71 protein-coding genes, 2 tRNA genes, 3 pseudogenes and 1 riboswitch are annotated in these 88515 nt (G+C 71.8%); of the genes and pseudogenes, 44 read left to right on the forward strand and 32 right to left on the reverse strand.

Annotation, left to right across the window (positions count from 1 at the left end; translation table 11 throughout):
• Positions 1-153: 153 nt before the first annotated feature.
• From ACLB9X_RS28670 to ACLB9X_RS28715, 10 genes are all read left to right on the forward strand, one after another.
• Complete coding sequence (locus tag ACLB9X_RS28670; protein ID WP_410363320.1) at positions 154-1461, forward strand: acyltransferase family protein; 1308 nt, start codon at positions 154-156, stop codon at positions 1459-1461.
• A gap of 36 nt (positions 1462-1497) precedes the next feature.
• Entirely contained in the window at positions 1498-3306 is a 1809-nt protein-coding gene (locus ACLB9X_RS28675) for an ABC-F family ATP-binding cassette domain-containing protein (protein ID WP_410363321.1), read from the forward strand.
• A gap of 241 nt (positions 3307-3547) precedes the next feature.
• Positions 3548-3694 carry a hypothetical protein gene (locus ACLB9X_RS28680; protein WP_410363322.1) on the forward strand — a complete coding sequence of 49 codons (147 nt, stop codon included), beginning with the start codon at positions 3548-3550 and terminating at the stop codon, positions 3692-3694.
• A gap of 67 nt (positions 3695-3761) precedes the next feature.
• Entirely contained in the window at positions 3762-5528 is a 1767-nt protein-coding gene (locus tag ACLB9X_RS28685) for a PQQ-binding-like beta-propeller repeat protein (protein ID WP_410363323.1), read from the forward strand.
• Positions 5529-5607: 79 nt separating this feature from the next.
• Positions 5608-7389: a PQQ-binding-like beta-propeller repeat protein gene (locus tag ACLB9X_RS28690; protein WP_410363324.1), complete on the forward strand. Its 1782-nt coding sequence runs from the start codon at positions 5608-5610 to the stop codon at positions 7387-7389.
• Between the two features lie 211 nt (positions 7390-7600).
• Positions 7601-8296 carry a helix-turn-helix transcriptional regulator gene (locus tag ACLB9X_RS28695; protein WP_410363325.1) on the forward strand — a complete coding sequence of 232 codons (696 nt, stop codon included), beginning with the start codon at positions 7601-7603 and terminating at the stop codon, positions 8294-8296.
• Between the two features lie 133 nt (positions 8297-8429).
• Positions 8430-9470: a galactose-1-phosphate uridylyltransferase gene (galT, locus tag ACLB9X_RS28700; protein ID WP_410363326.1), complete on the forward strand. Its 1041-nt coding sequence runs from the start codon at positions 8430-8432 to the stop codon at positions 9468-9470.
• Positions 9471-10439: a UDP-glucose 4-epimerase GalE gene (galE, locus tag ACLB9X_RS28705; RefSeq protein ID WP_410363327.1), complete on the forward strand. Its 969-nt coding sequence runs from the start codon at positions 9471-9473 to the stop codon at positions 10437-10439.
• Positions 10436-11542 (forward strand): galactokinase, encoded by a 1107-nt coding sequence (gene galK / locus ACLB9X_RS28710; protein ID WP_410363328.1) that lies wholly within the window; start codon positions 10436-10438, stop codon positions 11540-11542. Before galE ends, galK begins: the two co-directional genes overlap by 4 nt.
• A 317-nt stretch (positions 11543-11859) precedes the next feature.
• The gene (locus ACLB9X_RS28715; RefSeq protein ID WP_410363329.1) at positions 11860-12618 is read left to right on the forward strand and encodes a LuxR C-terminal-related transcriptional regulator; all 759 of its coding nucleotides are present in this window, start codon (positions 11860-11862) and stop codon (positions 12616-12618) included.
• Here the strand turns inward: ACLB9X_RS28715 and ACLB9X_RS28720 are convergent.
• Positions 12577-13074 (reverse strand): MarR family winged helix-turn-helix transcriptional regulator, encoded by a 498-nt coding sequence (locus ACLB9X_RS28720; RefSeq protein ID WP_307715065.1) that lies wholly within the window; start codon positions 13072-13074, stop codon positions 12577-12579. The genes ACLB9X_RS28715 and ACLB9X_RS28720 overlap by 42 nt on opposite strands.
• A 130-nt stretch (positions 13075-13204) precedes the next feature.
• Here ACLB9X_RS28720 and ACLB9X_RS28725 point away from each other — a divergent pair, with 130 nt between their 5' ends.
• Positions 13205-14026 (forward strand): trans-aconitate 2-methyltransferase, encoded by an 822-nt coding sequence (locus ACLB9X_RS28725; protein WP_410363330.1) that lies wholly within the window; start codon positions 13205-13207, stop codon positions 14024-14026.
• Positions 14026-14232 (forward strand): hypothetical protein, encoded by a 207-nt coding sequence (locus tag ACLB9X_RS28730; RefSeq protein ID WP_410363331.1) that lies wholly within the window; start codon positions 14026-14028, stop codon positions 14230-14232. Before ACLB9X_RS28725 ends, ACLB9X_RS28730 begins: the two co-directional genes overlap by 1 nt.
• Before the next feature lie 73 nt (positions 14233-14305).
• On the opposite strand, the gene ACLB9X_RS28735 is transcribed toward ACLB9X_RS28730, so the two are convergent.
• From ACLB9X_RS28735 to ACLB9X_RS28745, 3 genes are all read right to left on the reverse strand, one after another.
• Positions 14306-16033 carry an FG-GAP-like repeat-containing protein gene (locus ACLB9X_RS28735; RefSeq protein ID WP_410363332.1) on the reverse strand — a complete coding sequence of 576 codons (1728 nt, stop codon included), beginning with the start codon at positions 16031-16033 and terminating at the stop codon, positions 14306-14308.
• A gap of 238 nt (positions 16034-16271) precedes the next feature.
• Positions 16272-16958, reverse strand: coding sequence for a TetR family transcriptional regulator (locus ACLB9X_RS28740; protein WP_410363385.1), 687 nt, complete (start codon positions 16956-16958; stop codon positions 16272-16274).
• On the reverse strand, positions 16958-17950 hold the full coding sequence (locus ACLB9X_RS28745) for an acyl-CoA desaturase (protein ID WP_410363333.1): 993 nt from the start codon (positions 17948-17950) through the stop codon (positions 16958-16960). The genes ACLB9X_RS28740 and ACLB9X_RS28745 overlap by 1 nt, the downstream gene beginning before the upstream one ends.
• A 230-nt stretch (positions 17951-18180) precedes the next feature.
• Between ACLB9X_RS28745 and ppc the strand changes: the two genes are divergently transcribed.
• The gene (ppc, locus tag ACLB9X_RS28750) at positions 18181-20910 is read left to right on the forward strand and encodes a phosphoenolpyruvate carboxylase (RefSeq protein WP_410363334.1); all 2730 of its coding nucleotides are present in this window, start codon (positions 18181-18183) and stop codon (positions 20908-20910) included.
• 61 nt (positions 20911-20971) lie between these two features.
• Here ppc and ACLB9X_RS28755 read toward each other — a convergent pair whose 3' ends face one another.
• The 8 genes and pseudogenes from ACLB9X_RS28755 to ACLB9X_RS28790 all read right to left on the reverse strand — a co-directional run bounded on the left by ACLB9X_RS28755 (position 20972) and on the right by ACLB9X_RS28790 (position 27659).
• Positions 20972-21703: an LPXTG cell wall anchor domain-containing protein gene (locus ACLB9X_RS28755; RefSeq protein ID WP_410363335.1), complete on the reverse strand. Its 732-nt coding sequence runs from the start codon at positions 21701-21703 to the stop codon at positions 20972-20974.
• A gap of 227 nt (positions 21704-21930) precedes the next feature.
• The gene (locus ACLB9X_RS28760; protein ID WP_410363336.1) at positions 21931-22401 is read right to left on the reverse strand and encodes a hypothetical protein; all 471 of its coding nucleotides are present in this window, start codon (positions 22399-22401) and stop codon (positions 21931-21933) included.
• A 67-nt stretch (positions 22402-22468) separates the two neighbouring features.
• Complete coding sequence (gene pth / locus ACLB9X_RS28765; protein WP_410363337.1) at positions 22469-23062, reverse strand: aminoacyl-tRNA hydrolase; 594 nt, start codon at positions 23060-23062, stop codon at positions 22469-22471.
• 97 nt (positions 23063-23159) lie between these two features.
• Positions 23160-23753 carry a 50S ribosomal protein L25/general stress protein Ctc gene (locus tag ACLB9X_RS28770; RefSeq protein ID WP_410363338.1) on the reverse strand — a complete coding sequence of 198 codons (594 nt, stop codon included), beginning with the start codon at positions 23751-23753 and terminating at the stop codon, positions 23160-23162.
• Between the two features lie 308 nt (positions 23754-24061).
• Positions 24062-25039, reverse strand: a complete 978-nt coding sequence (locus ACLB9X_RS28775; protein ID WP_410363339.1) for a ribose-phosphate diphosphokinase — start codon at positions 25037-25039, stop codon at positions 24062-24064.
• Positions 25040-25148: 109 nt separating this feature from the next.
• Positions 25149-26597 (reverse strand): bifunctional UDP-N-acetylglucosamine diphosphorylase/glucosamine-1-phosphate N-acetyltransferase GlmU, encoded by a 1449-nt coding sequence (glmU, locus tag ACLB9X_RS28780; RefSeq protein ID WP_410363340.1) that lies wholly within the window; start codon positions 26595-26597, stop codon positions 25149-25151.
• Between the two features lie 113 nt (positions 26598-26710).
• A tRNA-Gln gene (locus tag ACLB9X_RS28785) sits at positions 26711-26781 on the reverse strand.
• 6 nt (positions 26782-26787) lie between these two features.
• Positions 26788-27659 (reverse strand): annotated as a pseudogene (locus tag ACLB9X_RS28790) (hypothetical protein).
• A gap of 156 nt (positions 27660-27815) precedes the next feature.
• Here ACLB9X_RS28790 and ACLB9X_RS28795 point away from each other — a divergent pair.
• Complete coding sequence (locus tag ACLB9X_RS28795) at positions 27816-29129, forward strand: sensor histidine kinase (protein ID WP_410363341.1); 1314 nt, start codon at positions 27816-27818, stop codon at positions 29127-29129.
• Positions 29130-29181: 52 nt separating this feature from the next.
• Here ACLB9X_RS28795 and ACLB9X_RS28800 read toward each other — a convergent pair whose 3' ends face one another.
• Together ACLB9X_RS28800 and ACLB9X_RS28805 are read right to left on the reverse strand one after the other, a co-directional pair.
• On the reverse strand, positions 29182-29673 hold the full coding sequence (locus ACLB9X_RS28800) for an SUKH-3 domain-containing protein (RefSeq protein WP_410363342.1): 492 nt from the start codon (positions 29671-29673) through the stop codon (positions 29182-29184).
• A gap of 11 nt (positions 29674-29684) precedes the next feature.
• Positions 29685-30191, reverse strand: a complete 507-nt coding sequence (locus tag ACLB9X_RS28805; RefSeq protein WP_410363343.1) for a YwqJ-related putative deaminase — start codon at positions 30189-30191, stop codon at positions 29685-29687.
• A gap of 219 nt (positions 30192-30410) precedes the next feature.
• On the opposite strand from ACLB9X_RS28805, the gene ACLB9X_RS28810 reads away from it, so the two are divergent.
• Together ACLB9X_RS28810 and ACLB9X_RS28815 are read left to right on the forward strand one after the other, a co-directional pair.
• A complete protein-coding gene (locus ACLB9X_RS28810) occupies positions 30411-31433 on the forward strand; it encodes an SMI1/KNR4 family protein (protein WP_410363344.1) in 1023 nt (340 codons plus the stop codon).
• Between the two features lie 8 nt (positions 31434-31441).
• Complete coding sequence (locus tag ACLB9X_RS28815) at positions 31442-34171, forward strand: SUKH-4 family immunity protein (protein WP_410363345.1); 2730 nt, start codon at positions 31442-31444, stop codon at positions 34169-34171.
• Positions 34172-34257: 86 nt separating this feature from the next.
• Here ACLB9X_RS28815 and ACLB9X_RS28820 read toward each other — a convergent pair.
• A pseudogene (locus tag ACLB9X_RS28820) lies at positions 34258-35215 on the reverse strand (sodium:solute symporter family transporter); the annotation flags it as partial.
• Positions 35128-36606 (reverse strand): MFS transporter, encoded by a 1479-nt coding sequence (locus ACLB9X_RS28825; protein WP_410363386.1) that lies wholly within the window; start codon positions 36604-36606, stop codon positions 35128-35130. The pseudogene ACLB9X_RS28820 and the gene ACLB9X_RS28825, both read right to left, overlap by 88 nt.
• A gap of 450 nt (positions 36607-37056) precedes the next feature.
• Between ACLB9X_RS28825 and ACLB9X_RS28830 the strand changes: the two genes are divergently transcribed.
• The 5 genes from ACLB9X_RS28830 (at position 37057) to ACLB9X_RS28850 (ending at position 45895) form a co-directional block, all read left to right on the forward strand.
• On the forward strand, positions 37057-37845 hold the full coding sequence (locus tag ACLB9X_RS28830; RefSeq protein WP_410363346.1) for an ABC transporter ATP-binding protein: 789 nt from the start codon (positions 37057-37059) through the stop codon (positions 37843-37845).
• Positions 37842-40418, forward strand: coding sequence for an ABC transporter permease (locus ACLB9X_RS28835; protein ID WP_410363347.1), 2577 nt, complete (start codon positions 37842-37844; stop codon positions 40416-40418). Before ACLB9X_RS28830 ends, ACLB9X_RS28835 begins: the two co-directional genes overlap by 4 nt.
• 288 nt (positions 40419-40706) lie before the next feature.
• Positions 40707-44237 carry a transcription-repair coupling factor gene (gene mfd, locus ACLB9X_RS28840; RefSeq protein WP_410363348.1) on the forward strand — a complete coding sequence of 1177 codons (3531 nt, stop codon included), beginning with the start codon at positions 40707-40709 and terminating at the stop codon, positions 44235-44237.
• A gap of 71 nt (positions 44238-44308) precedes the next feature.
• Entirely contained in the window at positions 44309-45061 is a 753-nt protein-coding gene (locus tag ACLB9X_RS28845) for an HNH endonuclease family protein (protein WP_410363349.1), read from the forward strand.
• Between the two features lie 87 nt (positions 45062-45148).
• Positions 45149-45895: an N-acetyltransferase gene (locus ACLB9X_RS28850; RefSeq protein ID WP_410363350.1), complete on the forward strand. Its 747-nt coding sequence runs from the start codon at positions 45149-45151 to the stop codon at positions 45893-45895.
• Positions 45896-46130: 235 nt separating this feature from the next.
• Here the strand turns inward: ACLB9X_RS28850 and ACLB9X_RS28855 are convergent, their stop codons facing one another.
• On the reverse strand, positions 46131-46889 hold the full coding sequence (locus tag ACLB9X_RS28855) for a hypothetical protein (protein ID WP_410363351.1): 759 nt from the start codon (positions 46887-46889) through the stop codon (positions 46131-46133).
• A 200-nt stretch (positions 46890-47089) separates the two neighbouring features.
• Complete coding sequence (locus ACLB9X_RS28860; RefSeq protein ID WP_410363352.1) at positions 47090-47890, reverse strand: DUF4352 domain-containing protein; 801 nt, start codon at positions 47888-47890, stop codon at positions 47090-47092.
• Positions 47891-48172: 282 nt separating this feature from the next.
• Between ACLB9X_RS28860 and ACLB9X_RS28865 the strand changes: the two genes are divergently transcribed.
• The 3 genes from ACLB9X_RS28865 (at position 48173) to ACLB9X_RS28875 (ending at position 52477) form a co-directional block, all read left to right on the forward strand.
• Positions 48173-50221, forward strand: coding sequence for an N-6 DNA methylase (locus ACLB9X_RS28865; RefSeq protein ID WP_410363353.1), 2049 nt, complete (start codon positions 48173-48175; stop codon positions 50219-50221).
• Between the two features lie 100 nt (positions 50222-50321).
• Positions 50322-50975: a hypothetical protein gene (locus ACLB9X_RS28870; RefSeq protein WP_410363354.1), complete on the forward strand. Its 654-nt coding sequence runs from the start codon at positions 50322-50324 to the stop codon at positions 50973-50975.
• Positions 50972-52477 (forward strand): protein kinase domain-containing protein, encoded by a 1506-nt coding sequence (locus tag ACLB9X_RS28875; protein ID WP_410363355.1) that lies wholly within the window; start codon positions 50972-50974, stop codon positions 52475-52477. The genes ACLB9X_RS28870 and ACLB9X_RS28875 overlap by 4 nt, the downstream gene beginning before the upstream one ends.
• Positions 52478-52692: 215 nt before the next feature.
• On the opposite strand, the gene ACLB9X_RS28880 is transcribed toward ACLB9X_RS28875, so the two are convergent.
• Together ACLB9X_RS28880 and ACLB9X_RS28885 are read right to left on the reverse strand one after the other, a co-directional pair.
• A complete protein-coding gene (locus tag ACLB9X_RS28880; protein ID WP_410363356.1) occupies positions 52693-53616 on the reverse strand; it encodes a class I SAM-dependent methyltransferase in 924 nt (307 codons plus the stop codon).
• A 142-nt stretch (positions 53617-53758) separates the two neighbouring features.
• A complete protein-coding gene (locus ACLB9X_RS28885) occupies positions 53759-56131 on the reverse strand; it encodes a YfhO family protein (RefSeq protein ID WP_410363357.1) in 2373 nt (790 codons plus the stop codon).
• Positions 56132-56255: 124 nt separating this feature from the next.
• Here ACLB9X_RS28885 and ACLB9X_RS28890 point away from each other — a divergent pair, with 124 nt between their 5' ends.
• The 11 genes from ACLB9X_RS28890 (at position 56256) to ACLB9X_RS28940 (ending at position 66810) form a co-directional block, all read left to right on the forward strand.
• Positions 56256-57230, forward strand: coding sequence for a glycosyltransferase family 2 protein (locus tag ACLB9X_RS28890; RefSeq protein WP_410363358.1), 975 nt, complete (start codon positions 56256-56258; stop codon positions 57228-57230).
• Complete coding sequence (locus ACLB9X_RS28895; RefSeq protein ID WP_410363359.1) at positions 57227-57646, forward strand: GtrA family protein; 420 nt, start codon at positions 57227-57229, stop codon at positions 57644-57646. Before ACLB9X_RS28890 ends, ACLB9X_RS28895 begins: the two co-directional genes overlap by 4 nt.
• A gap of 133 nt (positions 57647-57779) precedes the next feature.
• Positions 57780-58430: a SurA N-terminal domain-containing protein gene (locus tag ACLB9X_RS28900; protein ID WP_410363360.1), complete on the forward strand. Its 651-nt coding sequence runs from the start codon at positions 57780-57782 to the stop codon at positions 58428-58430.
• A 19-nt stretch (positions 58431-58449) separates the two neighbouring features.
• The gene (locus ACLB9X_RS28905) at positions 58450-59472 is read left to right on the forward strand and encodes a nucleoside triphosphate pyrophosphohydrolase (RefSeq protein ID WP_410363361.1); all 1023 of its coding nucleotides are present in this window, start codon (positions 58450-58452) and stop codon (positions 59470-59472) included.
• Positions 59469-60851: a cytochrome P450 family protein gene (locus ACLB9X_RS28910; RefSeq protein WP_410363362.1), complete on the forward strand. Its 1383-nt coding sequence runs from the start codon at positions 59469-59471 to the stop codon at positions 60849-60851. Before ACLB9X_RS28905 ends, ACLB9X_RS28910 begins: the two co-directional genes overlap by 4 nt.
• 142 nt (positions 60852-60993) lie before the next feature.
• Entirely contained in the window at positions 60994-61950 is a 957-nt protein-coding gene (locus ACLB9X_RS28915) for a transglycosylase family protein (RefSeq protein WP_410363363.1), read from the forward strand.
• A 270-nt stretch (positions 61951-62220) separates the two neighbouring features.
• Positions 62221-62394, forward strand: a riboswitch (cyclic di-AMP (ydaO/yuaA leader).
• Positions 62395-62397: 3 nt separating this feature from the next.
• On the forward strand, positions 62398-63072 hold the full coding sequence (locus ACLB9X_RS28920; protein WP_410363364.1) for a transglycosylase family protein: 675 nt from the start codon (positions 62398-62400) through the stop codon (positions 63070-63072).
• Between the two features lie 369 nt (positions 63073-63441).
• Positions 63442-64728: a phosphopyruvate hydratase gene (gene eno, locus ACLB9X_RS28925; protein ID WP_410363365.1), complete on the forward strand. Its 1287-nt coding sequence runs from the start codon at positions 63442-63444 to the stop codon at positions 64726-64728.
• 80 nt (positions 64729-64808) lie between these two features.
• Positions 64809-65282 (forward strand): FtsB family cell division protein, encoded by a 474-nt coding sequence (locus ACLB9X_RS28930; protein WP_410363366.1) that lies wholly within the window; start codon positions 64809-64811, stop codon positions 65280-65282.
• A gap of 56 nt (positions 65283-65338) precedes the next feature.
• A complete protein-coding gene (locus ACLB9X_RS28935; protein WP_410363367.1) occupies positions 65339-65875 on the forward strand; it encodes a DUF501 domain-containing protein in 537 nt (178 codons plus the stop codon).
• Positions 65872-66810 carry an exopolyphosphatase gene (locus tag ACLB9X_RS28940; protein WP_410363368.1) on the forward strand — a complete coding sequence of 313 codons (939 nt, stop codon included), beginning with the start codon at positions 65872-65874 and terminating at the stop codon, positions 66808-66810. Before ACLB9X_RS28935 ends, ACLB9X_RS28940 begins: the two co-directional genes overlap by 4 nt.
• A 6-nt stretch (positions 66811-66816) precedes the next feature.
• On the opposite strand, the gene ACLB9X_RS28945 is transcribed toward ACLB9X_RS28940, so the two are convergent.
• A complete protein-coding gene (locus ACLB9X_RS28945; RefSeq protein WP_410363369.1) occupies positions 66817-67614 on the reverse strand; it encodes a VOC family protein in 798 nt (265 codons plus the stop codon).
• 497 nt (positions 67615-68111) lie between these two features.
• Between ACLB9X_RS28945 and ACLB9X_RS28950 the strand changes: the two genes are divergently transcribed.
• Together ACLB9X_RS28950 and ACLB9X_RS28955 are read left to right on the forward strand one after the other, a co-directional pair.
• Entirely contained in the window at positions 68112-69491 is a 1380-nt protein-coding gene (locus ACLB9X_RS28950; protein ID WP_410363370.1) for an NAD(P)/FAD-dependent oxidoreductase, read from the forward strand.
• 206 nt (positions 69492-69697) lie between these two features.
• Complete coding sequence (locus ACLB9X_RS28955) at positions 69698-70993, forward strand: class I SAM-dependent methyltransferase (protein WP_410363387.1); 1296 nt, start codon at positions 69698-69700, stop codon at positions 70991-70993.
• A gap of 68 nt (positions 70994-71061) precedes the next feature.
• On the opposite strand, the gene ACLB9X_RS28960 is transcribed toward ACLB9X_RS28955, so the two are convergent.
• The gene (locus ACLB9X_RS28960) at positions 71062-73599 is read right to left on the reverse strand and encodes an ABC transporter permease (protein WP_410363371.1); all 2538 of its coding nucleotides are present in this window, start codon (positions 73597-73599) and stop codon (positions 71062-71064) included.
• 159 nt (positions 73600-73758) lie between these two features.
• Complete coding sequence (locus ACLB9X_RS28965; protein ID WP_410363372.1) at positions 73759-74529, reverse strand: ABC transporter ATP-binding protein; 771 nt, start codon at positions 74527-74529, stop codon at positions 73759-73761.
• A 410-nt stretch (positions 74530-74939) separates the two neighbouring features.
• On the opposite strand from ACLB9X_RS28965, the gene ACLB9X_RS28970 reads away from it, so the two are divergent.
• Positions 74940-75021 (forward strand) — tRNA-Leu (locus ACLB9X_RS28970).
• A gap of 164 nt (positions 75022-75185) precedes the next feature.
• Positions 75186-76076, forward strand: coding sequence for a Bax inhibitor-1/YccA family protein (locus ACLB9X_RS28975; protein WP_410363373.1), 891 nt, complete (start codon positions 75186-75188; stop codon positions 76074-76076).
• A gap of 95 nt (positions 76077-76171) precedes the next feature.
• Here the strand turns inward: ACLB9X_RS28975 and ACLB9X_RS28980 are convergent, their stop codons facing one another.
• Positions 76172-76402, reverse strand: a complete 231-nt coding sequence (locus tag ACLB9X_RS28980) for a DUF4287 domain-containing protein (RefSeq protein WP_392327748.1) — start codon at positions 76400-76402, stop codon at positions 76172-76174.
• Between the two features lie 97 nt (positions 76403-76499).
• Here ACLB9X_RS28980 and ACLB9X_RS28985 point away from each other — a divergent pair, with 97 nt between their 5' ends.
• Positions 76500-76823, forward strand: coding sequence for a hypothetical protein (locus ACLB9X_RS28985; protein ID WP_410363374.1), 324 nt, complete (start codon positions 76500-76502; stop codon positions 76821-76823).
• A 31-nt stretch (positions 76824-76854) separates the two neighbouring features.
• Here ACLB9X_RS28985 and ACLB9X_RS28990 read toward each other — a convergent pair whose 3' ends face one another.
• The 3 genes from ACLB9X_RS28990 to ACLB9X_RS29000 all read right to left on the reverse strand — a co-directional run bounded on the left by ACLB9X_RS28990 (position 76855) and on the right by ACLB9X_RS29000 (position 80464).
• Complete coding sequence (locus ACLB9X_RS28990; RefSeq protein ID WP_410363375.1) at positions 76855-77709, reverse strand: hypothetical protein; 855 nt, start codon at positions 77707-77709, stop codon at positions 76855-76857.
• 391 nt (positions 77710-78100) lie between these two features.
• A complete protein-coding gene (locus ACLB9X_RS28995) occupies positions 78101-79321 on the reverse strand; it encodes an acetyl-CoA C-acetyltransferase (protein WP_410363376.1) in 1221 nt (406 codons plus the stop codon).
• Positions 79322-79459: 138 nt separating this feature from the next.
• Complete coding sequence (locus ACLB9X_RS29000; RefSeq protein ID WP_410363388.1) at positions 79460-80464, reverse strand: SGNH/GDSL hydrolase family protein; 1005 nt, start codon at positions 80462-80464, stop codon at positions 79460-79462.
• A gap of 149 nt (positions 80465-80613) precedes the next feature.
• On the opposite strand from ACLB9X_RS29000, the gene ACLB9X_RS29005 reads away from it, so the two are divergent.
• Complete coding sequence (locus ACLB9X_RS29005) at positions 80614-82002, forward strand: cystathionine beta-synthase (RefSeq protein WP_410363377.1); 1389 nt, start codon at positions 80614-80616, stop codon at positions 82000-82002.
• 316 nt (positions 82003-82318) lie between these two features.
• Here the strand turns inward: ACLB9X_RS29005 and pqqD are convergent, their stop codons facing one another.
• The 3 genes from pqqD to ACLB9X_RS29020 form a co-directional block, all read right to left on the reverse strand.
• The gene (pqqD, locus tag ACLB9X_RS29010; protein WP_410363378.1) at positions 82319-82591 is read right to left on the reverse strand and encodes a pyrroloquinoline quinone biosynthesis peptide chaperone PqqD; all 273 of its coding nucleotides are present in this window, start codon (positions 82589-82591) and stop codon (positions 82319-82321) included.
• Positions 82588-83316, reverse strand: a complete 729-nt coding sequence (pqqC, locus tag ACLB9X_RS29015) for a pyrroloquinoline-quinone synthase PqqC (protein WP_410363379.1) — start codon at positions 83314-83316, stop codon at positions 82588-82590. The genes pqqD and pqqC overlap by 4 nt, the downstream gene beginning before the upstream one ends.
• 135 nt (positions 83317-83451) lie before the next feature.
• Positions 83452-83580, reverse strand: coding sequence for a pyrroloquinoline quinone precursor peptide PqqA (locus tag ACLB9X_RS29020; protein ID WP_410363380.1), 129 nt, complete (start codon positions 83578-83580; stop codon positions 83452-83454).
• 304 nt (positions 83581-83884) lie between these two features.
• On the opposite strand from ACLB9X_RS29020, the gene ACLB9X_RS29025 reads away from it, so the two are divergent.
• Positions 83885-84721 (forward strand): MurR/RpiR family transcriptional regulator, encoded by an 837-nt coding sequence (locus ACLB9X_RS29025; protein WP_410363381.1) that lies wholly within the window; start codon positions 83885-83887, stop codon positions 84719-84721.
• A 92-nt stretch (positions 84722-84813) separates the two neighbouring features.
• The gene (locus ACLB9X_RS29030) at positions 84814-85377 is read left to right on the forward strand and encodes a hypothetical protein (protein ID WP_410363382.1); all 564 of its coding nucleotides are present in this window, start codon (positions 84814-84816) and stop codon (positions 85375-85377) included.
• Positions 85378-85393: 16 nt separating this feature from the next.
• On the opposite strand, the gene ACLB9X_RS29035 is transcribed toward ACLB9X_RS29030, so the two are convergent.
• Together ACLB9X_RS29035 and ACLB9X_RS29040 are read right to left on the reverse strand one after the other, a co-directional pair.
• The gene (locus ACLB9X_RS29035) at positions 85394-86752 is read right to left on the reverse strand and encodes an APC family permease (protein ID WP_410363383.1); all 1359 of its coding nucleotides are present in this window, start codon (positions 86750-86752) and stop codon (positions 85394-85396) included.
• A 109-nt stretch (positions 86753-86861) separates the two neighbouring features.
• On the reverse strand, positions 86862-88196 hold the full coding sequence (locus tag ACLB9X_RS29040) for a diaminopimelate decarboxylase (protein ID WP_410363384.1): 1335 nt from the start codon (positions 88194-88196) through the stop codon (positions 86862-86864).
• A gap of 138 nt (positions 88197-88334) precedes the next feature.
• On the opposite strand from ACLB9X_RS29040, the pseudogene ACLB9X_RS29045 reads away from it, so the two are divergent.
• Positions 88335-88515 (forward strand): annotated as a pseudogene (locus ACLB9X_RS29045) (urocanate hydratase); the annotation flags it as partial.

The following is an 88515-nucleotide window of genomic DNA, read 5'->3' on the forward strand; positions in this document are numbered from 1 at the left end:
CTGGGGGCACCTCCCACGGCCGCCAGGCCGTAGGGGGAGTTTGAGGCGCGGGGGTCCGGGGGCGGAGCCCCCGGTTCAGGCGCACCCCTACTCACGCCCGCCTGAGTACGAGCGCGCTTACCGCCTGCGCGGCCCGGCGGCAGCCTGGCGGTCATGACCACCGTCAGCCTGCTCGCCGCCCGCACCCCCGTCACCCGGGACCGCTACGTCGACCTGCTCCGCGTCGCCTCCCTCGGCGTCGTCGTCGCCGGGCACTGGCTCATGTCCGCCGTCACCGATGACGGGGTCGGCAATCTGCTCGCCGTCGTGCCGGAGTTGCAGGTCCTCACCTGGGTCCTCCAGGTCATGCCCGTGTTCTTCTTCGTCGGCGGGTTCTCGCACGCCCTCTCGTACCGGTCGCTGCGGCGCCGGCATCCGGACCGGGCCGTGTACGCCGTCTTCCTGCGCGGACGCCTCCAGCGGCTGCTGCGGCCGACCATGGCCTTCGTCCTGGTGTGGGGCGCCGTCGCGCTCGCCGTGCAGCTGCTCGGCGGGGGCGGCGGGACGACGGGAGTCGCGCTGCGGCTCGTCGCCCAGCCGCTGTGGTTCATCGGCATCTATCTCGCGATGGTCGCGTTCACCCCGCCGCTGCTGAGGCTGCACGAGCGCTTCGGGTGGGGCGCCTTCGGGGCGCTCGCCGCGGCCGCTGCCGCCGTCGACGTGCTGCGGTTCGCCGCGGACGTCCCCTTCGTCGAGTTCCTGAACTTCGCGTTCGTCTGGCTCGCCGTCCACCAGCTGGGCTTCCTGCGGGCCGACGGCCGTATCCGCAGGCCCGCCGTGCTCGCGGGCGCCGGTCTCGCCGGGGCCGCCGTGCTCGTCGCCCTCGGGCCGTATCCGCTCTCCATGGTCGGGATGCCGGGCGAGAAGATATCGAACATGGCTCCGCCCACCCCCGCCCTGCTCTGCCACGGGCTGTGGCTGGTCGGCGCCGTGGAGCTGCTCAAGCGGCCGGGGGCCCGCCTGCTGAGCCGCCCCCGCGTCTGGCTCGGCGTCGTCGCCGCGAACGGGATCGCCATGACCGCGTTCCTGTGGCACCTGACCGCCATGCTCGGCGTGTACGGGGCGATGATCGCCGCGGGCCTGGAGCTGCCGGAGCCGGCGGGCGCGGCCTGGTGGGCGGGGGCCCCGTTCCGGATCGCCGCGGCCGTCGCGGTGACCGCCGCTCTCGTCGCCGTCTTCCGCCGCGTCGAGCGGCCCGCGCACGATGCCGGTGCGCCCGTGCCGGGCACCGGGCCCGTCGCCGCCGTGGGGATCACCCTGTGCCTGTTCGGCGTCCTCGGCCTGTCCATGGTCGGCTTCGGCGGCCTGCTGGAGGGCAGGACCGCCACCCTCGTCGCCGTGCCGGTCAGCGCGCCCGCGGCCGTGGCCATGGCGCTCGGCGGCTGGCTGCTGGTGGAACGGGCCGGTGCCCGTCGCAAGTAGGCTGGGGGGTCGATCGTTCCCCCTGGCAGGAGAGAAATGGCCGTCAATCTGGTCAATGTCGAGGCAGTCAGCAAGGTGTACGGCACACGTGCCCTGCTCGACTCCGTCTCCCTCGGCGTCTCCGAGGGAGACCGCATCGGCGTCGTCGGCCGCAACGGCGACGGCAAGACCACCCTCATCCGCCTGCTCGCCAAGCTGGAGGAGCCCGACACCGGCCGGGTCACCCAGAGCGGCGGACTGCGGCTCGGCGTGCTCACCCAGCACGATTCGCTCGACCCCGGGGCGACCATCCGCCACGAGGTCATCGGCGACCTGGCCGACCACGAATGGGCCGGGAACGCCAAGATCCGCGACGTGCTGACCGGACTGTTCGACGGCCTCGACCTCTCCGGGTTCCCGCAGGGGCTCGACACCGTGATCGGCCCGCTGTCCGGCGGCGAGCGCCGCCGCATTGCGCTCGCCAAGCTGCTCATCGCCGAGCAGGACCTGATCGTCCTCGACGAGCCCACCAACCACCTGGACGTGGAGGGCATCGCCTGGCTGGCGAAGCACCTGCAGGCCCGCCGCTCGGCGCTCATCTGCGTCACGCACGACCGCTGGTTCCTCGACCAGGTCTGCACCCGCATGTGGGACGTGCAGCGCGGCGCGGTGTACGAGTACGAGGGCGGCTACAGCGACTACGTCTTCGCCCGGGCCGAGCGCGAGCGCATCGCGGCGACCGAGGAGGCCAAGCGGCAGAACCTGATGCGCAAGGAGCTGGCCTGGCTGCGGCGCGGCGCCCCCGCCCGTACCTCCAAGCCCCGTTACCGCATCGAGGCCGCGAACGAGCTCATCGCCGACGTGCCGCCGCCGCGTGACACGTCCGAGCTGATGAAGTTCGCCAGTGCCCGGCTCGGCAAGACGGTCTTCGACCTGGAGGAGGTGACCGTCCAGGCCGGCCCCAAGGTGCTCGTGCAGCACCTGACCTGGCAGCTCGGCCCCGGCGACCGCATCGGTCTGGTCGGCGTCAACGGCGCGGGCAAGACCTCGCTGCTGCGCACCCTCGCCGACGCCGCCCGCACCCAGGGCGAGCAGCAGCCCGTGGCCGGCCGCGTCGTCGTCGGCAAGACGGTCAGGCTCGCCTACCTCTCGCAGGACGTCACCGAGCTGCCCCCGGCGCTGCGGGTGCTGGAGGCGGTGCAGCAGGTCCGCGACCGCGTCGACCTCGGCAAGGGCCGCGAGATGACGGCGGGCCAGCTGTGCGAGCAGTTCGGCTTCGGCAAGGAGAAGCAGTGGACGCCGGTCGGCGATCTGTCCGGTGGTGAGCGCCGCCGCCTCCAGCTGCTGCGCCTGCTGATGGACGAGCCGAACGTCCTGTTCCTCGACGAGCCCACGAACGACCTCGACATCGAGACGCTGACCCAGCTGGAGGACCTGCTCGACGGCTGGCCCGGCTCGATGGTGGTCATCTCCCACGACCGGTTCTTCGTCGAGCGCACGACGGACCGCACGTTCGCGCTCCTCGGCGACGGCGCGCTGCGGATGCTGCCGCGCGGCATCGACGAGTACCTGGAGCGCCGGGCGCGCATGGTCGAGGCGTCCGCGCCCACACCGCCCCCCGCCCCGGCGGCCGCCGGAGGCAAGGAGAAGTCGGCGGCGGACGCGCGCGCGGCGAAGAAGGAACTGCAGCGGATCGAGCGGCAGCTCGACAAGATCTCCGAAAAGGAGAGCAAGCTGCACGCCCAAATCGCCGACAACGCGACCGACTTCGAGCGCGTCGCGAAGCTGGACGCCGAGCTGCGCGAACTGGTGGCCGAGCGCGACGAGTTGGAGATGCGCTGGCTCGAACTGGCGGAAGACGCCTAGGGCCAGCTCGTAGAGAAGCCGTGGAAACCGCGTAACAACAGCATCACGGGCCGGTCCTCCCTTGGGAACAGGGGCGGACCGAGCCCGTTCCGCGTTGGTCGCGGGTGATACAAAGAAGCGCGTCCGGCTGCGCTTCCGGTCGCCCGCCGGGGGGCCACGGGGGCCGAGGCACGACCGACCACGCCGAGAGCCGTGGGGGTGCCCGCCGGGCAGCGGATCGCAGGAGAAGGGGGAGGCGCTGATGACTCAGCCGCCTGATCGGCAGGTGCTGGAGCGGGACTTCGGCGCTGCGCACCAACGGGAGCACGGGACCGCGTGTCCCGCTCCGCCCGTCCAGGCACCGCAGACGCCCCCGCCGCCCGGATACGGCTTTCCCCAGGCCGAGTGAACGCGTTCCGGGTCAACCCGACATCCCCCACCCCTGCCCGCACCGACCACTCCAGAGGTAGTACGCCATGACACAGCCGCCGAACCAGCCGCCGCAGCCGGGCTTCGGAGCTCCCCAGGACCCGCAGGGCATCCCGCAGCCGCCCGCCCAGCCGCCCCAGATGCCGCCGGCCCCGCCGACACCCCCCGCGGGCGCGCCGCAGGCCCCCGGTTACGGCTACCCGCAGGCCGGCCAGCCCGGACCGTACGCCCAGCAGCCCGGCCCGTACGCCCAGCAGCCGGGGCCGTACGCCCAGCAGCCGGGCCCGTACAACCAGCCCGGTCCGTACGGAGGTTACCCGGCGCAGCCGCAGTACCCGGGTGCGCCGACCCCGCCGTCCGGCGGTTCGGGGAACTTCTTCAAGGGGAAGACCGGCATCATCGTGGCCGCGTCGGCCGCCGCGCTGCTCCTCGTCGGCGGTGGCACGTACTTCGCCCTGGCCGGGGACGGCACGCAGGACAAGCCGAACGTCAGCAAGTCCAGCGACGACCCGAAGCCGACCGGCTCGCCGACCGTCGACCAGGGCGACGGCAACGGCGATGGCGGCGCCCGTGACGGCGACGACGACCTCAACGCGGGCCGCCAGGCCGGCGAGGCCAAGGTCCTCTTCCTGACCAAGAACGACGTCGATCTGCCGCGCAACGGCTCCGACGTGTTCGGCCCGTGGGTGGTCGGCGACACCGTCGTCAAGGCCATGTACCGCGAGATCGCCGGGTATTCGGTGACCGACGGCACGAAGAAGTGGAGCGTGCCGGTGAGCACCAAGGTGTGCTCCGCGCCCGCGAACGCGTCCACGGACGGGAAGATCGTCTTCGGTGTCGAGGACAGCCTGACCGACAAGGCCAAGTGCAACGACCTGCAGATGGTCGACCTCAAGACCGGCAAGGCCGGCTGGAAGAAGTCGATCCCCAAGGTGTCCGGCTTCGCCGGCCTGTCCGACTTCACGCTCGCCATCAGCGGCAACACCCTGGCGGTCGGCGGCAGCGGCAACTCGTACGGCTACTCGCTCGCCGACGGCAAGCAGCTGTTCGGCAAGCCGGCGGGCGACTGCAAGCCGTTCGCCTTCGCCGGCGGACCCCGTCTGCTGGCCGGCGCGAGCTGCCCCACGTCGGACTACGACAAGCCCAGGCAGCAGCTCCAGGAGGTCGACCCGGTCACCGGCAAGACCAAGTGGACCTACAACACGCCCGAGGGCTGGGAGATCGACAAGGTCTACTCGGCGAGCCCGCTGGTCGTCTCCCTCACCCAGCGCGAGCCCAAGAAGTGGTCGATCGTCGCGCTGACCGACAACGGCAAGCCGCGCTCGCAGATCGACGGCGGCACGGACAAGTACCAGCCCCGCTGCGGCGGCGCCTTCGTGGTCTTCGGCCAGAACCTCGAGGGCTGCACCGGCGTGGCCGCCGACGCGAACACCTTCTACATGGCGACCGAGACGGGTTACGGCACCGCCAACGAGGTCGTCGCCTTCAACCTCGACACCGGCAAGGCCAAGTGGCGCTCCAAGGCCCCGGCCGAGCGCCAGATGACTCCGCTGCGGATGGAGGGCGGCAACGTCCTCGTCTACATGGGCGCCTCCTACGACAAGGGCGGCACGGTCGCCACGATCGCCCCCACCGGCGGTGCGCCGAAGACGCTGCTCCAGCACCCGGCGTCGACCGCGCAGATCGAGAACACCTTCTACTCGCCCAAGATGGCCTACGCCGACGGCCGTTTCTTCATCGCCGCCGGGCGGGTGAGCGCGAGCAACGACAAGGAGGAGAAGGAGACGAAGACCATGATGGCCTTCGGCCAGTGACCGTCACCGTCGTCGTCCCGGAAGCCTCGTTGGCGCCTTGTCCGCTCTTCCGCCGTACCGTTCCCAGAGGTAGCACCCCATGACACAGCCGCCGCCCCCGCCGAACCAGCCACCCGGTCAGCCGCCGCACCAGCCCCCGGCCGGTCCGCCCAACCAGCCCCCGCAGGGCGGGTTCGGCGCTCCGCAGCAGCCGCCGGCCGGCGGGTTCGGCGCCCCGACGCCGCCCCAGGACGGCGGGTACGGCTACCCGCAGACCCCGCCGCCCGCCCAGTCGCCGTACGGGCAGCCGCCCCAGAGCCCGCCGCCCGGCGCGGGACAGCCGCCGTACGGCTATCCGCAGCAGGGCTACGGCTACCCGACGCAGCCCGTGCAGCCGCAGTACATGCTGCCGCAGAACGGTGGCGGCGGCCGCAAGCTCAGCACGCAGATGCAGATCGTCATCGCCGCGTGCGTGGCCATCGTCCTGATCGTCGTCGGCGGCATCGTGTACGCGAGCACCGGTGACGACGGCACGAAGGACGAGGCCAAGAACTCGTCGGGCGGCGCGTCCGGCGGTGGCGGCGACACCAGGCCCGCCCCGGACGGGGCCGGCAAGGAGAAGGCGGGCGCGAACACCGGTGCCAAGGTCGCCTTCCAGCTTCCCGAGCCGGCGCGCGAGGACCTGACGGCCGTTCCCGGCTCCTGGGTCACCGACAAGGCGTACGTGAAGCCGGGCGTCAACTCGGTCGTCGCGTACGACGTCGCCAAGGGCAGCGTCCTGTGGGCCACGCCGCTCACCGGCCAGGTGTGTGCGGCCTCGCGCCACATGACCGATGACTACAAGACCGCGATCCTCTTCGAGGCGAAGAAGCGCACCGCGCCCAAGTTCTACGAGAAGTGCACCGAGGTCGGGGTCCTCGACCTCACCACCGGCAAGCTGCTGTGGAGCAAGTCGGTCGCCGGCGACGGCGACGAGAAGAGCCAGTTCGAGCAGGTCACCCAGAGCGGCAACACGGTCGCCGCGGGCGGACTCTACGGCGGTGCCGCGTTCGACCTGACCACCGGGGCGGTCCGCTGGAAGCCCAAGGTCGACGCCCAGCAGTGCCGGGACATCGGCTACGGCGGCGGCAAGGCGCTCGTCGCGGTCCGCACCTGCGGCGACTTCGACAACCGCACGGCCACCGTCCAGACGCTCAACCCGGACAACGGCACCCCGCTGTCGTCGTACAAGATGCCGGCGGGTGTCGAGGACGCCCGCGTCGTGTCCAGCGACCCGCTGGTCGTCGCCGCCGACGTCGGTGACACGGGCACCTTCGGCATCTCGGACTTCTTCTCCATCGACGGCAAGACCGGCAAGCTGCGCGCGAAGATCGCGGCTCCGGGCGACAAGTACCTGGCCCGCTGCTCGGCCAGCGACGGCGTCGAGGGCTGCCAGTACGTGCTGGTCGGCAACGACAGGCTCTACCTGCCGACCGCCGAGCACGACGGCGGCGGCGACCTCGGCCGCACCAACGAGATCATCGCCTTCGACCTCGCGACCGGCAAGGGCACGCCCGAGCGCGCGGACGCCGGCGAGGGCTACCACTCGCTGCCGCTGCGCATGGACGGGGGCAACCTCATCGTCTACAAGTGGCCTCCCTACAACAAGGGCGGTCAGGTCGTGAGCATCGACGGCGCCACCTTCAAGCAGACGGTGCTGCTCGAGAACCCCTCCGACCGTGCCGTGCGCGACGCCGAGACGAGCTTCTCGGAGAACGGCGCCGAGTACGACTACGTGGCGGGCCGGTTCTTCATCTCGCAGGACCTGATGAGCAAGCCGCGTGAGAACGACTCGCAGTTCGGCAAGAAGTACCTGGCGGTCGCCTTCAGCGTGGCGGACTGACCCCTACGAGCACACCGCCGGCCCGGCCCGTCGCACCGACGGACCGGGCCGGCGCTTTTGTCGCCCCCACTCGGCACAAGTGGCCCTGTTTGCCGACGAATTCGGCATTCCGGGGCGCTTCTGCCGAGTTGGGGGCGCGCTCGTCGGCACGAGCGTGTACCTTGCCGGGTCAGTGGGCCGGGGGGCTCGCTCAACCGGGGAGGGTTGCTCGATGGGCGTGCGGCTCATCGTGGTCGACGACCACAGACTGCTCGCGGAGGCGCTCGCCTCGGCACTGAAACTGCGCGGGCACCGGGTGCTGGCGGCGGCCGCGCCCGCTGCCGGGGCGGCCGAACTCGTCGTCGCCAGGGCGCCCGAGGTCTGTCTGCTCGGCACCCAGGCGCCTGCCGCGCCGGGCGCCTTCGACCCGGTCGTACGGATCAAGCGGGAGCGCCCCCAGGTGGCCGTCCTGGTCCTCGGCCCGGTGCCCAGCCCGCGGGGCATCGCGGCGGCGTTCGCGGCGGGGGCGTCCGGCTATGTGCGCCACGACGAGCGCATCGAAGGGGTGGAGCGCGCCCTGGTGAAGGCCCGCGCGGGCGAGGCGGTGGTGGCGCCCCAGCTCCTGCAGGGCGCGTTCGCCGACCTCCTCAACCCGGCGGCGCAGCCCGACGACGAGGGCCAGCGGCTCCTGGAGCTGCTCACCGCGCGCGAGGTCGAGGTGCTCGTGCGGGTCGCGGAGGGCGAGGACACCCGGCAGATCGCGGCCGGGATGGGCATCGCGCCGAGCACCGCGCGCACGCACGTGCAGCGCGTGCTGATGAAGCTGGGCGTCGGCTCCCGCCTGGAGGCGGCGGCGCTGGCCGCCCGGACGGGCCTGCTGGACCGGGCGGCGCACGGCAGCGTGCCGCCCGGCGTGAAGCGGGACTAGTCCGCCGGCGTGGCCGGCGCCGTGGGGCGCGGCGACTTCGGGAAGGGGGTGTCCCGTCTTCCGTTGACGAGCGCTGTTGGCTTGTGGTTGGTTGTGTTTGAATATGTTGACAAGGGGTGGTGAGGAGCTCCGCGTGAAGAAGACGTCGACCCGGCTCGCCGACGGTCGCGAGCTGCTCTACTACGACCGCCGGGACGACGCCGTACGCGACGCCCTCGACCCGCGGCCCCTCGACGCCGTCTCCACCACCTCCGAGATCCGCCACGACGTCCTGCTCGGCGACCGTGTCGCGATCGCGTCGCACCGGCAGGGCCGCACCTACCACCCGCCGGCCGACGAGTGCCCGCTCTGCCCCTCGCGCGACGGGCGCCACAGCGAGATCCCCGCCGCCGACTACGACGTCGCCGTCTTCGAGAACCGCTTCCCCTCCCTCGCCGGCGGCCTCGGCCGCTGCGAGGTCGTCTGCTTCACCCCCGACCACGACGCCTCGTTCGCCGACCTGACCGCCGAGCAGGCCGGACTCGTCCTGGAGGCGTGGACCGACCGCACCGCCGACCTCGCCGAAGTGCCCGGCGTCGAGCAGGTCTTCTGCTTCGAGAACCGCGGCGCCGAGATCGGCGTGACCCTCCAGCACCCGCACGGCCAGATTTACGGCTATCCCTTCGTCACCCCGCGCACCGGCCTCATGCTGCGCTCCGCGGCCGAGCACCGCGCGACGACCGGGCGCAACCTGTTCGACGACGTCGTGGCGCGCGAGCTGGACGAGGCAGTCCGCGTGGTGCTGGCGGGCGCGCACTGGGTCGCCTTCGTGCCGTACGCGGCGCACTGGCCCTACGAGGTGCACCTCTACCCCAAGCGCCGGGTGTCCGACCTGCGCGGACTGGACGAGGCCGCGCGCACGGAGTTCCCACAGGTCTATCTGGAACTGTTGAGGCGCTTCGACCGGATCTTCGGCCCGGGCGAACCGCCGACCCCGTACATCTCCGCCTGGCACCAGGCGCCGTTCACCGCGGACGGGCGGGACGACTTCGCCCTCCATCTCGAGCTTTTCACCGTCCGCCGCACTTCCGGCAAGCTGAAGTTTCTCGCTGGTTCCGAGTCCGGTATGAGCGTGTTCATCAACGACGTGCCGCCGGAAGCCGCGGCCGAACGACTGCGAGAGGTAGCGAGCTAAGTGAGCAAGAAGTACCTGGTCACAGGCGGTGCGGGATATGTCGGCAGTGTGGTGGCCCAGCACCTGCTGGAGGCCGGCCACCAGGTGACCGTGCTCGACGACCTCTCCACCGGGTTCCGCGAGGGCGTCCCGGCGGGCGCGGAGTTCGTCGAGGGCCGCATCCAGGACGCCGCACGCCATCTCGACGCCTCGTACGACGGCGTCCTGCACTTCGCCGCGTTCTCGCAGGTCGGCGAGTCGGTCGTCAAGCCGGAGAAGTACTGGGAGAACAACGTCGGCGGCACGATGGCCCTGCTGTCCGCCATGCGCTCCGCCGGCGTGCGCACCCTCGTCTTCTCGTCCACCGCCGCGACCTACGGCGAGCCGGTGCGGGCCCCCATCACCGAGACCGACCCGACCGCGCCCACCAGCCCCTACGGCGCGTCCAAGCTCGCCGTCGACCACATGATCAGCGGCGAGGCCGCGGCGCACGGCCTGGCCGCGGTGTCCCTGCGGTACTTCAACGTCGCGGGCGCGTACGGCGACTGCGGCGAGCGCCACGACCCCGAGTCGCACCTCATCCCGCTGGTCCTCCAGGTCGCCCTGGGCAAGCGCGCGTCCATCTCCGTCTTCGGCGACGACTACCCGACGCCGGACGGCACCTGCGTCCGCGACTACATCCATGTCGCCGACCTCGCCGAGGGCCATCTGCTCGCGCTCGACGCGGCGACCCCCGGCGAGCACCTGATCTGCAACCTCGGCAACGGCAACGGCTTCTCCGTGCGGGAGGTCATCGAGACCGTCCGCAAGGTCACCGGTCACCCGGTGCCCGAGGTCATGGCCGAGCGCCGCGGCGGCGACCCCGCGGTCCTGGTCGCCTCCGCAGCCACCGCCCAGGAGCGCCTGGGCTGGCAACCGAGCCGCGCCGACCTGGCCGGCATCGTGTCCGACGCCTGGGCCTTCGCCCGCGGGAGGGAGAACGCGTCATGAGCGACGGTGTGTGGGCAGCCCCCGGCAGGGTGAATCTGATCGGTGAACACACCGACTACAACGACGGTTTCGTCATGCCCTTCGCGCTGCCGCACACCACGGTGGCGACCGTGGCCCGCCGCGACGACGGCGTGCTGCGGCTCCACTCCGCCGACGTGCCCGGCGCTTCTGTCGAACTGCGCGTCGAGGACCTGGCTCCGGCCGCCCGCTCGGGCGGCTGGACCGACTACCCGGCCGGCGTGGTCTGGGCGCTGCGCCGGGCGGGCCTCGCGGTGGGCGGCGCCGACATCCACTACGAGTCCACGGTGCCGACGGGCGCGGGACTGTCCTCGTCCGCAGCGATCGAGGTCGTCACCGCGCTCGCCCTGAACGACCTGTACGCGCTGGGCATGGACTCCCGGGACATCGCCCGGATGTGCCGGCGGGCGGAGAACTCTTACGTCGGCGCCCCCACCGGGATCATGGACCAGATGGCCTCGGCCTGCTGCGTCGAGGGCCATGCCCTGCACCTGGACACCCGTGACCTCTCCCTGCGTCAGATCCCCCTCGACCTGACGGCCCACGGCCTCGAACTCCTCGTCGTGGACACCCGGGTCAAGCACGCCCACAGCGAGGGCGCGTACGGAAAGCGCCGCGCCGGCTGCGAGGCGGGTGTGGCGGCGCTCGGCGTCGACGCGCTGCGGGACGTCCCGTACGACGGGCTCGACGACGCGCTGGCCCGCCTCGACGACCCGGAGGTGCGCTCCCTGGTCCGTCACATCGTCACCGAGAACCACCGGGTGGAGCGCGTGATCGCACACCTGGAGGCGGGCGAGGTCCGCGCGATCGGGCCGGTCCTGACGGAGGGCCACGCCTCGCTGCGCGGCGACTTCCGGGTCTCGTGCCCCGAACTGGACCTCGTGGTCGACACGGCACTTACGGCGGGAGCGCTCGGCGCGCGGATGACGGGCGGCGGCTTCGGCGGGTCGGCGATCGTGCTGGCGGAGTCGTCCTCGGCGCAGCTGGTGACGAAGTCGGTCCAGGAGGCGTTCGCGGCCCGGTCCCTGGACGAGCCCCGCGTCTTCACCGTGGTCCCGTCGGCGGGGGCGCGGCGGGTGGCCTGAGGTCCACGCCGGTAAGAGCCGGGCGATGCGGCGAGTGCCCGCCGCATCCTGTCGACTTCTGTCCCGCCAGGACCACGGGCAACACCATGAACACCGTGAGCGATCAGTTCTGCACATGGCCTTCCCTGACGGCCACCCATCCGTAATCTGGTGCTCAACACCGGTGGGGGCCGGTGTTGATCAGGGGGCGAGACCGTTGGGTACGGCGCCCGGGGCGGGGTATCAGTCTGAGCACGGCGGCGGCCGGGCGACGTCCTGTACCTCTTTCTCCGGGCGTCGTATCCGCGCCGATCCGTCCTCCGGCACTGGGGGTGCTTGTGGTTCGTATCCGGGTCCTGGTCGTGGACGACCACCGAATCTTCGCCGAGTCGCTCGCCGCGGCTCTCGCCGCCGAGCCCGACGTCGAGGTCGCCGCGGCGGGCAGCGGGCCCGCCGCGCTGCGCTGCCTGGAGCGGGCCGCGGCCGAGGGGCGGCGCTTCGACGTCATGCTCGTCGACGCCGATCTCGGCATCGTCACGGTGCCCGCGCCGCGCGCGGTCGCGGGCGGCGACGACGGTCTGGTGGACGGGATCTCGCTGGTCGCCGGCGTCCGTTCGCACCGGATCGCCGTGCGGTCCGTGGTACTCGCCGAGAAGGACGACGCCGCCCGCGCGGCGCTCGCGCTCCAGGCGGGGGCGTCGGGCTGGGTCGCCAAGGACTGCTCGCTGCAACGGCTGCTGGGCGTGATCCGCGGGGTGCTGCGGGACGAGACGCACGTGTCGCCCGGGCTGCTCACCGGCGTCCTGCGCGAGCTGACCGCGGCCCGCAAGCACCGCACCGAGAGCGAGCAGCTGGTCGAGTCGCTGACCCCGCGCGAACAGGAGGTACTGCGCTGCATGGTCGCGGGCCTGGGGCGCAAAGCGGTCGCCGAGCGCCTCTTCCTGTCACCGCACACCGTTCGGACGCACATGCAGAACGTGCTCGGCAAACTCGGCGTGCACTCGACGCTGGCCGCGGTCGCCCTGGCCCGCAGGGCGGGCGTGGGCCCGGTGGACCTACCCGGGGATGTTGTCGAACGGGGCGGTCAACTGGCGTAGCAGTGCGGCCAGTTCCGCGCGCTGGGCGTGGGACAGCTGGGCAAGGATCGCCCGCTCCTGGGCGAGCAGTCCGGCCAGTGCCTGGTCGGCGCGGTCGCGGCCCTCGGGGGTGAGCCGTACGAGGACGCCGCGCCGGTCGCTGGGGTCGGGCAGCCGCTCGACCAAGTTCTTCTTGGCGAGCCGGTCGATGCGGTTGGTCATCGTGCCGGACGTGACCAGTGTCTGGGTGAGCAGCTGGCCGGGGGAGAGCTGGTACGGAGCGCCGGCCCGGCGCAGCGAGGTGAGCACGTCGAACTCCCACGGCTCCAGCTGGTGCTCGGCGAAGGCGAGCCGGCGGGCGCGGTCGAGATGCCGGGCGAGCCTGGAGACGCGGCTGAGCACCTCGAGCGGTTCCACGTCGAGGTCCGGGCGCTCTCGGCGCCATGCCGCGACCAGTCGATCGACCTCGTCCTCCATATCGATCAGTGTAGTTGGTCTGTCGATGTGAAGTCTCTTGACGTCAAGATATAGTCTGCTCGACTATGGGGCAGGGTCGGGCCGGAACCGTTCCTTTTCGGCCGCCCGTTCCTGCAAGGGGGACTCGACCATGCATTCCGTACCCACCTGGGACCCGCATCAGTACCTGCGCCATGCCGGGCACCGCACGCGTCCCTTCCTGGACATGCTCGCCCGCATACCCCAGCTGCCCTCGGGCAGCCGCCCCGCCCGGATCGCCGACATCGGCTGCGGCCCCGGCAATGTCACCGCCCTCCTCGCCGAGCGCTGGCCCGATGCCCACATCACCGGCTTCGACCTCTCCCGCGAGATGCTCGCCCGGGCGGAGAAGGACCACGCGGGCACCACACCCGGCGGCGGCTGGCTGGACTTCCGCCTCGCCGACGCGGCGCACTGGACCCCCGACGAGCCGTACGACCTGATCGTCTCGAACGCGGCGCTGCAGTGGGTGCCCAACCACCCCGAGTCCTTCGCCGTCTGGATCGACGGACTCACGCCCGGCGGCACCCTCGCCTTCCAGGTGCCCGGCAACTTCACCTCGCCCAGCCACGCCCTGCTCGGCGAGCTGTGCGAGTCCCCCCAGTGGCGGGACCGTCTCGGCGACCACGGACGGCGCTACGTCCACATCCTGGAGCCCGCCGAGTACCTGCTGCGGCTCGCCGACCTGGGCTGCGACACGGACACCTGGGAGACCACGTACCTCCAGCTGCTCGGCGGCGAGGACCCGGTGCTCGATTGGGTGAAGGGCACCGCGCTGCGCCCGGTACTCACGGAGCTCGCCGACGACCCGGAGGCCGAGCGCGAGTTCCTGGGCCAGTACCGGGACCTGCTGCGCAAGGCGTACCCGCCGGGGCCGCACGGCACCGTGTTCCCCTTCCGCCGCATCTTCGCCGTCGCCCGGAAGGTGGCGTGATGCGCGCCGCCGACGACCATGGCCGGCTCGCCGCACCGCCCGGCCCGGCAGACGCGCTGCGCGTCACCCGCATCGAGGCACACGCGCGAGGGCTGGAGACGCAGGGTGCGAAGGCCGAGCGGGACGAGAAACTGCCCGGGCGCAAGCGGGCCTGCACCGGGGACCCGGCGGGCAACCGCCCGGAGGGCCGGGAACCGCCCGGCTGAGGAGGCCGGGCGAACGACGGCGCCCCGCCGCGGGCGAACCACGGCGGGGCGCCGTGCTGCCGGAGCAGCGGGATCAGTGCAGGGTGCGGTAGGTGTTCCAGCCGGAGCCGATCTTCGCCCTCGGCTTGAAGCCGCCCTTGCCGTCGGCGTCGTAGCGGTACAGCACGCCGTCCGACGCGCGGACCAGCAGGTCGGCGCGGCCGTCACCGGTCAGGTCGCCGGGCGCCACGAACTTGTTGAACTGGTTCCAGCCCGTGCCGATCAGCTTCCGCGCCTTGAACGGCGCCGTGCTCACACCCGTGCCCGCGTACAGGTACAGGCTGCCGTCCTTGCCGCGCGCGACGATGTCCGCGCGGCCGTCGCCGTCGATGTCACCGGCGCCGGCGAGCACGGTGAACTGGCCCCAGCCGGTGCCGATCTTCTGGCGGGCGGCGAACGCCGAACCGTCTCCGTTGCCCCGGTACAGGTACAGGGCGCCGGCGCTGTCACGGGCGAGGAGGTCGCCGTGGCCGTCGCCGGAGAGGTCGCCGGGGCCGACGAGGGTGTTGTAGATGCCCCAGCCGCTGCCGATCTCGCCGTCGCCGACGTAGTCGTCGTAGTTCCACAGGGTGCCGTCGGAGACCTCGAGCAGGTCGCTCCAGCCGTCGTCGTCGAACGAGGAGGCGAGCGTCAGCTTCGCGCCGCCCCAGCCCGGGCCGGCCTCCTCGCGGGGGCTGAGCAGGCCGTTGTTCATGCCGATGTACGCGTACATGACACCGGACGTGTTGACGCCGAGGACCTCGTTCTTGCCCCAGTGCGGGTTGTTGCCCGCGCCGGCGAACTGCGAGACCTCGTTCCAGCCGGTGCTGAGCTGTGTCCTCGGCCCGAAGGCGCCCGTGCCCGTGGAGAGGTAGCGGTAGAGCGTGCCGGACACGTTGCGGGCCATGAGGTCGCCGTGGCCGTCGCCGTTCACGTCGTCCACGCTGAACAGCTGGTTGTACTGGGCCCAGCCGGTGCCGATCTTCACCCGCGGCTTGAAGGGCTGCGCGGCCGTGGTGCCGGCGTAGAAGAACAGCTCGCCGGCGGGGTTGCGCGCGAACAGGTCCGCGATCGCGTCGCCGTTCGCGTCGTTGACGCCCACGAGCTGGTCGAACTGGCCCCACCCGGAGCCGACGCGGACCTTCGGCGCGAACGGCTCGGCCGTACCGGGCTGGGCCCGGTACACGAACAGCTCACCGGCGGGGTTGCGCGCGAGCACGTCGCCCACGCCGTCACCGGTCAGGTCACCGGGCGAGAAGACCTTGTTGTACTGCTGCCAGCCCGTGCTGGACCACTGCGGCTCGGCGTGCGACTCGTGGCTGACGTACGACGAGAGGCGGCCGTCGACGGAGAGCGTGAAGACCGTGGGGCGCGTGGCGTCGGCCGTGTCCAGGCCCGCGACCGAGAACGCGTCCTTGAACGTCTCCTCGCTCTCGCCCAGCGGGTAGAGGTAGGTCTCCTGGCTGCTGGTCGGCGTCACCCAGTACATGCCGTCGGAGGCGCGCTGCAGCAGATCGCTGAAGCCGTCGCGGTCGATGTCGCTGCGCGGCACGGCCGGCCCCGCGGCCTCGGCGACGCCCGCCGCGGAGGCCGACGGCGCCTTCGCCTCGCCGGACCGCATGATCGGAGACTTCGGCATGCTCTCGACGGTCGGAGCGGTGCGCTCCACCGGCGTGCGGGACGCCGGGGCGTCGTCCGCCTGCGCCGGAACGGCGAGCAGCATGCCCGCCGAGACGACCAGCGCGGTGCAGGCCGCGACGCGCCGCGCCGACGTGCGGCGCACGCCGGCAGGGCGGCCGGATTCCACTGAAGTCAAAGTCCCCCCTCGGGACAGAAGTCGGTTCCTTGCCTGTCGTCGGGACAAGGCATCGGTTAGACAGCCCAGAGGGATCAAGGGATGTACGGGAAACCGCTCGATTTCCGCGGGCCCTGCGGGGGCCTCCCGGCACGGGCAGCGGCCGGCCCCCCTCGCAGGGAGGGGAGCCGGCCGCTGCTCGGGTCGGGCGTGTCAGTTCGTCGCGTCAGTTCTTGCGGTGGCCTATCAGGCGAGGCTTCTGCTCCAGACCGTCCAGGCCGTGCCACGCCAGGTTCACCAGGTGCGCCGCGACCTCGGCCTTCTTCGGGCGGCGGGCGTCCACCCACCACTGGCCCGTCAGCGCCACCATGCCCACCAGCGCCTGCGCGTACAGCGGGGCGAGCTTCGGGTCGAAGCCCCGGTTCTTGAACTCCATGCCGAGGATGTCCTCGACCTGTGTGGCGATGTCGCTGATCAGAGACGCGAACGTGCCCGTCGACTGCGCCACCGGCGAATCGCGGACCAGGATGCGGAAACCGTCCGTGAACGTCTCGATGTAGTCCAGCAGCGCGAACGCCGCCTGCTCCAGCAGCTCCCGGGGATGGCCGGCCGTCAGCGCGCCCGTCACCATGTCCAGCAGCTGGCGCATCTCACGGTCCACCACGACCGCGTACAGGCCCTCCTTGCCCCCGAAGTGCTCGTACACGACCGGCTTGGAGACACCCGCCTTCGCCGCGATCTCCTCGACGGACGTGCCCTCGAACCCCTTCTCGGCGAAGAGGGTGCGCCCGATGTCCAGCAACTGCTCCCGGCGCTCGGCGCCGGTCATCCGCACCCGGCGGGTCCGCCTGCCGCCGGGCGACCGGTTCTTGTCCGCGCTGCTCGTACTGCCGTCACTCGCCACGCCGTCCATCATGCCGCTTCGGCGGTGCCGCTCTTGCCCCGGCCGTCCACCCGGCGGGCGTCGATACGGGACCGCTGCGGCCAGCGCACGTCGTACGCCCAGCCCGCCAGCTCGAACCAGCGGATCAGCCGGGCGCTGGAGTCGATCTGGCCCCGCAGCACGCCGTGCCGCGCGCTCGTCGGGTCCGCGTGGTGCAGGTTGTGCCACGACTCACCGCACGACAGCACCGCCAGCCACCACACGTTGCCCGAGCGGTCGCGCGACTTGAACGGGCGCTTGCCCACCGCGTGGCAGATCGAGTTGATCGACCACGTCACGTGGTGCAGCAGCGCGACGCGGACCAGCGAGCCCCAGAAGAACGCCGTGAACGCGCCCCACCACGACATCGTCACCAGACCGCCCACCAGCGGCGGGATCGCCAGCGACAGCGCCGTCCACCAGATGAAGTCCCGCGAGATGCGGCGCAGCGCCGGGTCCTTGATCAGGTCGGGGGCGTACTTGTGCTGAGGCGTCTGCTCCTCGTCGAACATCCAGCCGATGTGCGCCCACCACAGGCCCTTCATCAGCGCGGGGACACTCTCGCCGAACCGCCACGGCGAGTGCGGGTCGCCCTCGGCGTCGGAGAACTTGTGGTGCTTGCGGTGATCGGCCACCCAGCGCACCAGCGGCCCCTCGACCGCCAGCGACCCCATGATCGCCAGCACGATCCGCAGCGGGCGTCTGGCCTTGAAGGAGCCGTGCGTGAAGTACCGGTGGAAGCCGATGGTGATGCCGTGGCAGCCGATGAAGTACATCGCCACCAGCAGGCCGAGATCGAGCCAGCTCACGCCCCAGCCCCAGGCCAGCGGGACCGCGGCGAGCAGGGCGAGGAAGGGGACCGTGATGAACAGCAGCAGGGCGATCTGCTCGATCGACCGCTTGCTGTCCCCGCCGAGCGTGGCGGACGGTGCGTCGGCGGACGGCTGAGCGGTGCCGTCCAGCAGATCGGGGCTTGTGGTCATGAGGGTTCCCTGGGGGTGGGGAGGGGGGACGAATGGTGCCGTTGTGACGGTCCTGGCTACGGTCCCGTAACCTACGGCGTCGTAAGTATGGCAGTGCCCGGCGGCGCGGCAAGAGACCTGCGGACAACGTCAGGGAAATGGACACCTATCCTGGGTGTCGTCGGACAGCGCGGTCCGCAAGCCTCCAGTACCCCTCCAGACGTGCTCAAACACTGCAAGGAGCCGCACCTGTGAGCAGTGCCGACCAGTCCCCCACCGCCAGCGCCGAACTCCGTGCCGACATCCGCCGACTGGGCGATCTTCTGGGCGAGACACTCGTCCGCCAGGAGGGCCCCGAGCTGCTCGAGCTCGTCGAGCGGGTCCGCGCCCTGACGCGCACCGACGGTGAGGCAGCCGCCGAGCTGCTGGGCGACACCGACCTGGAGACCGCGGCCAAGCTGGTCCGCGCCTTCTCCACCTACTTCCACCTGGCCAACGTCACCGAGCAGGTGCACCGCGGCCACGAGATGCGCGAGCGTCGCGCGGCCGAGGGCGGGCTGCTGGCCCGCACCGCCGACATGCTCAAGGACGCCGACCCCGAGCACCTGCGCGAGACCGTCCGCAACCTCAACGTGCGCCCCGTCTTCACCGCGCACCCCACAGAGGCCGCCCGGCGCTCCGTGCTCAACAAGCTCCGCCGCATCGCCGAGCTGCTGGAGACCCCGGTCATCGCCTCCGACCGGCGCCGTCACGACCTGCGGCTGGCCGAGAGCATCGACCTCATCTGGCAGACCGACGAGCTGCGCGTCGTGCGGCCCGAGCCGGCCGACGAGGCCCGCAACGCGATCTACTACCTGGACGAGCTGCACGCCAACGCCGTCGGCGACGTCCTGGAGGACCTCGCCGCCGAGCTGGAGCGCGTCGGCGTCGAGCTGCCCGCCGGCACCCGCCCGCTGACCTTCGGCACCTGGATCGGCGGCGACCGCGACGGCAACCCCAACGTCACGCCCGCCGTGACCTGGGAGGTGCTGATCCTCCAGCACGAGCACGGCATCACCGACGCCATCGACCTCATCGACGAGCTGCGCGGCTTCCTGTCGAACTCGATCCGGTACGCGGGCGCCACGCGGGAGCTCCTCGACTCGCTCCGGCAGGACCTGGAGCGGCTGCCCGAAATCAGCCCCCGCTACAAGCGGCTGAACGCCGAGGAGCCCTACCGGCTCAAGGCCACCTGCATCCGCCAGAAGCTCCTCAACACCCGCGAGCGCCTGGCCAAGGGCACCCCGCACGAGGAGGGCCGCGACTACCTCGGCACCGCCGAGCTGATCAACGACCTCACCCTCATCCAGACCTCGCTGCGCGAGCACCGCGGCGGGCTGTTCGCCGACGGCCGCATGGACCGGGTCATCCGCACCCTGTCCGCGTTCGGCCTCCAGCTCGCCACTATGGACGTCCGCGAGCACGCCGACGCCCACCACCACGCCCTCGGACAGCTCTTCGACCGGCTCGGTGAGGAGTCCTGGCGCTACGCCGACATGCCGCGTGAGTACCGGGAGAAGCTGCTCGCCAAGGAGCTGCGCTCCCGGCGCCCGCTCGCGCCCACGCCCGCGCCGCTCGACGCCGCCGGGCAGAAGACTCTCGGCGTCTTCCACACCGTCAAGGAAGCCTTCGAACGCTTCGGGCCCGAGGTCATCGAGTCGTACATCATCTCGATGTGCCAGGGCGCCGACGACGTCTTCGCCGCCGCCGTCCTCGCCCGCGAGGCCGGACTCATCGACCTGCACGCCGGCTGGGCCAAGATCGGCATCGTGCCGCTCCTTGAGACCACCGACGAGCTCAAGGCCGCCGACGTCATCCTCGAAGGCATGCTCGCCGACCCCTCCTACCGGCGCCTCGTCTCGCTGCGCGGCGACGTCCAGGAGGTCATGCTCGGCTACTCCGACTCCTCCAAGTTCGGCGGCATCACCACCAGCCAGTGGGAGATCCACCGCGCCCAGCGCAGGCTGCGCGACGTCGCGCACCGCCACGGCGTCCGGCTCCGGCTCTTCCACGGCCGCGGCGGCACGGTGGGCCGCGGCGGCGGCCCCTCGCACGACGCGATCCTCGCCCAGCCCTGGGGCACGCTGGAGGGCGAGATCAAGGTGACGGAGCAGGGCGAGGTCATCTCCGACAAGTACCTGATCCCCTCGCTGGCCCGGGAGAACCTGGAGCTGACGGTCGCGGCCACCCTCCAGGCGTCCGCGCTGCACACCGCCCCCCGTCAGTCCGACGAGGCGCTCGCCCGCTGGGACGCGGCCATGGACACCGTCTCCGACGCCGCCCACGACGCGTACCGCAGGCTGGTCGAGGACCCGGACCTGCCCGCGTACTTCTTCGCCTCCACCCCCGTCGACCAGCTCGCCGAGCTCCACCTCGGCTCACGCCCCTCGCGCCGCCCCGACTCCGGGGCCGGCCTCGACGGGCTGCGCGCCATCCCGTGGGTCTTCGGCTGGACGCAGTCGCGGCAGATTGTGCCCGGCTGGTTCGGTGTCGGCGCCGGCCTCAAGGCGCTGCGCGAGGCGGGTCTCGACACCGTGCTGGACGAGATGCACGAGCAGTGGCACTTCTTCCGGAACTTCATCGCCAACGTCGAGATGACGCTCGCGAAGACCGACCTGCGGATCGCCCGCCACTACGTCGACACGCTGGTGCCGGACCACCTCAAGCACGTCTTCGACGTCATCGAGGCCGAGCACGCCCTCACCGTCAGCGAGGTGCTGAAGGTGACCGGCAACGACGAACTGGTCGGCTCCAACCCGGTGCTTCGGCAGACGTTCGCGATCCGGGACGCGTACCTGGACCCGATCTCCTACCTCCAGGTCGCGCTCCTCAAGCGGCAGCGCGACGCGGCCGAGCGCGGCGAGGAGCCGGACCCGCTGCTGGCGCGCGCCCTGCTGCTGACGGTCAACGGCGTCGCGGCCGGCCTGCGCAACACGGGCTGACGCCGGACGACATGAGGATGCCCCCGCCTGAGTACAGGCGGGGGCATCCTCATGTCAGGTGTCAGTGCTGACGGGCCGTGCGGCGGCGGGCCAGCAGGTAGCCGCCACCGGCGACCAGCGCGGCCGCGACGCCCGCGAGCACGCCGATGGGCGCGCCGTTGCCGGTCTCCGCGAGGTCACCGGACGTGCCGTCGGCGCTCGGCGCCGGGGCCGCGGGGGCGGAGGTGCTGGGCGTCGTCGAGGGCTCGCCCTGCTCGTCGTCACCGGGCTTGTCCTCGCCCGGCTTGTCCTCGCCCGGCTTGTCCTCACCGGGCTCGTCCTCACCGGGCTTGTCCTCGCCCGGCTTGTCCTCGCCCGGCTCGTCCTCACCGGGCTTGTCCTCGCCCGGCTTGTCGTCACCGGGCGCAGGAGCCGTCTCGTCCGCGGGGCAGGTGTGCGAGAGGTTGAACAGGTCCTGCGGGACGCTGCCCTCGATCTCGGCGGAGGCCGAGATCAGCTTCGCGCCCGCCTCGGACGCCACGTAGGCGTGCTTGCCCTCGGCGCCGGGGAAGACGCTGAAGTCGGTGACGACCTGCTGCCCACCCGGTTCGAAGGTCACCGTCAGCGAGACGAACGTGGCCTTGTTGCCAGGCAGCACGAAGTGCCAGCCGTCCTTGTCCGCGGCGATGCCCGGGCAGTTGTCCTCCTGCGGGGCGCCTCCGTCCTTCGTGGTGGCGGTACGCGGAAGATCCTGGCGCAGATCAATGGTGCTTTCGGTGGCGAAGGCCGGGCCGGCGAGAACGAGCGAAGCCATGGCGGGGAGCGCAACGGCTGCGCAACGGCTCTTCAAAGAGGGCATAGAAGTACCTCTGGCGCATGATGGGGTGAGTGTGCCGTGGGAGGTGGCGGCTCAGCGTCCTGTGAACGCACTCGCGAGTCAAGGACTCTTGTTCCGCATCTGCACCAGAGGTGCCGATTCACCCCCGATAGTCCTGATAACGATCAGGTGAACTGGTGAGGTTTCAACGACTTCTGACGGGGCTACAGCGCGAGGAACGACGCCACCAGCAGCGCACCGCCCGCCGATGCCGACACCCACGCCAGCCGCGTCATCCGCAGCCCGCCACCGATCACCAGCGCTGCCAGCAACAGCGCACCGCCCAACGGCAGCCACGCGTGCAGAGCGCCAGCGGGCCCCGTCCGCACCGCCTCGGCCGTACCCGGCTTCAGTACGACGACGAGCGTCTGACCCTTCTTCACCGCGACCGACCTGTCGATCGTCACGCGCTCGCGCTCCGGTGCCGGCTCCTTGGGCACGTACGGACCCGTGCACGCCTCGTCGTCGCAGCGGGCGACCGTGAGCGTGCCGTGCTGGCGGCCCTTGGAGAGCAGAATGTGCTGCGCGTTGCCCCAGGACGACCAGAAGCCGGCGACCAGGAGGAGCAGGGCGACGAGCGCCATCGCCGCCTTGCGCGCGTGGATCAGCATCCGGCCCGGGGTATTCCGCTTCATGGCCCGCGATCCTTGGCCATGGGGCTGCGCCGGGTCAACCTCCGGCCGGCCGGAGGAGACCGAGGTCTCAGGAGTTGTACGTCCCCTGCGCCCGCTCCAGCCCGTCGATCACCAGACACTCAACCGCGTCCGCCGCGCGGTCCACGAAGTAGTCCAGCTCCTTGCGCTCGGCCGACGAGAAGTCCTTCAGCACGAAGTCCGCCACCTGCATCCGCCCCGGCGGCCGACCGATCCCGAACCGCACCCGGTGGTAGTCCGGCCCCATCGCCTTCGTCATGGACTTCAGCCCGTTGTGGCCGTTGTCCCCGCCGCCCAGCTTCAGCCGCAGCGTGCCGTAGTCGATGTCCAGCTCGTCGTGGACGGCCACGATGTGCGCGGTCGGCACCTTGTAGAAGTCCCGCAGCGCCGTCACCGGACCACCGGACAGGTTCATGTACGACATGGGCTTCGCCAGGATCACCCGCCGGTTCGACGGACCCGGAGCGCCGATACGGCCCTCCAGCACCTGCGCCTGCGCCTTCTGCGCACGCTTGAACGAGCCGCCGATCCGCCCGGCCAGCAGGTCGGCGACCATGAAGCCCACGTTGTGCCGGTTCGCGGCGTAACCGGGCCCCGGATTGCCGAGGCCGACGATCAGCCAGGGTGCGTTCACGTCGGACATCTGCGCTGCGTCTCCTCGTCACCGGCCCGAACAGGAAGAACGGGGTGGCAGGCCGCAGCCCGCCACCCCGTGAAAAGCCTCAAGCAGAGCTTACGGCTCAGGCCTCGGCGGCCTCTTCGCCCTCGCCCTCGCCCTCGGCGGCCGGCTCCTCGGCCTGCGCGGCCAGGACCTGCAGGACGACAGCGTCCTCCTCGACGGCCAGGACGACACCGTTGGGCAGGGTGATGTCCTTGGCGAGGACGGACGCGCCGGCCTCCAGGCCCTCGACGGAGACCGAGACGGACTCGGGGATGTGGGTGGCCTCGGCCTCGACCGGCAGAGCGTTCAGCACGTGCTCGAGCAGGTAGCCGCCCGGGGCCAGCTCGCCCTCGGTGTGGACCGGGACCTCGACCGTGACCTTCTCGCCGCGCTTCACGAGCAGCAGGTCGACGTGCTCCAGGAAGCCCTTCAGCGGGTCGCGCTGCACGGCCTTCGGGATGGCCAGCTCGGTCTTGCCCTCGATGTCCAGGGAGAGCAGAACGTTCGGGGTGCGCAGGGCGAGCAGCAGCTCGTGGCCCGGCAGCGTGACGTGGACCGGGTCGGAGCCGTGGCCGTACAGGACACCCGGGACCTTGCTGTCACGGCGGATACGGCGGGCGGCGCCCTTGCCGAACTCGGAACGGAGCTCTGCGGCGAGCTTCACCTCGGACATGTGCACTCCTCGTAGATACGGAAACTGGTGGCGGTCACCCGGCCACGACTGGCCTGCTACGAAGAGCGCGTCGATAACGGACCGCCGCACCAGAGGTGCGGCCTCCCTCGCCGAGCAACTACGGCAGTCTACGCGGCACCCGCCGGGCGCCCAAATGGATCACGCCAGGGCCGCCCATGGGTCGCGCCCCGGCCGCCCCGCGGGCCACGCCGGCATGCCGAAGGGCCGCCCCCCACACGCCGAAGGGCCGCCCCGCGCGGCGCGGGACGGCCCTGTCAGGACTGCTCTGCGGACTGTTCTGGCCTGTCCTACTTCTCTTCCTCGAACAGGCTCGTCACCGAACCGTCCTCGAAGACCTCGCGCACGGCACGCGCGATCGTCGGCGCCATCGACAGCACCTTGATCTTGTCCAGCTCCAGCTCACCCGGCGTCGGCAGCGTGTTCGTCAGCACGAACTCACTCACCTTGGAGTTCTTCAGACGGTCCGCGGCGGGGCCCGACAGGATGCCGTGCGTCGCCGTCACGATCACGTCCTCGGCGCCGTTCGCGAACAGCGCGTCCGCCGCGGCGCAGATCGTGCCGCCCGTGTCGATCATGTCGTCGACCAGCACACACACCCGGCCCTTGACCTCGCCCACGACCTCGTGGACCGTCACCTGGTTCGCGACGTCCTTGTCACGGCGCTTGTGCACGATGGCCAGCGGCGCGTCCAGACGGTCGCACCAGCGGTCCGCGACCCGCACCCGGCCGGCGTCCGGGGACACGATCGTCAGCTTGTCCCGGTCCACCTTCGCGCCCACGTAGTCCGCGAGGACCGGCAGCGCCGACAGGTGGTCCACCGGACCGTCGAAGAAGCCCTGGATCTGGTCCGTGTGCAGATCCACCGTGAGGATGCGGTCCGCGCCGGCGGTCTTCAGCAGATCGGCGATCAGACGGGCCGAGATAGGCTCACGGCCGCGGTGCTTCTTGTCCTGACGGGCATAGCCGTACGAGGGGATGATCACGGTGATGCTCCGGGCCGAAGCCCGCTTCAGAGCATCGATCATGATCAGCTGCTCCATGATCCACTTGTTGATGGGAGCCGTGTGGCTCTGCATCAGGAAGCAGTCGGCACCACGGGCCGACTCCTGGAAGCGGACGTAGATCTCGCCGTTGGCGAAGTCGAAAGCCTTCGTCGGGACGAGGCCGACACCGAGCTGGTGTGCAACCTCCTCGGCCAGCTCGGGGTGGGCGCGGCCGGAGAAGAGCATCAGCTTCTTCTCGCCGGTCGTCTTGATCCCGGTCACAGCACTGTCTCCTCAGACGTGTTCTCTGGCCGCGAAGGTCCTGGGCGCGAGCCAGCCGAATTTGTGTGCACGTATCACGGTACGCCGAGTTCGACGCACTCGTTTCGGGTCAGTTCTCCTCGGCGACGCCCTCCGTTGCCGCCGTGGCGGCCTGCGCGGCGGCGCTGCCCGGGCGCTTGCGAGCCACCCAGCCCTCGATATTCCGCTGCTGGCCACGGGCGACGGCCAGCGAACCCGGCGGCACGTCCTTCGTGATCACCGACCCGGCGGCGGTGTACGCACCGTCCCCGATCGTGACAGGAGCCACAAACATGTTGTCCGAGCCCGTACGGCAGTGGGACCCGATCGTCGTGTGGTGCTTCTTCTCGCCGTCGTAGTTCACGAAGACGCTCGCCGCACCGATGTTGGAGTGGTCGCCGATCGTCGCGTCACCGACGTAGGAGAGATGCGGCACCTTCGTGCCCTCGCCGATCACGGCGTTCTTCGTCTCCACGTACGTACCGATCTTGCCCTTGGCGCCGAGCCTCGTCCCCGGACGCAGATACGCGAACGGGCCGACGGTCGCCGCGGCGCCGATCTCCGCGCCGTCCGCCACCGTGTTGTCCACCCGGGCGCCGGCGCCCACCAGGGTGTCCTTCAGCCGCGAGTTCGGGCCCACCTCGGCGTCCTCCGCTAGATGCGTGGCCCCCAGCAGCTGCGTGCCCGGATGCACGACGACGTCCTGGCCGAAAGTCACCGTCACGTCCAGCAGCACCGACGAGGGATCCACGACCGTGACACCGGCCAGCATGGCCCGCTCCAGCAGCCGCTCGTTGAGCAGCCGGCGCGCCTCGGCGAGCTGGACACGGTTGTTGATGCCCAGGATCTCCCGATGGTCACCGGCGACCGACGCACCGACCCGGTGCCCCGCCTCGCGCAGGATCCCGAGCACGTCGGTCAGGTACTCCTCGCCCTGGCTGTTGTCCGTCCGCACCTTCTTCAGCGCGTCCGCCAGCAGGACGCCGTCGAAGGCGAACACACCGGAGTTGATCTCCCGGATCGCGCGCTGCGCGTCGGTCGCGTCCTTGTGCTCGACGATCGCCGTCACGGCGCCGGTCGCGTCGTCGCGCACGATGCGCCCGTATCCGGTGGAGTCCGGGACCTCGGCCGTCAGCACGGTCACCGCGTTGCCGTCGGCGGCGTGCGTGGCGGCCAGCGCGGTCAGCGTGTCCCCGGACAGCAGCGGGGTGTCGCCGCAGACGACGATCACGGTGCCGCGCAGGTCGCCGCCGAGCTCCTCGAGGCCCATGCGCACGGCGTGGCCGGTGCCGTTCTGCTCGGCCTGGAAGGCGGTACGGGTCCCCGCGTAGTGCTCCGCGAGGTGCGCCTCGACCTGCTCACGCGCGTGGCCGACGACCACGACGAGCCGCTCGGGATCGAGTTCGCGGGCGGCGCAGACGACGTGTCCGACGAGCGAACGCCCGGCGATTTCGTGCAGGACCTTGGGAGTCTTCGACTTCATGCGGGTGCCCTCACCCGCTGCAAGAACGACGACGGCTGCCGGGCGATTGGCGCTCACGGATATGCCCTTCGGCTTCGGGTGGTGGACATCCGAAGGATACCGGGGGGTTTCAGGGGAGAAACGAGCGCGGGTCCTGACCAGGGAGGTCAGGACCCGAACCATGCATGCAGCTCCCGGGGGAGGACTCGAACCCCCATGATCAGAACCAAAATCTGACGTCTTGCCCTTAGACGACCCGGGATTACCGCTATGCCCGATTTCGTTGATCGGCTGCGGATGCAGCCCCTACTATGCCGCACCACCAGCCCTCGATGCGACGGTACAAGTCGGCGCTCCCCTGAACGTGGATCACCAAACAGCCTCGGTATGCCTCGCCGGTGTTCTTCCGCACGGTCGTGGGGCTGTGGCGTTTGAGGGTCGTCTTGCCGAACGCGCCGGGGTCGGCGTCGACGACGTTCGCCCAGTACTGCTCGGCGGCGGTGACGTCGGCCGACTCGTGGATCATGACGTGGAATCTGAGACGCTCTCGCTCGATTCCGACGAGGTCCAGCCACGCGATGAACACCTGAATCATGCGTGGGTCACTGTTGACGAAGGTCACTCGCTCCCGACGGGCGTACGGCTTGTCCTTCGTCCCCTCCGCCCAGTACAGGGCCGTGCCCACGAGGAGCAGCTCCCGTTCGGTCAATGCGCCGATGTCGAGCGCCGCTCTGGACTTCGTCTCCCGGCGTTCTGCCTCGCGTCGGCGTAAGGTCACCTCCCACCCGCGGCGGGCGATCGCCGAGGCCTCCTCGCGGGAGCGTTTGCGCTCCGGCTTCGGCAGGTCCCGCACCCACAGGGAGATCGAGCTCTTCGAGCAGCCCAGCTCCACCTGGTCTGGTCGTAGGTCATGCCCTGGAGGCGGAGTTCGCGGGCCTTCGCCCGCAGGTCGTCCTTGGCGTTCGGGCGCTTCGTCCACTCCGGTGGCGGTTCGCCCTTGACCAGGCGGTTGAGGATGTCGTTGTTGTCGATGTGCAGGCGGTCGCGGATCTGACGGAGGCTGAGGCCCTCGCGGCGCAGGGCTATGGCCTGTGCGCGGAGGGCCTCGAAGTCGGCGTACTTGCCGGCGGCGCGTGTCATGCAGTGATCGTCGTCCGGAATGCGGACGTCCGGGTCGAATGTCTGGTCGATTCACCAGTTCGAGTGGAGCTGGTGCATTCCGGTACGAACGCGCGCACCTGTCGTGCTCCCGCATGCCCGCAAAAATGACTGGCACCCGCCCGTAGTCTGGGGGTCATGACCGCAACGGGGGCAGAGCAGAACGCCACGGGTTCGACCGCCCGGGCGTGGCTGTGGTGGGGGCGGCGGCGCAGTGCCGTGCTCGACGTGGGACTGGCGGGCGTGTCCGCCGTGGAATGTGCGCTGCAGGGGGTCGTGTTCGCCGAGCAGGCGGCGCTGCCGGTGCCGTTCGGGGTGCTGTTCGGACTGGCCGTCGGTTCGGTGCTGGTGCTCAGGCGGCGGTGGCCCGTCGCCGTGGTGCTGGTGTCGGTGGCGACGACGCCGGCCGAGATGGGCTATCTGATGGCCGTCGTCGGCCTGTACACGCTGGCCGCCTCGGAGGTGCCGCGGCGGATCACGGCGACGCTGGCCGGGATGTCGCTGGCGGCGACGTTCATCGTGACATTCGTGCGGGTGCGCCAGGACGTGCAGGGCGGGGACTTCGGCGCCTGGTACGTGCCGTTGATGGCCGGTTTCATGTCGCTCGGGCTGACGGCTCCGCCGGTGCTCTTCGGCCTCTACATAGGGGCGCGGCGGCGGCTGATGGAGAGCCTGCGGGAGCGGGCGGACTCGCTGGAGCAGGAGCTGTCGCTGCTGGCGGACCGGGCGGAGCAGCGGGCGCAGTGGGCGCGGCAGGAGGAGCGGACGCGGATCGCGCGCGAGATGCACGACGTGGTGGCGCATCGGGTGAGCCTGATGGTGGTGCACGCGGCGGCGTTGCAGGCGGTGGCGTTGAAGGATCCGCAGAAGGCCGTGCGGAACGCGGCGCTGGTGGGCGACATGGGCCGGCAGGCGCTGACGGAGCTGCGGGAGATGCTCGGGGTGCTGCGTGCGGGGGAGGGCGAGCGGCGTGTGGCCGACAAGCCCGTGCCGCTGGCGGCGGTCGGGGCGGCGGCCGCGGCAGCCGCCGCCGCGGCGGCGGAGGACGGCCCGTGCCTGGCGGACATCGAGGTGCTGGTGGGCCAGTCCCGGCAGGCGGGGATGGTGGTGGAGTTCGCGGTGCACGGGGAGGCCCGGGAGTACGCGCCCGAGGTGGAGCAGACCGCGTACCGGGTGGTGCAGGAGGCGCTGACCAATGTGCACAAGCATGCGGCGGGCGCGAAGGTGATGGTGCGGCTGGCGCATCGTGAGGCCGAGGTCGCGATGCAGGTGGAGAACGGGGCTCCTGATGCGGCGGGTGGCGCCTCGGCGCCGGGCCTGCCGAGCGGGGGGAACGGACTGGTGGGCATGCGGGAGCGGGTGTCGGCGCTGGGCGGGGTGTTCGTCTCGGGTCCCACGGATGTGGGCGGTTTCCGGGTCTCGGCGGTTCTTCCGGACCCCGCGGCGGCCTGACCGGGAGGCGGGGGCCCTGACCGGGAGGCGGGGGCGCTGCTCCGGCCGGGCGCTACTCCGTCGTGAGGCGGGCCGGCTGGATGCCGGTGATCAGCAGGGTGAGGGCCTGGTCGATGTCCGGGCCGAGGTACCAGTCGCCGGTGTGGTCGATGCTGTAGACGCGGCCCGTGGTGTCCATGGCGAGCACCGCCTGGTGGTCCCCTTCGCTGCCGAGGGGGGACATCTCGGTGTCCAGCGCCCGGCCGAGGTCGGAGAGGGTGCGGGCGAGGTGGAGGCCGGCGAGGGGGTCGAAGTGCAGGGGCGCGGGAGCGTGCTGGCGGCCGGGGCCGGGTGTGGTGACGGTGAGGCCGCCGAATTCGGCCCAGGCCTCGACGACGGCGGGGAAGACGCTGTGCCGGTGGCCGGCGGGGGAGACGTGCGCGCGCAGGCTGTCGGCCCAGAGCTCGGCCTGCTTGATGTCCCACCGGCCGGGTTGCCAGCCCGCCTCGCGCAGCGCTGCGTCGACGGCGACGGGGAACCGGGTCGTGCTCAGGTGGTCGGGCATCGGTGTGGGTGTCAGCCGTTCTCGGGTGTGGTCGGGTCGACGGGGCGTACGCCGAAGTGGTCCAGCATCGCGGTGCACGACCGGCAGGGCGGCGCGTAGCTGCCGTGCAGCGGGTCGCCGTCCTCGCGGATGCGTCGTGCGGTGAGCTTGGAGTGCTTGAGCGCGCGGCGGGCCTCGCTGTGGCTGAGGGGCTTGCGCTGGGCGCGTTTGGAGCGCTGGCTCTCGGCGGAGGCGAGGTGCCGGGAGAGGAGGATGGCCTCGGGGCACCGGCCGGTGAAGCGTTCGCGCTGGCCGCTGGTGAGGGTGTCGAGGAAGTCCTGTACGAGGGGGTGGAGGGTGGGCGGCAGGTCGCCCTTGCCCGCAGTGCAGGTCAGGGTTTCGCCGCGGACGGAGAGTGCGGCGGCGACGGCGGGCAGGATGCCGTCGCGGCGGTGGCGGAGACCGGGTGGGCGTGCGGTGTCGTCGCTGCTCCAGCTGAGGCGTGGATCACCGTTCGTGCGTGGTCGCGCTGTGTGCATGGTGCTTCGGTCCCTCCCGTGCACTCCCCCGAGTGGCGAAGGAACAGCCTGCCAAATGGGGCGGGGCCTGTGGAAGCTGGGTAGCTGAAACGTGTCGCCGATGGGCTGTCGGTCACTCGAAAGTGACGCCCCGTTACGGAAATGGAGGGTCGGCAGCCCCTCTTGCCGTACCGCATAGGCTGTGCTGAACCAGCCAGACGCCACAGGGGGCAAATCGCCATGACGACAGGTCGGCAGGGCCTGGGGGCAGCAATGGGCCCCGGGGCCGGCGCGCGTACCGCGCCACCGAATGCGGCCTACGCCGGGCAGGTCGTGCACTTCCCGGATCCGGTCCGGGCGGCGCGTCATCCGCGCGGGGTGCGCGTCGACGACAACGGCTTCCCGGACTTCTCGCCGTACGCGCGCGCGGCCGCGGAGATCGCCGAACCCCCGGAGGGCTTCGGCGTGGACGAACTGCGGCTCACCGACTTCGTGTCGGCGAACGCGGCGCTGCACGCGGACGGACACGCGCTGTGGGACGCGATTCCCGCGGTGGCGACGCCGCACGGCTGGACCTGGCACCACGTGCCGGGCACGCGCCGGCTCGAGTTGGTGCCGGTCGAGGTGAAGGCGCTGCTGCGGCATCACGGTGGTCTGGCGACGGCCCCGGTGGACCAGGGCAAGCGCGGTACGCGACCGCTGCAGGAGGCGCGGCCCGCGCACTTCGGACTGCCGAGGAGCGCGGTGTCGGTGACCGAGCAGCAGGTGCAGGGAGTCGAGGAGGACCTCGGCTACCGGCTGCCGGGGCCGTATCGCTCGTTCCTGAAGGCGGCGGGCGGCTCGGCGCCGGTGGGTGCGGCGCTCGACGCCGAGCTGGGGCTGCTGGTGGACCAGCCGTTCTTCACGGTGCGCGACGAGGCCGCAGTGAACGATCTGGTGTACGTCAACAAGTGTCTTCGCGACCATCTGACGAAGGACTACCTGGGTGTCGCGTTCGTCCAGGGCGGGATCCTCGCGGTCAAGGTGAGGGGCGCGGACCTCGGGTCGGTGTGGTTCTGCCCGTACGACGACGCGCGGGACGTCAGCGAAGCGGCCGGCTGGGACGTGCAGGAGCGGGTGGAGCGTCTGTTGCTGCCGTGCGGCGAGGACTTCGACGCGTTCCTGCGGCGGCTCGCCGGCAATCCGCCGGAGTTGGAGACCGTGGCGAATCTGATGGTGGACGGCGGCTTCGCGCGGGCCGTTCCGGTTCCGGGCGAGGGGTGACGGGTCCGATGGTGACGTTTGCGCAGGCGCAGGAGCGCGCCGAGGAGTGGGTGAACGGTGATGTGCCCGCGTACCAGCACCGTGAGGTGCGGGTGCGGGAGTTCGAGCTGGGCTTCGTGGTGTGGGCGGAGGACCGCGAGTCCGGTGCGCGTTCGGACGGCGGCGACCAGCGGCTGGTGATCGCCCGGGACAGCGGTGAGGTGACGCTGTGGCCGGGGCTGCCGGTGGGCGAGGTGATCCGCCGGTACGAGGAGGAGTACGGGGTGCAGGCGGCCGCGGCGGCCCCGTCCGCGGGGCAGCCGCCGCAGCGTGTCGATCTGAACCAGACGTCGTTCCTGCTGAGCCCGCCGGAGTGGTTGCAGGAGGCGGCGGACAAGCTGGGCATTCCCGACCGGCGCGCGTCGGCGTCCGGCGCCGATGCCGACGCAGCCGCGTCGGACGCGTCTCCGGGTGCCTCCGGGCCGGGAGTGGCGCCCGCCACGGGTGACGACTCCGGTTCGGTCGGCGGCAACTCCTCGCAGGCGACGGGAAGTTCCTCGGCGGCCGCCGCGCCGTGGCCGGATGCCGGCGCCGGTGCGGACAGGACGGACGAGGCGGACGCCTCGCGCGGCAGCGGCTCCGCGTGGCCGAGCGCGGGCGAGGCCGACCACGAGCCGACGGCGTCCGACGGCGTGCCCGCCCGTCCGGCCGGGAGCACCGGTTGGACCGACACGAGCGCGGACGGCGGCGACGACGCCTCCGTGCCGCTGCCCGCGACGGTGTTCGCCCCGCCGGTGACGGTGGACGGCGACACGCCCCCGCCGCCGGTCGCCCCCGACGCTCCGACGGCGCTCATGTCGGGCGGGAGCCAGCTTCCGCGTACCGCGGTCGCTCCGGCGCTCGACCCCCAGGCCGGGCCGGGCGGGCAGTCGCCGGCTCCGTCCGCCCCCGCGTCCTCGGCGACGCCGCCCGCCGCCCCGCAGGGCACGAGCGCGGCCGACATAGCGGACGCGGCGACGAGCAAGGCGGCCCTTCCGCCGCGCGGTGCGCGCGGTGGGGCGGCTACGGGCGCGACGCCCCCGCCGCCGCCCGGTGCGCCGGGCACGCCCGGCGCGCGGCCGGGTGCCACGCCGCCGCCGACGGGCCCGGAAACCCCCGGAGCGCCGGCCGGCGGCTACCTGCCGACGCAGCTCGTCTCGCAGCTCGGCCCGGAGGGGCCGCAGCCCCCCGCGCCGTCGGGTTCGACGCCGGCGCCTCCTGGTCCGCCGGCGCCTCCGGGTGCGACGCCGCCGCCGGGTGGTGGGGTGCATCATGCGGCGACGATGCTGGCCGGTCCTGCCCAGATGGGTCCGGGTGCGCCGCAGCCTCCGGGGCCTCCTGGTGCGCCGCCGCGGCCTTCGGGTTCGACGCCGGCGCCTCCTGGTCCGCCGGCGCCTCCGGGTGCGACGCCGCCGCCGGGTGGTGGGGTGCATCATGCGGCGACGATGCTGGCCGGTCCTGCCCAGATGGGTCCGGGTGCGCCGCAGCCTCCGGGGCCTCCTGGTGCGCCGCCGCGGCCTTCGGGTTCGACGCCGGCGCCTCCTGGTCCGCCGGCGCCTCCGGGTGCGACGCCGCCGCCGGGTGGTGGGGTGCATCATGCGGCGACGATGCTGGCCGGTCCTGCTCACATGGGTCCGGGCGCGCCGCAGCCTCCCGGCCCGCCCGGTCCGCTGCCGCACGCGCCGCAGCCCGGGCAGTCGGCGGGCGGCCCGTCCGCGTACGGCTACCCGCAGCAGCCCTCCGGCCTGCCGACGGTTGGCCCCGGTTACCAGGCGGTGCTGCGCTACCGCGCGCCCGACGGCTCCGAGGCCCAGCTGATCCGCCGTTCGGCACCGGGCACGCCGCATCCCGAGTGGCAGATCCTGCACGAGCTGCGCGCCATGAACGTGCCCCCGCAGCAGGTGCTGGAGCTGCACACCGAGCTGGAGTCGTGCGAGCTGCCGGGGGCGTACTGCGCGCGCATGATCCGCGAGACGTGGCCGCAGGCGCGGATCACGTCGATCGCCCCCTACGGCAGGGACCACGCGTCCCGGCAGCAGGGCATGGCGCAACTGATCGCCCACCAGGGTGAGTTGCACCAGGTCGCGGACGGGCCCGCCCGGCCCGCGCCGGTGCGTGCCCCGCTGCCGCAGGTCCCGCCGGCCCCGCCGATCCCGCCGGAGGGTGTCGCGCAGGAGCTGGCGGCGGCGTTCGGCCCGCAGGGGCTGTGCCGGTTCGACCAGCGGGCGGTGTCGCGCCAGGGCGTGCCGGAGATCGTGGCGGCGACCCTGGTGTGGGCGGGCCTTCCGGGCGACTTCAATCCGTTCTTCTGGGCGCAGCCGGCCCAGCCGGTGGTGCCGACGCTCGCGGAGCTCGCCGCGCAGCGGCAGGTGCAGCCCGCGTCGGACGCGGGTTCGTACCTGGTGATCGGCAGCGACTTCGGGCGCGCGATCTGTGTCCAGTACGGCACGGCGCACATCGTGGCGGTCCCGGTCGAGGGCGGTCCGGGCGGTGCGCCGGTGGCGCCGCAGTTCGTGAACACGGGCCTGCCCGAGTTCGTGCGCTGCATGGCGCTGCTCGGCCGTATGTGGCGGCTGCGTTTCGGGCTCAACCCGGAGCAGGCCGGCCGCTGGACGGTCGACTTCCAGGCGCAGTTGGCCGCCCTGGACCCGGCGGCGCTGTCGTCGCCGGAGAGCTGGTGGTCGGTGCTGCTGGAGCAGATGTGGGACGGGCTGCTCTGACCCGCTGAGCAGCAGGCCGGGCGCCGTGGTCCGCGAGGGCGGACCACGGCGCCCGGCCGTGTCCCGGGCCGGCGCGCCGTCGGTGGTTACGGCGCGGGGGTGGTGTCCGCGGCGCCGGCCAGGATCGCCGGTTCCAGCTCCTCGTAGCGCTGTTGCTGCTCTGCCCGGTCGCGTTCGGAGAGGACGGTGCCGAGCCGGCCCGCGAGGAAACCCAGCGGGACGGACACGAGGCCCGTCGTCGTGAACGGGAACCAGTTGAAGTCCGCGTCCGGGAAGACGGACTGCGGCGATCCGGACACGAGGTTGCTGCCGGTCATCAGGACCAGCGAGGCGACGGTGCCCGTCACGAGGGTGGCGAGCAGGCCCGTGCGGGAGAAGCGGCGCCAGAAGAGGCTGTAGACGAGGGCCGGGGCGACCGCGGAGGCGCCGATGCAGAACGACAGGGTCAGCAGCGCCTGGAGGTTGAGGTGCCGGGCCCCGGCGGCGATGACGAGGGCGACCAGGCCGACCCCGGCCGCGGCGGCCCGGGCGATGGCCGTCTCCGTGCGGGGCGGCAGCGTCGTACGGCGCAGTCCGTGCGCGACGAGGTCGTGCGCCAGGGAGTTGGCGCAGGCGAGGGTGATTCCGGCGACGGAGGCGAGCAGCGTGAGGAAGATCGCTGTGGCGACCGCCGTGAACAGCAGTGTTTCGAGCGTCGTCGGGTCGGAACCGAGTACGGCCTGGGTGACCATCAGGAACGCCTCTTGCCCTGCGGGTCTCCGGCGACGAGCGTCTCGCGCCCGACGACGGCCGCCGCCCCGAAGCCGATGACGACGCTCAGCAGGCAGGTCACCACGACGATGGAGACGGCCCACGACATCGACCGCCGCACGACGGTCGCGCTGCGCGCGGTGAACATGCGCATCGTGATCTGCGGCAGCACGGCGGCGCCGAGCACACCGTCAACTGCGTGCTGATCATGTCGAGTTCGTCGCCGGCGAACTGGAGGCCGGAGGCGAGGTAGGCGTCGCCGGCCCCGCTGCCCCGCGCGGCGGCGTCCAGCAGCTCGGGCAGGCTGAATCGTCGAGGAGTTTGGCGTCGGCCGTGACGCCGGGGAAGTTCCGGAGTCGTGAGGCCTGGACTGCATCCTCGAGTGCTTCAGCGCCGTTCTTCAGGCTCTTAACCTTGCCGACGGGCAGGATGACCATGGCGAGCATGGCGCATTTGCCGAGACTGGGGTCCTTTATGCAGTCCTTGGCGTCATTGAGGCCGGTGACCGCCCAGACTATTTCCTTGAGAGTGGGGTCGATCGGAGGGCTCTCAATGTGCTGGCCGGCCAATGCGCAGATAGGGAGGCTGTCCCGGGTTGCGTGGAGGTAGCAGGGTGGCTTGCTGTCCCTCTCTCTCTCCTGCTTGCGCTGCTCTTCTGCCGCACGGCGGGCCGCGGCCTCTTCGGCCTCGCGCAGTTTGACTGCCCGGTCCCAGGCCTGGGAAGCGGCGGTTTTGGCTTCCTCTGCGCTCTTTCCGGCTGCGAGCGCCGATTCGCGCGCCTCGCTGGCCGCTTCGCTGGCGATGGCCGCTGAGGCGCGGGCGTAGTTGGCAGAGAATTCAGCCTGAGCGGCGGATTCTTCGGCGGCGAGTAGGTCGTTCTGGGCCCTGGTAGCGGCGTTGCGGGCTGCCGTCGCCGACTCGGCTGCCTTGGAGGCGCTGGTTTCGGCGCTGTCGGCCGCGGTGTCGGCGTCGACGGCGTACCTGGCTGCGAGATCAGCGCTCTGCTGCGCTTGGAGGGCGGCTTGGTCGGCTTCGGCGGAGGCCTGGTTGGCCTCGGCCGCGGCCTGTGCGGCGAGCCATCGGTTCTGCTGGGCCTTGGCCGCGATCGGCCAGCCGGTCCCTGCGTTCGGCCATGAACCGGCCGGGTTGAGCAGGAAGATCCACCGCCAGTCGGCGTACGCGGCGAGCAGCCCGCCGATCGCCGGGCCCGCCACCGCCGACGTCGCCCACACCGTCGAGAGCCTCGCCTGGATCCGGGGCCGTTCCTTGAGCGGATAGAGGTCGGCGGCGATCGTCTGCACGGTGCCCTGGAGCGCGCCGCCGCCCAGTCCCTGGATGACGCGGAACGCGATGAGCGCGGCCATGTTCCAGGCGACGGCGCACAGCAGGGAGCCGATGAGGAACAGCACGATGCCCGCGACGAGGACGGGCTTGCGGCCGAAGGTGTCCGAGAGTTTGCCGTAGACGGGCAGGGTGACGGTGACGGCGAGCAGGTAGCCGGAGAAGAGCCAGGAGAAGACGGAGAATCCGCCGAGATCGCCCACGATCTGCGGCACGGCGGTGGACACGATGGTGCCGTCGAGCGCGGCGAGGGCCATCCCGAGCATGAGCGCGGCGGCCACGGGCCCGCGGCGCGCGGTGACCGCTTCCGCCTTCCCGCCGCCGGCCGCCGCGTTGTCCGGCACCGGGGAGGCCGCGTGGCCCCGGGGTGTCTCCTCCACGCCCACGTCCAGATCCTTTCCCCCTGCATCTAATTCCGGGGGACACCCTCTCACTTGAACCTGACGCAGGGGGAGGGTGCACCCTCGTCGTACGGCGGCCGGCTCCACCTGAGGGTGGAGGCCCCTAGGGGGTTGTCCTTACTTCCGCTCAGGGAGCGGTCGTCCCGGCGGACGACGATAACGGCCGGGCCCGTTCCTTAACTTGGTCTTACGGCCGGGGACGTGGTCCTTCGGCCGGGAACGTGGTCCTACGGCCGTAGGGCCGGGCCGGGGCCGCGCACCGACCGCGGGGTGGGGACAACCCCCGGTCAGGACTGCGCTGCGCACCAGCGCGCCGGACCGCTTCTGTCGCAAGACTCGACTCGTATCCGTGGCGATCGGACGTCGTCACGCCCCACAGCTAGGAGACCTACCGTGACTACGGCTGTAACCACCCCCACCCGCGGGGAGACCGGAGGGCGCACGGCCGTCGCCGCACGGGGGCGGCAGGTCGTCAAGGCTTACGGCGCCGGTGAGACCCGGGTCGTCGCACTCGACCACGTCGACGTGGACATCGCCCGCGGGCAGTTCACCGCCATCATGGGCCCGTCCGGCTCGGGCAAGTCGACGCTGATGCACTGCCTGGCCGGCCTCGACACCGTCACCTCCGGGCAGATCTTCCTCGACGACACCGAGATCACCGGGCTCAAGGACAAGAAGCTGACGCGGCTGCGCCGGGACCGGATCGGTTTCATCTTCCAGGCGTTCAACCTGCTGCCGACGCTGAACGCCCTGGAGAACATCACGCTTCCCATGGACATCGCCGGCCGCAAGCCGGACGCCGCCTGGCTGAACAGGGTCGTCGAGACCGTCGGTCTGGCGGAGCGGCTGAAGCACCGGCCGGCCCAGCTGTCCGGCGGGCAGCAGCAGCGCGTCGCCGTCGCCCGCGCGCTGGCCGCCCAACCCGAGATCATCTTCGGCGACGAGCCGACCGGAAACCTCGACTCACGCGCGGGCGCCGAAGTCCTCGGCTTCCTGCGCCGCTCCGTCGACGAACTCGGCCAGACCATCGTGATGGTCACGCACGACCCGGTCGCCGCCTCCTACGCGGACCGCGTGCTCTACCTCGCCGACGGCCGCATCGTCGACGAGATGCTCCGGCCCACCGCCGACGCCGTCCTCGACCGCATGAAGGACTTCGACGCCCGGGGCCGCACGTCATGACCGTCCTCAAGACCTCCCTGCGCAACTTCCTCGCGCACAAGGGCCGCATGGCCCTGTCCGCCGTGGCCGTGCTGCTGTCCGTGGCCTTCGTGTCGGGCACGCTGGTGTTCACCGACACCATGAACACCACGTTCGACAAGCTCTTCGCCGTCACCGCCTCCGACGTCACCGTCAGCCCCAAAGGCTCCGGCGACAACGAGAGCCCGGCGACCGGCCGGCCCGAGGCGGTGCCCGCCTCCCTCGTCGACAAGGTCGCCTCGGCCGAGGGCGTTGCCTCCGCCGAGGGCGCGGTCATGAGCATGAGCGTGACCGTCGTCGACTCGGCGAACAAGAACATGGGGTCCGACGGCGGAGCCCCGACGATCGCCGCCAACTGGACGAAGAACGAACTCAAGTCCATGGAGATCACCTCCGGCCACGCACCCCGCGGCCCCACCGAGGTGATGGTCGACGCCGACACCGCCGACAAGCACGGCCTGAAGCTCGGCGACGAGCTGCGCACGATCGCCGTCACCGGCGACCTCACCGCGAGGATCTCCGGCATCGCCTCCTTCAAGGTCACCAACCCGGGCGCGGCCGTCGTCTACTTCGACACCGCGACCGCCCAGCGCGGACTCCTCGGCACCGAGGGGCAGTTCACGCAGATCCTGGTCACCGCCGCGCCCGGCGTGGCGGACGAGCAGCTCAAGAAGAACGTGGCCGCCGCACTGGACGCCCCGTACAAGCTGCAGACCGCGAAGGAAGCGGCGGACGCGGGGCGCGAGGAGGTCGGCTCCTTCCTCGACGTGATGAAGTACGCGATGCTCGGCTTCGCCGGGATCGCGCTCCTCGTCGGCGTCTTCCTGATCGTCAACACCTTCTCGATGCTGGTCGCCCAGCGCACCCGCGAGATCGGCCTGATGCGGGCGATCGGCTCCAGCCGCAGGCAGGTCAACCGTTCCGTGCTCGTCGAGGCGGTGCTGCTCGGCGTGGTCGGTTCCCTCGCCGGTGTCGCGGCCGGCGTGGGCCTGGCCGTCGGGCTGATGAAACTCATGGGCGCGGTGGGCATGAACCTCTCGACCGACGACCTGACCGTGAAGTGGACGACCCCCGCGGTCGGCCTCACGCTCGGCATCGTCGTGACCGTGCTCGCCGCCTACGTCCCGGCCCGCCGGGCCGGCAAGGTCTCCCCGATGGCCGCCCTGCGCGACGCCGGAACTCCCGCGGACGGCAGGGCCGGACTGGTCCGCGGCGTCATCGGCCTCGTCCTCACGGGCGCCGGTGCGGCCGCGCTCGTCGTCGCCGCCCGCGCCGACAAGGCGAGCGAGGGATCGATGTTCCTCGGGCTGGGCGTCGTGCTGTCCCTGATCGGCTTCATCGTCATCGGCCCGTTGCTCGCCGGTGTCGTGGTCCGGGCCATCAGCGCCCTGGTGCTGCGGATGTTCGGCCCGGTGGGACGGATGGCGGAGCGCAACGCGCTGCGCAACCCGCGCCGCACCGGAGCCACGGGCGCCGCCCTGATGATCGGCCTCGCCCTGGTGGCCTGCCTGTCCGTGGTCGGCTCCTCGATGGTCGCCTCGGCGACCGAGGAGCTCGACAAGTCGGTCGGCGCGGACTTCATCGTGCAGTCCTCGGCCAACGACGGCCGCCCGATCGTGCCCAGGGCCCAGCAGGCGTTGGAAAGGACGCCGGACATCGCGCACATCACCGAGTATCGGAGCGTACGGGCGAGGATCACCGCGCCCGACGGCGCCGCCGAGGACCTGGACCTGGTCGCCGCCGACCCGACGTACGCCGACGACCTGCGCCGCGAGACCGTGGCGGGCGAGCTGAAGGCCGCGTACGGCAAGGACGCCATGTCCGTCGGCGACGAGTATGCGAAGAAGCACGGCGTGCAGGTCGGCGACTCGCTCCAGGTGGCGTTCACGAACGGGCGGCGCGCGGACCTGAAGGTCGCCGCGATCACCTCCGACGACACGAACGTCGACAAGGGCGCGATGTACCTGAACCTGACGACCGCCGCCCGGTACGTCCCGGCCGACCGGATGCCGCAGAACATGATCATGTTCGCCAAGGCGGTGGAGGGCAAGGAGAAGGAGGCGTACGCAGCGCTGAAGAAGTCGCTGGCCGACTACCCGCAGTACAAGGTGCAGGACCAGACCGACTTCAAGCAGGACCTCAAGGACCAGATCGGCCAGCTGCTGAACATCGTCTACGGCCTGCTGGCACTCGCGATCATCGTCGCGGTCCTCGGTGTGGTGAACACCCTCGCCCTGTCGGTGGTCGAACGGACCCGGGAGATCGGCCTGATGCGCGCGATCGGCCTCTCGCGCCGCCAGCTGCGCCGCATGATCCGCCTGGAGTCGGTCGTGATCGCCCTCTTCGGCGCGCTGCTCGGGCTCGGCCTCGGCATGGGCTGGGGCACCTCGGCGCAGAAGCTGCTGGCACTGGAGGGCCTGGGCGTCCTCGACATCCCGTGGCCGACGATCATCACGGTCTTCGTGGGTTCGGCGTTCGTCGGCCTGTTCGCGGCGCTGGTGCCGGCGTTCCGCGCGGGCCGGATGAACGTGCTGAACGCCATCGCCACGGAGTAGCACGCGCCGGCGGAGCCCGGTACGGGGGTGCGGGCTCGGCGGCGGCCCCGGGTGTCCACGACGGACGCCCGGGGCCGCCGCCGTGCGGGGCCGGCCGGACCCGGCACGTTCCCGCCACACCCGCCGGGGGCCGCGCGGGACCGGGACGCGGGTGTCGTACCACCGTCGTAGGCTGGAGACCCCCGGCCCGCCCCTGGTCTCCGACATGGGGGGACTTCAGACGTGTCGGGCGCATCGCGTTGCCCACCCCGGGATCCTTCGCGGATCCTCCTGGACGGAAAGCCCTTCATGAGCCTGCACGGTCTGCTGGATGCCGTCGTACGTGACCCGGCGCTCGCCGAAGCGGTCAAGGCGGCCGGGGACGGTCACCGGATGCACGTCGACCTGGTCGGGCCGCCCGCCGCGCGGCCCTTCGCAGTGGCCGCCCTCGCCCGGGAGGCGGGCAGGCCCGTGCTGGCCGTCACCGCGACCGGCCGCGAGGCCGAGGACCTGGCCGCGGCGCTGCGCTCGCTGCTGCCCGGCGAGGGCGTCGTCGAGTACCCCTCCTGGGAGACGCTGCCGCACGAGCGGCTCTCGCCCCGCTCCGACACGGTGGGCCGGCGTCTCGCCGTGCTGCGCCGCCTCGCGCACCCCTCGCCCGACGACCCGGCGGCAGGCCCCGTCCAGGTCGTCGTCGCGCCCGTGCGGTCCGTGCTGCAGCCCCAGGTCAAGGGCCTCGGCGACCTGGAGCCGGTGGAGCTGCGCACCGGTTGGCAGGCCGATCTGAACGAGGTCGTGGCGGGCCTCAGCGCCGCGGCGTACTCCCGGGTCGAACTGGTCGAAAAGCGCGGCGAGTTCGCGGTGCGCGGCGGCATCCTGGACGTCTTCCCGCCGACCGAGGAGCACCCCCTCCGGGTCGAGTTCTGGGGCGACGACGTCGAGGAGATCCGTTACTTCAAGGTCGCCGACCAGCGCTCGCTGGAGGTCGCCGAGCACGGGCTGTGGGCGCCGCCGTGCCGCGAGCTGCTGCTGACCGACGACGTGCGGCAGCGGGCCGCGGCGCTCGCCGAGGCGCACCCCGAGCTCGGGGAGCTGCTCGGCAAGATCGCCGAGGGCATCGCGGTCGAGGGCATGGAGTCCCTGGCCCCGGTGCTCGTCGACGACATGGAGCTGCTGCTGGACGTCCTGCCGAAGGGCGCCATGGCCGTCGTCTGCGACCCGGAGCGGGTGCGGACCAGGGCCGCCGATCTCGTGGCGACCAGCCAGGAGTTCCTCCAGGCGTCGTGGGCGGCGACGGCGGGCGGCGGGGAGGCCCCCATCGACGTCGGCGCGGCCTCGCTGTGGGGCATCGCGGACGTACGGGACCGGGCCCGCGAGCTCGGCATGATGTGGTGGTCGGTGTCCCCGTTCGCGGCGGACGAAGAGCTGGACGACGACACACTCAAGCTGGGCATGCACGCACCGGAGACGTACCGCGGCGACACCGCGCGGGCGCTCGCGGACACCAAGGGCTGGCTGGCCGACGGCTGGCGCACGGTCTTCGTCACCGAGGCGCACGGCCCGGCCGCCCGCACCGTCGAGGTGCTGGGCGGCGAGGGCATCGCGGCCCGCCTGGAGGCGGACCTCGCCGAGATCTCGCCGTCCGTCGTGCACGTGGCGTGCGGATCGATCGAGTACGGCTTCATCGACCCGGCGCTCAAGCTCGCCGTCCTGACCGAGACCGACCTGTCGGGCCAGAAGGCGGCCGGCAAGGACGGGCAGCGGATGCCGACCCGGCGCCGCAAGACCATCGACCCGCTCACGCTGGAGACCGGGGACTACATCGTCCACGAGCAGCACGGCGTCGGCCGCTACATCGAGATGGTGCAGCGCACCGTGCAGGGCGCGACCCGCGAGTACCTGCTCGTCGAGTACGCCCCCGCCAAGCGCGGCCAGCCCGGCGACCGGCTCTACATCCCCACCGACCAGCTGGAGCAGGTCACCAAGTACGTGGGCGGCGAGGCGCCGACGCTGCACCGGCTCGGCGGCGCCGACTGGACGAAGACCAAGGCGCGGGCCAAGAAGGCGGTCAAGGAGATCGCGGCGGACCTCATCAAGCTGTACTCGGCCCGGATGGCCGCTCCCGGACACGCCTTCGGTGCCGACACGCCCTGGCAGCGGGAGCTGGAGGACGCCTTCCCGTACGTGGAGACGCCCGACCAGCTCTCCACGATCGCCGAGGTCAAGGAGGACATGGAGAAGACGGTCCCGATGGACCGCCTGATCTGCGGCGACGTCGGCTACGGAAAGACGGAGATCGCGGTGCGGGCCGCCTTCAAGGCGGTGCAGGACGGCAAGCAGGTCGCGGTCCTCGTCCCGACGACGCTGCTGGTGCAGCAGCACTTCGGCACGTTCTCCGAGCGCTACTCCCAATTCCCGGTCGTCACCCGCGCGTTGTCCCGCTTCCAGTCGGACGGCGAGGCCAGGGCGACGCTGGAGGGGCTGCGGGACGGCTCCGTCGACATCGTCATCGGCACGCACCGGCTCTTCTCGTCCGAGACGAAGTTCAAGGACCTGGGACTGGTCATCGTCGACGAGGAGCAGCGCTTCGGCGTCGAGCACAAGGAGCAGCTGAAGAAGCTCCGCGCCAACGTGGACGTCCTGACGATGTCCGCCACCCCCATTCCGCGGACCCTGGAGATGGCGGTCACCGGCATCCGCGAGATGTCGACCATCACGACGCCCCCGGAGGAGCGGCATCCGGTGCTGACGTTCGTCGGCCCGTACGAGGAGAAGCAGATCGGCGCGGCCGTGCGGCGCGAACTGCTGCGCGAGGGCCAGGTCTTCTACATCCACAACCGCGTCGAGTCGATCGACCGCGCGGCGGCGCGGCTGCGGGAGATCGTGCCGGAGGCCCGGATCGCCACGGCGCACGGCCAGATGGGCGAGAGCGCCCTGGAGCAGGTGGTCGTGGACTTCTGGGAGAAGAAGTTCGACGTGCTCGTGTCGACGACGATCGTCGAGTCCGGCATCGACATCTCCAACGCCAACACCCTCATCGTGGAGCGCGGAGACAACTTCGGCCTCTCGCAGCTGCACCAGCTGCGCGGCCGCGTCGGCCGCGGCCGCGAGCGGGGTTACGCGTACTTTCTCTACCCGCCGGAGAAGCCGCTCACGGAGACGGCGCACGAACGGCTCGCGACGATCGCCCAGCACACCGAGATGGGCGCCGGCATGTACGTCGCCATGAAGGACCTGGAGATCCGCGGCGCGGGCAACCTGCTCGGCGGCGAGCAGTCCGGCCATATCGCGGGCGTCGGCTTCGACCTGTACGTGCGGATGGTCGGCGAGGCGGTCGCGGACTACCGGGCCTCGTTGGAGGGCGGCGTGGAGGAGGAGCCGCCGCTGGAGGTCAAGATCGAGCTGCCGGTCGACGCGCACGTCCCGCACGACTACGCGCCGGGCGAGCGGCTGCGGCTCCAGGCGTACCGCTCGATCGCCTCCGCCAACTCGGAGGAGGACATCAAGGCGGTCCGCGAGGAGCTCACCGACCGCTACGGCAAGCTGCCCGAGCCCGCGGAGAACCTGCTGCTCGTGGCGGGCCTGCGGATGCTGGCGCGGGCATGCGGCGTCGGCGAGATCGTGCTCCAGGGGCCGAACATCCGCTTCGCGCCGGTGGAGTTGCGCGAGTCGCAGGAGCTGCGGCTGAAGCGGCTGTACCCGCGTACGGTGATCAAGCCGGCGGTCCACCAGATCCTGGTGCCGCGCCCGACGACGGGCAAGATCGGCGGCAAGCCGGTGGTGGGCCGCGAACTGCTGGCGTGGACCGGCGAGTTCCTGACCACGATCCTGGGCTCGTAGCGGCTGTAGCGACTGATGGGTCGGGCGGCGCCGGGTCGGCCGGGAGGCGGTCGGCCCGATAGCGTACGGGCGTGACACGACAGGGGACGTTCGCGCGAGGGGCCGCGCTGCTGGCCGTCGTCGTGCTCGCCGGCTGCGACGGCACCGGTGCACGGCCGGGTGCCGACGCCAAGCCCACTGCGGGCGCGTCCTCGGGCACCAGCCCCCTCGACAACCCGGAGGGGACCCGGCCCGGCCTCGGCGCCCTCACCACCGACCGCGAGCGGGCGGACGCCCGCGAGATCATCGGGGCGCTGACCACCAAGGGGCGCGGGCCCAGGACCGGTTACGACCGGGACGAGTTCGGCTACGCGTGGATGGACACGGCCGACGGGGTGCCGCTCGCCCGGAACGGGTGCGACACCCGTAACGACGTGCTCGCCCGCGACGGCCACGACCTCACCCACCGCTCGGGCTCCGACTGCGTCGTGGTGCGCATGACACTGCACGACCCGTACACCGGGACGACCATCGAGTGGCGCAAGCAGGAGGCCGCCGAGGTGCAGATCGACCACGTCGTGCCGCTGTCGTACAGCTGGCAGATGGGAGCGGCCCGCTGGGACGACGCCAAGCGGCGTCGCCTCGCGAACGACCCGCTGAATCTCCTGCCGGTCGAGGGCCGGGCGAACAGCGCCAAGGGCGACTCGGGGCCGGCCTCCTGGCTGCCGCCCCACAAGCGCGTCCGCTGCTCCTACGCCGTGCGGTTCGCCCAGGTGGCGACGGCGTACGAGCTGCCGGTGACCGTGGCCGACAAGCGGGCGATGCTGCGTCAGTGCGGCGGCTGACTGCGGGGACGGCGGCGGGACCGTGCGGGCGGTGGGGGCGAAGGAAAACTGGTGGGGCGGGAACGCGGTGGTCGTTAGCCTGCGGGCATGGACCTCACGATCACCACTCTTGCCGAACGCCCCGAACTCCAGGGCCCCATGTGGCAGATGCTCGACACCTGGCCCGAGTTCGTGATCAACGACCCGGTCGGCTGGGCCAACATCGGGCGGATCGTCGCGGAGCTGCCGGAGTACGTGCTGGTCGCGACCGACCCGGAAGGACGGGTCGTGGCACGGGCGTTCAGCGTGCCGCTGGCCCTGGACGCCGACGGCCGGCGGGAGCTGCCCGACCGGGGCTGGGACCAGGTCCTGCTCTGGGCGTTCTCGGACCTGCGGCACGGCCGCACGCCGGACGTCGTCAGCGCCATCGAGATCACGGTCGCGACGGACCGGCAGGGACAGGGCATATCGGGGCAGATGCTGGCCGCGCTGCGGGACAACGTGCGCCGGCTCGGCTTCGCCGAGCTGTTCGCGCCGGTGCGGCCGAGCGCGAAGAGCGCCGAACCGGCCGTCTCCATGGACGAGTACGCCTTCCGCACCCGCTCGTCGGACGGCCTGCCGCACGATCCCTGGCTGCGCGTCCACATCCGCGCGGGAGGCGTGGTCGACAGGGTCGCGCACGCGTCGATGACCGTGTCCGGTTCCACCGCGGAGTGGCGGAAGTGGACGGGACTTGCCTTCGACACGACCGGCCAGGTCGAGGTGCCGGGCGCGCTGGCCCCGGTGCACGTCGAGGCCGAGCGCGGCTACGCGGTGTACGTGGAGCCGAACGTCTGGGTGCGCCACCGCCTGTGACACCCGCACGGTGGTGCCCGGCCCGGCGCGGCGGCACGTGGCTGTGCTCGGCCCGGCTGGCGGCGGCACGCTGTGGTCCAGCGGGGTCGGGCACGGCGGCACGTGGCGGTGCTCGGCCCGGCGCGGTGCGGCACCGCGCGTGCCCGCACTCGCCGGGGCGCGGCTCCCGCGGCTGAACGGCAGCCGGGGAGGCCGCCCCCTCCGCGGCCTCGCCGGTCGTTCGCGCTCGGTGCGGTTACTGCGCCGGCTTCGTCGTGTGCAGGTCGATGACGTCCTTGGCGGCCGGCTCGATCGGCCCCAGGGGCTTGTTGAAGTCGGTGAACGTCATCGTGCCCGGCTCCTCGCCGCCCTTCTGTTCCACCTTCAGCACGTACGGCTCGCCTTCGGCGGAGACGTAGAACTTGTAACTGGCGTCCCCGTCCTTCTGAGTGAGGACCACGACCTGCTTCCCCTGGAGGGTGGTGGTCTCGCCGCGCCGCACCGGGGAAGGGCCCTCCTGGAAGCCGCCCAGGTACGTGTCGAGGTCGCAGAACTCCAGCTGCTCCTTCGCCTCGGGCGACGACGCCTGCTCCTTCAGCCAGCGGCCCTTGAGCATCTTCAGGACCTCCGCGTTCTCCTCCGCCGTGCCGCCCTCGTTCTGGCTGCGCAGGAACGCCTCGTCGAAGCGCATGTAGGCCGTGTCGCCGGAGCGCACGAGCTCGGCGGTCCCGGTGCCGCCCATGGTGAGCGTCCCCTTGCAGTCGCCTCGGGAGTCGATCGACATGTAGGCCTTGATGTTTCCGTCGGTCGTGTCGCCGGCGAAGTCGACGGTCACGGACGTCGCCTTCGTGGTCGCCTTGGCGGCCTTCTCGGCGATCTCCGGTCCTGACATCCCGGGGAAGGGCCCGTCCGCTTCGTCGGAGGACGGGCCGCAGGCCGTCGCGGCGAGCGCGACGCCGGCGCAGAGCGCGGCACGGGCGAGGTGCGTGAACCGGCGGGGGGCGGTGGCAGGCATGGGGATCTCCGGGGCAGGGGTGGAAGGGGCGAGGTGGTGGCTGGCTTGGGGCGTGGGGTGAGTCCGGCGGGCGCCGGTCGGGGGAGAGGTGCCCGGCGGGCGCCGGTCTGGGGAGTGGCGTCTCGCGGGCGGCGGTCAGGGGAGCCGCGTGGGGCGGCCCCGCCCCGCGCGGCGGCGGGAGCAGGGGCCGGGGGACCGGCTCAGAGCGCCAGGTCCCACTGCGTGGCGTCGTACCAGACGTCGGGGACGATCTCGACCGTGAGGTTCTTCGCGTCGGCCGGGGCGTCGAAGGCGTAGGTCGCCGTGGCCTTCTTGCCGGGCAGGATCGTGCTGTCGAAGCCCTCTCCGGCCTTGTCGTCGAAGATCTGCTCGGCGCTCACACCGTCCTTGCCCGCGCGGGCCGTGACCGTGACGAGGGACGAGTCGAACTTCTTCTTGCCGGCGTTCTCGATGGTGATCGTGACCTGGTGGGCCTTGTTGCCCTTCGTGTGACCGACGGCGAACTCGCCCGGGGTGAACGGCTCGGGCGCGGAGACGGTGACCGTCAGGTCGTCGTCGTAGACGATGCTGTCGCCGGCGGCGAGCACCTCGGCCTTCGCGTTCTTCCCCTTCCCGTTCTTGTCCTTGTTCTTGGACGGGTCCTTCGGGGCGGTGTTCTCGGTGACCTTGTTCAGGTCGTCGACCGCGTCGTCCACGGCCTTCACGGTGGCGATCCCGATCACCACGCCCACGATCATCGCGATCAGGCCCAGGATCGCTCCAGCCGTCGCAGCGCCCTTGTTGCCGGCCTCCCCGCGCTTGGCGCGGCCCCGGCCGATCAGGCCGAGGACCAGGGCGAGCAGGCCGAGGAGGCCGCCGAGCCAGAAGAGCAGCGGGACGAATCCGGTGACGGTGCCGATGATGCCGAGCACCAGGGCGGCCGTGCCGAGCCCGTTGCGCACCGGGGCGGACGCGCCGGGGGCGCCGTGCGGAGGCTCGGGCTGCTGGGCGGACTGGGACATGGGTGTACCCCCCGAAGTTGTGGCCGCATCCGCTGAGCCGGACCGGCGTTCCGATGAGCCAATAAGAGCAGAGCCTGTGAACCGAGTCAACCATTGAATATCTGTTCACGGCGCTATCGTCGTGTGAAGTCGATCGGCAGTGAGGAGGGGTAGGATCGCCGCCACAGCATCGGAACCGGCCGCGGACCGTCGCCGGACCACCTGTCGGGGCAGGCCCGCCCCGCCGGGGCGCGCGACAGCCGCCGGTGCGGTCGCCGGAACAGGTCGAGGGGAGCCAGCCGGGTGCCGGACAACGCAGCAGAGGTGACCGCCGCCGGGATCGCCCGGCTCGCGGGAGTGGGCCGCGCCGCCGTGAGCAACTGGCGGCGTCGGCACGCCGACTTCCCCAAGCCCGTCGGCGGCACCGAGACCAGCCCCTCCTTCGCCCTCGCCGATGTCGAGCAGTGGCTGCGCGACCAGGGGAAACTGGCCGAGGTCCCGCTGCGTGAACGGGTCTGGCAGCAGCTCGCCGGCCACCCCTCCGGTGCGGTCACCGCCCTGGTGCACGCCGGCTGCGCGCTCCTTCTCGTACGCGATCGTCCCGCCGGTTGGCTGGAGCTCGCCGCGGTCTCCGACGACCGCCTCGCCGAAGTACTCCCCGGCGCCCTGGAGGAGGTGCTGACCCTGCGCTTCGGCGCCCCGCGCGCCGTGCGGACACCGGTAGCCGAGGAGCTCGCCCCCTCCGTGCCACTGCTGCGCGGCGTCGCGGAGCTCGCCGTGGAGACCGGGGCCCGCCAGGCGTTCGAGTTCCTGCTCGGCCGTCATCTCGACGCGAATCCACGGCAGTACACGCTCACCCCGCCCGGTCCCGCCGCACTCATGGCCGCCCTCGCCGGCCCCGCCCGCTCCGTCCTCGACCCGGCCTCCGGCACCGGCGCGCTGCTGCGCGCCGTCGAGCGGCCCGTCGCGCTCCACGCCCAGGAGGCGGACCCCGACCTGGCCGCCCTCACGGCCCTGCGCCTCGCCCTGAACACCGACGCCGACGTCCGGGCGGCGGCCGGGGACGCCCTGCGCGCGGACGCGTTCGCGGATCTCGCCGCGGACGCCGTGCTGTGCCACCCGCCGTTCAACGAGCGCAACTGGGGCCATGACGAACTCGCCTACGACTCCCGCTGGGAGTACGGCTTCCCCGCCCGGACGGAATCGGAGCTGGCCTGGGTCCAGCACGCGCTGGCCCGTCTCCGGCCCGGCGGCACCGCGGTCCTCCTGATGCCCCCGGCCGCCGCGTCCCGCCGCTCCGGCCGCCGCATCCGCGCGGGGCTGCTGCGCCGCGGCGCGCTGCGCGCCGTCATCGCCCTGCCCGCCGGGGCCGCACCCCCGTACGGCATCCCGCTTCACCTATGGGTGCTGCGCAGGCCCGGTGCCACCGACCGGCCCTCGCCCGACCTGCTCCTCGTCGACGCCGCGGCCACCGACCAGGCGGCGACGGCGGGCCGCGACCGGCTCGACTGGCCGGCCGTCCAGAACGCGGTGCTGGAGGCGTGGCAGCCGTTCGAACGGCACGGCTCCGCCGCCGAGAACCCCGGCGTGAGCAGGGCCGTCCCCGTCATCGAACTCCTCGACGACGACGTGGACCTGGCCCCCGGCCGCCACCTGCCACCCCCGGCCGCGGGCGGCGGCGCCGCCGAACTGGGCGCCGTGCGCGACCGGCTGACACAGACCCTGCGGCGCACCGGTGAACTCACGCCCCCGCCCGTCGGGCAGCCCCCGGCCGTCCCCGCCCACTGGCCGTCCACCACCGTCGGCGAACTCGCCCGCGCGGGCGCCCTCGTCCTGCGGGCCGGAGGCTTGGGCGCCGCTCCGGCCGACGCCCCCGTGGCGGTCCTCACCGAGCAGGACGTCCTCGCGGGCAGGCCGCCCTCCGGGACCCTGCCCGACGGCCCCGAGGAGGAGCCCGTGCTGGTCGAGGCGGGCGATGTCGTCGTCCCCGTGCTCGGGGGCGGCACGGTCGTGCGCGTGGCCGACGACGCCTCGGCGGGCGCGGCCCTCGGCCGCAATCTCCAACTGCTGCGCCCGGACCCGGCCGCACTCGACCCCTGGTTCCTCGCGGGCTTCCTGCGCGGCAGCGCCAACCAGCGTCAGGCCAGCAGTTACGCCTCGACCGCGACCCGCCTCGACGTCCGCCGCCTCCAACTTCCGCGCATGCCGCTCGTCGACCAGCAGCGCTACGGGGCCCGTTTCCGCGCGCTGGCCGAGTTCGAGGACGCGCTGCGCCTCGCGAACAGGCTGGGCGAACAGCTGGTGCAGGGCCTGTACGACGGGCTGACGGACGGCACCGTGCGACCGGAGTGACGGGTCCGACGACGGTTCCGTACAACCCCGGAGCCGTCGTCCGGGTCGGTGTATACGCTCGTCTCCTCGTCCCCCTCGTACGTCAGTGTCAGGAGCAGGAATGCACGGCCACGGCTTCGCGCCGCCGCAGCCACCGCGTCCCACCGCCGGGTCGCTCGTCGCACTGCGCGTGGTCTTCTCGGCCGTGACCGTGCTGAGTTGCGGCCTCCTGGGCTGGATCCCGATGCTGCGCCTCGCGATCGTGACGCGCAGGGCGCTGCACTGGATGCTGTTGTGCGCACTGATCGTGTTCCACGTGGCCTGCGTGATCTACGTGGGCGAGACCACACCGGAGGACCCGGACGTGGAGCTGTCCGACGCGACGGCCCTCGTGCTGATCGCGTGGTTCGCCGTCGGCACGTTCGGGGTGCTGGCCTTCTACCTGGTCACGGACATCCGCCACTACGACAGGCTCGCCGCCGTGCCGCCCGCCCTGCCGATGGCCGGCTCTCCCTACCAGGCCACGACGGTCCCGTCGTACGGCTACCCGCCGGCGCCCGTCCACCGCCACCCGGCGCCCGCCCCCCAACCGCAGGTGCCGCCGCACCCCGCCCCGAATCCCGCACCCACGCCACCCCCCGCACCCGCCCCGCAGCCCCAGGCCGCTCCGCGGCCCGCGCCCGCCTCCGAGCCGCCGCGATCCGGCCGGATCGACCAGGTCCGCGCCGAGCTCGACGAGCTCAGCGACCTGCTCCGCAAGGAGGAGGACAGATGAACGGCCGTGTCGTCGCGGGCCGTTACGAGCTATCCGCGCTCATCGGGCAGGGCGGCATGGGCCAGGTCTGGACGGCGTACGACACCCGCCTCGACCGCCGCGTCGCCGTCAAGCTGCTGCGGCCCGACCACATGGCCGCCGCCACCGCCGCCGACGACATGCGCCGGCGCTTCGTGCGCGAGTGCCGGGTGACCGCCCAGGTCTCCCATCCGGGTCTCGTCACCGTCCACGACGCGGGCAGCGACGGCGACGACCTGTACCTCGTCATGCAGTACGTGGACGGCGCGGACCTCGCGGACCATCTCGCCGAGCACGACCCCTATCCCTGGGAGTGGGCCGTCTCCGTCGCCGCCCAGCTGTGCGCGGTGCTCGGCGCGGTGCACGCCGTGCCGATCGTCCACCGCGACCTCAAGCCGCGCAACGTGATGGTGAAGCCCGACGGCACGGTCACCGTGCTCGACCTCGGCGTCGCCTCCGTCATCGACACGGACACCACCCGCCTCACGCACACCGGCTCGCCGATCGGCAGCCCCGCCTACATGGCCCCCGAGCAGGCGATGGGCGGCGCGGTCGGCCCGTACACCGATCTGTACGCGCTCGGGGTGCTCCTGCACGAAATGCTCAGCGGGAACGTGCCGTTCGCCGGATCGACCGCCCTCGGCGTCCTGCACCGCCATCTGTACGAGCCGCCGCTGCCGGTCCGCCAGCTCCGCCCCGAGGTCCCGGAGCCGCTGGAGGCACTGGTCCTGCGCCTGCTGGCCAAGGACCCGCAGCACCGGCCGTCCGGCGCGCAGGAGGTGTACGAGGCGCTGGCGCCCCTGCTGCCCGGGCGCGGCGCGCCGGCCGGGCCGCTGGACCCCACCCGCCCCTTCCTGCGCCCGCACGCGCCCTGGCCGGACCGGGTGAGCACGCCGCCCCCCGCCGCCCCGCCGGTGGCGCCCGCGCCCCGGCCGGACGTGGCCGCGGCCGTCGACGAGGTCAAGCGTCTGCTCGGCGAGGGCAGCATCACGCAGGCGGTGGACATCCTGGGCAGCATCCTCCCGGCCGCCGCGGCCGAGCACGGCGAGCACTCGCCGGTGGTGCGGATCCTGCGCAAGCAGTACGCGGCGACGCTGATGGACGACGGCCAGTACCGCCGTGCCCTGCCCGAGCTGCGCCGCCTCGCCGACGACCGCACGGCGGAGGCCGGCCCGTCCGACCCGCAGACCCTGCAGTACCGCTTCGACGCGGCCCAGTGCCTGGAGCAGCTCGGCGAGCCGGCCGCCGCGCTCACCGAGTACCGCGCGGTCCTGCCGTCCTACGAGAGCACCGACCGCGACCGCGCGCTCCAGGTCCGCCACCGCATCGGCCACCTGTTGCTGGCGGTGGGCGACCACACGGCCGCCCGGCACCAGTTCCAGTCGCTCCTGCTCGACGCGGAGCGCGCGTACGGTCCCTACCACCAACTTCCGGCGGAGCTGCGGCGCGCACTGCAGCGGCAGCAACAGTTCCACACGGGCTGAGACGGAACGACGGCCGGAAGGCAGACGGCAGGGCGGCCGGAAAGACGGCCGGAAAGACGGCCGGAAGGCAAACGGGCAGACGGAAGGGCGGCCCGAAGCGGCCGGAAAGGGCACTCGGCCTGTGGGACGGCGAGCCGCTGGCGGGCGTCCCCGGGCCGCACGCGCCGGCCCCGCCGCCGTCACCGGCAGCGGGGCCACCCCGCGGGGGCGCTGTGTCAGACCGCCCGCAGATACGCCGACGTCGAGACGCGGCCCAGCAACCGCAGCCGGGACGAGCCGGCCGCCAGGTGCTTGTCCAGGGCGTCCTGCACGCCCGGCCACTTCTTGTCGCCGTAGTCGTCGAGCACCACGATCCCGCCGGGTGCGACGATCTCCTCGACCCACTCCAGGTCCGTCCGCACCCCGTCCTCGGAGTGGTCGCCGTCCACGACGATCACCCCGTACTCCCGGTCGGAGACGGCCTTGCGCACGACGGGGTCGGACGAGAACCCCCGCTCGATCCTCGACGCGTACGCCTCCGGGCTGCCGGCCAGCGCCAGGTTGGCCCGTACGACGTCCTCCTGGACGGGCGTGCCCGTCGGGTCCGCGTGGTGGGTGGTGCCGGGCTGGAGCTGGGAGCCGACCAGCGGGTCGACGATCGTCAGGTCGGGCCGGGTGCCGGCCCGGTGCAGCATCCGCATCAGGGCGGAGGCGAACTGCCCGTAGAGCGTGCCGATCTCGAGGATGTTCCCGTTGGGCGGGGACAGCAGGGGGACGGTGGCGAGCTTTCCGCACACGTTGGACGTGGAGCCCGCCAGCCTTCCGACGCCGAGCGCCTCCTGGGCGACGACCGTGCGGTAGGCGACGACGACGCTGCGGCGTGCGTGCTCGCTGCCGCCGCTCACCTGCTGTATCTGGCGCACCAGGGTGTCGATCGCGCCGGGGGTCGGCATCCGGTGCGTCCCCCTGCCCGTGCTGTCGAGGAGCAGACCCATCGCGTACTGACGGGTCCGCATCTCCTCGATCTCTCTGCGCAAGGAGTCCACGTCGGACCGCAGGGCTCTGGTCACTCGCTCCACGCCCCATCTCACGCGCGGCTCGACCAGCGTGAGGGCGGGGCGCAGGACTCGCTTCGTCAAACGGTTGGGCACAAAGGGCATGCCCGGGAACGTACGCGTGAACGGTCCCCGGCCCCACCAAGGCCCGATGCTGCGCAGGTGAAGTCTTGATGGCGCGACCGTGAAGGACCATCCGGTTCCGGGTCGAGGGCAGGTGACGCGCCGGGCGCCGCCACCCCTGCGCTCAGGTCTCCCGGCGGCCGGCTCCCGTCCGCGCCCGCCGCGCGGCGACCAGGACCGTGAGGGCCAGCGCGACCAGCGCGCCCGCACCCGCGGCGGAGCCCGCCACCAGGCCCGGCGGCCGGAAGGAGCAGCTGACGGTCGAGGTGGTGCCTTCCAGCGGCACGGCGACCAGGCCCAGGTACGAGTCCGCCGGGCGGCCCTGGCAGCTCCAGCCCGCGATCCGCGGCGCGGCGAGCACGGCCGTGCCCTTCGTGCCCGGCGGCAGCTCGGCCGTGACGCCGCTGTCCGTGACGTCGACCCGCACTGCGCCGGTCCTCGTGAGACCGGCGACGGCGGCCTTCAGCCGGTCCCGGTCCAGGCAGCCGATGCTCGCGTCCCGCGGGGCGTCGCCGCCGTAGACGACGCGCGCGCCCGGCTCGGTGACCGTGCCGAGCGGGGTGAGCGCCGCCCGCCGCTTGGATTGTCCGCCGCGCAGTTCGACGACGGGGCCGTCGCCGAGGCGTGCCGTCCCCGTGTAGTCGGGCGCCCACAGGAACGCCTCGGTGCCGACGCGGCAGGCGCCCGCGACCGGGGACTCGTAGACCTTCGCGCCGAGCAGCAGCTCCTGGTTGCGGAACGGCGAGTCGCTGTAGCGCGGTTCGGAGCCGGCGGGCCGCACGGTCACCAGCGGGGCGGTCTCCTGCCGGATCACCTGCGGCGCCTGACCGGGGGCGGTCCGCAGCCGGGCCCCGACCGAGAACACGGCGTCCGTGACCGGGTTGTCCAGGGACTGGAGGCTGCGGCCGTTCGACGTCCAGCCGCCGCCGAGCGCCGCCAGCGTGCGCGTCAGGACGTCGGGCGTGTGGCTGCTGTAGTACGAGGCGCCCTGGCCGCCCATGAGGATCGGGTCGTTGCCGGTGAGCTGGGTGCGCCCGGGGTCGGTGCGGTAGCCGGGCCAGCCGTCGGCGGCGGCGACGGCCGCCGCCCGCTCGCTGTGCGACGCGCCCCACGGCGGGTAGTCGTCGAGCCTGGCCGGACGCTCGCGGTCGGCGTACGCGGTCGTCGCGGCGGCCTGGCCGGCGAGCGCCCCGGTGAGCAGGACGGCGGCCACCGCCACGCCCCGGCCCCGCGCGGCGAGCAGCAGGCCGCCGAGCACGGCGGCCAGCCCCGCCGCGAACAGCAGGTACGCCGGGCCGGTGACCAGGTCGCTGCTGCTCGCGCCGAGCGCGATCAGGGCCACGACGGCACCGCCCCCGAGGAGCGCGCGGCGGCCGGGCCAGCCGCGGGACAGGCACGTCCACGCGGCGATGACGACGATGCCCGCGAGGACGAACGTCTGCCGGTAAGGGCTGCCGTTCGGGGTGGCGAAGGCGTGCCACACCAGGTGGGTGGGGCCCCACTGGAGCGAGACGGCGACCGCCACCGCGAGCGCGGTCCACAGCCGTCTCTCGCGCCTCGGCACGGACCGGTTGAAGGCGAGACCGCCGGCCAGCAGCAACGCCCCGCCGCCGACGAAGACGGCGGGCGTGAAGAAGCTGTACGTCGCCGGCAGTGTCCGGGCGAACACGTCCGTCCAGCCGGCCGGCGCGAACTGCTTCGTCCAGCCCGGGTAGGCGTGCTTCGAGCCGAGGAACACGGGGACCAGGACCGGCGCGGACAGACCGATCCCCAGCAGCACCGTCAACGCGGCGCGCACCAGGACCCGCATTCTCTCCCGCGCCTGCGTGTCCTCCAGCAGCAGCCGGGCGAGGAGCACCAGCCCCGCCCCGAGCGTGGCCATGTAGGCGGTGTAGAAGTTGGCGATCCACGCGAGCGCGACGATCACCGGGCCGAGCAGCGGCCTCCTGCCCCTGCGCGCCCACTCGCCGACCAGGCACAGCAGCGGGAAGGCGATCAGACCGTCCAGCCACATGGGGTTGTACGACGCCTCCACGACCGACCAGCCGCAGAGGGCGTACGACGCGCCGAGCACGCCCGCCATCCACCGGCGGCCGTTGCCCTTGTGCAGGGCGGTGAGCAGCCAGGTCATGGCCGCGGCGGCGGCCGCCGTCTTGACGAGCGTCACGACGTAGACGGCCAGGTCGATCCCGTCCCGCGGGAAGAGCCCGACGAGCAGCGAGAACGGGCTCGTCAGATACGTGCCGAGGTCGGGCAGCGCGCTGGTGCCGTAGCCCGACTGCCAGTTGAGCAGCACACCGCCGTCCGCGCGTCCGTGGAGCAGGTCCCACAGGTGGGCGTGGAACGGGACGAACTGGTTGCCGAGGTCGTTCACGCTGCGGGTGCGCGGTCCGAAGGGGAAGGTGCGGGCGACGGCGTCGCCTGCGGTCACCGTCCCGACGGCGATCAGCGCGGCGAGGGCAGCGGCGCGGCCGCGCGAGGAGGGCAGAGTCCACATGATGAATCGAATATGCCAGCGCCGATCGTGAAAACATGCTGCGCACGGGTCAGTTCACCCAATGGTCGCCTGTAAGTCATGTGGAACACGGGGAGGCGACATTCGCGCGGGTTGTTGTTCTCCCGTGCTGATCTCGATAGTTGTCCCGTGTTTCAACGAAGAGGAGATCATCGGCCGCTTCCACGACCATGTGACCGCCGAACTGAGCCTGCTCGGGCAGGAATTCGAGCTGGTCTATGTGGACGACGGAAGCCAGGACCGGACGCTCGATCTCCTCCAGGAGATCGCCGAGGCCGACTCCCGTACGCGTTATGTCTCCTTCAGCCGCAACTTCGGCAAGGAGGCGGCGATGCTCGCCGGTCTCCAGCATGCCGAGGGCGACGCGGTCGTCATCATGGACGCTGACCTGCAGCACCCGCCGGAGCTGGTCCGGCGCATGCTGCTGCTGCACGAGGAGGGCTTCGACCAGGTCATCGCCAAGCGCACCCGCAAGGGCGACCGGGTCACCCGCACCGTCACCGCGCGCGCCTACTACTGGCTGATCAACCGGCTGGTCGATGTCGAGCTCGTCGACGGCGTGGGCGATTTCCGGCTGCTGTCGCGGCGGACGGTCGACGCGATTCTGGAGCTGACCGAGTACAACCGGTTCTCCAAGGGAATTTTCGCCTGGGTCGGATTCCGTACGACGACTTTCGAGTACGAGAATGCGGTACGCGAGCAGGGCCGCTCCAAATGGAGCTTCGGAAAGCTGCTCAACTACGGGCTGGACGGACTGCTCTCCTTCAACAACAAGCCGCTGCGCGCCGCGATCTACCTGGGAATGCTGCTCCTCGCGGTCGCCATGGCGTACGCGGCGTGGATCGTCGGTGTCGCCCTGGTGAACGGCGTGGACACTCCCGGGTATGTCACCCTGCTCGTGGCGGTCATCGCGCTCGCCGGCGTACAGATGCTGATGCTGGGGGTGGTCGGCGAGTACGTCGGCCGCATCTACTACGAGGTGAAGCGGCGGCCGCACTTCCTGGTGAAGGCGACCAACGCCGGCCTTCCCCGACGGGACGACGAGCGGAACAGGCGCACGGGGGAACTGGTAAGGAAATGACGGTACGGGGCCAGATGGTCAGGTTCGCCCTGGTGGGCGTGGTGAACACCGGGACGTACTACGGCCTGTACCTGGTGCTGCTGACCTGGCTCCCGTACGTGGCGGCGCACGTCGTCGCCTTCCTGCTGAGCATGGTCGGCTCGTTCTTCCTGACCTCGTACTTCACGTACCGCACGCGGCCGACGTGGCGGAAGTTCCTGCTGTTCCCGCTGACCAACGCGGCGAACTTCGTGGTGACGACGAGCGGGGTGTACCTGCTGGTGGACGTGCTCCACTTCGGCAGCCGCTACGCCCCGCTGATCGCGGCGGCCGCGGCGATCCCGATCACGTTCGTGGTCTCCCGCGTCATCATGCTCGGCCCGGACCGCCGCCGCCCCGCGGAGCGCGAGCGGGAGCCGGAGCGGGTCCACACGTAGGCCTCCGTCCCCTCGCATCCCCACTGCCTGGCGAATCGTTTGGCGAATCAGTGGCCCACACCACTCCGACTGCCTACCATCGATCATCGCAAGGACTTTGTGCACCGCCGCACAATCCCCAGGGGAGGCCCCTTTGCACCGCCGTCGTCGCACCGCGCTCGTCGTCTCCGCCGCGATCATCGCCGCGGCGCCCCTCCTCGCCGCCTGCGGCAACGAGGCGCACCCCGGTGCCGCCGCCGTCGTCGGCGGGGAGCGGATCGAGGTGTCCACCGTCCAGGCCAAGGTCAAGGACGTGCGCGACGCGCAGCAGGCGTCGCCGCAGGCCGCCCAGCTGATCAAGGACACCGGGCAGCTCGGGCGGGCCAAGCTCTACGACCTCATCGTGGACAGGATCGTGGAGAAGGCCGCCGCCGACGCCGGGGTGAAGGTCAGCCGCAAGGAGATCCAGGAGTCGCGGGAGGCGCTCTCGGAGCAGTCCGGCGGGCAGGAGCAGCTGGCCGCCATGTACCTGCAGCAGCGCGGGGTCGCACCCGGCCAGCTCGACGAGGTCGTGCGCCGGGACGTCCTCGTGAACAAGCTCGCCGCCGCGCTCGGCGTGACGAACAGCCCCCAGGGCCAGCAGCGCATGAACGAGGCGTTCACCGCCGCCGCCAAGTCCCTGAAGATCGACGTGAACCCGCGCTACGGCGCCTGGGACGACACCAAGCTGGAGCTCGGCACCTACAAGGCGCCGTGGATCACGCAGGTGTCCCGGGAGGCGGAGGCCGTCGAGGCAGGCGCGTGAGCCGAGGTAGGTTCGACGGGTGACCGAAGAAGCATCCGTCGACCCCGGCCGTATCGTCCTGCTGACCGCCAGCCACCGCGTGGCGCCCGGACTGCTGTCCTGGCCGGCCTGGCAGACGCTGCACGCCGCCGACCAGGTCCTGTGCGCCGACGCCGGCCACCCGCAGCTGCCGTACCTGCGCGAGGCCGGCGTCGCCGTCGAGCTGGCCGCGCCGAGCGCCCAGGAGCTCGTCGACGCCTGCGCCGGGGGTAGCTTCCAGGCCGAAGGCTCTGGGGGAGGGCGCACCGTGGTCGTCCTCGCCTCCGGCGAGGGCGACCGGGCGCTGACCGACGGACTGGCCCGCCTCGGCGGCTCCGGCCAGGTCCGGATGCCGGACCTGGAGCTGCTGCCCGGCTCGTACGACCTGCCCGGCGCGCGGCTGCTCGACCTCGTCGAGGTCATGGACCGCATCCGTCGCGCCTGCCCGTGGTCCTCGCAGCAGACGCACAAGGGCCTCGCCAAGTACGGCATCGAGGAGGCGTACGAGCTCGTCGAGGCCATCGAGGACGGCGACCGGGACGAGCTGCGCGAAGAGCTCGGCGATGTGCTCCTCCAGGTCGTCTTCCACGCGCGGATCGCGCAGGAGCACGAGGAGGAGCCGTTCTCGATCGACGACGTCGCGGCCACGATCGTCGAGAAGCTGATCCACCGGCATCCGCACGTCTTCGGCGACGAGACCGCCGAGACGCCGGAGGAGGTCAAGGAGCACTGGCTGCGCACCAAGGCGATCGAGAAGCAGCGTGCGTCGGTGACCGACGGTGTCCCGCTCGGCCAGCCCGGCCTCGCGCTCGCGGCCAAGCTCGCCTCCCGGGTGCGCACGGCCGGCCTGGACGCGCCGCCGCCGGCCGGTGAGGGCATCGGATACGAACTGCTCGCGCTCGCCGTGCGCGCCGAGGCGGACGGCGTCGACCCGGAGGCGGCCCTGCGCGCTGCGGCCCGCGCCTACCGCGACGCGATCCGCGCGGCGGAGGGGCACGGCGGCCCGGATACCGTCGAGGTGTGAACGCCCCGAACGACCCGAGCACCCCGCAGGAACCCGGCACCCCGCAGGGCCGCACCGCCGCGCAGGACGCCGGCAGCCCGCAGGGCCGCACCGCCGCGGAGGACCCCGGCGCCGCCCCGAGCGGCCCGACCACCCCGCCCGAGCTCTTCACCTGGGAGTTCGCCACCGACCCGTACCCCGCCTACGCGTGGCTGCGCGAGCACTCTCCCGTGCACCGCACGGCGCTGCCCTCCGGGGTGGAGGCGTGGCTGGTGACCCGGTACGCGGACGCGAAGCAGGCGCTCGCGGACCAGCGGCTGTCCAAGAATCCGGCGCACCACGACGAGCCCGCGCACGCCAAGGGCAAGACCGGTATCCCCGGTGAGCGCAAGGCCGAGCTGATGACGCATCTGCTCAACATCGACCCGCCGGACCACACCCGGCTGCGCCGCCTCGTCTCCAAGGCGTTCACACCGCGCCGGGTCGCGGAGTTCGCCCCGCGGGTGCAGGAGCTGACGGACCGGCTCATCGACGACATCGTGGAAAAACAGCACAGCGCCGCGAAGGGTGAGGCGGACCTCATCCACGAGTTCGCGTTCCCCCTCCCCATCTACGCCATCTGCGACATGCTCGGCGTTCCCCGCGAGGACCAGGACGACTTCCGCGACTGGGCCGGCATGATGATCCGACACGGAGGCGGCCCGCGCGGCGGAGTGGCCCGTTCCGTGAAGAAGATGCGCGGCTATCTCGCCGAGCTGATCCACCGCAAGCGCGAGCAGCCGGGAGAGGACCTCATCTCCGGGCTCATCAAGGCGTCGGACCACGGGGAGCACCTGACCGAGAACGAGGCCGCCGCGATGGCGTTCATCCTTCTCTTCGCGGGCTTCGAGACGACGGTCAACCTCATCGGCAACGGCGTGTACGCCCTGCTGCGCAACCCCGCGCAGCGCGAGCGCCTGCAGACCTCGCTCGCCGCCGGCGAGAGCGCGCTGCTGGAGACCGGCGTGGAGGAACTCCTGCGCTACGACGGCCCCGTGGAGCTCGCGACCTGGCGGTTCGCCACCGAGGCGCTGGAGATCGGCGGGCAGCGGATCGCCGCCGGCGACCCCGTGCTCGTCGTGCTCGCGGCCGCCGACCGCGACCCGGAGCGGTTCACCGAGCCCGACACCCTCGACCTGTCCCGGCGCGACAACCAGCACCTGGGATACGGGCACGGCATCCACTACTGCCTCGGCGCCCCGCTCGCCCGGCTCGAAGGGCAGACGGCGATCGCGACCCTGCTCAGGAGGATGCCGGACTTGCGTCTTGCGGGCGATCCGGCCGATTTGCGGTGGCGTGGGGGACTCATCATGCGCGGATTGCGCACTCTGCCCGTTGAGTTCACCCTCACCAAGAGCTGACGCAACGTCAATTCTGTGACTTTTACGTGATCTGCGCTGCATCGACTTGTGACTCACGTTCGATTGCGGCTACGTTCACCGTCGACTCGGCAGGCATCAGCAGGCCGCACAGTCCCCAGTAGTCACGCGAAAGGCACACCGCATGCGCTCCGGGAACGGACGTCACCGCCGCCCCCGTCAGGCTCCGGCCATCGTCGTCGCGGCAGGGGTGACCGGATCCGCCATCGCGATCCCCCTGCTCGGCGCGGGCTCCGCCTCCGCGGCCGACGCGGCCACCTGGGACCGCGTCGCCGAATGCGAGAGCGGCGGCATGTGGAGCGCCGACCTCGGCAACGGCTTCTACGGCGGGCTGCAGCTCTCGCAGCAGACGTGGGAGGAGTTCGGCGGCACGGCGTACGCGCCGAGCGCCGACCTGGCGAGCCGTTCGCAGCAGATCGCGGTCGCGGAGAAGGTGCTGGACGCGCAGGGGCCGGACGCCTGGCAGGCGTGCGCCCCGATCGCGGGCCTGACCAACGACGACGCCTCGACCGGCGTCGACCCCGGTGACCTCCTGCCCCTGCCGGACGCGAGCCCGGGGGCGGGTGCCGTCACCGTCCCCGGCATGACGCCCGAAGCCACCCCTGACGCGAGCGCGCCGGCCGGCTCCGGTGACACGGCCGCCGAGGCCCCGGCCGAGCCGGACGCCTCGCAGGACCCCGCCGCCCCGGACGCGTCCACGGCGCCCACGCCCGCGGACGGCGACGTGTCGCCGTCGGCCGGTTCGGACGGCGTCGAGGCGACCGACCCCACGACCGGCACCGGCAGGCACCGCGGCGAGCCCGCCCCCGACGACGCCGAAACGGGCATCACGGATAAAGAGCGCGAAAGCGGTCGTCATGCCTCGCGAGGTGACGCGTCGGCACGTGACGGGGCAACAGAGGGCGTGGCCGACGGTACGTACACCGTCCAGCCGGGAGACAGTCTGTGGGCCATCGCCGACGAGCGCGAGGTGCCCGGCGGGTGGAGCGCCCTCTATGAGGCGAACGAGGCGAACGTGGGTGCCGACCCCGACCTTATCCTCCCCGGTCAGAGCCTCGATCTCGGCGTGAACAGCCAATAGTTCGGGCGGCAATTCGCCGACATTTGTCCGATCTGCGCAAGTGAGACAAGGGTCTCTTTGCTGCAACTGGCGAGCGGCATCCAGCAAATTCGCCCAAGCCGTGCCCGACCTGCGCAAACGCCTCCCAAGTGAAGGGCGGTTCGGGCGATTTCTCCCCGATGTTCGTCTTTGAACATCGGGGAGCGGTGTGTTTACGGTCTGAACCGCTCGCCATCGCGGGCACCGTCGACCGTCACGCCGAATCCTGCCGTCGGTCGGGGGGAACAGTCGTCGCTCAGTGCGCCGAAGGCAGGAGCGGGGGACCCAAGGTAGGTGCCGGTCCCGGCCGTCGAGCACGACGGCCGTGAACGGCTTGGGGTGGAGCCGCGCGCAACGACGCGCGGCCGGGCAACTCTTCCGGCCCGAACCCGACAGCTCACCTCGCAGGCGTCGGTGAGGAGAAGCTCCATGCTGCGTTCCGGCAAGGCCACGCACCGCCGCTCGACCGTTGTCCGTCGGACGGTTCGTCTCGCCACGCTCGCCGGCGTCGCCGGTGCCGCCATCGCGGCCCCGATGCTCGGCGCCACTGCGGCGTCCGCCGCCACCGCCTCCGAGTGGGACGCGGTCGCCCAGTGCGAGTCCGGTGGCAACTGGTCCATCAACACCGGCAACGGCTACTACGGCGGCCTGCAGTTCTCCGCCTCCACCTGGGCGGCCTACGGCGGCACCGCCTACGCCCCGTCCGCCGACCAGGCCTCCAAGTCCCAGCAGATCGCGATAGCCGAGAAGGTCCTCGCCGGCCAGGGCAAGGGCGCCTGGCCGAGCTGTGGCGTGGGCCTCTCCAGCACCCCCTACAACGGTGGCTCCGCCGAGCCGGCGCAGCCCGCCGCCGAGCCGGCCGAGAAGCGCGCCGAGGCCCCGACCACCCGCTCCGAGCGCGCCGAGGCCCCCGCGCCGCAGAAGACCGCGGCGACCTTCAAGAAGGGTGAGGGCGAGTACAAGGTCAAGCCCGGGGACACCCTGGGCAAGATCGCCGAGGCCGAGAAGGTCAAGGGCGGCTGGAAGAAGCTGTTCGACCTCAACAAGGACATCATCGAGGACGCCGATGTCATCCACCCGGGCCAGCAGCTCCACCTGAGCTGACCCGCCCGCCGTCCGCGGGCCCGCGCACCGTCCGGGCCCGTACCGTCCGCCGCCTCAGCGCTGACGGGTTCCGAGCACCCCGGTCCGGCGCTGCTTCCCCCGTAAGCGCCGGGCCGGGGTTCGGTCGTGAAGGGCTCGCGAAGGGCCCCTCAGGGTCTTGCCAAGGGCTCCGCACAGCCCTGCCGAGGTGCCGCGCAGCGCCTTACCTACGGGTAGCTTGGGGGTCTTTTGTCCGGCACGCCCAGCGTTCATGCCCTTTTTCGTCCCACGGGGCGGGCATCGGCCGGCCTTTGCCCCCGAGACGGTTAGGCTCTTGTCGCAAGGCCAAGCAGACCTCTGCACATATCTCGCGTCACATCCCAGAAGGAGATGCTCGTGCCGTCCATCGACGTCGTCGTAGCCCGGGAAATCCTGGACTCCCGAGGCAACCCCACGGTCGAGGTCGAGGTTGGCCTCGACGACGGCAGCACGGGTCGTGCTGCTGTTCCGTCCGGCGCCTCCACCGGTGCGTTCGAGGCCATTGAGCTCCGCGACGGTGACCAGAACCGCTACCAGGGCAAGGGCGTCGAGAAGGCCGTCCTCGCCGTCATCGAGCAGATCGGCCCGGAGCTCGTCGGCTACGACGCCACCGAGCAGCGCCTGATCGACCAGGCGATGTTCGACCTGGACGCCACCGACAACAAGGCGTCGCTCGGCGCCAACGCCATCCTCGGCGTCTCCCTCGCCGTCGCGCACGCCGCCTCCGAGGCGTCCGACCTGCCGCTCTTCCGCTACCTGGGCGGCCCGAACGCGCACCTGCTGCCCGTTCCGATGATGAACATCCTGAACGGCGGCTCGCACGCCGACTCCAACGTGGACATCCAGGAGTTCATGATCGCGCCGATCGGTGCGGAGTCCTTCTCCGAGGCCCTGCGCTGGGGCACCGAGGTCTACCACACCCTCAAGAAGGTGCTGAAGACCAAGGGCCTGTCCACCGGCCTCGGCGACGAGGGCGGCTTCGCGCCGAACCTCGACTCCAACCGCGCCGCCCTCGACCTCATCCTCGAGGCCATCAAGGAGGCCGGCTACGCCCCGGGCAAGGACATCGCGCTCGCGCTGGACGTCGCCGCGTCCGAGTTCTACAAGGACGGCGTGTACGAGTTCGAGGGCAAGGCCCGCTCGGCCGCCGAGATGACCGAGTACTACGAGGAGCTCGTCGCCTCCTACCCACTGGTCTCCATCGAGGACCCGCTGTTCGAGGACGACTGGGCCGGCTGGAAGGTCATCACCGACAAGCTCGGCTCCAAGGTCCAGCTCGTCGGCGACGACCTGTTCGTCACCAACCCGGAGCGCCTGGCCCGCGGCATCGAGGAGGGCACCGCCAACGCCCTGCTCGTCAAGGTCAACCAGATCGGTTCGCTGACCGAGACCCTGGACGCCGTCGAGCTCGCCCAGCGCAACGGCTTCAAGTGCATGATGTCCCACCGCTCCGGCGAGACCGAGGACGTCACCATCGCCGACCTGGCCGTCGCCACCAACTGCGGCCAGATCAAGACCGGCGCCCCGGCCCGCTCCGAGCGCGTCGCCAAGTACAACCAGCTGCTGCGCATCGAGGAGATCCTCGACGACGCCGCGGTGTACGCCGGCCGCTCCGCGTTCCCGCGCTTCAAGGGCTGACGCCCCCGCCTCCGTACGTCCCCGGCCCCGGTCCCGTACCGTGTCCGGGGACGTACGCGTGTGAAGGGGAGGCGAGAGGGATGGCACGCAGGCCGGAACCGGAGCGGTTCTCCACCGCGACCAGACTGCGGCTGCTCGGCGAGCAGACGGCCGCCCGCGTCTACCGGTCGCAGAGCCGCCGCCAGGCCCGCCGCTCCCGGCTCACCGGCCGGGCCGCGTTCCTCGCCCTGGTCGTCTGCTCCCTGGTGGTCGCCCTCGCCTACCCGATGCGTCAGTACGTCTCCCAGCGCGCCGAGATCGCCGAGCAGGAACGCCGGATGGCCGACGCCCGCGAGCAGGTCGAGAGGCTCCGGGACGAGAAGGCGCGCCTCCAGGACGACATGTACATCCGGCGCCTCGCCCGTGATCACCTGCACTACGTGCTCCCGGGCGAGACCGGCTACACGGTGATCGACCCCGAGACCGCCGAGGAACGCCGCGAGGACGAGGGTGCGGCGGACCGGCCCTGGTACTCGAACGTGTGGAACGGCGTGGACCGCGCCGACCGCACGTAGCCCCCCGACAGCGAACCCAGCAGCGAACCCGTAGCGAACACAGCAGCAAGGCAGGCATGGAAACCCCTCCTCCCACCACCGAGCACACCGAGCCGACCGACGCGGACATCACCGCGTTCGAGCAGCAGCTCGGCCGGCCGCCGCGCGGGCTGCGCGCCATCGCGCACCGCTGCCCCTGCGGGCAGCCCGATGTCGTCGAGACCTCGCCCCGTCTTCCGGACGGGACGCCCTTCCCCACGCTGTACTACCTGACCTGCCCGCGCGCCGCGTCCGCGATCGGCACGCTGGAAGCCAACGGCGTCATGAAGGAGATGCAGGCCCGGCTGGCCACGGACCCCGAGCTGGCCGCCGCCTACCGCGCCGCGCACGAGGACTACATCGCGCGCCGCGACGCGATCGAGGTGCTGCAGGGTTTCCCCAGCGCGGGCGGCATGCCCGACCGGGTCAAGTGTCTGCACGTCCTGGTCGGCCACTCGCTCGCGGCGGGCCCCGGCGTGAACCCGCTGGGGGACGAGGCGATCGCGATGCTGCCCGAGTGGTGGCGCAAGGGCCCGTGCGTGACCGGGCGCGTCACGGAGGAGGACGACCAGTGACCCGCGTCGCCGCCATCGACTGCGGCACCAACTCCATCCGGCTCCTCGTCGCCGACGTCGACCCGGAGTCCGGCAGCCTGGTCGACCTCGACCGGCGGATGATCATCGTCCGGCTGGGGCAGGGTGTCGACCGCACCGGCCGGCTCGCCCCCGAGGCACTGGAGCGGACGTTCGCGGCCTGCCGCGAGTACGCCGCCGTCATCAAGGAGCTCGGCGCCGAGACCGTACGCTTCGTCGCCACGTCCGCCTCCCGGGACGCCGAGAACCGCGACGACTTCGTCCGCGGCGTCCTCGACATCCTCGGCGTCGAGCCGGAGGTCATCACCGGCGACCAGGAGGCCGAGTTCTCCTTCACCGGCGCCACCCGCTCGCTCGCCGGGCGCACCGACCTGGACAAGCCGTACCTCGTCGTCGACATCGGCGGGGGTTCGACCGAGTTCGTGGTCGGCGAGGAGCATGCGCGCGCCGCCCGGTCGGTCGACATCGGCTGCGTACGGATGACGGAGCGGCACGCGCCGAGCAGCCCCGCCACGCCCGAGCAGATCGCGGCGATCCGCGCCGACATCGAGGCCGCGCTGGACCTCGCGGCACAGACCGTCCCGATCGACGAGGCCCGCACCCTGGTCGGCCTCGCCGGCTCCGTGACCACGGTGGCCGGGATCGCCCTCGGCCTCGACACCTACGACTCGGCCCGGATCCACCACTCGCGGATCTCCTACGAGCAGGTCGAGGAGGTCACGACGATGCTGCTGAACGCGACGCACGACGAGCGCGCGGCGATCGGCGTGATGCACCCCGGCCGGGTCGACGTCATCCAGGCCGGGGCGCTCGTCCTGCTCACGATCATGCAGCGCATCGGCGCGCGCGAGGTCGTCGTCAGCGAGCACGACATCCTCGACGGCATCGCCTACAAGGCGGCCGAAGGCTGGTTCTGAGGTGTCTCAGGCCGGCGGGGCGGGGGTCAGCACGACGAACTCCGCCCCCGCAGGGTCGTTGCACACCGCCAGCCGGCCGACGCCCTCCGCGTCCTCCGGGCCCATCGAGACCGACCCGCCGTTCTCCCGTACGACGGCGACCGTGGCGTCGCAGTCCACCGAGCCGAAGACGGGGTGCCAGTACGGCTTCGCGTCCCCCGACTCGAACATGCCGGGTACGGCCATGAGGCCGCCGAACATCCGCTCCGGCGGATGGTCCTTCGGGGTCAGCAACGTGTACGTGCCGCCCCCGCCGCCCGGGAGTTCCATGTCCTGCCCGCTCCAGCCGAAGACCGTGCCGTAGAAGGTCTGGGCGGCCGTCGCGTCGTTCGTGTACAGCTCGACCCAGCCGAGGCTGCCCGGGGTGTCCGCGACCTCGATGCCCGGGTAGCTGCCGGGCTGCCACACGGCGAACTGGGCGCCCTGCGGGTCGGTGAGCTGCGCGAACCGGCCCTCCTCCGAGGCCTCGGACGGCGCGGTGCGGACGGAGCCGCCCGCCTGTTCCACGGTTTTCACGGTGGCCTCGATGTCGGGGGTGTGGAAGTAGACCATCCAGGCCGCGCGGGCGCCTTCCTCGGTGAGCGGCCCGATCGCGCCGACCACCCTGCCGTCGAGGCGCAGGGCCTTGTAGTCGCTCGCCTCCGCGCCGAACGGATGCGCCTCCCAGCCGAAGACGGCGTTGTAGAAGGCCGCCGCCGCCGGGACGTCGCGGGTGCCCAGGTCGATCCAGCACGGGGAGCCGGGGACGAAGTCGGTCGTGATCATGATCGGTTCTCTCTCTCCGGGGCTGTGGCTCAGGGCTCGTCGCACACGTTTTTCAGCCTGGCAGCATGCGCCACCCGTCGCGCGCGGAACGGCCGGGAACCATCCCCATGGGGCTTTCGCAGGCCGGCTGCGCACTCGTCGGAGCGTCCTGGGGAGCGCCCGCCGGGAAAGTTCGTGAAGTTCTTCACAAGGAATTCGGCCCCGATGGGCGCTCCGGAGCCCCGAAACCCTGTCTTCACCCGCCTGTTGGGCGTTCTACAGCAGTTTCCAAGGCGTTCGGTATGCGTTGCCCGCAAAGGGAAAGGAGGAGTGGTTCCCCCGCCGCGAAGGCTTAGGGGCCAGCTCACGAGGGGTGGGCAACGTCTTCCGATACAGGGTGGTTCCCGTACCTCGCCATGACCTCGGTCACGTGGGCGGCGCAGTGTAGCAGAGCACACCCCAGTGCTTGTGAAGGGGCTCACGAGCACCCCCTCCGAGGGGGGTGGATACTCGATGGCATGAGCACCACGGAGCGTCCCAGGATCCTCGTTGTAGGCGGTGGGTACGTAGGCCTGTACGCGGCACGTCGCATCCTGAAGAAGATGCGCTACGGCGAGGCGACCGTCACGGTCGTCGACCCGCGCTCGTACATGACGTACCAGCCCTTCCTCCCCGAAGCTGCCGCCGGCAGCATCTCGCCTCGGCATGTCGTCGTCCCGCTGCGACGCGTGCTGCCCAAGGCGGAGGTTCTCACCGGCCGGGTCACGACCATCGACCAGGACCGCAAGGTCGCCACCGTCTCCCCGCTGGTCGGCGAGGCGTACGAGCTGCCCTTCGACTACCTGGTCATCGCGCTCGGCGCGATCTCCCGCACCTTCCCGATCCCCGGCCTCGCCGAGCAGGGCATCGGTATGAAGGGCATCGAGGAGGCCATCGGACTGCGCAACCACGTCCTCGAGCAGCTCGACAAGGCCGACTCGACGACGGACGAGGAGGTCCGCCGCAAGGCGCTGACCTTCGTCTTCGTGGGCGGCGGCTTCGCCGGCGCCGAGACCATCGGCGAGGTGGAGGACCTGGCCCGCGACGCGGCCAAGTACTACACCAACGTCAAGCGCGAGGACATGCGCTTCATCCTCGTCGACGCCGCCGACAAGATCCTTCCCGAGGTCGGCCCCAAGCTGGGCAAGTACGGCAAGGAGCACCTGGAGGCCCGTGGGGTCGAGATCTACCTCTCCACCTCCATGGACTCCTGCGTCGACGGCCACGTGGTGCTCAAGAACGGCCTCGAGGTCGACTCCAACACCATCGTGTGGACGGCCGGCGTGAAGCCCAACCCGGCGCTCGCCCGTTACGGCCTGCCTCTCGGCCCCCGCGGCCACGTCGACTGCAACGAGACCCTCCAGGTCAACGGCACGGACTACATCTGGGCCGCCGGCGACAACGCCCAGGTCCCGGACGTGGCCGCTCGCAAGGCCGGCGTCGAGAACGCCTGGTGCCCGCCGAACGCCCAGCACGCGCTGCGCCAGGCCAAGGTCCTCGGCGACAACGTGATCTCCGGGATGCGCGGCTTCCCGCAGAAGACGTACGAGCACGCGAACAAGGGTGCGGTCGCCGGTCTCGGCCTGCACAAGGGCGTCGCGATGATCGTCATGGGCAAGATGAAGATCAAGCTCAAGGGCCGGCTCGCCTGGTACATGCACCGTGGCTACCACGGCCTGGCCATGCCGACCTGGAACCGCAAGATCCGCGTCTTCGCCGACTGGACGCTCGCGATGTTCCTCAAGCGCGAGGTCGTCTCCCTCGGTGCGATGGAGACGCCGCGCGAGGAGTTCTACGAGGCCGCCAAGCCGGCCCCGGTCGTGGCGAAGCCGGAGGCCGAGAAGGCCAAGGCGTCGTAACGACACCGCGTTGCCCGAAGGGGCCGCCCGCCATCCGTGGTGCGGGCGGCCCCTTCGGCGTTCCCGGCCTTCCTGCCGATGCACGCCGGTGTGCGGCGCGGGCATTTTGCCTGTGCATTGCGTAGTGGCGGGAAGTACAGAGAGTGGGCATCGTGTTGTCGGAAGCGGAGCGTTCCGCGGAAACCACCGTCACGGAGGTGTGCGCCATGGCCGACGCCGCGCTGCGGCTGACCACTCTTGCCGAGGAAGTGCTGGGAGCCCCGCTCCCGGTACGCATCCGGGCCTGGGACGGCAGCGAGTCCGGTCCGCCGGACGCGCCCGTCGTCGTCGTGCGCCACCGGCGGGCGCTGCGGCGGCTGTTGTGGCGGCCGGGCGAGCTCGGCCTGGCCCGCGCGTGGGTCGCCGGCGAGATCGACGTCGACGGGGACCTCTACGAGGCGCTCGACCGGCTGGCCGGGCTCGTGTGGGAACGCGAGCCGGATGCGGCCCCCGCCGTGCACCCGTTGCGCGACCCCAGGCTGCGGGCCGCCGCCCGGGGACTGCTGAAGCTCGGCGGCGCGCTTCCCCCGCCGGCCGCCCCCGCCGAGGAGGTGCGGCGCCGCACCGGCCCCCTGCACACCAAGCGGCGCGACAAGGAGGCCATCAGCCACCACTACGACGTCGGCAACGACTTCTACGAGCTGGTGCTCGGCCCGTCGATGGTCTACTCGTGCGCGTACTGGGACGAGGGCGAGGGCACCCTGGAGGACGCCCAGCGCGACAAGCTCGACCTGGTCTGCCGCAAGCTGGGGCTGGCGAAGGGCGACCGGCTGCTCGACGTGGGCTGCGGCTGGGGTTCGATGGCGATCCACGCGGCGCGCGAGTACGGCGCGCAGGTCACGGGCATCACGCTGTCCCGCGAGCAGGCCGCCTACGCGCGCAAGCGGATCGCCGACGAGGGGCTGACGGACCGGATCGAGATCCGCGTTCAGGACTACCGTGACGTCAGGGACGGGCCGTACGACGCGATTTCCTCCATCGGCATGGCGGAACACGTCGGCCAGGTCCGCTACCGCGAGTACGCCGACCGGCTCCTGTCGCTGCTGAAGCCGGGCGGCCGGCTGCTCAACCACCAGATCGCGCGTCGTCCGGAGGCGGACGAAGCGGCGTACCACGTCGACGAGTTCATCGACCGGTACGTCTTCCCCGACGGAGAACTGGCCCCACTCGGCCGTACGGTCGCCACGCTGGAGGAGGCGGGCTTCGAGGTCCGCGACGTGGAGGCGATCCGCGAGCACTACGCCCGCACGCTGCGGGCCTGGGTCGCCAACCTGGAGGCGTCCTGGCCCCGCGCGTCCGGCCTGACGTCCCGTGGCCGGGCGCGCGTGTGGCGTTTGTACATGGCGGCATCGGCGGTGTCGTTCGAACGGAACCGGATCGGAGTCAACCAGATCCTGGCGGTCCGGACGCCGACGACGGGCGAGTCGGGTCTGCGCCCGCGGACGCGGGACTGGCGGGGCTGAGGTCGGGGGCGGGGTAGCCGCTGCGCGGGGCCGTTTCCCCTCCCCGCGCAGCGGCCACCCCGCCCCACCTACTCCGTCTTGATCGCCGTCAGCATGTTCAGCCGCGCCGCACTCCGCGCCGGCCACATCGCCGCCAGCACACCCACCACACCGGCCAGCAGCAGGAAGATCCCGATCCGGTCCCACGGCAGGATCAGCGCGTAGCCGGGAATCTGCGCGCGGATCGTCTCGCCGATCGCCCAGGCCAGGAAGGCGCCCAGGCCCACACCGATCACGGCGCCGAACACCGAGATCACCACCGCCTCCAGGCGGATCATCCGCTTCACCCGCCCGCGGTCGAGGCCGATCGCGCGCAGCATGCCGATCTCCTGCTGGCGCTCGAACACCGACATGGCCAGCGTGTTGATCACACCGAGCACCGCGATGATCAGGGCCATCGCGAGCAGGCCGTACATGATGTTCAGCGCCGTGTTGATAAAGCCGCCGAACATGTTCCGGATGTCCTGCTGGTCCATGACGCTCATGGCCGGGTTGTCGCCGAGCGCGTCCACCAGCGCCTGCTCGTTCGCCTCGCTCGCACCGCCGTCCATCGCGACCCAGATCTCGGGGATGAACGGCTTGGTCTCGTACGGGGCCACCAGGTCGGTCGACACCAGCACCGGCGAGAGGAACTCGTTCCCCTGGTAGACCGCGCCGATCCGCACGTTCTTCTCCTCCGGCTTGTCCATGTCGCCGAAGTTCGCCGGCAGCGTGTCACCGACCTTGTAGCCGTTGGACCTGGCCGTGTCCTCGGCGACCGCGATCTCGCCCTTGGCGAGCGTCGCGAGCGACCCGGACACCGTCTTCAGGTCGAAGACCTGCTCCACCGCGCCGGGGGTGACCGCCGACGCCGAGTGCAACGTGCCCTTGATCTCCAGCGACGTCGACTGCTGCGGCGAGACCGCGCTGACGCCCTTCGCCTTGCGGATCGCCTCGAGCGCCGACTGGTCCAGGGCGCCGCCGCTCGCCATCGAGACCAGGTAGTCGGCCCGGATGTTGTCCGTCGTCATCTTGTCGACGGCCCGGCCCATCGTCGCGCCGAGCACCGACAGACCGGTGACCAGCGTCAGGCCGATGGCCAGCGCGGAGGCGGTGGCACCGGTACGGCGCGGGTTGCGGACCGCGTTCTGTCCGGCCAGCTTGCCCGACACCCCGAACACCTTGTGCAGCAGCGGGCGGGCCAGGGCGATGACCGGCCGCGACAGCAGCGGGATCAGGATGATGACGCCGACGAGGGCGAAGAAGGCGCCGGCGGCGATGAGCATCCGGCCGTCCTTGCCGACCGCCGCGCCACCGAGGATGCCGGCCGCGCCGAGCAGGGTGACGGCGCCGCCGATGCTGTTCCGCAGGACGAGCGACTTGGTCGTCGCGACCGCGTGCACGCTGCTCATCGCCGCGACCGGCGCGATCTTCGCGGCACGGCGGGCGGGCAGCCACGCCGCCAGCATCGTGATCAGGACACCGACACCGAACGCCGCGGCGAAAGCGGTCGGGGACACCACCAGCGGACCGGCCGGCACCTTCGCGCCGAACGCGCTCATCGCGGACCGCAGCCCCGTCGCGAGGCCGAGGCCGAGGACGAAGCCGACCACCGAGGCGACCGCTCCGACGACCATGGCCTCGAGGATGACCGAGCGCTTGACCTGGCGGCGGGAGGCGCCGACGGCGCGCAGCAGCGCCAGCTCCTTGGTGCGCTGGGCGACGAGCATGGTGAAGGTGTTGGCGATCAGGAAGACGCCGACGAACAGGGCGATGGCCGCGAAGGCGAGGAGCATCGTGTTGAGGTTCGACAGGCCGCTCTCGATCTGCCGGGCCTGGTCGTCCGCGAGCTGCGTGCCGGTTCGGGCATCGGCGTCCTCGGGCAGCAGGGGCTCGACCGCGTCGAGGATCCGGGCGTCGGACGCGCCCGCGGCGGCGGTGACGGTGACGTCCTTGTAGTAGCCGGGCTGCAGGTAGAGCTTCTGCGCCACGGCGGTGTCGAACAGGACCAGGCTGCCGCCCGCGTTCACCGCGCCGTCCTCGGTGGTGAACACACCGGCGAGGGTGTACTCCTTCACCGGACCGTTGGTGGCGACGCGCACGGTGTCGCCGACCTTGTACGCGCCCTTCGCCGCGGAGTCCTTGTCGAGGGCGATCTCGCCGGCCGCCCTCGGGCCCGTGCCGTCGGTGAAGTAGTACGCCGGGTCCGCACCGTCCTTGCCGGGGGCGAAGTTGGCCCCGGTGTTGGACCAGCCGTTGCCGATGAGCTTGCCGTCCTGGTCGGCGACCCCGGCGAAGCCGGAGACCCGTCCGGTGGCTCCGGCCACGCCGTCGAGGGCCCGGATCTTCTCCAGGGTCCTGTCGTCGATGCCGGCATTCTTCCGGCTGTCGTCCGGGTCGGCGTACGTGGTGACGGCGACCGCGACGTCGTCGTAGCTCTTGGCGGACTGCTTGCGGTAGGCGTTGCCGAGGGTGTCGGTGAAGACCAGAGTGCCGGAGACGAAGGCCACGCCGAGCATCACGGCGAGCACGGTCATCAGCAGCCTGGCCTTGTGCGCGAGCACATTGCGCAGGGCGGTACGGAACATGGTGTGTCCTGGGAGTGGGCCGGCGCACGGCGAACGAGCCCGGCGGGCTCGGTCACGGGCCGGACGATGACAACAGGAGATCAGAGGCTCAGGCGCGCGGTGCGTCGCCGCACACCCGGGGCGCGGGGCCGGTCGTACGGCCCGCCGGGCGGGGGAGCGTCAGCTCGTGCGGCCCTTGGCGTCGAACGCCTTCATCCGGTCGAGCACCCCGTCGGCGCTCGGGCTCAGCATCTCGTCGACGATCCGCCCGTCCGCCAGGAAGATCACGCGGTCGGCGTAGGAGGCGGCCACCGGGTCGTGCGTGACCATGACGATGGTCTGGCCGAGTTCGCGCACCGAGTTCCGCAGGAAGCCCAGCACCTCGGCACCGGAGCGCGAGTCGAGGTTGCCGGTCGGCTCGTCACCGAAGATGATCTCGGGCCGGGAGGCCAGGGCGCGGGCCACGGCCACGCGCTGCTGCTGGCCGCCGGACAGCTGAGCCGGGCGGTGCCCGAGCCGGTCGCGCAGACCGACCATCTCGATGACGCGCTGCACCCACTCCTTGTCGGGCCTGCGGCCCGCGATGTCCATGGGGAGCGTGATGTTCTCCTGCGCGGTCAGCGTCGGCAGCAGGTTGAACGCCTGGAAGATGAAGCCGATCTTGTCGCGGCGCAGCTGGGTCAGCTGCTTGTCCTTGAGGGAGCCGAGTTCGATGTCGCCGATGCGCACGGAGCCGGAGCTGAACGTGTCGAGGCCGGCGACGCAGTGCATCAGCGTCGACTTGCCGGAGCCCGAGGGCCCCATGATCGCGGTGAACTCCGCCTGGCGGAAGTCGACGCTCACCCGGTCGAGCGCGACCACCTGGGTCTCGCCCTGTCCGTACACCTTGGACAGGTCCGTGGCGCGGGCGGCCACGGCGGTGGCGCGGTGAGCGATGGGCGTGGTGGTCACGAGAAGGGCTCCTGTCGGCCTTGTGCTGCGAGGACCACCCCATCGTGTCGCCCGTCCGGCCGCGAATCGTCACTCCCGAAGCCCGTTCCCGGGGCCCTCTCCGGTCGGACCGGGCGGCGTGCTCGTCATCCTTGGGGATGACGGCGCCCCTGAGTCCGGGCGGGGACGGGGGCTGAGTCCGGGCGGAGCGGGGACCGGTGCCGACCTGACATACGCGTCCGGCAGTTTTCCGTCATTCCGGAGGCCGCGCGCGGGTGGGCGGTACCCCTGTGCTGTGGGTACGAACACCCATGTACCAGCACTGACGGACCCTCAGGCGCCAATAAAATAAGACAACATCGGGCCATCGTCGCCGATGTCGGTTCGATCTCCACCGATAGGCTCGTGTGCCAACGCGGAGCCGCGTACACGCCCGGATGGTGGAATGCAGACACGGCGAGCTTAAACCTCGCTGCCCCTCGGGGCGTGCCGGTTCGAGTCCGGCTCCGGGCACACCTGAGCCTCGGTACCGGTCCCGCAGCCGCCCGGCCACCGGCCCGGCGGCCCTCAGGTACGTCACGATCTCGGAAAGATCCTCCCCGAGCACTAGGGTGTTCGCTTTGCTTCCCCATTACTCTTGACTTCTAGGCCGCGCACGGTGGCCAAGGAGGAGTGAGATGAGGAGCAGCAACCCGGTCTTCTCGCGACGGGGCTTCAGCCGCGACAACGGCTACGCGGGCTTCAACGCCCAGCAGCCGCAGGCCGGGGGCCCCGCCGTTGGAACGAACCCCTATGCACAGGGCGCGGGCAACCCGTACGCCACCAACCCCTACGCTCCGGCCGGCACGCAGTTCGGGGCCCCGCCGCAGGCTCCGGCCCGCGCGGGCGTGATGACGATCGACGACGTCGTCACCCGCACCGCCATGACCCTCGGCACGGTCGTGCTCACCGCGATCCTGTCCTGGGTGCTGCTGCCGGTCGACCCGGCGAACATCGGCGCGTCGTACGGCATCGCCATCGGCGCGGCTCTGGTCGCGATGGTGCTGGCGCTCGTCCAGTCCTTCAAGCGCAAGGCATCGCCCGCGCTGATCCTGCTGTACGCCGCGTTCGAGGGCGTCTTCCTCGGCGTGATCTCCAGCGCGGTCTCCACGTACATCGCGGACGGCGTGGTCGCCCAGGCGGTGCTCGGCACGATGGCGGTCTTCGCCGGCGTGCTCATCGCGTACAAGATGCGCTGGATCCGTGTCACGCGCCGTTTCTACGGCTTCGTGATGGCGGCGGCGATGGGCTTCATCCTGCTGATGGTGGCGAACCTGCTCTTCTCCGTCTTCGGCGGCGGTGACGGCCTCGGCTTCCGTACCGGCGGCCTCGGCATCCTGTTCGGTGTCATCGGCGTCATCCTCGGTGCCTGCTTCCTCGCCCTGGACTTCAAGCAGGTCGAGGACGGCATCGCGTACGGCGCCCCGCGCGAGGAGTCCTGGCTGGCGGCCTTCGGCCTCACCCTGACCCTGGTGTGGATCTACCTGGAGATGCTGCGTCTGCTGTCGATCCTGCAGGGCGACGACTGACCCAGGCCGGCCCGTGCGGCACGCGCACGAAGGGCCCGCCCGGCACTCGCCGGGCGGGCCCTTTCCGTTGCTCGTGCGCGATTCCGTCGAAGCCGCTACTGCAGCTTGCGCGCGGCGCGCCTCAGATCGTACTCATGGATGATCGCTTTGGCCTGGCCGTACGAGAGGTTGTGTTCGCCGCGGAGCCAGCTGACCTTCTCCTCGAAGCGGAAGAGCGACGGACCTTCTTCGACGGTGCGCAGCCAGTCGGAGATCTCACGACCGGTGCACTCGGGGATTCGGGAGAGCAGATTTCGATGGGTCTCTTCGGAGAAGACTTGGGACATCGGCGCCTCCGGACGATTGCGCGTGTGCTCTTCACGCCACCGTGCCTGAGGGTTCGCGTATTGGCAACAGTCCAGCAAGGGCGCGTAGGGTCACGGCGTGCTTGATACGAGTGAACTGATCACTGTCGGTGAGCGATTCGCGGACCGGCTTCGGGCGGCCCCGCAGAGCCGTCTCCAGCGTGGCGCGGCGGCGGAGGGACTGGCCCTGGCCAGGGAATTGTCGGTGCGGGCGCAGCGACTGGAGGACCCGTCGAACGAGCCGGTGATCATGCCCGACGAGGGCGTTTTCGCGGTCGCGGACCAGTTGATGGTGGCGGTCCGTGACATGGCAGAGGCCCTGCGGGTCACTCCCGCGGGGCCCGAACAAGTTGACGCCGCGGTCGTCCTCGTACAGGAGGCCGCGGCGCGGTCGGGGCTCTAGGGGCGCTCGGCGGACCGGGCCCGGCGGAGCCTCAGTGCGAGGCGATCACGCGGTCCGCGAGGATGTAGACGCTCTCCTCGCCGCAGGTGAAGGTCAGGGCGTACGCACCCGAGACGCCGGAACCGCCCAGCAGCACGGGCGCCTGGCCCGCGCGCAGCGCCTCCGCGAGGCGTTCGGCGGTCTCACGGTGGCCGGGCGTCATGCACAGCGTCGTCCCGTCGGCGAACACGTACACGTCGAGCGTCCCCAGCGGGCCCGGCCGGACGTCGGCCAGCTCGGTGCCGGTCTCGGCCAGCTCCTCGAGCCGCGCGACCGTGCGCTCGTGGTCGGTGACCACCGGCGTCTGGACCGGGACGAAGTCGGGGTGCGAGGGGTGGCGGCGGCGGGCGGCGGCCAGCTCGGGGGAGTCCTCGGCGAACTCCGTCATCTCCGGCAGGTCCGCCATGTCGTCGAGCGCCTCCACGGCGTCCAGGTCCATGGCCTCCAGGCCCACGAAGTCGGCCTGGCGGGGCACGTAGAACGGCGGGATGTCGTCCCCGGCGCCGGTGAGGCCGCCGAACAGCGGCGCGGAGCCGTCGCCGGCGTAGCGGGCGGAGGCGTCCGCCGCGTCCCGGGCCTCCTGCGCCGCCCAGAAGGCGCGCGCCTCGGCCAGCTCGCGCTCCCGCTCCTCGGCCAGCGCCTCGGCGACCGCCGCGCGTATCTCGGCGGTGTCGCCGGAGCGCGCCGCGGGTACGGAGGGGGTGCGGCCGGGCCCGTACGACGCGGCGAGGTCGTCGCGCAGGGCGGCGACCTGCTTGCGGAGTCCGTGGGCGGCGTGCAGGGCAGCGGCGCCCACGGCCGTGGCGGCGGCCGTGGTCAGCAGCAGGGCAAGAGACATGGCGCTCACTGACGTACTCCCGGTTTCACTCGATACCCCCGACTTCCTACCTCAGCTTGCGATGAGCTCGCGCCCCCTGTCAGTGCATTACGTCACGAATTGGACAGGACTTTGTGCCGTGGGTTTAGCCGGGAAATGGGCTTGACCAGCTAAAAGGCTCTCCCCCAGGAGATAGGTCACATCCTGGGGGAGATTGCGTCACGAACTGAGATCCACGGCGCGTAGACCCACGGCCCGGGTGAGGCCCGTGGTGGCCCCTACCCTCCGCTCCGGCTCAGCTCAGCCGCTCGATTCCTTGGTCGCGCTGAGCCTCGCCACCGCTGCGGGCTGGGGGTACCCCCGGCCGGAGGCTGGGGGAGTGCCGCCTCGTTCCTCGGCGGCCCCTACCCTCCGCTCCGGCTCAGCTCAGCCGCTCGATGACCATCGCCATGCCCTGGCCGCCGCCCACGCACATCGTCTCCAGGCCGAACTGCTTGTCGTGGAACTGGAGGCTGTTGATCAGCGTGCCGGTGATGCGGGCGCCGGTCATGCCGAAGGGGTGACCGACCGCGATCGCGCCGCCGTTGACGTTGACCTTGTCCAGGTCGAAGCCGAGGTCGCGGTAGGACGGGATGACCTGCGCCGCGAACGCCTCGTTGATCTCGACCAGGTCGATGTCGGACGTCGTCAGGCCCGCGCGCTGCAGGGCCTGCTTCGACGCCTCGACCGGGCCGAGGCCCATGATCTCGGGCGAGAGGCCGGAGACGCCGGTGGAGACGATGCGGGCCAGCGGGGTCAGGCCGAGCTCGCGTGCCTTGGTGTCGCTCATGATGACGAGCGCGGCGGCGCCGTCGTTGAGCGGGCAGCAGTTGCCCGCGGTGACGAGGCCGTCGGGGCGGAAGACGGGCTTGAGGCCCTGCACGCCCTCCAGCGTGACGCCGGCGCGCGGGCCGTCGTCCTTGCTGACGACCGTGCCGTCGGGGGTCGTGACGGGGGTGATCTCGCGCTCCCAGAAGCCGTTCTTGATGGCTTCCTCGGCGAGGTTCTGCGAGCGCACGCCGAACTCGTCCATGTCCTGGCGGGTCACGCCCTTCCAGCGGGCCAGGTTCTCGGCGGTCTGGCCCATGGCGATGTACGCGTCCGGGACGAGGCCGTCCTCGCGCGGGTCGTGCCACGTGGAGCCCTCGGACTCCGCGACCGCGGCCGTGCGGGCCTCGGCCTCGGCGAAGAACGGGTTGTGCGTATCCGGCAGGCTGTCGGAGTTGCCCTTCACGAAGCGCGACACCATCTCGACGCCCGCCGAGACGAAGACGTCGCCCTCGCCCGCCTTGATGGCGTGCAGCGCCATGCGCGAGGTCTGCAGGGACGAGGAGCAGTAGCGGGTGACGGTGCAGCCCGGCAGGTGGTCCATGCCCATCTGCACGGCGACGATACGGCCCAGGTTGTTGCCCTGCTCGCCACCGGGCAGGCCGCAGCCGAGCATCAGGTCGTCGATGTCGCGGGGGTCCAGCTCGGGCACCTTGGCGAGGGCGGCCTGGATGATCGTGGCGGTGAGGTCGTCGGGCCGCAGCTCCTTCAGGGAGCCCTTGAAGGCCCGGCCGATGGGCGAACGGGCGGCAGAGACGATCACGGCTTCGGGCATCACGGCTCCATGAGGGAAGGAAGGACGGGCAGGGTGACTGACTGGAAGCTACCCGTAGGTACCGGCTCGGTCACCGTACGGGCCGTGTGATGCGGGACTCACTTTCTAAGCGCTTGTTCACCCTCCAGTGTACGCCCGTCAGTCCGTCTCCACCCGGGCCTCCGCAGGCTCCCTGTCGGGTGTCGGCGGCACCTCCGCCGCCGGGAGACGGCGGCGCCTGCGGTGCTTGAGCAGCGCCCAGGGCGCCCGTGCGCCCGTGACCTCGGTACCCGCCTCGGCGGCGGCGGTCGCCGCCGCACGCGCCACGGGCAGCATGTCCTCGTCGCGGTCCACGTCGAGAACGTCGGTCTCCGGCCACAGGCCGAGCGCCGCGCACAGGGTCGGCAGCATCGCCATGGCGGCCGTGGCGTACCCCTCGGCGGAGGGGTGGTAGTTGTCCGCGCCGAACATCTCGCGCGGGTTCGCCGCGAACTCGGGGCCGAGCAGGTCGCCCAGCGAGACCGTGCGCCCGCCCTGCTCCACCACGACGATGGTCTGCGCGGCGGCCAGCTGCCGTGACACCCGGCGGGCCAGCCAGCGCAGCGGCTGGTACACCGGCTCGATCGTGCCCAGGTCCGGGCACGTGCCGACCACCACCTCCGCCCCCGCCGTCCGCAGCCGGCGCACCGCGGATGCCAGGTAGCGCACCGATTGCGTCGGCGGCATCCGGTGCGTGACGTCGTTCGCGCCGATCATGATCACGCACACGTCGGGGGTCCGCGTGCGGTCCGCGAGGAGCTGGGTCACCTGCCGCTCCAGGTCGTCCGACTGGGCGCCCGGCAGCGCGATGTTGCGGACCTCGACCGGCCGCTCGGCCACCGCCGCGAGCCCCGAGGCCAGCAGCGCCCCCGGTGTCTGCCCTGCCCTGCGCACGCCCTGGCCGGCTGCGGTCGAGTCCCCGAGGACCGCGAGGTACAGCGGGTCGTCCCGGCCGAAGGCCATCCCGTACAGGCCGTTGCCCCGTGGGGGGATGGGTGCCGTGCCCCCGCCGACCGAGCGCTTCGCCAGCTGGACCTCCGCCAGGAGCACGCCCACCGCCGCCGCACCGATCAGGCCGATACCGCCTCCGCCGTACGCCGCACCCGCCGCGATGCGCCTGGCCACCCTCGCCCTCGACACAGCCACCTCCTCGCGGCCCTCGCAGGCCGCCGTCTTGCCGTACAACAGCTAACTGCCCCGCAGCCGGTGTCGCCCAATCCAGCGCCCATCCGGCATACGCTGGCCGCACCATCACGGAGACCCCGGAGAACACTGTGCGTATCCACAACTCGATGATCAGCCTCGTCGGCGACACCCCGCTGGTGAAGCTGAACCACGTGACCGCAGGCATTTCGGCCACCGTCCTCGCCAAGGTCGAGTACTTCAACCCCGGCGGGTCGGTGAAGGACCGCATCGCCCTGCGGATGATCGAGGCGGCCGAGCAGAGCGGCGAACTGCAGCCCGGCGGCACCATCGTCGAGCCGACCAGCGGGAACACGGGCGTCGGGCTCGCGATCGTGGCCCAGCAGAAGGGCTACAAGTGCATCTTCGTGTGCCCTGACAAGGTGTCCACGGACAAGATCAACGTGCTGCGCGCGTACGGCGCCGAGGTCGTCGTGTGCCCCACCGCGGTGGACCCCGAGCACCCGGACTCGTACTACAACGTCTCCGACCGTCTCGTGCGCGAGACCCCCGGCGCCTGGAAGCCGGACCAGTACTCCAACCCGAACAACCCGCGCTCGCACTACGAGACCACCGGTCCCGAGCTGTGGGAGCAGACGGAGGGGAAGATCACCCACTTCGTCGCGGGCGTCGGCACCGGCGGCACCATCTCCGGCACCGGCCGCTACCTCAAGGAGGTCAGTGACGGCAAGGTACGGATCATCGGCGCCGACCCCGAGGGCTCGGTGTACTCCGGCGGCTCCGGCCGCCCCTACCTCGTCGAGGGCGTCGGCGAGGACTTCTGGCCGAGCGCCTACGACCGGACCGTCACCGACGAGATCGTCGCCGTGTCCGACAAGGACTCCTTCCAGATGACCCGCCGCCTCGCCAAGGAGGAGGGCCTGCTCGTCGGCGGCTCCTGCGGCATGGCGGTCGTCGCCGCCCTGCGCGTCGCCGAGCGGCTCGGCCCGGACGACGTCGTGGTCGTCCTGCTCCCCGACAGCGGCCGTGGCTACCTGTCGAAAATCTTCAACGACGAGTGGATGGCCGACTACGGCTTCCTGGAGGAGACGGGCTCGGCGACCGTGGGGGACGTGCTGCGCCACAAGGAGGGCGGCGCCATCCCCAGCCTGGTGCACATGCACCCGGAGGAGACCGTCGGCCAGGCCGTCGAGGTGCTGCGCGAGTACGGCGTGTCGCAGATGCCGATCGTCAAGCCGGGCGCCGGTCACCCGGACGTGATGGCCGCCGAGGTCATCGGCTCGGTGGTGGAGCGCGAGCTGCTCGACGCCCTGTTCACCCAGCGCGCCTCCCTGCACGACCCGTTGGAGAAGCACATGTCCGCGCCGCTGCCCCAGGTGGGCTCGGGCGAGCCCGTCGCCGACCTGATGTCGGTGCTCGGCGACATCGCGGACGCGGCGATCGTGCTGGTCGAGGGCAAGCCGACCGGTGTGGTGAGCCGTCAGGACCTGCTGGCCTTCCTGGCGAACGACGCCAAGTGACCGGCGGCCGTAAGCCTTTCGCGTAAACGGTACGAGCGCGACACGTTCGCGCAGCACCCGCTTAACACACGTCCGGCACATTGGTGGGCGTCGGCAGGGGGACCGGGCAGGTAACCCGGCCGGCGCCCAGCGGCGTCGAGGACTTCCGGAGCGGCTCCCGGACCCCTGGACGCCCCGGACGCGGAGACCGGCCCTGACCCGGTCCGTGTCCTTCGCGGGGACCGCCGTCGTCCCGCCCCCCGGCTCGCCGGGGGTGCGGCGGTCCCCGCGCCATCCTTCCCGGCCCGGCCCGGCCGCGTCGCCCGTGAACGCCGCGTCATTGCAGCCAGCCCTCCTCCCTCAGACGGTCGAGGAACGGCGGGACGTCCGCGGCCACCGGAGCGCCCGGGAAGCGTGCGGCCAGCTCGTCGACGATCGCGTGCACCGTGCGGGTCCCGTCGCACAGCCCGACGACGTCAGCGGCCTTGCCGGTGAGGACGACGACACGTTCGGGAAGGACGAGGAGATCCTCGCCCCGCAACCGGTCGTGGCGGCGCACGATGACGCGGGAGAGGGCCGGCTGCCAGCCGGCCGACGGCGACGCCTTCACGACCCCTCCGGGCAGTGCTCATGGGCCACCGCGTCGAGGAGCGACCACAGGACGTCGCACGCGAAGCGGAGCGCCGCCACGGCGCGTTCCTGGTCCTTGCGGGTGTACGCCCAGGAGAGGACGAGACGGAGTGCCTCGGCGCCGTCCCGCCGGCTCTGGGGGACGCGGGAGCGGAAATAGGCGAGGCCGTCCGGATCGATCCACGGGTAGTGGCGTTCGAAGGCCGCGACCCGGGTGCGTATCAGGTCCGGGGCGGACAGTTCGGTCAACGAGGCGGCCACGGCTTCGAGGGGCGGGCGCAGCCGGCAGAAGTTCACGTAGCCATCCACGGCGAGCCGTACGCCCGGCAGCACGGTGTCGCCGCGCAGCAGCGTCTCGCGGTCCAGGCCGGCCGCCTCACCCAGCCGGAGCCACCGCTCGATGCCGCCCTCGCCCTCTTCCAGTCCGTCGTGGTCCTGGATGCGGCGCAGCCACATGCGGCGCAGCGCGGGTGTGGGCAGCTTGGCGGTGATCAGCGCGTCCTTGACGGGGAGGTGACGTTGGTAGTGGAAGCGGTTGGCGATCCAGCAGCGCAACTCGGCCTGGCTGAGCGCGCCGCTGTGCATACGGATGTTGAAGGCGTGGCGGTCGTGGTAGCGCTCCTCGGGCACCGCGCGGAGCCGTGACTCGAACTCCTCGGTGCTCCAGGGGGCGTCGCCGACCGGGGTGAGCAGCGTGGTCACCACTCGATCACCATCCCGTCGTAGGCCACCTCGATGCCCGGGCCGGCGAGCCGCTGGTGCCGCGGTGCCGCCGGGTCGACGAGGGGGTCGGTGTTGTTGAGGTGGGCGTACCGCGTACCTGCGGCAGCATGGCGCCGGCTAGAGGGAGTCGCCGTAGTCGCCGGTGACGTCGGGCGAGGTGTCGACCTCCGCGTGGCCGGGGGTCTCCCAGGTGGTCTCGTCCGCCGGCTCCGCGGCCTGCTCCGTGAGCTCCTCGGCTTCGTTCATGGTCGTGCCTGCCTTTCCGGTGCGGTGGGTGGGGGACCTGCGTGACGGTGACGCTCGTGCGAGGCGTCGGGGGCGGGCGTGCCGGGGCGGGCGGGGTGAGCTGTCCGCGTGCGGTGCGTCCGCGCCGGGACCGGAGCGGCGGACGACGCGCCGCGACCTTCTGTTACGAAGTCTTGACGCGTCGCACCCGGCCGACCAGTCGGATTCACCCGTAAGGGCCGCCTTGCCCCTCCGCCGCGCGGCTGCATATGGTCATGCAGAGTTCTTGGTGACTGAATAGACGGGGCCGGACAAGGGGGATGGCATGAACGACAGCCCTGCGGCACGGCTGCAGTTGCTCTTCGAGGGGCACCGCCTCACCCCCACCCAGCGGCGCATCGCGCACAGCATGGTCCGCCGGGCCGGGGACGTGCCGTTCCTGTCCAGCGTGGAGCTCGCCGAGCTCGCGGGTGTCAGCCAGCCGTCGGTCACCCGCTTCGCCGTCGCCCTCGGCTTCGACGGCTACCCGGCGCTGCGCCGGCACCTGCGTGAGGTCGCCCCGCCGGAGGCCGTCGCGCACGAGGACACGAGCAACGAGTACCAGCAGGCGGTCCAGGCCGAGATCGAGAACCTGCGGCAGCTGGCCGAGATGCTCGCCGACCCCTCCCTCGTGGAGCGCGCCGGGCGGCTGCTCGCCGCCTCCCGCCCGCTGCCGGTGCTCGGACTGCGCGCCGCGTCCTCGCAGGCCCGCGGCTTCGCGTACTTCGCCGCCAAGGTCCACCCCGACGTCCGCCTCCTCGACGAGGGCGGCTCGATGCTCGCCGACCGCATCGACTCCGCGCGGCGGGCCGGGGCGAGCGCGCTGCTGTGCTTCGCTCTGCCGCGCCACCCCAAGGAGGTCGTCGCGGCGCTGGAGTACGCGCGGGCGGCCGGGCTGAAGGTGGTGACCGTCGCGGACTCGGCGTTCGCGCCGGTCGCGGCCCACAGCGACCTGCTGATCCCCGCCGCCGTGGGTACGGGCCTCGCCTTCGACACGGCGTGCGCCCCCATGCTGCTCGGCCGCGTGCTGCTGGAGGCCATGTGCGACGGCCTCCCGGACGCGCAGGCGCGGCTCGAGGACTTCGACGCGCAGGCGGCGGAGCGGGGCCTGTTCGTGGAGTAGGCACGGCCCGGTGACGGACCGTTTCTCAGGAACCGCTCAGAAACGGCCGCTACCCTCCCGCCCCAACGGAACTCGGCGGAAGGGAACGGGCAGTGGGGCGCGGGGCGCAGTCGTTGGCGCGGGTGGCGGTGACGGTACGGGCGGGGGCGGCGCCCCTGTGGTGGCTCGGCGTCCTCGCCGCGGGGATCGGCACCCTGGTCCCCGGGCTCACCGGCCGCCGCATCGGGGCCCTCGCCGGCGCGGCGGGCTTCCTCGTGGCCTTCGCCGTCGTCGCGCTCGTACGCCGCCGCCGCTACACCCACCTGGCGGACTGCGCCACGCGCGCGGGACGCCACGACGTGCTCCAGGACCGGCGTGTCACGCTGCGCCTGCGGTGGCGCGCGCACCGCTGGTGGCTGCTGCTCGCCTTCCTGACCGCGGTGGGCACGTCGTTCGCCGTGCCGGTGGCGGGCGGCGCGCTGCTCGCCGGCGCGGGCGCGGGGCTGTGGGCCAAGGCACTGTGGATCGGCCGGCGGGAGCGCGCGGACGAGACCCTGCTGTGGCTGCGTACGGACTGGGTGGCGCAGGGACCGGTCGGCAAGCGGGTCAAGGGCTTTCGCACCACCGGGATCGCGGCGGGCGACGCCGCGCCCGGCGGGGCGCGGCGCCGGGGCTGACGGCGGGGGCGGCGGCTCAGTCCTCCGGCCGGAACCTGAGCACCAGCTTGTTCACGCCCCACAGCAGGATGCCGATGCCGATGAGCACCCCGGCCCGGATGTAGACGTCCGCCGCGCGGTCGGCGAGCGGGCTGGCCAGGATCACGGCCGTGATCGCGCCGAGCACCGGCAGGATCGTCGGCGTACGGAAGTGCTCGTGCTCCACGCGGTCCTTGCGCAGCACGAGCACAGCCACGTTGACGACCGCGAACACGCACAGCAGCAGGAACGCGGTCGTGTCGCCGAGCCCCTCGATCTCGCCCGTGGACACCAGCCCGATGGCGATCAGCGTCACGAAGACGATGCCGGTGACCGGGGTGCGGCGGTGCCGCAGCACCTTGCCCATGCCGCGGGGCAGGACCTTCTCGTTGGCCAGGCCGTAGCACAGCCGGGACGCCATCATGATGTTGATCAGCGCGGAGTTGGTGACCGCGAACAGCGCGATGAGGGCGAACAGTTTCGGCGGGAAGTCGACTCCGCCCGCTTTGACGACCTCCAGCAGTGGCCCGCTGGACTTCTCCAGGGTGCGGTAGTCCACCAGCAGCGACGACACCAGCGCGACGAGCACGTAGACCGTGCCGGTGACCGCGACGCCGGTGAAGATCGCGCGGGGGAAGGTACGCACCGGGTCGTGCGTCTCCTCCGCCATGTTGACCGAGTCCTCGAACCCGACGAAGGCGAAGAACCCGAGCGCGGTGGCGCCCAGCACGCCGGTGATCAGCGCGTAGCCCGTGCCCGACGCCTCGAACTCGCCCAGCCGGGACGGCTCCCCGTCACCGGTGATCACCGCCCAGGCGCCGATCGCGAGGATCACGAGCAGGCCGGTGAGCTCGACGAGCGTCAGCACCACGTTGGTCTTCACGGATTCCGACACGCCGCGCAGGGCGAGCGAGGCGAGGGCGAGGACGAAGGCGATCGCGATGACGGTGGGCGGGATCGCGTCGGTGAACTCCTGGAAGTAGTCCCCGCTGAAGGCGCGGGCCGCGGCGCTCGCGGACGACAGGCCCGAGGACATCACCATAAAGGCGACGATGAAGGTCAGGAACGGCACCTTGAACGCCTTCTGCGTGTACAGCGCGGCACCGGCCGCCTTCGGGTACTTCCCGACCAGTTCGACGTACGACGCGGCCGTCAGGATGGCGACCACGAAGCCGATGGCGAACGGAAGCCACAGGGCGCCGCCGACCTTGCCCGCCACCTTGCCGGTGGTGGCGTAGATGCCGGTCCCGAGGATGTCGCCGATCACGAAGAGGATCAGCAGCTTCGGCCCGATCGCCCGCTTGAGCGGAGGGGACCCGTCCGGTGTTCCGGTGGACGCCGGCGCAGATGTGCTCATGAGACACCTTTCCCGTGGATCCGACCGTTCCCGACGGAACAGTTTCTGCCCTGCGGGACGGCCGTGATGCCTGTGGACGGCCGGGACGCGGGTGGTGGGCCCGCCTGGCCTACAACAGCGCGCCCGGATCGGCGCCGCCCGATTCCGCCACGATCTCGTCGAGGGTCTGCGCGGCCCGTACCAGGCTGAAGCGGACACCGTCGGGGCCGGTGGTGAAGCCGTGCACGGCGGTCCTGGGCAGGCTGTTGTAGCCGTAGTGGCTGGAGAAGTAGTACGCGCCGGTGTCCAGCGCCGCGATCACGTCACCCTGCTCCAGCAGCGGCAGGGCCCGCTTCTCGGCGAGCAGGTCACCGGCGAAGCAGGCCGGTCCCGCGATGTCCTGTGCCACGTCCGGCCCCGGCTTCGGCAGGCCCTTGGCGTCGTACGCGGCGATCCGCAGCGGCCAGGACACCGGGTCGTAGACGGTGCGGGTGGCGACCTGGACACCGGCGTGCGTGACGGCGATGGGACGGCCGCCGGCGGACTTGGCGTACTCGACACGGGCGAGGACCAGGCCGTGCTTGGCGACCAGGGAGCGGCCGAACTCGGTGACCAGGCCGTAGCGCCCGTCGAAGAGGCCCGGGACGTGATCCTTCAGCCGCCGCGCGTACGCGGCGAACGTCGGCGTGTGCTCGTCGGAGGCGAAGTTGACCGGGAGGCCGCCGCCGATGTCGATCGTGTCGACCTGGCGGCGGCCGGCCACCGCGTTGATCTCCTCGGCGAGTTCGTAGACGGCGAGGACGCCCTGGGCCATGCGCGCGAGCGGCATGCCCTGGGAACCGGAGTGGGTGTGCAGACGGGTCAGCCACGGGCGTTCCGCGTAGGCGCGCACGACCGCTTCCCGGGCGCCCGCGTCGGCGAGCGCGAAGCCGAACTTGGACGTGGCCGTGGCCGTCGACAGCGCGCCGATCGAGCCGCCGCCCACCTGCGGATTGACGCGCAGGCCCAGCGGGGACGCGCTCGGCTCGTCGGCCATCAGGGCGTCGATGCGCCACAGCTCCTGGAAGTTGTCCGCGTTGACCGCGATCCCCAGGGCGAGGGCCTCGCGCAGTTCGGCGCCGGTCTTGGCGGGGGAGTCGAGCACGGTCAGGCCGGGCGGCAGGCCGGCGGCCCGGGCGAGCGCCAGTTCGCCGGGGCTCGCGACCTCCGCGCCGATGCCCTCGGCGTGCAGGAGGGCGAGGACCGGCACCAGCGGTGCGGCCTTCACGGCGAAGGCGTGCAGCACGGGGGCGTCGGTGACGGCGGCGAACGCGTCACGCAGGGCGGCGGCCGAGGAACGGACGCCCGCCACGTCGATCAGGGCGGTCATGGGCTCGGCCTCGGACAGAAGTCCCTGCTCCACGGCCGCTCGCACGGCCAGGTCCCGACGGTCGGCGGTCACGTCCCCTGTCACGTCCGCAGTCATGGTGTTCAGCCAATCACCCGGCGGGTCGCGCCGCAGCTGTTGACTAAAACTATTCAGCGATACAGGATGTGAATAGAAGATCCCACACCCAGGTAATCGCAGTCGCAGTCGTCGTCGCTGTCGCGAGGAGGCATCGCCATGTCAGGACCCCGCCCCGTTCGGGCACCGCGCGGTACGGAGCTGAGCGCTCTGGGCTGGCAGCAGGAGGCCGCTTTGCGGATGCTGCAGAACAATCTGGATCCGGAGGTGGCGGAGCATCCGGACAAGCTGGTGGTGTACGGGGGGACGGGGAAGGCGGCGCGGGACTGGCGTTCGTTCG

The organism is Streptomyces sp. 5K101 (assembly GCF_046506645.1).
Lineage (GTDB): Bacteria > Actinomycetota > Actinomycetes > Streptomycetales > Streptomycetaceae > Streptomyces.

Excerpts from the sequence above, each read along its gene's own strand:
- ACLB9X_RS28670 (WP_410363320.1), top strand. The coding sequence starts at position 154 with ATGACCACCGTCAGCCTGCTCGCCGCCCGCACCCCCGTCACCCGGGAC.
- ACLB9X_RS28675 (WP_410363321.1), top strand. The coding sequence starts at position 1,498 with ATGGCCGTCAATCTGGTCAATGTCGAGGCAGTCAGCAAGGTGTACGGC.
- ACLB9X_RS28680 (WP_410363322.1), top strand. The coding sequence starts at position 3,548 with ATGACTCAGCCGCCTGATCGGCAGGTGCTGGAGCGGGACTTCGGCGCT.
- ACLB9X_RS28685 (WP_410363323.1), top strand. The coding sequence starts at position 3,762 with ATGACACAGCCGCCGAACCAGCCGCCGCAGCCGGGCTTCGGAGCTCCC.
- ACLB9X_RS28690 (WP_410363324.1), top strand. The coding sequence starts at position 5,608 with ATGACACAGCCGCCGCCCCCGCCGAACCAGCCACCCGGTCAGCCGCCG.
- ACLB9X_RS28695 (WP_410363325.1), top strand. The coding sequence starts at position 7,601 with ATGGGCGTGCGGCTCATCGTGGTCGACGACCACAGACTGCTCGCGGAG.
- galK (WP_410363328.1), top strand. The coding sequence starts at position 10,436 with ATGAGCGACGGTGTGTGGGCAGCCCCCGGCAGGGTGAATCTGATCGGT.
- ACLB9X_RS28720 (WP_307715065.1), bottom strand. The coding sequence starts at position 13,074 with ATGGAGGACGAGGTCGATCGACTGGTCGCGGCATGGCGCCGAGAGCGC.
- ACLB9X_RS28725 (WP_410363330.1), top strand. The coding sequence starts at position 13,205 with ATGCATTCCGTACCCACCTGGGACCCGCATCAGTACCTGCGCCATGCC.
- ACLB9X_RS28730 (WP_410363331.1), top strand. The coding sequence starts at position 14,026 with ATGCGCGCCGCCGACGACCATGGCCGGCTCGCCGCACCGCCCGGCCCG.
- ACLB9X_RS28740 (WP_410363385.1), bottom strand. The coding sequence starts at position 16,958 with ATGGACGGCGTGGCGAGTGACGGCAGTACGAGCAGCGCGGACAAGAAC.
- ACLB9X_RS28745 (WP_410363333.1), bottom strand. The coding sequence starts at position 17,950 with ATGACCACAAGCCCCGATCTGCTGGACGGCACCGCTCAGCCGTCCGCC.
- ACLB9X_RS28755 (WP_410363335.1), bottom strand. The coding sequence starts at position 21,703 with ATGGCTTCGCTCGTTCTCGCCGGCCCGGCCTTCGCCACCGAAAGCACC.
- ACLB9X_RS28760 (WP_410363336.1), bottom strand. The coding sequence starts at position 22,401 with ATGAAGCGGAATACCCCGGGCCGGATGCTGATCCACGCGCGCAAGGCG.
- pth (WP_410363337.1), bottom strand. The coding sequence starts at position 23,062 with ATGTCCGACGTGAACGCACCCTGGCTGATCGTCGGCCTCGGCAATCCG.
- ACLB9X_RS28770 (WP_410363338.1), bottom strand. The coding sequence starts at position 23,753 with ATGTCCGAGGTGAAGCTCGCCGCAGAGCTCCGTTCCGAGTTCGGCAAG.
- ACLB9X_RS28795 (WP_410363341.1), top strand. The coding sequence starts at position 27,816 with ATGACCGCAACGGGGGCAGAGCAGAACGCCACGGGTTCGACCGCCCGG.
- ACLB9X_RS28800 (WP_410363342.1), bottom strand. The coding sequence starts at position 29,673 with ATGCCCGACCACCTGAGCACGACCCGGTTCCCCGTCGCCGTCGACGCA.
- ACLB9X_RS28805 (WP_410363343.1), bottom strand. The coding sequence starts at position 30,191 with ATGCACACAGCGCGACCACGCACGAACGGTGATCCACGCCTCAGCTGG.
- ACLB9X_RS28810 (WP_410363344.1), top strand. The coding sequence starts at position 30,411 with ATGACGACAGGTCGGCAGGGCCTGGGGGCAGCAATGGGCCCCGGGGCC.
- ACLB9X_RS28815 (WP_410363345.1), top strand. The coding sequence starts at position 31,442 with ATGGTGACGTTTGCGCAGGCGCAGGAGCGCGCCGAGGAGTGGGTGAAC.
- ACLB9X_RS28835 (WP_410363347.1), top strand. The coding sequence starts at position 37,842 with ATGACCGTCCTCAAGACCTCCCTGCGCAACTTCCTCGCGCACAAGGGC.
- mfd (WP_410363348.1), top strand. The coding sequence starts at position 40,707 with ATGAGCCTGCACGGTCTGCTGGATGCCGTCGTACGTGACCCGGCGCTC.
- ACLB9X_RS28850 (WP_410363350.1), top strand. The coding sequence starts at position 45,149 with ATGGACCTCACGATCACCACTCTTGCCGAACGCCCCGAACTCCAGGGC.
- ACLB9X_RS28855 (WP_410363351.1), bottom strand. The coding sequence starts at position 46,889 with ATGCCTGCCACCGCCCCCCGCCGGTTCACGCACCTCGCCCGTGCCGCG.
- ACLB9X_RS28860 (WP_410363352.1), bottom strand. The coding sequence starts at position 47,890 with ATGTCCCAGTCCGCCCAGCAGCCCGAGCCTCCGCACGGCGCCCCCGGC.
- ACLB9X_RS28870 (WP_410363354.1), top strand. The coding sequence starts at position 50,322 with ATGCACGGCCACGGCTTCGCGCCGCCGCAGCCACCGCGTCCCACCGCC.
- ACLB9X_RS28875 (WP_410363355.1), top strand. The coding sequence starts at position 50,972 with ATGAACGGCCGTGTCGTCGCGGGCCGTTACGAGCTATCCGCGCTCATC.
- ACLB9X_RS28880 (WP_410363356.1), bottom strand. The coding sequence starts at position 53,616 with ATGCCCTTTGTGCCCAACCGTTTGACGAAGCGAGTCCTGCGCCCCGCC.
- ACLB9X_RS28885 (WP_410363357.1), bottom strand. The coding sequence starts at position 56,131 with ATGTGGACTCTGCCCTCCTCGCGCGGCCGCGCCGCTGCCCTCGCCGCG.
- ACLB9X_RS28895 (WP_410363359.1), top strand. The coding sequence starts at position 57,227 with ATGACGGTACGGGGCCAGATGGTCAGGTTCGCCCTGGTGGGCGTGGTG.
- ACLB9X_RS28915 (WP_410363363.1), top strand. The coding sequence starts at position 60,994 with ATGCGCTCCGGGAACGGACGTCACCGCCGCCCCCGTCAGGCTCCGGCC.
- ACLB9X_RS28920 (WP_410363364.1), top strand. The coding sequence starts at position 62,398 with ATGCTGCGTTCCGGCAAGGCCACGCACCGCCGCTCGACCGTTGTCCGT.
- eno (WP_410363365.1), top strand. The coding sequence starts at position 63,442 with ATGCTCGTGCCGTCCATCGACGTCGTCGTAGCCCGGGAAATCCTGGAC.
- ACLB9X_RS28930 (WP_410363366.1), top strand. The coding sequence starts at position 64,809 with ATGGCACGCAGGCCGGAACCGGAGCGGTTCTCCACCGCGACCAGACTG.
- ACLB9X_RS28935 (WP_410363367.1), top strand. The coding sequence starts at position 65,339 with ATGGAAACCCCTCCTCCCACCACCGAGCACACCGAGCCGACCGACGCG.
- ACLB9X_RS28945 (WP_410363369.1), bottom strand. The coding sequence starts at position 67,614 with ATGATCACGACCGACTTCGTCCCCGGCTCCCCGTGCTGGATCGACCTG.
- ACLB9X_RS28950 (WP_410363370.1), top strand. The coding sequence starts at position 68,112 with ATGAGCACCACGGAGCGTCCCAGGATCCTCGTTGTAGGCGGTGGGTAC.
- ACLB9X_RS28955 (WP_410363387.1), top strand. The coding sequence starts at position 69,698 with ATGGCCGACGCCGCGCTGCGGCTGACCACTCTTGCCGAGGAAGTGCTG.
- ACLB9X_RS28960 (WP_410363371.1), bottom strand. The coding sequence starts at position 73,599 with ATGTTCCGTACCGCCCTGCGCAATGTGCTCGCGCACAAGGCCAGGCTG.
- ACLB9X_RS28975 (WP_410363373.1), top strand. The coding sequence starts at position 75,186 with ATGAGGAGCAGCAACCCGGTCTTCTCGCGACGGGGCTTCAGCCGCGAC.
- ACLB9X_RS28980 (WP_392327748.1), bottom strand. The coding sequence starts at position 76,402 with ATGTCCCAAGTCTTCTCCGAAGAGACCCATCGAAATCTGCTCTCCCGA.
- ACLB9X_RS28995 (WP_410363376.1), bottom strand. The coding sequence starts at position 79,321 with ATGCCCGAAGCCGTGATCGTCTCTGCCGCCCGTTCGCCCATCGGCCGG.
- ACLB9X_RS29020 (WP_410363380.1), bottom strand. The coding sequence starts at position 83,580 with ATGAACGAAGCCGAGGAGCTCACGGAGCAGGCCGCGGAGCCGGCGGAC.
- ACLB9X_RS29025 (WP_410363381.1), top strand. The coding sequence starts at position 83,885 with ATGAACGACAGCCCTGCGGCACGGCTGCAGTTGCTCTTCGAGGGGCAC.
- ACLB9X_RS29035 (WP_410363383.1), bottom strand. The coding sequence starts at position 86,752 with ATGAGCACATCTGCGCCGGCGTCCACCGGAACACCGGACGGGTCCCCT.
- ACLB9X_RS29040 (WP_410363384.1), bottom strand. The coding sequence starts at position 88,196 with ATGACTGCGGACGTGACAGGGGACGTGACCGCCGACCGTCGGGACCTG.